The sequence below is a fragment of the Salsuginibacillus kocurii DSM 18087 genome (genome assembly GCF_000377705.1).
Classification (GTDB): Bacteria; Bacillota; Bacilli; order Bacillales; family Marinococcaceae; genus Salsuginibacillus; species Salsuginibacillus kocurii.
Genome location: NZ_KB898626.1, coordinates 174,627 through 289,969, shown reverse-complemented (window position 1 = coordinate 289,969; position 115,343 = coordinate 174,627). Strand labels below are relative to the sequence as shown.

At 44.6% G+C, this 115,343-nt stretch carries 102 protein-coding genes (1 of these 102 only partly in view); 80 read left to right on the top strand and 22 right to left on the bottom strand.

Going from position 1 to position 115,343, the window contains the following annotated elements:
- From D469_RS0109990 to D469_RS0109975, 4 genes are all read left to right on the top strand, one after another.
- Positions 1-795, top strand: partial view of an ammonium transporter gene (locus D469_RS0109990; protein WP_018923254.1) — the 3' portion only. The gene continues 489 nt to the left of window position 1, outside the view; only the last 795 of its 1,284 coding nucleotides appear in the window; the start codon falls outside the window, past its left edge; the stop codon is at positions 793-795.
- Positions 796-798: 3 nt separating this feature from the next.
- Entirely contained in the window at positions 799-1,788 is a 990-nt protein-coding gene (locus D469_RS0109985) for a DUF294 nucleotidyltransferase-like domain-containing protein (protein WP_018923253.1), read from the top strand.
- Positions 1,788-2,516, top strand: a complete 729-nt coding sequence (locus D469_RS20140; RefSeq protein ID WP_018923252.1) for an exonuclease domain-containing protein — start codon at positions 1,788-1,790, stop codon at positions 2,514-2,516. The genes D469_RS0109985 and D469_RS20140 overlap by 1 nt, the downstream gene beginning before the upstream one ends.
- 92 nt (positions 2,517-2,608) lie before the next feature.
- A complete protein-coding gene (locus D469_RS0109975; protein WP_018923251.1) occupies positions 2,609-2,788 on the top strand; it encodes a hypothetical protein in 180 nt (59 codons plus the stop codon).
- 118 nt (positions 2,789-2,906) lie between these two features.
- On the opposite strand, the gene D469_RS0109970 is transcribed toward D469_RS0109975, so the two are convergent.
- Genes D469_RS0109970 through D469_RS0109955 form a run of 4 tightly spaced genes read right to left on the bottom strand, consistent with a single transcriptional unit; the run spans position 2,907 to position 5,840 of the window.
- Entirely contained in the window at positions 2,907-3,464 is a 558-nt protein-coding gene (locus D469_RS0109970) for a TetR/AcrR family transcriptional regulator (RefSeq protein ID WP_018923250.1), read from the bottom strand.
- Positions 3,465-3,492: 28 nt separating this feature from the next.
- Positions 3,493-3,960, bottom strand: coding sequence for a thioesterase family protein (locus D469_RS0109965; protein WP_018923249.1), 468 nt, complete (start codon positions 3,958-3,960; stop codon positions 3,493-3,495).
- A gap of 23 nt (positions 3,961-3,983) precedes the next feature.
- A complete protein-coding gene (locus tag D469_RS0109960; protein ID WP_018923248.1) occupies positions 3,984-4,943 on the bottom strand; it encodes a 3-hydroxyacyl-CoA dehydrogenase NAD-binding domain-containing protein in 960 nt (319 codons plus the stop codon).
- A 6-nt stretch (positions 4,944-4,949) separates the two neighbouring features.
- Positions 4,950-5,840, bottom strand: a complete 891-nt coding sequence (locus D469_RS0109955; RefSeq protein ID WP_018923247.1) for a beta-keto acid cleavage family enzyme — start codon at positions 5,838-5,840, stop codon at positions 4,950-4,952.
- A 518-nt stretch (positions 5,841-6,358) separates the two neighbouring features.
- On the opposite strand from D469_RS0109955, the gene D469_RS20135 reads away from it, so the two are divergent.
- On the top strand, positions 6,359-7,918 hold the full coding sequence (locus D469_RS20135) for a BCCT family transporter (RefSeq protein WP_018923246.1): 1,560 nt from the start codon (positions 6,359-6,361) through the stop codon (positions 7,916-7,918).
- Between the two features lie 382 nt (positions 7,919-8,300).
- Positions 8,301-10,091, top strand: coding sequence for a M3 family oligoendopeptidase (locus tag D469_RS0109945; protein WP_018923245.1), 1,791 nt, complete (start codon positions 8,301-8,303; stop codon positions 10,089-10,091).
- Positions 10,092-10,173: 82 nt separating this feature from the next.
- Here the strand turns inward: D469_RS0109945 and D469_RS0109940 are convergent, their stop codons facing one another.
- A complete protein-coding gene (locus D469_RS0109940; RefSeq protein ID WP_018923244.1) occupies positions 10,174-12,357 on the bottom strand; it encodes a malate synthase G in 2,184 nt (727 codons plus the stop codon).
- A 575-nt stretch (positions 12,358-12,932) separates the two neighbouring features.
- On the opposite strand from D469_RS0109940, the gene D469_RS21160 reads away from it, so the two are divergent.
- Both D469_RS21160 and D469_RS0109930 read left to right on the top strand, forming a co-directional pair.
- A complete protein-coding gene (locus D469_RS21160) occupies positions 12,933-13,253 on the top strand; it encodes a DUF1269 domain-containing protein (RefSeq protein WP_018923243.1) in 321 nt (106 codons plus the stop codon).
- 510 nt (positions 13,254-13,763) lie between these two features.
- Positions 13,764-14,150 (top strand): DUF2512 family protein, encoded by a 387-nt coding sequence (locus tag D469_RS0109930; RefSeq protein ID WP_018923242.1) that lies wholly within the window; start codon positions 13,764-13,766, stop codon positions 14,148-14,150.
- A gap of 345 nt (positions 14,151-14,495) precedes the next feature.
- On the opposite strand, the gene D469_RS0109925 is transcribed toward D469_RS0109930, so the two are convergent.
- Together D469_RS0109925 and D469_RS0109920 are read right to left on the bottom strand one after the other, a co-directional pair.
- Positions 14,496-15,263 carry an IclR family transcriptional regulator gene (locus tag D469_RS0109925; protein WP_018923241.1) on the bottom strand — a complete coding sequence of 256 codons (768 nt, stop codon included), beginning with the start codon at positions 15,261-15,263 and terminating at the stop codon, positions 14,496-14,498.
- 89 nt (positions 15,264-15,352) lie between these two features.
- Entirely contained in the window at positions 15,353-15,820 is a 468-nt protein-coding gene (locus D469_RS0109920) for a hypothetical protein (RefSeq protein WP_018923240.1), read from the bottom strand.
- 154 nt (positions 15,821-15,974) lie between these two features.
- Here D469_RS0109920 and D469_RS0109915 point away from each other — a divergent pair, with 154 nt between their 5' ends.
- The 4 genes from D469_RS0109915 (at position 15,975) to D469_RS0109900 (ending at position 19,235) form a co-directional block, all read left to right on the top strand.
- Positions 15,975-16,259: a DUF5327 family protein gene (locus D469_RS0109915; RefSeq protein WP_018923239.1), complete on the top strand. Its 285-nt coding sequence runs from the start codon at positions 15,975-15,977 to the stop codon at positions 16,257-16,259.
- 98 nt (positions 16,260-16,357) lie between these two features.
- Positions 16,358-16,729: a DUF423 domain-containing protein gene (locus D469_RS0109910; protein WP_018923238.1), complete on the top strand. Its 372-nt coding sequence runs from the start codon at positions 16,358-16,360 to the stop codon at positions 16,727-16,729.
- 86 nt (positions 16,730-16,815) lie between these two features.
- Positions 16,816-18,105 carry a Zn-dependent hydrolase gene (locus D469_RS0109905; RefSeq protein WP_018923237.1) on the top strand — a complete coding sequence of 430 codons (1,290 nt, stop codon included), beginning with the start codon at positions 16,816-16,818 and terminating at the stop codon, positions 18,103-18,105.
- Positions 18,106-18,143: 38 nt separating this feature from the next.
- A complete protein-coding gene (locus D469_RS0109900; RefSeq protein ID WP_018923236.1) occupies positions 18,144-19,235 on the top strand; it encodes a nitric oxide synthase oxygenase in 1,092 nt (363 codons plus the stop codon).
- A 96-nt stretch (positions 19,236-19,331) separates the two neighbouring features.
- On the opposite strand, the gene D469_RS0109895 is transcribed toward D469_RS0109900, so the two are convergent.
- From D469_RS0109895 to D469_RS0109850, 8 genes are all read right to left on the bottom strand, one after another.
- Positions 19,332-20,153, bottom strand: a complete 822-nt coding sequence (locus tag D469_RS0109895; protein ID WP_018923235.1) for a DUF368 domain-containing protein — start codon at positions 20,151-20,153, stop codon at positions 19,332-19,334.
- Positions 20,154-20,430: 277 nt separating this feature from the next.
- Entirely contained in the window at positions 20,431-22,587 is a 2,157-nt protein-coding gene (locus D469_RS0109890) for an ATP-dependent Clp protease ATP-binding subunit (protein WP_040606770.1), read from the bottom strand.
- Positions 22,588-23,095: 508 nt separating this feature from the next.
- Positions 23,096-23,518 (bottom strand): spore coat protein GerQ, encoded by a 423-nt coding sequence (gerQ, locus tag D469_RS20125; protein WP_018923231.1) that lies wholly within the window; start codon positions 23,516-23,518, stop codon positions 23,096-23,098.
- A gap of 32 nt (positions 23,519-23,550) precedes the next feature.
- Positions 23,551-23,973, bottom strand: coding sequence for a cell wall hydrolase (locus tag D469_RS0109870; protein ID WP_018923230.1), 423 nt, complete (start codon positions 23,971-23,973; stop codon positions 23,551-23,553).
- A gap of 359 nt (positions 23,974-24,332) precedes the next feature.
- Positions 24,333-25,082 carry a hydrogen peroxide-dependent heme synthase gene (gene hemQ, locus D469_RS0109865; protein WP_018923229.1) on the bottom strand — a complete coding sequence of 250 codons (750 nt, stop codon included), beginning with the start codon at positions 25,080-25,082 and terminating at the stop codon, positions 24,333-24,335.
- A 146-nt stretch (positions 25,083-25,228) separates the two neighbouring features.
- Positions 25,229-25,975 carry an enoyl-CoA hydratase-related protein gene (locus D469_RS0109860; protein WP_018923228.1) on the bottom strand — a complete coding sequence of 249 codons (747 nt, stop codon included), beginning with the start codon at positions 25,973-25,975 and terminating at the stop codon, positions 25,229-25,231.
- A gap of 25 nt (positions 25,976-26,000) precedes the next feature.
- Positions 26,001-27,926 carry an oxidoreductase gene (locus tag D469_RS0109855; RefSeq protein WP_018923227.1) on the bottom strand — a complete coding sequence of 642 codons (1,926 nt, stop codon included), beginning with the start codon at positions 27,924-27,926 and terminating at the stop codon, positions 26,001-26,003.
- A 53-nt stretch (positions 27,927-27,979) separates the two neighbouring features.
- On the bottom strand, positions 27,980-28,591 hold the full coding sequence (locus D469_RS0109850) for a TetR/AcrR family transcriptional regulator (protein ID WP_018923226.1): 612 nt from the start codon (positions 28,589-28,591) through the stop codon (positions 27,980-27,982).
- 367 nt (positions 28,592-28,958) lie between these two features.
- On the opposite strand from D469_RS0109850, the gene pta reads away from it, so the two are divergent.
- Entirely contained in the window at positions 28,959-29,945 is a 987-nt protein-coding gene (gene pta, locus D469_RS0109845) for a phosphate acetyltransferase (RefSeq protein WP_026286196.1), read from the top strand.
- Between the two features lie 424 nt (positions 29,946-30,369).
- Here pta and D469_RS0109840 read toward each other — a convergent pair whose 3' ends face one another.
- Entirely contained in the window at positions 30,370-31,245 is an 876-nt protein-coding gene (locus tag D469_RS0109840; protein ID WP_040606701.1) for a lipoate--protein ligase family protein, read from the bottom strand.
- Between the two features lie 230 nt (positions 31,246-31,475).
- Between D469_RS0109840 and D469_RS0109835 the strand changes: the two genes are divergently transcribed.
- The 6 genes from D469_RS0109835 (at position 31,476) to D469_RS0109805 (ending at position 37,285) form a co-directional block, all read left to right on the top strand.
- Positions 31,476-31,715 (top strand): YuzB family protein, encoded by a 240-nt coding sequence (locus D469_RS0109835; protein WP_018923223.1) that lies wholly within the window; start codon positions 31,476-31,478, stop codon positions 31,713-31,715.
- The gene (locus D469_RS0109830) at positions 31,708-32,379 is read left to right on the top strand and encodes a GntR family transcriptional regulator (RefSeq protein ID WP_018923222.1); all 672 of its coding nucleotides are present in this window, start codon (positions 31,708-31,710) and stop codon (positions 32,377-32,379) included. Before D469_RS0109835 ends, D469_RS0109830 begins: the two co-directional genes overlap by 8 nt.
- A 699-nt stretch (positions 32,380-33,078) precedes the next feature.
- The gene (locus tag D469_RS0109825) at positions 33,079-34,143 is read left to right on the top strand and encodes a tartrate dehydrogenase (protein WP_018923221.1); all 1,065 of its coding nucleotides are present in this window, start codon (positions 33,079-33,081) and stop codon (positions 34,141-34,143) included.
- 558 nt (positions 34,144-34,701) lie between these two features.
- Positions 34,702-35,994, top strand: coding sequence for an HD domain-containing protein (locus D469_RS0109815; protein ID WP_018923219.1), 1,293 nt, complete (start codon positions 34,702-34,704; stop codon positions 35,992-35,994).
- Between the two features lie 15 nt (positions 35,995-36,009).
- The gene (locus D469_RS0109810) at positions 36,010-36,510 is read left to right on the top strand and encodes a YwgA family protein (RefSeq protein WP_018923218.1); all 501 of its coding nucleotides are present in this window, start codon (positions 36,010-36,012) and stop codon (positions 36,508-36,510) included.
- 253 nt (positions 36,511-36,763) lie between these two features.
- On the top strand, positions 36,764-37,285 hold the full coding sequence (locus D469_RS0109805; protein ID WP_018923217.1) for a YwhD family protein: 522 nt from the start codon (positions 36,764-36,766) through the stop codon (positions 37,283-37,285).
- Between the two features lie 307 nt (positions 37,286-37,592).
- Here D469_RS0109805 and D469_RS0109800 read toward each other — a convergent pair whose 3' ends face one another.
- A complete protein-coding gene (locus tag D469_RS0109800) occupies positions 37,593-40,022 on the bottom strand; it encodes a penicillin acylase family protein (RefSeq protein WP_026286195.1) in 2,430 nt (809 codons plus the stop codon).
- 545 nt (positions 40,023-40,567) lie between these two features.
- Between D469_RS0109800 and D469_RS0109795 the strand changes: the two genes are divergently transcribed.
- Positions 40,568-40,846, top strand: coding sequence for a hypothetical protein (locus D469_RS0109795; RefSeq protein WP_018923215.1), 279 nt, complete (start codon positions 40,568-40,570; stop codon positions 40,844-40,846).
- Positions 40,847-41,201: 355 nt separating this feature from the next.
- Here D469_RS0109795 and D469_RS0109790 read toward each other — a convergent pair whose 3' ends face one another.
- Positions 41,202-43,292, bottom strand: a complete 2,091-nt coding sequence (locus D469_RS0109790; RefSeq protein ID WP_169577116.1) for a transglycosylase domain-containing protein — start codon at positions 43,290-43,292, stop codon at positions 41,202-41,204.
- Between the two features lie 276 nt (positions 43,293-43,568).
- A complete protein-coding gene (gene eutB, locus D469_RS0109785; protein WP_018923213.1) occupies positions 43,569-44,558 on the bottom strand; it encodes a hydroxyectoine utilization dehydratase EutB in 990 nt (329 codons plus the stop codon).
- A gap of 367 nt (positions 44,559-44,925) precedes the next feature.
- Between eutB and D469_RS0109780 the strand changes: the two genes are divergently transcribed.
- From D469_RS0109780 to D469_RS20115, 5 genes are all read left to right on the top strand, one after another.
- The gene (locus D469_RS0109780; RefSeq protein ID WP_018923212.1) at positions 44,926-45,909 is read left to right on the top strand and encodes a cyclodeaminase; all 984 of its coding nucleotides are present in this window, start codon (positions 44,926-44,928) and stop codon (positions 45,907-45,909) included.
- Between the two features lie 171 nt (positions 45,910-46,080).
- Positions 46,081-46,542: a YwiB family protein gene (locus D469_RS0109775; protein WP_018923211.1), complete on the top strand. Its 462-nt coding sequence runs from the start codon at positions 46,081-46,083 to the stop codon at positions 46,540-46,542.
- Positions 46,539-48,209, top strand: coding sequence for an arginine--tRNA ligase (argS, locus tag D469_RS0109770; RefSeq protein WP_018923210.1), 1,671 nt, complete (start codon positions 46,539-46,541; stop codon positions 48,207-48,209). The genes D469_RS0109775 and argS overlap by 4 nt, the downstream gene beginning before the upstream one ends.
- Before the next feature lie 530 nt (positions 48,210-48,739).
- Positions 48,740-48,913: a XapX domain-containing protein gene (locus tag D469_RS20120; RefSeq protein ID WP_018923209.1), complete on the top strand. Its 174-nt coding sequence runs from the start codon at positions 48,740-48,742 to the stop codon at positions 48,911-48,913.
- A gap of 15 nt (positions 48,914-48,928) precedes the next feature.
- Positions 48,929-49,726 carry an alpha/beta fold hydrolase gene (locus D469_RS20115; RefSeq protein WP_018923208.1) on the top strand — a complete coding sequence of 266 codons (798 nt, stop codon included), beginning with the start codon at positions 48,929-48,931 and terminating at the stop codon, positions 49,724-49,726.
- Between the two features lie 648 nt (positions 49,727-50,374).
- Here D469_RS20115 and cls read toward each other — a convergent pair.
- Positions 50,375-51,559: a cardiolipin synthase gene (gene cls, locus D469_RS0109755; RefSeq protein WP_018923207.1), complete on the bottom strand. Its 1,185-nt coding sequence runs from the start codon at positions 51,557-51,559 to the stop codon at positions 50,375-50,377.
- Positions 51,560-51,841: 282 nt separating this feature from the next.
- Between cls and D469_RS0109750 the strand changes: the two genes are divergently transcribed.
- The 9 genes from D469_RS0109750 (at position 51,842) to D469_RS0109705 (ending at position 65,861) form a co-directional block, all read left to right on the top strand.
- A complete protein-coding gene (locus D469_RS0109750; protein ID WP_018923206.1) occupies positions 51,842-53,977 on the top strand; it encodes a (Fe-S)-binding protein in 2,136 nt (711 codons plus the stop codon).
- Positions 53,978-54,261: 284 nt separating this feature from the next.
- A complete protein-coding gene (locus D469_RS0109745; RefSeq protein WP_018923205.1) occupies positions 54,262-55,440 on the top strand; it encodes an acetyl-CoA C-acetyltransferase in 1,179 nt (392 codons plus the stop codon).
- Positions 55,441-55,472: 32 nt separating this feature from the next.
- Positions 55,473-56,327 carry a 3-hydroxybutyryl-CoA dehydrogenase gene (locus tag D469_RS0109740; protein ID WP_018923204.1) on the top strand — a complete coding sequence of 285 codons (855 nt, stop codon included), beginning with the start codon at positions 55,473-55,475 and terminating at the stop codon, positions 56,325-56,327.
- 20 nt (positions 56,328-56,347) lie between these two features.
- Positions 56,348-57,490 carry an acyl-CoA dehydrogenase gene (locus tag D469_RS0109735; RefSeq protein WP_018923203.1) on the top strand — a complete coding sequence of 381 codons (1,143 nt, stop codon included), beginning with the start codon at positions 56,348-56,350 and terminating at the stop codon, positions 57,488-57,490.
- Between the two features lie 110 nt (positions 57,491-57,600).
- The gene (locus D469_RS0109730; RefSeq protein ID WP_018923202.1) at positions 57,601-58,743 is read left to right on the top strand and encodes an acyl-CoA dehydrogenase; all 1,143 of its coding nucleotides are present in this window, start codon (positions 57,601-57,603) and stop codon (positions 58,741-58,743) included.
- Between the two features lie 33 nt (positions 58,744-58,776).
- The gene (locus tag D469_RS0109725; RefSeq protein ID WP_018923201.1) at positions 58,777-59,421 is read left to right on the top strand and encodes a TetR/AcrR family transcriptional regulator; all 645 of its coding nucleotides are present in this window, start codon (positions 58,777-58,779) and stop codon (positions 59,419-59,421) included.
- Positions 59,422-59,444: 23 nt separating this feature from the next.
- Complete coding sequence (gene icmF / locus D469_RS0109720) at positions 59,445-62,696, top strand: fused isobutyryl-CoA mutase/GTPase IcmF (protein WP_018923200.1); 3,252 nt, start codon at positions 59,445-59,447, stop codon at positions 62,694-62,696.
- Positions 62,697-63,028: 332 nt separating this feature from the next.
- The gene (gene rpoE, locus D469_RS0109715; RefSeq protein ID WP_018923199.1) at positions 63,029-63,511 is read left to right on the top strand and encodes a DNA-directed RNA polymerase subunit delta; all 483 of its coding nucleotides are present in this window, start codon (positions 63,029-63,031) and stop codon (positions 63,509-63,511) included.
- A gap of 754 nt (positions 63,512-64,265) precedes the next feature.
- Positions 64,266-65,861: a CTP synthase gene (locus tag D469_RS0109705; RefSeq protein ID WP_018923197.1), complete on the top strand. Its 1,596-nt coding sequence runs from the start codon at positions 64,266-64,268 to the stop codon at positions 65,859-65,861.
- A gap of 668 nt (positions 65,862-66,529) precedes the next feature.
- Here the strand turns inward: D469_RS0109705 and D469_RS0109700 are convergent.
- Complete coding sequence (locus tag D469_RS0109700) at positions 66,530-67,042, bottom strand: DUF2529 family protein (RefSeq protein ID WP_040606764.1); 513 nt, start codon at positions 67,040-67,042, stop codon at positions 66,530-66,532.
- Between the two features lie 226 nt (positions 67,043-67,268).
- On the opposite strand from D469_RS0109700, the gene D469_RS0109695 reads away from it, so the two are divergent.
- From D469_RS0109695 to D469_RS0109660, 8 genes are all read left to right on the top strand, one after another.
- On the top strand, positions 67,269-67,631 hold the full coding sequence (locus D469_RS0109695) for a response regulator (RefSeq protein WP_018923195.1): 363 nt from the start codon (positions 67,269-67,271) through the stop codon (positions 67,629-67,631).
- 251 nt (positions 67,632-67,882) lie between these two features.
- Positions 67,883-68,749 (top strand): class II fructose-1,6-bisphosphate aldolase, encoded by an 867-nt coding sequence (fba, locus tag D469_RS0109690; protein ID WP_018923194.1) that lies wholly within the window; start codon positions 67,883-67,885, stop codon positions 68,747-68,749.
- Between the two features lie 215 nt (positions 68,750-68,964).
- The gene (gene fsa, locus D469_RS0109685; protein WP_018923193.1) at positions 68,965-69,600 is read left to right on the top strand and encodes a fructose-6-phosphate aldolase; all 636 of its coding nucleotides are present in this window, start codon (positions 68,965-68,967) and stop codon (positions 69,598-69,600) included.
- Between the two features lie 94 nt (positions 69,601-69,694).
- Complete coding sequence (locus tag D469_RS0109680; protein WP_018923192.1) at positions 69,695-70,987, top strand: UDP-N-acetylglucosamine 1-carboxyvinyltransferase; 1,293 nt, start codon at positions 69,695-69,697, stop codon at positions 70,985-70,987.
- Between the two features lie 20 nt (positions 70,988-71,007).
- Positions 71,008-71,976: a class II fructose-bisphosphatase gene (gene glpX, locus D469_RS0109675; protein WP_018923191.1), complete on the top strand. Its 969-nt coding sequence runs from the start codon at positions 71,008-71,010 to the stop codon at positions 71,974-71,976.
- A gap of 348 nt (positions 71,977-72,324) precedes the next feature.
- A complete protein-coding gene (rho, locus tag D469_RS0109670; protein ID WP_420834854.1) occupies positions 72,325-73,581 on the top strand; it encodes a transcription termination factor Rho in 1,257 nt (418 codons plus the stop codon).
- Positions 73,582-73,706: 125 nt separating this feature from the next.
- Positions 73,707-73,952, top strand: coding sequence for a type B 50S ribosomal protein L31 (locus tag D469_RS0109665; protein WP_018923189.1), 246 nt, complete (start codon positions 73,707-73,709; stop codon positions 73,950-73,952).
- 283 nt (positions 73,953-74,235) lie between these two features.
- Positions 74,236-74,856 (top strand): thymidine kinase, encoded by a 621-nt coding sequence (locus D469_RS0109660; protein WP_040606700.1) that lies wholly within the window; start codon positions 74,236-74,238, stop codon positions 74,854-74,856.
- A gap of 119 nt (positions 74,857-74,975) precedes the next feature.
- On the opposite strand, the gene D469_RS0109655 is transcribed toward D469_RS0109660, so the two are convergent.
- The gene (locus D469_RS0109655; protein WP_018923187.1) at positions 74,976-76,313 is read right to left on the bottom strand and encodes an FAD-dependent oxidoreductase; all 1,338 of its coding nucleotides are present in this window, start codon (positions 76,311-76,313) and stop codon (positions 74,976-74,978) included.
- A 575-nt stretch (positions 76,314-76,888) separates the two neighbouring features.
- Here D469_RS0109655 and prfA point away from each other — a divergent pair.
- From prfA to mreB, 38 genes are all read left to right on the top strand, one after another.
- Positions 76,889-77,962: a peptide chain release factor 1 gene (gene prfA / locus D469_RS0109650; RefSeq protein WP_018923186.1), complete on the top strand. Its 1,074-nt coding sequence runs from the start codon at positions 76,889-76,891 to the stop codon at positions 77,960-77,962.
- Entirely contained in the window at positions 77,962-78,825 is an 864-nt protein-coding gene (gene prmC / locus D469_RS0109645) for a peptide chain release factor N(5)-glutamine methyltransferase (RefSeq protein ID WP_018923185.1), read from the top strand. Before prfA ends, prmC begins: the two co-directional genes overlap by 1 nt.
- 156 nt (positions 78,826-78,981) lie before the next feature.
- Positions 78,982-79,596, top strand: a complete 615-nt coding sequence (gene spoIIR / locus D469_RS20110) for a stage II sporulation protein R (RefSeq protein ID WP_018923184.1) — start codon at positions 78,982-78,984, stop codon at positions 79,594-79,596.
- Between the two features lie 140 nt (positions 79,597-79,736).
- Positions 79,737-80,792 carry an L-threonylcarbamoyladenylate synthase gene (locus D469_RS0109635; RefSeq protein ID WP_018923183.1) on the top strand — a complete coding sequence of 352 codons (1,056 nt, stop codon included), beginning with the start codon at positions 79,737-79,739 and terminating at the stop codon, positions 80,790-80,792.
- Positions 80,793-81,115: 323 nt separating this feature from the next.
- Positions 81,116-81,667 (top strand): manganese efflux pump MntP, encoded by a 552-nt coding sequence (locus D469_RS0109630; protein ID WP_018923182.1) that lies wholly within the window; start codon positions 81,116-81,118, stop codon positions 81,665-81,667.
- Positions 81,668-81,798: 131 nt separating this feature from the next.
- On the top strand, positions 81,799-82,251 hold the full coding sequence (locus tag D469_RS0109625) for a low molecular weight protein arginine phosphatase (RefSeq protein WP_018923181.1): 453 nt from the start codon (positions 81,799-81,801) through the stop codon (positions 82,249-82,251).
- A 167-nt stretch (positions 82,252-82,418) separates the two neighbouring features.
- Positions 82,419-82,862 carry a HAMP domain-containing protein gene (locus D469_RS20105; protein ID WP_026286188.1) on the top strand — a complete coding sequence of 148 codons (444 nt, stop codon included), beginning with the start codon at positions 82,419-82,421 and terminating at the stop codon, positions 82,860-82,862.
- Between the two features lie 37 nt (positions 82,863-82,899).
- The gene (gene rpiB, locus D469_RS0109615) at positions 82,900-83,340 is read left to right on the top strand and encodes a ribose 5-phosphate isomerase B (protein WP_018923180.1); all 441 of its coding nucleotides are present in this window, start codon (positions 82,900-82,902) and stop codon (positions 83,338-83,340) included.
- A 191-nt stretch (positions 83,341-83,531) separates the two neighbouring features.
- Positions 83,532-84,068: a TIGR01440 family protein gene (locus tag D469_RS0109610; RefSeq protein ID WP_026286187.1), complete on the top strand. Its 537-nt coding sequence runs from the start codon at positions 83,532-83,534 to the stop codon at positions 84,066-84,068.
- 243 nt (positions 84,069-84,311) lie between these two features.
- Entirely contained in the window at positions 84,312-85,553 is a 1,242-nt protein-coding gene (gene glyA / locus D469_RS0109605; protein WP_026286186.1) for a serine hydroxymethyltransferase, read from the top strand.
- Positions 85,554-85,904: 351 nt separating this feature from the next.
- Positions 85,905-86,534 (top strand): uracil phosphoribosyltransferase, encoded by a 630-nt coding sequence (gene upp / locus D469_RS0109600; RefSeq protein ID WP_018923177.1) that lies wholly within the window; start codon positions 85,905-85,907, stop codon positions 86,532-86,534.
- 62 nt (positions 86,535-86,596) lie between these two features.
- A complete protein-coding gene (gene wecB, locus D469_RS0109595) occupies positions 86,597-87,754 on the top strand; it encodes a non-hydrolyzing UDP-N-acetylglucosamine 2-epimerase (RefSeq protein ID WP_018923176.1) in 1,158 nt (385 codons plus the stop codon).
- 212 nt (positions 87,755-87,966) lie between these two features.
- On the top strand, positions 87,967-90,363 hold the full coding sequence (locus tag D469_RS0109590) for a S8 family serine peptidase (RefSeq protein ID WP_018923175.1): 2,397 nt from the start codon (positions 87,967-87,969) through the stop codon (positions 90,361-90,363).
- A 687-nt stretch (positions 90,364-91,050) separates the two neighbouring features.
- The gene (locus D469_RS0109585) at positions 91,051-91,281 is read left to right on the top strand and encodes an AtpZ/AtpI family protein (protein WP_018923174.1); all 231 of its coding nucleotides are present in this window, start codon (positions 91,051-91,053) and stop codon (positions 91,279-91,281) included.
- Positions 91,278-91,646: an ATP synthase subunit I gene (locus D469_RS0109580; RefSeq protein ID WP_018923173.1), complete on the top strand. Its 369-nt coding sequence runs from the start codon at positions 91,278-91,280 to the stop codon at positions 91,644-91,646. The genes D469_RS0109585 and D469_RS0109580 overlap by 4 nt, the downstream gene beginning before the upstream one ends.
- A 113-nt stretch (positions 91,647-91,759) precedes the next feature.
- On the top strand, positions 91,760-92,470 hold the full coding sequence (gene atpB / locus D469_RS0109575; protein ID WP_026286185.1) for a F0F1 ATP synthase subunit A: 711 nt from the start codon (positions 91,760-91,762) through the stop codon (positions 92,468-92,470).
- An 88-nt stretch (positions 92,471-92,558) separates the two neighbouring features.
- Positions 92,559-92,774 carry a F0F1 ATP synthase subunit C gene (gene atpE, locus D469_RS0109570; RefSeq protein WP_018923171.1) on the top strand — a complete coding sequence of 72 codons (216 nt, stop codon included), beginning with the start codon at positions 92,559-92,561 and terminating at the stop codon, positions 92,772-92,774.
- 90 nt (positions 92,775-92,864) lie between these two features.
- Positions 92,865-93,356 carry a F0F1 ATP synthase subunit B gene (gene atpF / locus D469_RS0109565; RefSeq protein WP_018923170.1) on the top strand — a complete coding sequence of 164 codons (492 nt, stop codon included), beginning with the start codon at positions 92,865-92,867 and terminating at the stop codon, positions 93,354-93,356.
- Positions 93,353-93,898: a F0F1 ATP synthase subunit delta gene (locus tag D469_RS0109560; RefSeq protein WP_018923169.1), complete on the top strand. Its 546-nt coding sequence runs from the start codon at positions 93,353-93,355 to the stop codon at positions 93,896-93,898. Before atpF ends, D469_RS0109560 begins: the two co-directional genes overlap by 4 nt.
- Before the next feature lie 19 nt (positions 93,899-93,917).
- Positions 93,918-95,426 (top strand): F0F1 ATP synthase subunit alpha, encoded by a 1,509-nt coding sequence (gene atpA, locus D469_RS0109555; RefSeq protein WP_018923168.1) that lies wholly within the window; start codon positions 93,918-93,920, stop codon positions 95,424-95,426.
- 70 nt (positions 95,427-95,496) lie between these two features.
- The gene (gene atpG, locus D469_RS0109550) at positions 95,497-96,360 is read left to right on the top strand and encodes an ATP synthase F1 subunit gamma (protein WP_018923167.1); all 864 of its coding nucleotides are present in this window, start codon (positions 95,497-95,499) and stop codon (positions 96,358-96,360) included.
- Between the two features lie 42 nt (positions 96,361-96,402).
- On the top strand, positions 96,403-97,812 hold the full coding sequence (atpD, locus tag D469_RS0109545) for a F0F1 ATP synthase subunit beta (protein WP_018923166.1): 1,410 nt from the start codon (positions 96,403-96,405) through the stop codon (positions 97,810-97,812).
- A gap of 26 nt (positions 97,813-97,838) precedes the next feature.
- A complete protein-coding gene (locus D469_RS0109540; protein WP_018923165.1) occupies positions 97,839-98,249 on the top strand; it encodes a F0F1 ATP synthase subunit epsilon in 411 nt (136 codons plus the stop codon).
- 586 nt (positions 98,250-98,835) lie between these two features.
- Positions 98,836-99,006 (top strand): hypothetical protein, encoded by a 171-nt coding sequence (locus tag D469_RS22070; protein ID WP_018923163.1) that lies wholly within the window; start codon positions 98,836-98,838, stop codon positions 99,004-99,006.
- Positions 99,007-99,298: 292 nt separating this feature from the next.
- Entirely contained in the window at positions 99,299-99,532 is a 234-nt protein-coding gene (locus tag D469_RS0109525; protein ID WP_018923162.1) for a DUF1146 family protein, read from the top strand.
- Positions 99,533-100,030: 498 nt separating this feature from the next.
- The gene (murA, locus tag D469_RS20100) at positions 100,031-101,356 is read left to right on the top strand and encodes a UDP-N-acetylglucosamine 1-carboxyvinyltransferase (RefSeq protein WP_040606760.1); all 1,326 of its coding nucleotides are present in this window, start codon (positions 100,031-100,033) and stop codon (positions 101,354-101,356) included.
- Between the two features lie 460 nt (positions 101,357-101,816).
- Positions 101,817-102,887, top strand: coding sequence for a stage II sporulation protein D (gene spoIID / locus D469_RS0109510; protein WP_018923159.1), 1,071 nt, complete (start codon positions 101,817-101,819; stop codon positions 102,885-102,887).
- 92 nt (positions 102,888-102,979) lie between these two features.
- Entirely contained in the window at positions 102,980-103,900 is a 921-nt protein-coding gene (locus tag D469_RS0109505; protein WP_018923158.1) for a stage II sporulation protein SpoIIQ, read from the top strand.
- Positions 103,901-104,912: 1,012 nt separating this feature from the next.
- Positions 104,913-105,095: a hypothetical protein gene (locus D469_RS0109500; protein WP_018923157.1), complete on the top strand. Its 183-nt coding sequence runs from the start codon at positions 104,913-104,915 to the stop codon at positions 105,093-105,095.
- Positions 105,096-105,110: 15 nt separating this feature from the next.
- On the top strand, positions 105,111-105,395 hold the full coding sequence (locus tag D469_RS0109495; RefSeq protein WP_018923156.1) for a hypothetical protein: 285 nt from the start codon (positions 105,111-105,113) through the stop codon (positions 105,393-105,395).
- Between the two features lie 205 nt (positions 105,396-105,600).
- Complete coding sequence (locus D469_RS0109490; protein WP_018923155.1) at positions 105,601-105,906, top strand: DUF4212 domain-containing protein; 306 nt, start codon at positions 105,601-105,603, stop codon at positions 105,904-105,906.
- A 404-nt stretch (positions 105,907-106,310) separates the two neighbouring features.
- Complete coding sequence (locus tag D469_RS0109485; protein WP_018923154.1) at positions 106,311-107,972, top strand: sodium:solute symporter family protein; 1,662 nt, start codon at positions 106,311-106,313, stop codon at positions 107,970-107,972.
- Entirely contained in the window at positions 107,935-109,878 is a 1,944-nt protein-coding gene (locus D469_RS0109480; protein WP_240473328.1) for a DUF294 nucleotidyltransferase-like domain-containing protein, read from the top strand. Before D469_RS0109485 ends, D469_RS0109480 begins: the two co-directional genes overlap by 38 nt.
- 507 nt (positions 109,879-110,385) lie before the next feature.
- Positions 110,386-111,051 carry a 3'-5' exonuclease gene (locus tag D469_RS0109475; RefSeq protein ID WP_018923152.1) on the top strand — a complete coding sequence of 222 codons (666 nt, stop codon included), beginning with the start codon at positions 110,386-110,388 and terminating at the stop codon, positions 111,049-111,051.
- A gap of 991 nt (positions 111,052-112,042) precedes the next feature.
- On the top strand, positions 112,043-112,312 hold the full coding sequence (gene spoIIID / locus D469_RS0109470; protein WP_018923151.1) for a sporulation transcriptional regulator SpoIIID: 270 nt from the start codon (positions 112,043-112,045) through the stop codon (positions 112,310-112,312).
- Between the two features lie 173 nt (positions 112,313-112,485).
- Positions 112,486-113,223: a glycerophosphodiester phosphodiesterase family protein gene (locus D469_RS0109465; RefSeq protein WP_018923150.1), complete on the top strand. Its 738-nt coding sequence runs from the start codon at positions 112,486-112,488 to the stop codon at positions 113,221-113,223.
- A 423-nt stretch (positions 113,224-113,646) separates the two neighbouring features.
- Complete coding sequence (locus D469_RS22065) at positions 113,647-113,841, top strand: hypothetical protein (RefSeq protein ID WP_156816959.1); 195 nt, start codon at positions 113,647-113,649, stop codon at positions 113,839-113,841.
- Positions 113,842-113,942: 101 nt separating this feature from the next.
- On the top strand, positions 113,943-114,947 hold the full coding sequence (gene mreB, locus D469_RS0109460; RefSeq protein WP_018923149.1) for a rod shape-determining protein: 1,005 nt from the start codon (positions 113,943-113,945) through the stop codon (positions 114,945-114,947).
- Positions 114,948-115,343 lie beyond the last annotated feature (396 nt).

Below are 115,343 nucleotides of genomic sequence, written 5' to 3'. Positions count from 1 at the left end.
CACTTAACAGGTGCCATGGCAGCATTAGCCGCTACCATTCTGTTAAGACCTCGTCTTGGTAAATTTAATAAAGATGGCTCAGCTAATGATTTGGCGGGGCATAATCAAGTTTATACAGCACTAGGTGTATTAATTTTATGGGTCGGCTGGTTCGGATTTAACGCCGGTAGTACATTAGGGGTAGATGATGCTTTCTTCGGTTATGTGGCGTTAAATACCCAGCTTGGAGCAGCTGCAGGGGCCATTGCTGCACTCTTAATTGCTTGGGCTGTACTTGGAAAATCTGATGTACCAACGATGCTAAACGGAGCACTTGCTGGTTTAGTTGCGATTACTGCATCTTGTGCCTTTGTCGCCCCTTGGGCAGCAGTAATTATCGGTTTAATTGGTGGACTGATCGTATTCTTCAGCATGAAGTTCTTTGAAAAAAATAAAATTGACGACCCAATTTTCGCTCTTTCTGTTCACGGTGTAGCTGGTGTATGGGGTACGTTATCCACTGGTTTCTTCGCTACACCTGCATTAGCTGAAATGAATGGCGGCCAGGCAGGCTTGTTCTACGGAGGCGGATTTGAACAGCTAGGGGTCCAAACAATCAGTGTGGTTGCTTGCGGTCTTTTCGCTTTTATTGCTTCTTATGTATTACTGAAAGTAACCGGAGCATTAACTGGAGGATTGCGTGTATCTGAAGAAGAAGAGTTGATGGGTCTTGATATGAGTGAACACGGAAGCTATGGTTATCCTGAAAGCTTAAGCGGCACTTCGGTAACTTCTGAAGACCGCAGAGGAGCTTAAAGTTTGAATTCATCCGAGCATAACTTGTCCATGTTTACGACTTATCAGGACATTCGAAGTGAGCGCAGACAAATGCTTCCTCGCTTGGAACGATCTCCACGAGAGATGGAAGAATATCATGATAAGTGGATACGTGAGACGGTTTATCTATCACTTGAAGAAATGCAAAAGGAGCGAGGGCAGCCCCCAGCTCCTTTTGCTTTCTTTCTATTAGGCAGTGCCGCCCGGGGAGAACAAGGTTTTGTTAGCGACCAGGACCATGGGTTAATTTATAAAAATGCTGAAGGCGCAGACGACTACTTTTTATCTCTCGGGTATAAAATATCGAATTCCTTAGACTTGATCGGTTATGACTGGTGTGAAGGAGGAATTATGGCGGCCAATTCAATGTTCTGTAAGGAAGAAGAAGCTTGGAGAAAGCAATTTAATCAGTGGCTGGCCTGTGAATCATGGGAAGATGTACGTTATATATTTTTACTTGCAGATGCAAGAACTTTAGTGGCAAAAGGTATCCATATGGAAGAGCTGACAAGGTCTTTTTTTTCAACAAGTCAAGTGTCTCGGCAAGTTCTTAAACGAATAGCCAGCCATATGGCAGTCCCCCCTAAAGGAACGAATATATTTGGTCAATTGCTTCCGGTGCCAAAAGGACCTTTTTCAGGTTCTATCAATTTAAAAACCCAGGGCTTGTTTCCATATGTAAATGGAGCGAGGCTTGCTGCTTTGTATTACGGCTGGGAGAATGTAAGCACCTTTGAACGCCTAAGTCGTTTTGAAGAGAAAAATCGAGAGTGGAGCAGGCTGGCGGAGTTTTTTCAGTTGCTGCTTGCTTGGCGTACAAGTTCAGAAGTCAATTCTGTAGAGCAAGGACATTTTCTTGCGCTGACTAAGCTCACAACAGAAGAAAAACATCAACTGAAGCAGGCTTTGAAAATTGGCCGGGCCTTCTTTCTTCATATGAAACGCTCGTTAGAAAGAGGAGGTAGGCATTAGTGTTACAACGCCTTTATTCGTGGGTTCAGCAAACGACGGCCAGCTCAAAATCCTCAGAGCAATTACAACAGATCTCCTGGTATAGGCAGCTGCAAAAAGACGTAGCTCGTGAACAATCGCTTGATACACCCTTGCATCAATTAAGAGTGACAGTAGTGGACCTGGAAACGACAGGTTTTTATCCGAATCAAGGCGATCAAATTTTATCAATAGGAGCGGTGAAAACCATTGGCGCAGAACTGTTCGAAGATTCAAGTTATTACACTTGTATCCGGGTTCCGGAAGCATTAACTGAAGAAATTAAAATGCTAACCGGTTTAACGGCAGAGGAACTTGAAGACGGATCATCACTAAAGGAAGCCCTTACTCGTTTTTTTCAGTTTTCCAACACTGACATATTAGTGGCTCATCATGCAGCTCATGAAAAAGCATTTTTAGGTCATATGGCTCGATTTGAATTAGGAGCGCCATTTCTGCACAGGTTGCTCGATACATCCATTGTTACTCGTATATTAGCCCCAGATTCTAATTGTTTATCTTTGGATGAGTGGTGTGAGTTTTTTGATATAGACATTTCTGGCCGCCACCATGCTTTACATGATGCGGTGATGGCTGCAAAAATCTGGGTAAGTGCTATTGAGGCTTTACAATTTAACGGATATAAAACGTTAGCAGATGTTTATCACGTCGCAAGCACTATTCCTAAAAATAAATACGGAAATCGATAATGACAAAAGGAGGAATTTTTATAAAATAAGTGAGGCTTGTTTAAGGATAAGAAAAAGTGGGAAACTTTCACGTTAGATGGAGGTGATCACTAATGATTATTATTGGAGAACTACAGATCCCAGCTCGTAAATTTCAATCATTAGAAGAAGCTCAAGAAGAGCGAAAAGTTGATCAAATGGTAGTGAAAGACCAGGAAGATATATATTGGGTTATTGATGAGGAGAATTTTCCTAAGATTGAAAGTTATGGATACGAGGCCGTAACCATATAGGAGATAGGTTTATAAAATGAAGGCGAAATATGCAGAAAATGAGAAAGTGAGTTAAAAACACCCCCACATTCTAGGTGAAGAATATGGGGGTGTTTTCATGCAGAGGAGCAGAAAGAGATTATTCCGTTTTTTCATGTTCAGAAGAGAGAGTTTGTTCCATCAGCCTACGAAAAACTTCTTCACGCTCATCCTCATCTAAGGGGGCAAGCCCAAATAACTGAGATAACCAAAGGCCATCGGCAGCGAGTAAAGCAATCGTAGCATCCGTTTTGTTTAAGCCATCTGTTTCAATACGCTCTCGCCATTTTTGATAGGCCTCTTGAATAGGTGCCATTAATTCAGGATTTATTCCTACGGCTGCAAGCATTCCGGCATTCATATCTTTTTCCTCTGTGCTTTGTCTGAATGTTTCAGAAATATAAGCTCTTGTCCATTTTCCTTGTTCATGTTCATCTTCGCTTACATATTTAGCAGTTTCTGTTTGATAGGTTTCTGAAATGTGGTGGACCATCCCTTCTACAAGGGCTTCTTTGCTAGGGAAATGATAAAGAAGTCCGCCTTTACTTATCCCGGCTTTTTCAGCTACAGCCTCCAAGGTAAGATGTAACACACCACGTTCTTGAACCACCTGGGCGGCGGCCCGAAGGATAACTGGTTTTTTCGATGGTTTAGGCATAGAAATCCCTCAATTACTTATGAAATGTTTACTTTTTCTTTATACCAATTGTTCTACCCACTTCTTTTGGAACAGGTTTATCTTGGTCTTGTCTAGCTTTGGCGGTGATAGCTTGTTGTATGTCTTCCGGAAAGGGAGCCGGCCGGTTCGTTTCCTGACTCATTCCCATCAACATTTGTTCACATACCGCAATGCGTTCTTTTTCTTCATTGTATAAAGTATAAAATAAATGCAGTCGTTTTTCATCGGTATCTATCCATTGCACATCAGCCAGCAGTCGCTCATGCTCATGTGCCTCTTTTAAATAGACAATATGGCTTTCTAAGGTGAAAATCGTATAGTGATGCCGGTTTCGTCCTTCTTCATTCAGACCAATGTCTTCTAGCAGCTGTTCTCCAGCTAAGCTGAACGCTGTAGCATAAGCAGCATCGTTCATGTGTTTATTATAATCCACCCACTCCGTGCGTACATAATCTTCATAAAGAAATGATTGCATAGGGCATCTTCACCTCCTTGAGCTTACAGTTTTCCATTCAAGTTAGCACCAGGCCAGAATTCTTCTAATAACTCATTTAAACGTAACAAAAATTCATCCCTCCGGTCTTCTAACTCGCTTATCCGAAACCCTTCCGATTGACTTTCACAGCCTGTAATGACTTGTTCTGCTAATTCATCTGTTAGTTCTGGAGCTTGTAGTTTAGTCCAGGGCAGTTCCAAAGCTGGACCAAACTGTTGGAGCATATGGCGCATGCCTTCATCGCCACCTGCGAGGTGGAAGGTTAAGAAGGGGCCCATTAGCGCGTAGCGCATGCCAGCTCCGTATATAAAAGCAGCATCTACTTCTTCGGTCGTGGCGATGCCGTCATTGACCAGGTGGAGCGACTCCCGCCACAATGCTTCGATTAAACGGTCAGCAATGTGGCCTTCGATTTCTTTACGCACAATAAGAGGTTTCATATCCAAGGACCGGTAAAAGTCAGCAGCTGCTTCGATGGAGACCTCGGATGTTTTCTCTCCACCTACAACTTCTACGAGTGGAAGCAAATATACAGGGTTAAAAGGATGCGCTACGACCACCCGCTCCGGATGCGAACAATCTGCCTGCAAGATGCTCGGTTTTAAGCCTGAAGTGCTGGAAGCTATGATGGCTTCTTGATCAGCTGCCTGGTCTATTTCGGCAAGCACCTGCCGTTTAAGTGGTTCGCGTTCTGGAACATTTTCTTGAATCAGAGAAGCTCCCTGTACGGCTTCTTCAATTGTATCTACAAATGTCAATCGATTGACAGATGCCTCAGGAGCCATCTGTTGTTCTAAATAAGGCCATGCTCGTTTAACATTCTCAAACATTTTTTCTTCTGCACCAGGCGCTGGGTCAAATGCCCGCACATCATAGCCGTTAGCTAAACAGCGAGCTATCCAACCGTTCCCAATTACGCCAGTGCCAATTACAGCTATATGGTGGGAAGAGGAGTTCCTCATTAAAAATCAACCTTTCGCATGAGGGTCGTATAAATCAAGTTCCGTCCTTGCTTCAGCTGGAGTCATCGGTTCAATACCGAGCTGCTGAAGAATGTTAACCACTTTATCAACTAAAGCTTCATTGGAGGCTTTGACCCCTTTTTCAAGATATAAATTGTCTTCTAAACCAACACGTACATGGCCTCCGAGTAATGCTGATTGTACGGCCATGGGGATTTGCAAGCGTCCGATGCCAAAGGCTGCCCATTCTGCCTGCTCTGGTATTTTGCTTTTCATGAGTTGCATGGTTTCTGTATCGGCGTCTGCGCCCCAAGGGATGCCAAGGCAAAATTGAAATAGAGGAGTGCCGTTAATATACCCTTCGTTAATCAAATGATTGGCTAAGCGGATCTGGCCAGTATCAAAACATTCAAGTTCTGGTTTTACTCCGCTTTTCTGTACGAGCTGTGCTTGTTCGATCAGCCAATCAGCTGGATTTAAATATACACTTTCGCCAAAGTTCAAACTACCGCAGTCTAGCGTGCATATTTCAGGCTTATATAAACCCACGGGTTCGTGGCGCTCAGCCGGAGTTTGAATATCTGTTCCGGGGCCGCCTCGGGTTGGGTCTTCAGGAGAAGGCACCCAATCACCACCCCCGCCAGCAGTCATATTTAAAACTACATCTTGGTCTTTTTCGCGTACCCGTTCCACGACTTCGCCAAAAAGAGCTGGATCATGACTAACTTCTCCTGTTTCAGGATCGCGTACGTGGATATGGGCAACGGTTGCCCCTGCCCGTGCTGCCGCAATGGCATCATCGGCAATTTCTTGGGGAGTGACAGGGACATTGGCGTTCTTTTTTGTTGTCTCTCCTGCGCCTGTAAGCGCGCTTGTTATGATTACTTTATTTCTCAAATTTTTTCCTCCTTCGAACATTTACTAATAACTGAAATTATTTTTACTGTACCATCCAGACGGTATAATATCAAACTCATTATACATTGTTTCACATGAAACGTACTCTATTCTGAAAAAAATACCGGAAATAATCTTTGCTTACTTTGAGTCTTTAATGTTTCCTTAACCACACAAGCTTATAAATAGGAGAGTAGTTTTCAATAGGTTACCTCCATTATTTTCTATAAATAAGAAGGTCAAAAAAACCAATCCTAACAATAGTTGTTGAAAAAGACTGAAAGGTGTCAAATTGTGCGAAGTTTGCTTATATAAAGAGAAAAAACCATTTGATTTTCTGTAAACAGAGGTAAGGAGTATTTAGAGGCAAACAACCAGTTAAGAACCAATTTGTTCATAAACCGTCTGGATGGTATAGTTTTTATGTCCACTGCAGGAATAAGTCATTTATCCTCAGGGCATGTATGTATCCTTTATTTTGAAGGCCATGATAAAGGGTGCTAAGAAAGGAGATAACAATGAATCGTTCAATTATGGATTGGCCAACTTTTTATGGAGCTTTGGTCTTGTTGATTGCCGTTGCTTTACCGCTCGTTTTGTTTCCAGATTGGGGTCAAGCGGTGGTAACGGGAGCCAATGAAATGGTTAGTGGAAACTTTGGTGTTCTTTATTTATTAGTAGGCATGGTGTTATTCATCTTTTTACTTTACATTGCCTTTAGTAGGTACGGGCGTATCGTACTAGGTAGTAGGGAGTCAAAAGCTGAATTTAATACGATTACTTGGGCCGCGATGTTATTCGCTGCTGGTATTGGCTCAAGTATTATGTATTGGGGAACGATAGAGTGGGCCTTTTACTATCAGGACCCACCGTTTGGAGCTGAGCCCGGTTCTACAGAAGCGATAGAGTGGGCAACCACTTATGGTCTCTTTCATTGGGGGCCAATTGCTTGGGCCATTTACTGCTTGCCAGCTATTCCAATTGCTTATTTCTTTTATGTTCGCAAACGACCTGTTTTGAAGGTGAGCGAGGCTTGCCGGCCAATCTTAAAACATCATACCGACGGCTGGTTAGGAACGGTCGTAGACGTATTATTTATGTTTGGGCTGCTCGGTGGGGCAGGAACGACAATGGCCCTGGCAACACCATTAATCGGTGCAGGATTCACTCACTTTACTGGGATTGAAGCTGGAATGGGTGTTTATGCAGTTATTCTAGTGATAGCGACTGCCATTTTTGGAGTTAGTGCATATACGGGACTGCGTCGTGGCATTCGTGTCTTAAGTAATGTGAACTTTTGGCTCTCAGTTGTACTGCTTGGATTTATCTTTATTGTTGGTCCAACCGTATTCTTAAGTAATACGATGATGAACAGCATTGGTATGTTGGCTGATAATTTCTTCCGAATGGGTATGTGGTCAGAGCCATTTCGGAATATGGGGCCATTTGAGCAGACAGGCTTTCCACAAGATTGGACAATCTTTTATTGGGCTTGGTGGCTTGTTTACGCTCCGTTTGTCGGTTTGTTCGTAGCTCGTATCTCAAGAGGCCGTTCCATCCGAGAAATGGTTTTGGGGACGCTAATCTATGGAACCACTGGTTGTTTACTGTATTTTGGCATACTCGGGAATTTTGGTTTATACCTCGAGCTTAGCGGGCAATATTCAGTGGTTGATACGATGAATAATGTAAGTCCAGAAGCTGCCATTATTGGTACGGTTGCCCAAGTACCACTGAGTGGGTTGTTTGTTCTCATTTTTGTGCTGCTTGCAGTTATCTTTTTGGCTACTACCTTTGATTCAGGTTCTTACATTTTGGCTTCGGTTTGCCAAAAGTATATTGACGATGAACCTGAACGTTGGAACCGGTTATTCTGGGCAGTGGTACTCGCTACACCATCGGCAGTGCTTATGTTCCTTGGCGGGCTTGAAACTTTGCAAACCGCCAGTATTGTCGGCGGTTTTCCGCTCATATTTATTATGGCGATGCTTGCTTATTCATTTACAAAAGCTGTCAAAGAAGATATGCCGAATTCCTTTGGCCAAAAATATTATATTTACCGAGAAGACTTGGATTAAAAAAGAAAGCCGTCAGGTTGGTGCTACCTGGCGGCTTTTTTTATACCGTAAGAATGTATAAATAGATGAAGGAAACGGTATACATCTAACGGAAGTTCAGCCTACGCCGTAGGCTTTGCTTGGCCAAGTCTCCTTCATGCATTCGCTCTAGTCGGACGCCTTCACCACAGGCCCAAGCGCGACATTGGCTTTACCTTTGCTTTGTTCGAGGTTGCCGTGTTTTCTTTGCTACCGCTAATACTTGCTACGCTAGGTTTTGAATTAAACTTCCACGCTAGCTGAAACAGTTCTCTTAAAATTTTGCAATTTTCCTTTTCGCTTCCATGTATTCATGGTACATTTAAATAGTTAGGGAAGCGAAATAAAAAAGAGGAGGCTCACTATGGCCACGTCTGTTTCGATGCGTTGGGACTTGGATTCTATTTTTTCAGGTGGGAGCAGCTCAAAGGAACTACAAACATTTGTAGAACAGCTAGAAAATGAAATAAAAGCATTAAATGTGAACATAGAAGAAGAGAGGTTCCCTGCTGATGGTAAAGAACTTGATGCCTGGGTCAAGAATTACCTGCAGCTTCAGCACATTACCGCTCAGTTAGCGGAAGCAAGAGCATTTGTGAATGCCCTGTTAAGTGATGACATAACGGATACAGATGCTAAAACGTGGCAAGCACGTTTAAAAGCCGTAAGTACTGAGATAGGAGCCATTGCGAGTGAACTTGACGCAGTATTTGAAAAGTTACCTGATGACCTGTGGCAAGCGTTGCTTAAAGATGAGCGCTTACAGGGTCTTACGTTTCCGTTAGAAGAACGGCGTCAACGAGCAATTGAACGGATGGAACCTGATAAAGAACAGTTAGCAGAGAGTTTGGCTCAAGATGGTTATCATGGCTGGAGTGATATGTACAATGCCTTAGTAAGCCAAATACAGATTCCAGTAACCGAAGGCGGGCAGACAGAGTATTTATCAGTGGGCCAAGCTCAAAATAAAGCAGGAAGTCATGATCGCTCTGTAAGAATTGCTGCCTCCGAAGCGATGGATAAAGCTTGGAAGAAGCATGAAGACCTCTTTGCTGAGACACTTAATCATCTTTCCGGATTTCGTCTAAATTGGTATAAAAAAAGAGGCTGGAATGATGTATTAAAAGAACCACTCATGATCAACCGAATGCAAAAAGAGACCTTAGAAGCTATGTGGGAGGCAGTAGAAGATGCAAAATCTACACTTCTTCCTTTTATGGACAAAAAAGCTGAAATGATGGGGCTGGAAGCATTAGAATGGCACGATGTTTCTGCTCCGCTTGCCAAGCATGATACTACGGTTCCATTTGAAAAAGCGGCAGACCAAATCGTCAGCCAATTCCGAGAAGTAAGTCCAAAACTTGCTGATTTTGCTGCCAAGGCTTTTGAGAATCGGTGGATTGAAGCAGAGAATCGAAACGGTAAACGTCCTGGAGGGTTTTGTACTACCTTTCCAATAAGTGATGAAACGCGGATTTTTATGACGTATAGCGGGACACCGAGCAATGTGCAAACACTTGCTCATGAACTGGGTCATGCCTACCATCAGCACGCGATGAAAGGACTCCCTTATGCGGCTACACGCTACGCAATGAATGTGGCTGAAACGGCTTCTACCTTTGCAGAACAGATCGTAGCCGATGCAGCAGTAGCAGAAGCGGAAACAGCCGAGGAAAAAATAGCGTTGTTGGATACAAAAATTAGCCGAGGTCTGGCCTTTTTCATGAATCTGCATGCCCGCTTTATTTTTGAAAAACGATTTTATGAAAAACGAAAGGAAGGCTGGGCTAATGCATCCACCTTAAATGAGTGGATGGTAGAAGCGCAAAAAGAAGCCTATTGCAATAAGCTAGCTTCTTACAACCCACGCTTTTGGGCATCGAAGCTGCACTTTCATATGACACCTGTTCCTTTTTATAATTTTCCATACACGTTCGGTTATTTGTTTAGTATGGCCGTTTATGAACGGGCAAAGCAAGAAGGTACAGCTTTTGAAGAACGTTATATTGCCCTTCTGCGTGATACAGCTTCTATGACGGTAGAAGACCTGGCCGAAAAACATCTCGGTGAAGATATTACCCAAAAAGCATTTTGGCAGCGCGCAACCGAGCCGTTATTACAAGACGTGGAAAAGTTTATGGAGTTAAGCAAATAAATTAATGCCAAAAAAGTGGCTCTCGGAAGGAGAATCCGAGAGCCACTTTTTTATTATATATGGCGAGCCGAGTATAGATGAATTAGGGTTGCTGGACTGAAGCTTTATTCTTCTTTTCCATTCGGCGCTTGTGCAAGATCGGTTCTGTATATCCGTTTGGCTGTGCTGTACCTTCAAATACTAAATCACAGGCTGCTTGAAAGGCAATAGACTCCTCATAATTGGAGGACATCGGTTCGTAGCCAACTGCTCCTTCATTTTGTTGGTCAACAACTTTGGCCATTCGTTTCATGGTCGCTAGTACTTGTTCTTCTGTACAAATGTCGTGCTTTAACCAATTGGCTATATGCTGGCTGGAAATACGTAGTGTCGCCCGGTCCTCCATAAGGCCGGTGTCATTAATATCAGGTACTTTGGAACAGCCAATGCCCATATCAACCCACCTTACGACGTAACCAAGGATTCCTTGTGCATTATTATCCAGTTCAAGTTGGATTTCTTCTTCGCTCCAGTCTGGCTGCTGAGCTGCTGGAATATGAAGCATGTTATTCTCTAAGTCTTCTGACTGCTTCATTAAGTTATTCTGTACTTCCACGACATCAATCTGATGATAATGAAGGGCATGAAGGGTTGCAGCTGTGGGGGAAGGCACCCAGGCTGTATTCGCTCCAGCATACAATTGACCCATTTTTTGTTCAAGCATCGCTTTCATCCGATCGGGCATGGGCCACATTCCTTTGCCAATTTGTGCGTGGCCTTGTAAGCCGCTTGCCAACCCTTTGGTTACATTTGCTTTTTCATATGCATCCAACCAAGTAGATGTCTTCATTTCTCCTTTTCGGATCATTGGCCCTATCTTCATTGATGTATGGATTTCATCTCCTGTACGATCCAAAAAGCCGGTATTTATGAAAATGATTCGCTCTTTAACTTCTTGAATGCAAGCTTTTAAGTTTAAGGAAGTGCGGCGTTCTTCATCCATCACGCCAATTTTTAACGTATTGCGTTCAAGCTGTAATAAGTCTTCTACCCGACTGAAGAGCTGGTTGGAGAAAGCAACTTCCTCTGAACCGTGCATTTTCGGTTTTACAATATAAACAGAACCTTCCTGCGAATTTGTGTAGCGTCCATTTCTTAAGAGATCATGGCTTGCAATTAAGCTCGTAACAGCCGCGTCCACTATCCCTTCTGGAACTTCTTCACTGTTGGCATCTAACACAGCCGGTGTCGTCATTAAGTGACCAACATTTCGAATCAGCATATGTGACCGCCCCGGCAGTGAGAACGATGTTCCTGCAGGTGAGGTGTACGTACGGTCTGGATTTAACTCGCGTGTAACGCTTTTTTCTCCTTTTTGAAAGCTGGTGGTTAGGTTACCTTTCATTAGACCGAGCCAGTTTCGGTAAACCTCTACTTTATCTTCGGCATCCACTGCAGCCACAGAATCTTCGCAATCCATAATGGTTGTAATTGCTGATTCAATGAGGACATCTTTCACCCGTGCGCTATCTGTTTTTCCAATGGGGTGCTCTTCATCGATTTGAAGTTCAATGTGTAGTTGATGATTTTGAAAAAGAATGGAAGCGGGCTCGCTTTCTTCTCCGCTATAGCCGATAAAAGCAGCAGGATCTTTAAGCTCAGTAACTTTTTTATCTTCAAGAGTGATTTGAAGAGCTTGCTCTTTTATGGCATAACGAACGGCCTCCTGATGAGAACCATCGGCGAGAGGAAGAATCTCATCTAAAAATTGTTTAGCATAAGAAATGACTTTCTTGCCCCGTTCCGGGTTATAAGCGGAAGTAACTGCTGCACCTCCGTCTTCACTAATGACATCGGTACCGTAAAGAGCGTCATAAAGACTTCCCCACCTCGCATTGGCAGCGTTCAATACATAACGGGCATTGCTTAACGGAACTACTAACTGCGGGCCAGGCTGTTGAGCTATTTCTTTATCAACATTTTCAGTCGTGACCTCAAAGTCTGGCACCTCTGGTTCGATGTAGTTGATCTGTTGCAAAAAATGGTTGTAGTCATCGGTTGAAAAAGCATCTTTATTTGTCGTATGCCACTGATCTATTTGTTGCTGCAAAGTTTTGCGGGTGTGTAATAACGCTTCATTTTTTGGTTTTAATTCTGCAACAATGTCTGCAAACCCCTGCCAAAATGCGTTCGCCTCTACAGTTGTGCCTGGAATAACTTCGTTGTTAACAAAACTATACAGCTCATTATCAATTTTTAGTCCGCTTGCTTCTACATACTTTTTCATAAAGGCCCTCCTCGTCGTTGCTTATTATGAAACGCAGTTTCTTGTTTGTTTTATTTTACTATGGTTGATCCATTTTTTCAATTGTTCTGACAAGTTTATTTTAGATATAGCTTCGGAAAACATTTTTTCCGGTTCGTACGTGCGTAATTACAGCCACCCCGGTTTTTATGATTAAGAACAAGGCCTTAAGGATAAATCAGACTGTAGCCAGAACCAAAAAGGATGTTAGAAATAGGTTCTGCAATATGATAGGTGAAAGAAAATCTAGGAAAATTGTCCGGTCAATTATAATAAGAAAAGAAATTCCATGAAAAAAGGAGGCGTATACTATGGAGAAAAAGATTATTGGTGGTGTATTTCAAAATGAAGAAGATGCAGCCAATGCTATCTAGTCCTTACAGAAGAATGGATATGCCACAGAGGACATTTCAATTTTTGAAAAAAACGATGAGGACAGCGAAGCCTTAGAAGAGAAAACAAATGTTAATGTGTCTGAATAAGTAGATGATAAAGCTGACAACGAGCGTGGGAAAGCAGTAGGAAAAGGGATCGGCATTGGTGCAGGCAGCGGTGCATTGCTCGGAGGTGCAGTAGGCTTAGGTATACTAGATATTCCTGGTATTGGACCTATCGCAGCTGCAGGCCCACTTGCCGCTGCAATTGAAGGCGGAGCTATTGGTGCAGGCGGCGGTGGCCTTGGCGGTGCCCTGACTGGCGCAGGCGTACCAAAAGATGAAGCAAAAGAATATGAAAAATATTTACAAGAGGGAAATATCGTTATTTTAGTAGAAGCAGATGAAAACCAGAAAGAAAGCGTTTACAATACGTTTTCCTCGTACAACACTGAAAATACGAGTATGTATCCTACGTATGCAATGAGAGACAGAGGTAATTGATAAAAATGAGGTCTAAAGAGCTAGAAACAGTCTAACAGATTAGCTGATCCACGCCTATATTAAAGGAAAGATGAAGCAGTAGCTAAGCTATCTTGCAGGAAAAGGCAAGGTAGCTTCTTTAGTTGTTGGCTGCTTTTAGAGTACTCGTAAGTCCCTCATCGACAAAATCGAAATATGCGGGGCTGCCACCAGGAAACAGGATGATGATCTTACAGTGAGCCGCGGCAGTGTCTCCTTACTCGTTTTAGTATCAAAATAGGGAAATACGTTTGAAAAAGAAGAGGAAATGGAATAGTTTTAAAAGAATTGCAAAAGGAGAGGATAAAGAATCTTTACTCATTGCTTGATTTTATGCCGAGTGTAATGGCAATCAACTCCTTTCTCAGTAGAATTTTGTTAGTCCGTGCCATGGTGTAAAAAGACATCTGTGCAGAGAAGCCTATGGAAGACTGACCCTTTGAAGAGAAGGCATCTAGCGGAAGACAAAGAATGAGTGAAAGGAGAGGTAACATGAATCACTTTTTGGCCGCCATCATAAAGTTTGTAGCGATTACAGCTGTGATATGGATTGTGATGGATCCTATTTTTAACGTACTCGGCTTTGAGAGTGCGGTCTTGGTCGGTGCGGTTTTAACAGCGCTAGCTTATATAGGTGATGTGTATGTAATGCCGCGCCTACAAAATATGACAGCATCGCTGGGGGATGTAGTAGCCTCTTTCCTAGTGATCTGGGTTCTCGGTGCATGGCTTGGAACAAACAGTATGGAGCTTGTTCTCGGTTCAGTAGTATCAGCTATTGTGCTCGGGCTAATCGAATATCCGTACCACATTTATTTAATGAGAAATGTACTACGAGATGACCGCAGAAGAAATCGCAGAAAATTAAGCCCAGCATAAATGAAACTGAAACGAATACGTCCATTGTCTGGACAGAAGATAAATGAAGAAGTGACCTAAAGAGGGGACTTCTAAAGTAGGGGCAGTCACTATTACATGGTATACGTGTAGTAGTGGTTGCCCTTTTTTAGTGCCTAATCTGTTCTGAAGGGAAGCTGGACGAGGCCGGAGGTTGGGGTCATTGCTATAATTGGGCCTCCATTAGATAAAATAATGCCCAAGGTTGAGCATTACTTTTGAATTCCCTATGATTCAGGTGATCTGATTTGTTTACGGAAGTTCTACAGTAGGTGCAAGAAAAAGAGTTCCCCATCTAGGCAGCCGTTTTCCCCGCTGACAGCTGATTTAGTGGGAAAGACTTTCGGCCGAATACCCTAATCGTCTAGAGACTTGTTTGCCTACTTGCAATAACGGCTCTTTTAAGTGCTGCAGCCGTTCATCATTCATGCGGATGGATGGTCCGGAAATACTAATAGCACCAGCAATATTCCCATTATAATTGAAAAGTGGGGTGGCAATACAATTAATGCCGGCCTCATTTTCTTCTTTTTCTACTCCATAGCCCTGGTGCTTAATCTGTTTGATGTTTTCAAACAGGGCAGTTGGTTCAGTAATGGTGTGCGCCGTATGTGCAGGAAGGGGCTGTTGCTTAATAAGAGTGCGGGCTTCCTCCTCAGGCAAAAATGCTAATATAGTTTTTCCAGCGCTTGTACAATGAAGAGGCGCTCGTTCTCCAACCCGCGAATGCATCCGAAGCGTTTCATTTCCTTCTAACTTTTCAATATAAATCGCTTGTTTTTGTGAATAAATAACAAGATGGACCACCTCATTAGACAGCTCTTCAAGTTCTTTTAAAAATGGAGTTGCTTCTTTACGAATATCAATTGAATCAAGAAGCTTTGAGCTGAGTTCCAAGTATTGATAGCCGAGGCGATATTTTTTGGTTTCAAGGTCTTGTTCAATGAAGCCATGCTCGATAAGAGTAGCAACAATTCGAAAAATAGAACTTTTATTTAAATCAAGCATTTCTGCTAATTCGGTCACGCCGTATCCGTCTTTCTTTTGACTAACGAGTTTAACGATTGTTAATGCTCGGTCCACCGACTGTACCAAGTGGCTAACCTCCTTTAGCTCACACGTTATTTCGTGTATCCATACCTCATTATAGCACGGAGGCCGCCTACATATGATAAAGGGGTTTATTAAAACGAGAGCTCTAGGTCTTCGATAATTTGTTCATAGGTATCTGCATGTTCAGGCTGAGACATATAAATAAAGCGTTCTCCGTCATCTATTTCGGGGTCAGCAAACAAAAATGTGCCATCTTCATGCATGGTAGTATAATAAGCTGTTTCTTGGGCAAGGTCATCGGCAAATACGAGATAATAATGCCCTTGGGTGCCTAATTGATCAGTATACGGTTCGAGGTCTTCTGTATCTGCTTCTACTACAGGGACAGAGCGTAGTGTGTCCTGTATCTCTGCAATTGTTTCTTCATCCTCAGTGTGCCAGAACTCATCAGTACCGACATGCCCGTCTTCATCTGCACCTTGAATTTGTAACAAGGAATAACCTTCTGACGGTACTGGTGGTTCTTGTGTTTCCTCATTGTCGGCACAGCCGCTTACGACAAAGGTGCCTAGAACAAGGCCTGCTAGCCATACTTTCATACAATGTACCTCCTTTACTAATATCTTAGAAATTGTAGCATGAGCACTGGAAACATGAATAGTGGGGGAATTGTCGGCTGTTGTTCAAACGATGACCACTCTCTCTATGTTAAAATCATGGCAATGACTTGTCACAAGAAAGGATAGGATAGTGTTGAATATATCTGCAAATACGGTAGCAGAAAAAATGCAGGCAGAACTGAATCATTTAAAACAAGCGATTAGTGTGAACGACGAAACTGGCATTCAACGGCACACGACGGCGTTAGCTGCTTATTGCGAACTTTTCCAAACTAATGAAATCAAGAAGGAAGAGGCCTATGTAGACAAGCAGCCAGTTGCTCATACGCCTGTTTCTACAGTTTCAACTTCGCAAGTTTCAGCTAGTCCTGGTCATTCAAGCAAACCATCGAATGATGGAAACTTGCTTGATTTTTAAAAGAAGCGCATAGGTAGAGGATCAGGGGCTAAAGAGGCAAATCGTTTAATTAAAAAATGGAAGGTAGAGTTTATCCCTCAGAGAAAGGAAGATGTACGATGTGGAAGGTTCTTATTATTCTTGGGGCTATCAACGCCGGAATTGTTGTAGCGATTGGAGCTTTTGGGGCCCATGGCTTGGAAGGGAGAATAAGTGATCGGATGCTTGAAAATTATCAAACTGGTGTCCAATATCACATGTTCCATGCACTTGGCATCATCTTGATTGGCCTGGTTGCAGCATTTGCTGGCTCATCGGGTTTATTAACGTGGGCAGGCTGGGTGATGTTTGTTGGCATTCTATTCTTTTCGGGAAGTTTGTACACGATGGCTCTTACCGGCCAAACTTGGTTAGGAGCAATTACGCCGATCGGCGGGCTTGCTTTTATCGCTGGATGGCTTCTTTTAGTTTTTGCAGTAATAAAGGCTTAAATCGGCTTTCGAGTACAGAAAAGAAATTCGAAACAGAAAAAAGCGTAAGGCAGCGGTTGATATTCTTGAATAGGGGTGAGGAATAGGTGGTATTTTCAAGAGAACGTTTGTTAGAAACAGTAGAGCAGGCTAGACAAGATACGGAAATTGATCCAGAAAAACTAGCTGAATACCTTTCAATTTTAGCGGAAGTAGGAAGAACAGAAAATGGTGGAATTTCTCGGTATGTTTATAGTTTAGAAGAAGCAGAAGTTAAAGCGATATTTAAACGCTGGTTACTAGAAACAGGACTTCAGGTTACAGAAGATAGCGCCGGCAATATTAGAGCTCGCTTAGAAGCAGGGGACTTAGATGCTCCTGTAGTGATGACAGGTTCTCATTTGGATACAGTTCCAGACGGGGGGGCTTTTGACGGGGCGCTCGGATGTGTGAGTTCATTGCTTGCTGTGCAAGCTTTAGCCAATGAGAAGGATAAACTTAAACGTCCGGTCGAGCTTGTCGTCTTTGTAGATGAAGAAGGCTCAAGATTTGGCAACGGCTTATTTGGAAGCCGGGCCATGATGGGCGAAGTAACTGCAGAAGAAGTGGCCAACAGCGTAGATGAAGAGAATATAGGTATGGAAGAGGCCATGGCTCAGCGCGGCCTTTCCCTGGATCGTTTATCAGAAAGCATTGTAGCTCCATCTGCGATCCATTCCTTTCTTGAAGTACATATTGAACAAGGGACGCAGCTTGAAGAAACTGGAGCGACCGTCGGGGTAGTGCATGGAATCGCTGGTCCTTCCTGGCATAGTTGTACATTTATCGGGGAAACGGACCATGCTGGGAATACACCCATGAAAACTCGAAAAGATGCTCTCGCTGCGATGGGCGAGCTTCTTGTTGCACTTGAAAGCATGCCACCACATGTTAGTGAAGAAGGAGTAGCCACAATTGGGAAGTTAGACGTTATTCCAAATGGAGCAAATGTCATCGCAGGCGAAGTGAACGCTGTAATAGATATTAGAGACGTAGATAAAGAAGCACGAGAGCAAATCGTTGCCCAGGCAAAAGCAAGAGCTGAACAAATTGCAACGGAGCGCAAGCTTGAATTGAAATGGGAAACCCAGTTAATGGTGGACCCGGTGCAGGTCCCGGCAACTATTCAAGCAATGATTCAAAATGGAGCCGAGAAGCAAGGACTTAAATGGCAGCCGATTGCAAGCGGGGCAGCACATGATGCGATGACGCTTGGCAAATACGTTCCTGCTGGCATGATTTTTGTCCCGAGCATTGCTGGAAAAAGCCATTCCCCAGAAGAGTTTACTACATTAAGTGATGCAACTGATGGGGTTATTGCTTTAAAAGAAGCATTATTTGCACTTGCTACTCAATAGAGATTAAAACGGCTGCCTATAAAAAGGAGAGAAAGGTAATGTCCGGCGAAACGTTGCGCTATGAAGCTGCCCAATTCCTTAATCAATTTTATGAGGAAAAACAATACAGTGCCATTGCTCGAGACAATAGAAAAAAAGAGGTGGAGAAATCCATCCAGTTGACAGGAACGTATGAGCATACGTTTGCAGAGCTTGAATATGGGGCAAAACTCGCCTGGCGCAACAGCAATCGTTGTATAGGGCGCCTGTTTTGGGACACGTTGGTTGTACGAGATCAACGCCATCTTTTTACTTCTAAAGATGTTGCCTCTTCGTTAATAGAACATATCGACCTAGCTACGAATGAAGGCCGCATTCAACCGATGATTTCTATCTTTCCCGCCCAAAGAGAGAAGGAGACACCGGTTCGTATTTGGAACTATCAGCTCATTCGCTACGCTGGGTATGCGCAAAAGGACGGAGGTTATATCGGCGATCCAGATTCGCTTGCTTTTACTAAAGTCTGTGAAAAAGCAGGATGGGAAGGAGCGGGTACTTCATTTGATGTCCTTCCGTTAGTCATTGAAACAAAGGAAGAAGGCCTTACCTATTACGAAGTTCCAGAGGCAAGTGTGAAAGAAATAGCGATCGAGCATCCCGAGAATGAGGCTTTAGCTAGCCTGGGTCTCAAATGGTATGCCGTGCCGATTGTAGCTGATATGAAACTGGAAATTGGTGGCCTTACGTATCCAGCTGCGCCCTTCAACGGCTGGTACATGGGGACAGAAATTGGCGCACGAAATCTGGCTGATGAAGCACGCTATAACATGCTTCCAAACGTTGCAGAAGCCATGGGCATCCCTTCGAAACACGAGGCCGACCTATGGCGCGATCAGGCAGGGGTGGAGTTAAACCGTGCTGTTCTATATTCTTTTCACAGAGAAGGCGTAAGCATCGTCGACCATCACACAGCCGCTAAACAATTTACAAAGTTCGAAAAACAAGAAAAACAGGCAGGCAGAGACGTAACAGGAGATTGGACATGGCTTATCCCTCCCGCTTCTCCAGCAGCAACTCGCATATTTCATTCTTCTTACGATAACACTTGGAAAACCCCAAACTATTACTATCAAGAACGCCCCTATGAATAGAAAAATGAAACGGGCTTCGCCTTTCCATATTTAAACAACAGCCTTTAAAAAATAACCCCCGACCCTCCTATATAAGGAAGGTCGGGGGTTATACGTTTAATGGTCGTGTTCCACACGTCCTAATCCAAAAGCTAAAGCCAACCCGGCCACGAAGGTGACAATGCTGCTCATGAAGAGACCAGGAGTAGGTGGGATGCCAGGCAAAATCACAAAGCTAGAACCGAGCATGAGGCCGATAATACCAGCGTAAGTGGCAATAGGATACCGACGTAACACGTAACGAATGATTTTACTCATCACAAGGATTCCAACTAGAATCCCTACTGCAACGACTGCAATGACTGGAATATTAATAGTTGATAAAGCGTGTACCAATGTTCCATACACACCCAAGATCGTAAAAAACAATGAGCCGCTTACTCCTGGAAGAAGCATGGCAGAACTAGCAATCCAACCAGCCCCAAAAAGCAGCATATAATCGGCCATGTCTAAGTTCTGCATGACTGTAGATGACTCGTCTAGGTCAATACTGAAATTTAGAGCTACCACGAGTGCGGCAATAATTAAAAGAATGAAATGTTTCACGTGAAACGTTCGTTTGGCATCGACTTTTTGTATGAGAAAGGGGATAACTCCTAAAATTAGCCCAAAAAAGAAAAAGTATGTCGGGATTGGATAGCTTTCAAGTAAAAAAGAAATAACATTACTAAAGATAAAAAGTGCACTGACAATACCTAACCCTAAAGGAACAAGGAAGAATAGGGCGCTTTTAAAGTTTCGGCTGAATAATTGATTAATAGAGAGAATTAAGCGGTCATAAATGCCGAGTACGACAGCAGTAGTACCGCCACTAACACCGGGGATTAAGTCGCTGACACCCATAGCCAGGCCGCGGACTATATTTTTCCATTCAATCATTAGTATACTCCTTTTTAGAAAAGTGAGAGTGTGAAATAAATAAGTATATCTAGTTAAGCGGTTAGGTAGACAGAAAAGTTCTTGTAACTATCTAGAGCCTTGTCCTTTATATCATGCATACGTAAAAAATACCAGTCTATGAGTGGGGAATAAAGGAAGTTCATCGTTTTTTTGAAAATTACTGGTCGGCGTCATGTTACTATGTAGACTGCTTAAAAAGAGCCGAATCCACGAAGGGTTCGGCTCTTATGCTAAGGCTAAGCAGGGGAACAGTCATTTAATTAACAGAAGTAGAAGCATCTACTGTGTTTATTATAATTGTTTCATTCTCATTAACGGTCACGTGAAGGGCTTGAACCTTATCTTCTTCTAGCATAGCATCTGCGATTCCATCTTCTACGTGTTCTTCAATCACTCGACGCAGTGGACGAGCACCAAATGCAGGGTCATAGCCGAGCTCTGCCAAGCGTTTTTTGGCTGCTTCATCAATAGTAAGCGCAATGTCTTGCTCGGCTGCTGCTTCAATAATTTCAGCAAGCATCAAGTCCACAATCTGAATAAGGTTGTCTTGGCTTAATTCATTAAATGAAATATGAGCATCAAATCGGTTTAAGAATTCTGGCTTAAAATAATCGCGCAGGCTTTCTAATACGTGAGCTTCTTCTTCTTTATCAGGTCCAAAGCCGACAGAAACTTTCTTCATACCGGAGCCAGCGTTTGTAGTCATAATGATCACTGTATCTTTGAAGCTGACGGTACGGCCTTGGCTGTCGGTAAGGCGGCCGTCTTCCATAATTTGCAGGAACATATGCTGAACGTCCGGATGAGCTTTTTCAATTTCATCAAGCAGGACAATGCTGTATGGTTTGCGGCGTACACGCTCTGTTAACTGTCCAGCTTCTTCGTGTCCGACATACCCTGGGGGAGAACCAATAAGTTTAGAAACAGAATGTTTTTCCATATATTCACTCATGTCAAAGCGAATCATCGCTTCTTTATCACCAAACAGTTCGTGGGCAAGAGACTTGGTAAGTTCCGTTTTACCTATGCCTGTTGGTCCTGCAAACAAGAAAGAGCCAATTGGGCGGTTACCACGGCGAAGTCCAGCCCGGTTACGACGAATAGACCGTGCTACTTTTTCTACTGCGTCGCTTTGACCGATTACTTTGGCGTTTAAGCGCTCCGGCAAGTCCTTCATTTTTTTCTGTTCATCTTCTTGCAGGCGGCGGACTGGGATACCAGTTTTAGCTTCAATAATCTGCTGAATCAATTCAACATGTACAGCAGGTTTTTCAGCGTTGTTGTTGCCAATTTGCTCGTCAGCTTCAAGCTGCTGTTGAAGTTTTTGTTCTTCATCCCGCAGTGTGGCTGCCCGTTCATAGTCCTCTTGTTGGGTAGCCCGGTCTTTTTCGGCTGCAATTTGCTCAAGACGGCTCTTGATGTTATCTTCATCACTTTCCGTGTGCGTCAAATTAAGCTTCGAACCAGCTTCGTCCATTAAATCAATAGCTTTATCCGGCAAGAACCGGTCTTGAAGATAGCGGTTGGAAAGCGTCACACACGCTTCGATCGCTTCATCGGTAAATGCAACGTTATGATACGCTTCATAGTTAGGTTGTAGCCCTTTTAAGATTGAAATCGCGTCATTTGTAGCAGGCTCATCTACCATAATAGGCTGAAGACGGCGTTCAAGCGCAGCGTCCTTTTCAATTTTGCGGTATTCAGCAAGGGTAGTGGCCCCAATTACTTGAATTTCACCGCGCGCCAATGCGGGCTTTAACAAATCTCCTGCACCGCTTGAACCTTCGGTAGCTCCAGCGTTTACAATTTGATGAACTTCATCAATAAAGACGATGACATCTTTTCTTTCTTGAAGTTCTTGCAACAATTGCTTCATTCGTTCTTCGAATTGGCCCCGCACCCCTGTGTTTGCAACCAGAGAAGCAATATCCAACAGATAGATCTTTTTGTTTTTTAATTTATGAGGAACTTGTCCTTCTTCAATGCGCAGGGCTAGTCCTTCAGCAATGGCTGTTTTACCAACCCCTGGTTCGCCAATTAAGACGGGATTGTTTTTGTTGCGGCGGTTCAACGTTTCGATGACGCGTTCTACTTCTTGATCGCGGCCGATAACAGGGTCAATTCCTCCAGCTGAAGCAGCATCTGAGAGGTTTTTGCCTAGTTCTTCTAGAAGGCCGCTTTGTTCAGCTGCTTCCATTCCGTTGGCGGCGCCAGCGTGAGTTTCAGCCTCGCTCCCGCCAAACATATTTGCAAAAGGATGACTTCCAAATGGGGAACTGTAAGCAGGTTGCTGCATACCAGTTTGAATATCTTGATAACATTGTTTGCAAAGACGCAAGCGTTGTTTTTGACCATTTACGTTAACGTGCAATTCAATTCTTGCTTGCTGTTGCTGACATTTTTCACAATGCATCATACGTGCATCCTCCTTTATTTTTCGAAGTGTTGTATGAATTAATCATTTGTTGACTTTGACTATCTTTAACCTTTCGTAACTCTATTATAGTCTGACCTTTTTTGACTTTCAAGGGGTTTGCAAAATTTTTTACACCGTAAGAATGTTTAAATCGGTGGAGGAAACGAGATACGTGCAACTAAGGCTCATCCTGCTCCGTAGGCTTGGCTTTGCCAAGTTTTCTTTATATGGAGGAACTGCTAGATTACGAAAGAGAGAAATTGAACGGGCAGGAAAGGAAAAGAAAAACGAGGTATTCCTCAAACTCATTCCAAACATAGATGCCAAGGGTTAATATTGCATGTCAGGTAAGCTTTTGTCACGTTACTAGCATAGTTAAATAGAATAGGATAGGGTGTTTTCCATAAAAAAACTCGAAGAAACAGAGCGTTCTCCGAGCATAACAAATTCATATTATTTTCCTTTAAGAAAAGGCTGGCTAGAAATGAGACACATTTACATTACATTATAAAACTTCAGCTGGGTCGACATCATTGAAAGGGTAGTCATATTCAATTTCTTCATCAAAGACGATGTAGTCCAGATAGACCATAAGCAGTAAATACCACCGGCCTGAGTCAGGATCGCTGATTACAATATGGTCCCGCCCCGCTTCTTCAATAATGCCTCGGAAGGTTTGTGCGGTCCACTCAGGATTGTTTTCGAAGGTCATATATATCGTAGCAGGCTTGCCGCGATTTAGCCGCAAGATGTTTTCAATATAGGACTCTTCGATTGGAAGCATGCCTTCTTCCCAATCCCACATTTCATTATTATTGTTGTTATTATTATTGGGACCTGGGTAAGGCATCATATTGTTGTTAAAGTTGTTTGGATAACCGTTCCATTCTTGTCTTGGCATAGGATAGTACCATTGTGGGTAATACATGTAAGTTCCTCCTTTAATATAGTCTTAAGTTTTTAAAACATCTCCGGACATTCTTCTGGGGTTGGGTTATAAAAACAGTGCGCTTTAAAACCGCCCGACAGAGGCTGGCCAAACCAATCCGGGGGACATTCTTCTCCAGGACGGAAAAACCATAAAGAGCGCTCAGCGGGGTTAAAACGTTCGCCTCTTATCAGTCTCTCTGCAAGGCGTACTTCTTGGTCGCGGGCGCGCTGATAAAAATAACTTTCTTGCACGGCTTCAAATCCACCAGGGGACTGAAATACCATATCATCGACTGTTCGTACGTCCTCAAAATCAGAACAATGGAAGCGCACTCGGTTTACCATCACGTTTCCCGCGATCAGCATCCCTTGTTTCCCTTCGCCTTCAGCTTCAGCACGCATTAATCGTGCCATCAGTTTTTTGTCTTCACTGGTTGCCTTTATAACCGCCACTCATATCACCCTCTTTTTAAGCGCTACTCTACTTGTATGTCTATCGAAGATAAATATGTCCTTTTTTACTTTCAGGCTCTGTTTGTGCTTGGTGTTGAAACGAAAACGTAGTGCAAGCGGGGACTCCTGTGGAAGTCTGTGGCTCAAAGACCTTACAGCAGAGCGGAGAGGCTGAGGGGCATATCCGCGAAAAAGGCCGTCAAAGGCGCAGATAACCGCTTGTCGTTCTATTAGGTATTGGTGGCCGGTTTGAAATCTCAACTAAAAAAACCGAACCGTCGCCATTCAAAAGGTTTCCCTTTTTCATGAATAGTCAACGGTTCGGTAATTAGATTAATATCAAGTTAGCTTCGCTAGGTTTAAATGTAGAAGTAGTTTTCCAGCTTTTCTGGAGACAAAATATTTCCAACGAAGAATTCTCCAAATTCGCCGTAGCGAGCAGATACTTCATCAAAGCGCATTTCATATACGAGTTTTTTGAACTGCAGGACATTGTGTGCAAATAAGGTAACGCCCCACTCCCAATCGTCAAAGCCGGTAGAACCACAGATAATTTGTTTTACTTTACCTGCATATTGGCGACCAGTCATGCCATGAGCACGCATCAGCTCTTTACGGTCTTTCATCGGAAGGGAATACCAGTTGTCCGCGCCTTCCCGTTTTTTATTCATCGGGTAGAAGCACACATGGTTCCATTTCGGTAAAATCGGATAAATTCGGTTGCGGATTTCTGGGTTGTCCGATGGATCCGTGCCATCCTTAGGCGGCGTGTAGTTCCCCAGTTCAACTACAGAAACGTAGGAATAGGAGGGAAACGTATAATCAGCAAGCCGGGATTTGTTAAAGGCAAGCTCGATTTCTTGGATTTCTTCCATTGTTGGGCGCAGCACCATAAACATCAAGTCTGCTTTTTGACCTACGATCGAATAGAGCGCGTAACTTCCTTTTTCTTGTTCTTCATTTCGTTTCCAGCTATCAATCAGTGTCTGGAATTCTGCAAGTATACTTTGCTGTTCTTCACTCGGCACTTCTCTCCAAGCCGTCCAGTCAATGGATCTAAAATCATGGAGGCAATACCAACCATCTAATGTTTGTGAAGCTTCTGCCACAACCACTCACTCCTTGTATGTAAAATAATATAGTCCCTGCTGGATTCGTATTTACTATATCATAAGATGAATGCCATCAAAAATAAAGGAGCCTCCTGTTTAATCAGGCTGTTATCATAACAAGCGTTAATCAGATTATATTCTTCTTATTGTCCTAAAAAATAGCGCAGGGCTTGTTTGTGCTCAGTTGATGCACCTGCTTTACGTTGGGCTGCTACTTCCATTTCCAGTACTTCTGCTAATCCCTTTTCAAATCCTGCTTTCATGTTTTGTTTCATCAAACCATAGGCTGTAGACGGCATGGACAAAAGGGGTGCGATGACGTCTTCGGGTGAGCCAATCTTAGAAATTAAGTTGATGCGGTAGGCTTCCTCAGCCGTAATTGTGTCTCCAAGAGCTAGCTCCATTGCTTTACCCAGTCCCACAATTCGAGGCAGGAAATAAGAAGCTCCTGCGTCTGGAACAAGACCTATTTTCATAAAACTAAGGGCTAGTTTTGCATCATAATGTGCGACGCGGAAGTCACAGGCAAGAGCGATACTTAAACCAGCGCCAACAGCTGTTCCATTTAAATAAGCTACAATTGGCTTTTCAATTTCATCCAGCAGTAAAAGCAGACGGTTATATGTGTCACGTAGATAATGGCCATAATCGAGGCTTTCTTTTTCCTCAACAGGAACACTTTTTAAATCAGCGCCAGCACAAAAGGCATCTCCCGTCCCTTGAAGGATAATCCCTTTTACATTCTGGTCTTGTTTGGCTTCAGCCAAGGCTGCATATAATTCTTCGTGCATCTCTATATTGAGGGCATTTTTCACATGCGGTCGATGTAAAGAAATCCAAGCTATACGCTGGTCTGTTTCGTATAATACCGTTTCTTGTTTCAAGCTCATGCATATCGCTCCTTTTAAAATGGTCTTAGAGGGCCCGGCCTAGTGTAGTGCCCGCTAAGATTGCTTTTTTAGCATCCAATCCAAGTGCATCGCTTGCTCCGCCAATTACATGAGCTGGTTTTCCAGTTGTTTTAATTCGTTCATAAAGCTCAGGATTCGGTAACTGGCCACTGGCTAAAATGACTGTATCAGCAGGTAAAATGGTTTCTTTTCCGTCAGATAAACATGCAACGCCTTCGTTTGTAATTTCCTGATAAGAGATGCCACCCACCATTTGTACGTTTTGCTTTTTCACTTCCATCAACGTGGCCCAGCGGGTTGTTTTACCAATGCCTCGGGCAAACTTTTCACTTCGTTGCAGCAGGGTAATGTCATAGTCTTTTTGTCCCTTAAGAAAAAGAGCTAAATCACAGGCAATCCCACCACCACCGATAATTACAATCTGGTTTCCTGGTTTACAGCGCCCTTCAAAAACATCTCGGTACGAGTAGACGTGAGGAAGTTCAACCCCTGGAATTTCGGGTTTTCGTGGTACAATCCCATTTGCTACAATGACTTCTTCACTATTTATGACAAGCTCGTGCTCTGGGTGAATTTTTTCTCCAAGCGCCATCTTGACCCCCAGTTTTTTCAGTTGGGTATGAAAGTAGCGTATTGTTTCGTGAAATTCTGATTTACCGGGAACGATTTTCGAATAATTCAATTGTCCGCCGATTTCTGTTTTGGTATCTGCAATTGTTACGTCGTGTCCACGTAAGGCTGCTACGCGGGCTGCTTCTAATCCAGCAGGCCCAGCTCCAATCACAAGTAGACGTTTAGGCTTTTCCGGAGTTTCTAATGTAAGGGTCAATTCTCTTCCAGCTTCAGGATTAACCAGGCAAGAAGCTGATTTCCCTTCAAAAACATGGTCCAGGCATGCCTGATTACAAGCAATGCATGTATTGATTTCTTCTAAGCGTCTTTCTTTTGCTTTAATTAAAAGTTCAGGGTCTGCTAAAAATGGACGAGCCATGGAAATCATATCTGCTTGTTGATCTTTTATGATTGCTTCGGCATCTTCAGGGTTATTGATGCGGTTGGAAGCGATGACTGGAATGCTAACGTGTTGCTTTAATGTTTCTGCTACATGGATGAAATTATTGCGCGGTACTTTCATCGAAATGGTAGGCACTTTAGATTCATGCCAGCCAATCCCTACATTGAGCATATCTATTCCTTCACTTTGCAGACGTTTGGCCCACTGAATCGTTTCTTCTTCAGTCGTGCTGCCCTCTATTAAATCGAGACCAGACATACGAAAGATGACAGGGTATGCTTCTCCAACCGCCGAGCGGACGCGGCGGGAAATTGCTAAAGGAAAACGGAGACGATTCTCCAGGCTCCCTCCCCACTTATCAGAACGTTGGTTTGTAACAGGGGAGACAAATTGGTTAATTAAATAGCCTTCTGATCCCATAATTTCAACGGCATCAAAGCCAGCTTGCTTGGCACGGCGAGCTCCATCAGCAAATGCCTGAATGGTGCGTTCGATTCCTTTTTCATCTAATTCGAGCGGGAGGTCAGGGTTAATAGGAGATTGAAGAGGGGAAGGGGCTACAGGGTCTAACCCCGTCAAATTTTTGTAGGCGTAACGCCCGGCATGAAATAATTGCAGAGCAATTTTACCGCCAGCGTTATGAACGGCTTCGGTAAGGGGCTTCCAATAGTCAACATCTTCAGAACTTGCAATCGACATAAAATCAGCACCGCCACTTCCTTCAGGTAATACTGCAGCCCCCCCTGTAACAATAAGTCCCACTTCATGTCGTGCTCGGGCTGTATAAAAGGCGGTTAATTTAGCCAACCCATTTTCTTCTCCTTCCAAGCCCACGTGCATCGACCCCATCATAACCCGGTTTTTAAGTTCCATCTCTCTTAAACGCAGAGGAGTAAAGAGGTGGGAATACACCATAAATGTACCTCCTTTTTAAATTGAATGTTCATTATAAAAACGCTTACATTAAATTATAAAGAAAAACCACTAGAACTATCAAGTTGTTTTTGGAACATTCTAACAAATTCTTCTTGAATTTGTCTTTGGTTTGCTGGGGGCACGACCACTTGTTGAAAAGCTATCCCCATAGCTTGGCTTAGTATTAAATGTGCCAGCACCGGGACGCGTTGGGGATTGAGTTTGCCTGAAGAGATGCCTTCAGCTAAAATCTCTTCAATAAATTGTTCAAGGTTTGAGAGAAAACGGTTGATAATTTCCTTAACATCTTCGTTATAAGGAGCTTGAGCCATGTAATTTAATAACACAAGATAAAATTCGGGGTTCTCTTCTGGAACTCGGCTCACGGCTTTTAAGTACTCAGAAAACTTGGCCTCATAACCTTGTTCAGAAGCAACGGCTGTTCTCACGGATTCTTCAGATTCTTGAAATGCTTCTTTGAGTACATACACAAGCAATTGTTGTTTATTCGTAAAGTAGTGATAGATAACGCCAGTGCTGATATTTGCCTGTTTTGAGACATCTTTAATCGTAAAATGAGCAATGCCTTGTTTTAGAATGCAGTGTTTGGCTGCTTGCATCACTTGGTTTCTACGAATCGGTCCCATTCCCAGCTTAGGTGTCATGTAACTCCTCCTTTACTAAATCTATATAAACTCATTTTAACACAGAATTTTATGAAATTTTAGTTCAAAAGTATTGACCTATCATGCATTTATGTTTACGTAAGTGCATGTAAAAGGAATATTACTTACGATATACGTTAAATCTAAAGGGGACATCATCTCTTCACGCTGAAGAAAAAGAAAATGAAAAGTAGCTGAAAACGCTTTTATGGCAAGGGTTTAACAAAGATAAACTTTAGAAAATTTATATTATTATTATTTTAGTCGGAGCTGTTTATTTTTTAAAAAAACAAGCGTATTCTAGGGGGGACCAAATAACGAATTCGCTGGCTCCAGCTTTTTTAGTTTATAGGAGGAATGAATGGCAGTGAGTGATCTCTTTGCTATTATAAAAGACAAAGTTAAAGCAACGAAACCGAAAGTCGTCTTACCAGAAGGGGACGACGACCGCATTGTAAAAGCAGCTTCGCGCTTATCGCGTGAAGAGCTGATTCAACCGATTTTAATCGGAAATGAAAAAGAAATAAGAGAGCGAGCGGCTAAATTAGGCTTCTCCTTGCACGATTGTGAAATCTTTGACCCTGATACGTATGAGCACATGGGGGAGCTTGTGCAATTATTTGTTGAACGGCGAAAAGGAAAAGAAACCGAAGAGAGTGCGCGTGAAAAATTAAATGATCCAAATTACTTCGGAACGATGCTCGTGTATTCTGGCCGAGCAGGAGGACTTGTTAGTGGTGCCGCCCATTCGACAGGGGATACGGTCCGCCCAGCTTTACAAATTATTAAGACAAAACCAGGCATTTCTAAAACCTCTGGCGTCTTTATCATGGTAAAAGAAGACAAAAAATTTGTTTTTGCGGATTGTGCGATTAACATTTCTCCAACCGATGAAGAGCTTGCAGAAATTGCGATCTCCACAGCGGAAACAGCTAAAATCTTTGACATTGATCCAAAAGTGGCGATGTTAAGTTTCTCTACAAAAGGTTCTGCTGCTTCTCTAGAAACCAAAAAGGTTTCCACAGCTACAACAATGGCTCAAGAACAACGGCCTGATTTAGTCATTGACGGAGAGTTTCAGTTTGACGCAGCTTTTGTCCCGACGGTTGCGGAAAAGAAAGCACCTGATTCACCGCTACAAGGGGAAGCCAATGTTTTCATTTTCCCTAGCCTTGAATCCGGAAATTTAGGGTATAAAATTGCTCAACGTCTAGGTAATTACGAAGCGATTGGACCAATTCTTCAGGGCTTAAATCAGCCGGTAAATGATTTATCACGCGGCTGTAATACAGAAGATGTGTATAAGCTTAGCTTAATTACAGCTATGCAAAGTGTAGAAGACCAAACAAAGTAAGATAGAATCTATTAGGTGGGCTGATGATGCAAAGGTGATTTTTACTTTTGCATCATCAGTTTTTTTATACCGTAAGCTATATATTTGAAGGAAACGGTATACGTGAAATTAAGGCTCAGTCTACGCCGCGGGTTTGGTTTTGCCCCGTTTTCTTTATTGAAAGAAGGTTTTCTGAAACTCTTGTTCACAGGGGAGAGGTCACTTTTTCTCTACGGCCGGGGGACGCTTTTACTGTAGGCACAAGCGCGACAGCGGCTTCATCTTCATTTTGTTTGATCTGGCTGTGGCTTCTTTTGCCGCGGGCAACGCTTGCCTTCTACTTGAGAACTCGAGAAAGCCGCCATGCTTCCTATCATTAAAGGAACATAAAAATAACCCCCCGGGCACAGACCGGCGGAGGGAAATCCATAGCGGGAAGCAACATTTAGCTGAAGGAATATGTTCTAGAAGCATCCGTAAAGGCTTTATCGTTACGAGAGCGTACTTGTTTCCATTCAGCCGCAAATTGGCTCTGTTCGTGTGACGTTAGTTCTGCATTTGAAAGGGAAGCACCATCTGTTTTCATTACGGTAAACAGACGTTCTAGCCCATCTGCAACCGTTATTTCCTTCTCGTATAATTCGGAGAGGGAAGCCATGGTTTCGGGTCGGATCCGAGGCCAGTCATACTTTGTGGGCTGATTTTGCACTGCTTGTTCATAAAAGGTCCGTAACAGCTCAGCACGTTCGGAACCACTCTTTGTCATAGCTAAATAAATTTGAATAGCGACCCCGCCTCGTTTTCTCCGTTGAGAGAGGCCGGCAAATTTAAGGCCATGAATACTTAAATCAAAACTGCCGGGACAATAGGAACCTTTTACTTCTTCTGCTATGATTGGCGCAGGAGCGTCATGGAACATTCGCTTTGCAAGGGCCACCATCCGTTCATACCCATCATCAATGGAAAATGATTTGTCCTCTCGGATCACGAGGGAAATATTCAAAATGCCTTCGTCAAGTACTACCGCCAGCCCGCCGGAATTTCGGACGATAACATGGTAGCCGGCGTTTTGCAAAAAGTCGATACCTTCGCCAATAGATGGAAGACGGCTGTCTTGGATTCCTAATACAATTGTTTTAGGATGAACCCAGGCTCGTACTGCAGGTAAATGCTCTCTGCGGCCAATGCTTTCGCAAAGAGCATCATCAACGGCAAAGGACTGGAGAGGGTCTTGGACTGAAGTTACAGATGTATGATCAATATAGCGCCAAGATTTTTCTGGAAACAATATGTTTGGTTTATTCAAAACGGACCGCCTCATTCTTCTAATAAATCGTTGCAGAGTTGACTGCTCCTCCATTATAGCAAATAAGAAGGTGGAAAACCCATTGCAACCGGTGAACAATGTGATATACTGAGCCTTGCCTTCAGGGTTAATTGGAAGAAATTCAATTCCTTTTTTTGTGGACTACCTGATGGCACAGCTTCTCAAAAAGAGCCAATCAGCACTTGCTTAAGAACTAAACGTTGTAGGGAAAGGAGCGATGGCGCATGGCCAATGAATTTCGGATCTGTGATGACTGTCAGGCAACGAATGTGAAAACGTTAATGCCTAAGCTTATAAACCTAGACCCTGAAGCAGAAATTGAAATGGGATGCCAGTCATATTGCGGGCCTGGCCGAAAGAAAACCTTCGTCATCGTCAATGATCGTCCGGTCGCTGCCATAGATGAAGATCAAGTGATGGAAAAAGTGAAGAAGCGTCTAAAAAAGGTGAGCGGACATGAGTGAATTTTCGATTCAAAAACAAGCACCTTATTATGAGCAATTTTATCGAATGATTAAACAAATGATTTTTACAGGGATATATAAACCAGGCCAACAAATAAGTGAAACACAGTTGGCTAAAGAATTTCACGTAAGTAAAAGCCCAATCCGAGAAGCAGTACGGATTTTAGAAAATGAAGGTCTCGTCTATGTAGAAAAAGGAAAAGTCGTTGTCTACGCCCCTACGATTAAAGATGTGAAAGAGATTTATTTTTGTCGGAGTGCATTAGAATCGTTTGCGGTAAAGCAAACGACCACCATTGCGACAGATGAAGAACTGAAGAAAATAGAAACTACATTGGTGGAAACTGAAGAAGCGATTCAAGCTCAGGCTGACCAGGATACAATCATCTCTTTAAATGAACATTTTCATCAATTGATCATAAAATTTACTGGAAACGCCCGTTTACAAAAACAAGTGAATGACCTTAAAGGGTTAATGCATTACTTTAGAATTTTAAACTTTAAAGGGGAACATCGAGCGATAGCTATAGTTGAGCAACATAAAGTGATTTTTGATTATATGAAAAAGAGAGAAGCTCAACATGCTGCCGAAGAAATGATCAAACATCTTGAATGTGATACGGATCATTTAGTAGAGACGTTACGTGCTCAAGAAAACACATAAGGGTGAATTTCTTTAAGTGAACCAAGCCATATCGTAAGAAGCAGAAGCTTGATTCACGGTATACTTTTGGAAAGTGACCGTTCGGTTACTCATAAAAAATCGCCTTCTTTCGTTAATGGCTTGTGGAATGAAAACAGCATGTTGAAGGTTTTTTTCGTCCATTATTTTTGACTGGCGATCTGGTGAGACGCCTGCGGGAAAAGCAAGAGCTGAAGGCCCACCAACGGCGCTCTTCCGTGGTTAGCGAAAGCTTGCCCGCGGCAAGTGAGTATATGTTTGAACAATCAAATCAATAGAATACGTAAAACAAGAAAAGGCCCTCACCAAAATCGGTGAAGGCCTTTCGCTTTAGATGAGTTTTGGCCCAGCCTCTTTGCCAAGTTTTCTTTAGGCTCAAAAGATGGTGGTAGTAATGATAATTCTAAGAGTGCCGACACGCCAGGTAAAAAGCGATGCAAGCAAGAGACTACGTTAGGGATTGGCAGGAGAAGACTGGTGAATTACCCGCGGAAAGAGGGGGATGGAAGGAAGATCACTGATCGTTAACAGAGCCTTTGTATAAAAGGTAGGGACGAAGATTTAAAAAGAAGACAAAAAACTCGAAAAATACTTGCCTCTAAGTCCTCTTTTTTGTACAGTGTGAGAAGAACAACAACTAGTCGACTGCCGACTACACATAAATAGAGGAGGAAATCGAACATGAAGAAATTAGATATTGCTTCGATACCTGGAGATGGAATTGGCAAGGAAGTCGTACCTGCAGCACAAGAAGTTTTGGAAACGGTATCAGAAATTCACGGGGGGCTTTCTTTTCAGTTCACAGAATATCCGTATAGCTGCGAATATTATTTAGAGCACGGAGAAATGCTGCCTGAAAGCGGTTTGGAAAAACTAAAAGAGCATGATGCGATCTTTCTAGGCGCCGTAGGGAATGCTGACCTTGTGCCTGACCACATTTCGCTTTGGGGGCTGCTCATAAAATTACGCCGTGAATTCGAACAAACGATCAATATGCGGCCCGCTAAAGTAATGGACGGCGTTCAGTCGCCGCTTTCTAATCCGAAAAATTTTGACTTATTAGTCGTTAGAGAAAACAGTGAAGGAGAATATAGTTCAGTCGGCGGAAGAATGTATCGGGATGAAGATGAAATTGCTATTCAAAACGGCATATTCTCCAGAAGAGGAACAGAAAGAGCGATGCGATTTGCCTTTGAAATGGCAAGTGAACGTAATCAGCATGTGACAAGTGCTACGAAGTCTAATGGAATTTACCATTCTATGCCGTTTTGGGACGAAGTGTTTGAAGAGGTGGCCAAAGACTACCCGAATATTACGACAGAGTCCCAGCATATTGATGCCTTGGCTGCATTTTTTGTTACGGCACCGGAGCGGTTTGACGTCATTGTCGCCAGTAATTTATTTGGAGATGTGTTAACAGACATTGGAGCTGGAATTATGGGCAGCGTCGGCATTGCTCCAGCCGCAAACATCAATGTGAACGGCAAGTACCCTTCCATGTTTGAACCGGTGCACGGGTCGGCACCTGACATTATTGGAAAAGGGGCTGCAAACCCAATTGGTCAAATTTGGACCGCTAAGATGATGCTGGACCATTTTGAGGAAAATGAAATGGGGGAAGTATTGTTAGATGCGATAGAAAGTACGACAAGAGATGGAATATTAACGGCTGATATTGGTGGCAAACATTCAACAATCGAAGTAACAGCTGAAATTATTAAACGTTTAAAAGAAAAGACCTCTTAGAGAAAGAGTTCAGGAGAAATCTATTCATGATGAATAGGTTTCCTCTTTTTTTAAAAAGGAAAAATAACAGAGTGAACAATTTTATAGATGTGAATCAATTTCATAATGACGTTTTATGAGCAATAAAACGAATGATATCTATTTATTTTTTATTTAGTATACGGCTTTTTAAAAGTGACTGAAACGTAAGACGGCGACTCCCAGAGGATAAAGCGCAGTCTGAAGATCCACTTTTTCGATGGTTGTATCATCGAAAAAGTTAGCTGAAGACAAGCCCTCGGGAAAGCGTCCGTCTGAAGTGAAGGCCACATTCATGATTCGGATGTTCACATTTTATTTTGAATTATGAAATTGATTCATGTGTAAAAGAATAAACAGCTTTGTTCATCGGCGGGCTCAGAAGGACCTTCACTCATAAAGGAACGTTTGTTCGTATTTTGTGGTATGCTGTACTTGAAGGAAAGCCGGCCTTCATTTTGGATAATTGGTTTTTTCACCTCTCTTCATCCGGTATAATGAAATCACTATGTGACGAATGAAGGAACGGAAGGTGGAACCATGTCAAACGGGAACCGGCAGTTAAAAGAAGAAAAAGTATTTAAAGACCCTGTTCACCGCTATATTCATGTTCGCGATGAATTAATATGGGATTTGATTGGCACAAAAGAAGTGCAACGGCTGCGACGCATTCGTCAGCTGGGAACGACATTTCTTACATTCCACGGAGCAGAGCATACGCGCTTTAATCATTCCTTAGGGGTATATGAAATTATGAGACGCATTATTGACGTGTTTGCTGATCGTCCGCACTGGAATGACCGCGATCGCTTGTTGTGTCTGGCAGCAGCCGTATTACATGATGTCGGGCATGGACCGTTTTCTCATTCCTTCGAAAAAGTGTTTGGCAGTGACCATGAAGAATGGACGCGGCAGATTGTGCTCGGGGATACAGAAGTGAATGAAGTTTTGCGACGCATGGGAGATCATTTCCCGCAAGAAGTCTCTGACGTCATTGAAAAAACCCACTCCAACAAACTTGTCGTCAGCATGATTTCCAGTCAAATAGACGCTGACCGCATGGATTACCTCCAGCGCGATGCATTTTATACAGGGGTGAGCTACGGCCATTTTGACATGGAACGCATTTTGCGTGTGATGAGGCCGACCGAAGATCAGGCCGTTATTAAATATACCGGCATGCACGCCATTGAGGACTACATTATGAGCCGTTATCAAATGTATTGGCAGGTTTATTTCCACCCGGTGACCAGAAGTGCAGAAGTCATTCTTTCCAAAGTACTGCGGCGTGTGCAGCATTTGTACGAAAGTAACTATCAGTTTAAACTGTATCCTTCTCATTTTACTGGCTTTTTTGACGGCAGTATTTCGTTGGAACAATACCTTAAAGTCGATGAATCTGTAGTTATGTTTTATTTTCAAATGTGGCAGGACGAAGAGGATCCGATCTTACAAGATCTATGCCAGCGCTTTATGAACCGTCGTCTCTTTAAGTATGTTGAATTTGACCAGCATTTTATTATGAATCAGTGGAATGACTTGCAAGAGCTTTTTCGCCAGGCAGACATTGACCCTGACTACTATTTAGTCATCGATTTTTCTTCAGATCTTCCTTATGACTTTTACCGGCCTGGAGAAGAAGAAGAACGGGTTCCGATTCATTTGCTGCGACCAGATGGGAAGCTGCGGGAGCTTTCTCGTGAATCAGAGCTGGTAGAAGCCATTTCCGGGAAAAAAAGGACCGACCAAAAAGTATATTTCCCGCAAGATTTGTTAGAGACGCCCGGGCATGAACAGGAAAAGCAGCGAATTAAAGAGATTTTACTTGGATAGAGGAGGCATTATGAAATGCTCGTTGAACATGCAAAGTTAATGACATTATTAAAAGACGCCGGGGAAATCGTTGGTCGCAAAAAACTGCAAAAGATTGTTTATATATCAAAAAAGTTAGATCTGCCCTTTCAAGAGAAGTATAATTTTCATATGTTCGGCCCTTATTCAGAAGAGTTGACGCTTCGAATGGAAGAACTGTGCGACTTAGGCTTTGTGAGTGAAATAAAAGAACAAAAGGCAGGCTATTATCAGTACCGCTACTGTCTGACTGAAGATGGACAAGCCTTTTTGTCCAAATATCCGAGCGCTCTGGCCAAGAAGGAGCAGCTGATTCAACTGTTAAACGAAGAATCGTCCAAGTTCCTTGAGTTAGTTTCTACCATTCTGTACTTTGATGAATTATCAGTAGAAGAAGTAACTGAAAAAGTACATACGTTAAAGAAGAAACAAAATTATTCTGAAGAAGATATTCAAGCAGCGTATCAATTTATCCAAAAAGTACAGCACCTTCATTAATAGAGATGAAGGCTGCGCACTGTAATCGCCAAGGTCGTTTTGAAATACGAAAATTGAGGGCATGGCAGATGTCACGCTTGTGCCTGTGGTGAAAGCATCAGCCTATAGCTACTATAAAGAAAGCCCTCTTTAAAAAACAACAACTTTTTATACAACCTCCTCTTTTACAACCAGAATGAGCGAAAGTAGAGGGGCATTAGCGAGTATGATAAACTAAAGAGAATCGTATGCTCAGAAGAAAGGAGCAAAAGAAATGGACCGAAATGAAAAAAACAAGCAAATTAAAAATAGCTTTAATATTTTAAGTGGAGACTCAACAGACGGTCATGGTGGTTATGGGGCTGGGGTAATGAGTTTGGACAATATGACGCCAGTAATCGTTGACCCAGCAGAAGACCGTGTGTTTATCGACATGGGGGCTCTTCATGCCCGCTCGGAGATTGAAAAGCGGATTAAGCTGTTGAAAGACCGTGAAGAAGTACCGAATGCCAAAACATTTTGGATTGTTTGGGTAACGACGGATTACCGCGACGGGGAATCCTACTATTCTGGAGTGGGAGCATGCGAATTTTTAGCCGATTACGAGATTCGCCGCGGCTATAAAAGTATGCCTGAACATGTGAACAACATGGATAAAGCTCTTAAAGGGAAAATTGTAATTGAGCATATGGATGATCATTCGAAACAGCTCCTGGGCTCATTTTTGCAAGACTTTGATGAAGGCATGTGGAGTCGCTCAGATGAAAGCTTACGTGACGCATTACTGCAAAAATAAACAAGATGCACCCTCTCTTCTAACACGGCAGCGTTTAGAAGAGAGGTTTTTTTTGCGCTGAGAATAAAAAAGTATACGAACAAAACGGGAAAACCGTAGCTTCACCTCAAAAGTGTTCGTCTTTTTTATGAACGATTTATGAACAATCCATTCACATGTTGTGATTTTTTGTGAAGCCGAGTAAACTGGCGTTACAGTCACACATATGACTAAGACACGCAAAGGTGCAAGGAGATTATTCCTTGCACCTTTGCGTGTCTTAATATTCGTTTAAAAGAAGAGGATAAAACCTTCAATCTAATCGGTTTTATCCGCCTGGTGAAAAAGGGATAAGCTGAAGGGTGTTCTCTGTATTTCGGTACTCATCAGGGTCCATAGAAGTGGTGTGGTAGTTGCCTTCAATCCAGTCACTGGCTTGGTCAGTGTACCATTCGCTTAAACGGTGGCCGGACTGACCCGGAGCGACAAGGTGTTTGCTTTCACTTAAATCACTTAAGTCCATGATTCCACGCCAGCCCGCTCCATGGTTCACCTCTCCTGTTTCTTCATCAAAGCCAGCAGCTTTAACGGTTACACTACTTCCGTGTGCTGGGACGGAGGAGGGGTTAAAGAAGTGGTTCAACGGCCAGATGGCAGCTAGTGGATGTTCAAAGACCGCTTGATGAAAGGCGCCCCATTCCCAACTTTCAGGATCGTTTCCCTGCAATTCACTTCCTCGATCTACAGCCCGTTCAAAGCTTGTTAAAGCAACAGTTGAGAAACCTCCTCCAGCTTCCATCCATGCTCCTTCTTCACCTGCTGCTGCAGCGCGGACAAGTTCGTCTACAATGCCTGCCTGGCCGCTAAATAAATCCATAACTTCTTCTGGGATATCGTCTTCAAACAATACGTCTCCGACCTCCAAGAGCCAAAGGTGAAAAATAAGGGGGGCTGCTTGCTCGGCTTTATCATAGTAGTCCCATTCTTCTAAGATAATTCGGCTTTTCTCTTCTGTTTCGGAAAGTTCAGCCCCTTCTAGTTTCTCAATTAATACCGGCAATAGCTCTTCAGCTTGCAAGTTTTTCACATCCACCTGCAAGTTCTTCATATCTTCTATCGTTAACTTTTCCTCATCCTTCAGTTCGTCTAAAATGCGCTGATGACGAAACGGTTGAGCCCACGTATGAGTGAGATGATGAGGGTACTCCTCTCCAGCAATTTGGTTATTAGCTGTAGAAATCATCCCGGATTCTGGGTTGATGATCGTGGGAAGGTCCTCCCATGGAATATAATCATCCCACGTATATTCACCGCTCCACCCAGGTTTAGGCACCAGTCCTTCTCCCTTGGAACGTATAGGTATTTTTCCATTGGCTCGATAAGCAATTGTTCCTTCTGTGTCAGCAAACACAAAGTTTTGAGCTGGAGCCTGAAAAGAGCGCAAAGCTGTCTCAAAGTCCTCCCAGTTTTCAGCACGGTTCATTTGATAAAACGCTTCCATTTCTGTGGTGGGGTCATGTGCCGTCCATTTCATGGATAGAGCTGTATCAGGTGCTTCTTCCTCCATATCTTCAGGATAGGCGAACTCTGAAATCAAAGGTCCGTGCCGGGTAATTATGATTTCATGGGTTTCCGGTTCATCTTGACCCGCAACTTTAATTTCTTCTTCAATAACAGTTGCTTCCTCATAGCTACCTTCATATTCAAATTGATAAGGGTCCTCAGGGTTTCTACGCTCAATGTATAAGTCCTGTACGTCAGGGTTAACGTTTGTCACTCCCCACGCAACATGTTCATTGTGTCCGACTACAATACCTGGAATACCGCCAAACGTAACGCCTGTAACATTAATATCGGGTGAGGAAAGGTGCGTTTCGTACCATATGGAAGGAGTATTTAGAGCAAGATGCGGATCGTCAGCCAAGAGTGGTTCTCCGCTTTTGGTCCGTTCACCAGAAATAACCCAATTGTTGCTCCCGTTCTCCGGGTTGGGAAGATACTCTCCGACACCGCTAAATTGGGCAGCAATATCTACCGGGTATTCTTTTGCTGCTTCTAAAATGACAGGTCCCTCTTTAGGATAGGTCGGAAAAAGGTCGAGGGCTTTGTCTTCCGGGAGGCTGTGGGATAACCAATGGCGGAAGGCCTGACCCTCCCAACGCCCACTAAGGTCATAAGCCATAAACTTGCCAATCGTAAGTGTATCAAGTGGAGTCCAAGGATCAGGAGCATAACTGATTATGCTAAACTCTACCGGTAGATTGCCTTCTCTCGCTGCTCGTTCAATATAGGCATTCACTCCATCAGCATAGGCTTGCATTTTAGTCATAGCTTCGTCGCCATAACCTTCTAACGAGTCCTCGGCTGCACGCCTGAGGCCGAACGTACGAAAATATTTATCGGCTTCTAAGGCCTCCTCCCCGATGACTTCACTTAATGTTCCTGAAGCTTGCCTTCTGCTCATATCCATTTGAAACATGCGGTCTTGAGCAGTTACAAAACCTTGGGCAAAATAAAGATCAGTTTCATTTTCAGCTTCAATATGTGGGACCCCGTGATCATCACGATAAATGGATACTGGCTCTTCAATACGTTCAATAGGGACCTCGCCTTTTGTAACCGGTTGACTGTTGTTCACTTGCATATAGGCCCAAACACCGGCAGCTATACCTAAAGCCAAAAGAAGCAACAAGCTAATAAGTACCCATTTCTTTACTCGAGATTTTTGTGAAGTTTTCCCAGGAAGCTCGGGTTGCATATCCACTAAAGCCCAACTCCTTTATGTAAAAGTCTGGGGTCTTGTGTGAACTATTCGCTAATAAAAAAAAGAACCCTTTTTTCTTTATGTAATGGGAACAACAGGAAGTGGGTTCTGAAGGTAAGCAAAGGTTAAGCTTCTACGTAAAGGTATTTATATAAATTTTAGCTATAGTTAAATCTTATCTCCTTCTTAATGGCTTTGGGTTCATTTTTAATTAATGGTGCTTGAAACGGAAGATGCTAGCTCCCTGCGCGAAAAGTGGGTGCAGGGGAGCCTGGCAGATGCCTGGCGCCCAGGAGACTCTCAAATCGCCTAAGGAAAGCGGTTAGCCTAAATTGAAATCAATAGAGCGGTGAATAGAGCCTCTTACATAAAGAAAGCGGGGACAATCTATGGCTTACTAAATAGCTTATGTGCAGGTTGGAAGAACAAGAACCGTTGCAATAAAAATCAAAACAATAGACTCAGGTGAAACGTATTAAGAGTTGGTACAATTATCATAATAGGACTAAAGGTTGGGGTGCTTTTTAGGAGGAAGAATTATGAATATTTGGGAAGAGGTGGTTCCTGTATTTGTAGGAATAGCTCTGCACGGCTCCCAGTTTCAAACATTTTGTGGTTGTCCTGTTTGCAAGGAACGTTTTACGAAACAACTCCTTCAAGATTTGCCTCCACTTTATGCACGTGATGAAAGGGAAAGGGATCGTTTATTTGAGTTGGTAAAAGAAGAGCGCAGGCTAGAAATATTAAATCATCTTATTTTAAAAACTATCTATAAAGAAGGGTCTTCCTTTCAAGAATGCCCTGATCGTCATACATAGGATCATAGATTAGGTGAGAAGAGACAACCTGTCCCGCAGGAATAGGTTTTTTGCCCTCAAAACCATCTTCTAGAAAAGAAGCTATAGACCATGTGAAATGAGTAAGAACGTATCGTTTGAGAAACCCCAGGTGCCGCTAGTGTTGGTGGTTGCCTGGGGTTTAGGTGTTTTTTGAAGCTAGCTCTTTGAAAGGGCAGTATTGGTCGTTTTGTCATGGTCCTCTATCTGTGGGTGCCCCAAGATCGTCCTCATGCTTTTAACCGGCGGATTCTAACCAGGCTCGCTTTTCTCACAGGAGGTAGACTGTTCTCGGACTATCAACGCTCTTTATCCGTACCTTGCTATAACTGAGCGTTTATGATAAGCCAAGCCAGTCTTTTAAGCGATCAAAAAACTGTTCTTTTTTCTCTGGCAGTTCTTCTTCTTTCTCCTGGTCCTTTTCGGCTTCACCGCTATCATCATCGTCGAGCTGGGTTGCACAAGAGGTGGTCGGCTCACTTCCTTCTATAAATAGAGTAGTACGGCTTGGTCCGCAAGCGTCATCAGCCAAAAGTCCAGTGGAAGGATCTATATCTACATATACAGTTTGGTCGTTTTCTTCAAAACTCATTTCATGCTCAGTCTCAGTTTGATGAAAGGCCATCACATCTCCCCAGATCTCTTTGGCAATATTACCGTCTTCCGCATGGTTAAATGATTCTTTTTCATCATGACCTACCCAAACCCCAACTACTAATGCGGGGGTGTAGCCTACCATCCAACTGTCATGCTGAGTAGAACCACTTTTTCCAGCAATTGGGTCGTCGAGTTTGTGAGCAATACTGCTGCCGGTCACAGCCGTGTAATCATTTAATTCTGGCTCAAAAATACTGCTTAATAAATCAGTCATTACTGAGGTTAAACGTGGGTCAAACACAGAAGACGGGCTTCTTTCTCCTTCGACGATAATTTCATCTTTAGCGTCTGTTACTTCTGTCACGGCCATGGGCTCAATCGCGAACCCTCCATTGGCGAAAGGCGCGTAGGCTTTCGTTAACTCAAGGATTCCAACCTCAGAAGTGCCGAGTGCCAGCGAAGGATTGGGCCTTAATTCGCTTGTGATCCCAGCTGCATTTGCGGTTTTTACTAATTGATCCGGACCGAGGTATAGATGAGTCTTAACAGCGAAAATGTTATCCGAAAAAGCTAAGGCTTGAAGTAAGGTAATGAAATCATTGGCATAAACGTCAGCGAAATTACCTGGTTTATACTCCTGCTCACCTTCATCATATGAAAAGGTAGTTGGTTCACTTACAAACGAGGTAGCAGGTGTAAAACCTTGCTCTAACGCAGCATAATACAAAAATGGTTTAAACGTGGAACCTGGAGCCCTTTTTGCATCAGCTGCCCGGTTAAAGGCACTTTCTTTATAATTTTTACCACCGACTAAAGCTTTTATTTCACCGGTTCTTGGTTCAAGTGCAACAAGGGCTGCTTGAAGGTCACTTTCATTGGGCAAATGGTCGTTAACAGCAGTTTCTGCAGCTTGTTGCAGGTCTGGTTCTACTGTTGTTTGAATGTGAAGGCTTTCTTGAGTGAGCATCTCTTCATCTAATTCATGTTTTTCTTGCAGTTCTTTGAGAGCATAGTCACTAAAGTAAGGAGCTGATAAATCTGCATCTACTTCGTCCAAAGGTTGAATGTCGAGTGGGGTGTTTTCAGCCTCCAACCGTTCTTCCGTCGTGATTCGCCCTTGATCCTCCATTAATTGTAAGATGAGTTGTTGTCTATCTTGCGCCCGTTCTTTGTCTACATGAGGGGAGTAATAAGAAGGTCCTTTTGGAATGGCAGCCAGCATGGCAGCTTCAGCCATTGAAAGGTCCGAAGCTGGTTTATCAAAATAAAGATTAGCAGCCGCTTCTATACCGTAAGCACCGTGCCCAAAATAAATAGTATTTACATACCCCTCGAGGATCGCTTCCTTGTCGGTATGCCATTCTAAACGCAGCGTATAGAGCGCTTCTTCTAGCTTTCGCATCCATGTTTTATCATGAGATAGAAATAAATTTCTGGCGTACTGCTGCGTAATGGTGCTAGCACCCTGGGCCAGGCGCATTTCTTGCAGGTTAATCATCGCAGCTGCTGCAATTCGGGGAACATCAAAGCCTGCATGATTATAAAAGTTGCGATCTTCTACTGCTTTAACAGCCGTTAAATAATCCTCTTGAATATCTTCTTTATCTACCCAATAACGGCGTTTTCCCTGGTGGGTTTCTAATATGGCGTTGTTATCAGCATCATACATTTTGGTTGTGTGAGCTTGTTCAACATCGGGAGCTCCTAGGGAGTAAGCATAATAGATTAATGCTAGTAAAAAAATCATGCCGATTGAGGCTGATAATAGAAATGAGCGAATAAAAAACAGGGAAAAACGCCATAGGGAGGGGCGTTTCCATCTAGTTTCCACAAGAAGCACCTCACGATTTAAAACCATCTTATTGCTTCTAGTGTGGAAAAAAACACCTCAATTTATACATATATTTCCTTGTGCTGGCATGTTATTTTTTCTTGCTAGCTCTGTTAAAAGAAGTTGATTATTTAGGTCTTTGATAAGTTGAGAATTACCGATGCTTCAGCGGGAAAAGCGATCCTGGCGAGGCTCCGCGAGACATTCGTTAGCCTGAGGAGGCTCTTGGCTCGCCTGCGCTACGCGCTAAGGGAGGCTACGGCGGAGATAGTAACACTACTTTTTAGCAGAGTCATCTTGATAATAAGCTGAAACAACTGATTGATGCAGATAAGGGTCTATCCCCGCGCCTGTTACCACAATCACCGTTGGACCACGCAAGGAAAGGAAGCCGTCAAGTAGTGCTCCAACACCGATCGCCGCAGCACCTTCTACGACAAGTTTATGATGTTCAAAAAGGTGAACCATCCCGTGTGCAATGGTTTCTTCAGGCACGCGAAAGCGTTGGTCTACGAAGTTTTGAATAAGCGGGAACGTATATAAATTATTCATGCCGATCCCACCTAATAGACTGTCCGCATAAGTCGGGTGTTCAGGTACTTCTACAACTTTTCCAACTCTCAAGCTTTCGTCCATGGCAGCGCCTTTTTCTACAGATAAACCAACCATATCAACTTCCGGGGCGTTTGCTTTCATAAAGAGACTAATTCCTCCTAATAGCCCTCCTCCGGATAGTCCGGCCACCACATGTTTTACTGAGGGAAGATCACTCAAAATTTCGAGGCCGATTGTTCCTTGCCCTGCAATAATAGCCGGGTGGTCAAAGGGAGGGATAAGGGTAAGTCCGTCCTTCTCCTGCAACTTTAAACTGTGGACGGCAGCTTCATCTTGACTTTCTCCTTCAATGTGAAGGGTAGCTCCGCTTTTTTTCAAAGCTTCGATTTTAGCTTCAGGCACATGGGCGGACACACAAACGACTGCTTCAATTTCTAACGCTTGTGCCGCATAAGCTACTGCTAACCCATGATTGCCGGTGGAGAAGGTCGTAACTCCTTTTTTTTGTTCTTTTTCCGATAAGCTGCTGATATGATTGGCGGCCCCCCGGAGCTTAAATGAGCCGCTAGGTTGAAATTGCTCAAGCTTCAAGTAGACAGGGACTCCTGAAACTTGAGATAATGAAGGAGAATACAGGCACGGAGTGGAAATGATAGTAGAGTGGATGCGACTATAAGCTTGCCAAACTTCTTGAGCGCTAAGAGTTGTCATTAAGACTCTCCTTTCAAGGTTTAGTTGTTTCACGTGAAACAACTAAAGGTGTTTGATTTCCGTATAGAACTAAGAACGTTGCATGTAAAACGAAAACGAGCAAATATCAGGTCGGAAGGTACATGATGGGAAAACAAGGGTATAGTAAATAAAATTTTCAACGTACACCATGAGCTGTGTGTTTATTAAACACGAGCGCTTGCCTGTTCCTAGCGAGAGCTTCTTATGAATAGTTTCATTTAAAGAAGGAAGCAGAATCACCTATCTATATCATTGCTTTCCCTTAATTATTCTTACCTTAGCATATAAATTTGTTTGAGCTTATATCATTACTTGGGCAACCATGCAGGAAAAGGAGGAAACAAGCATGCATTTATTTTCTGAAAAAGAGATTCGAGAGGTTGTAGGTTTGAACGAAAAAGCGCTGTCTTTAATTGAAGAAGGGTTCGAGCGGCTGGCGGAAGGAGCAGTTTCCCAACCACAGGTAGCACGGGTAGACCTAGCTGACAAAAATGGAGAAGTGGATATTAAAACAGCTTATATTCGGGGCTTGGAAACATTTGCGATCAAGATTTCCTCTGGTTTTTTTGATAATGAAAAGTATGGGTTGCCAAGCCTGGGCGGCATGATGATGTTACTGAGTACAGAAACGGGAGTGCCACAAGCCCTTATGCATGATAATGGCTACTTAACTGATGTACGGACTGGCATTGCTGGAGCCCTGGCTGCCAAATATATGGCCCCTGCGTCGGTCAATACGTGCGGGGTTATTGGTACAGGCGCTCAAGCTCGGTTTCAAGTAGAAGCGTTGCGCCTTGCCCGTGGCTTTGACCGTGTTTTAGTTTATGGACGGACACCAGAAAAGGTGGAAACGTATAAAAAAGAAATGGAGGAAAAGTTGGACGTCCCAGTAGAAGCAGCATCTTCTCCTGAGGAAGTTGTAAAAGAAAGCGAAGTTGTAATCACTACCACCCCGTCAAAAGAAGCAATTATAAAAAAAGAATGGCTTCACCCTAAGCTTCACATCACAGCAATGGGATCTGATGCTGAGCACAAACAAGAGCTTGATCCGAACATTTTCCAAGCAGCTGATATTGTCGCTTGTGACGTATACAGCCAAGCGGTGGAAATGGGAGAATTGCATCATGCCAAGCAAGCTCAAATGATCAAAGATCCCAAGCAAATACTAGAAATGGGGCCGTTAGTAAAAGGAGAGGTCTCCGGGCGTACGAGTGACCAACAAATCACTGTATGCGATTTAACAGGAACCGGAGTACAGGACACAGCGATCTCTGTATATGCGTATCAAACGTTGAAAGCGAATGGCAAAGGACAGGAGTACCAGTCTTAAGGTGTCAGTAAAATGGTCGAGCTTTAGGATGCTGCTAACTGATTAATGAAAATTGGACAAGTTATGAACAGGGTGCGCATAGGATGATGAGTAGAAGGTAAAAAATCAGATGTGAACTTGCATGCGTAAGCTGAAATCGCTAAACTTTTGGGAGAGGTAAGGTGAAGGTAATTGAACTCAACTACTAGTACCCCTGTTCATGTTTATATGCAAACAAACATTAAGCAAGGCAATGAACAAGACAAGATGACAGTGGAGGCCCCTGGTCAAATTTATGTAAAGCAAAACTATACGTATGTTACGTTTACCGAAAAACTAGAGGGTCTAGGTGACGTGAAGACCGTGTTAAAGGTTGCTGCTGATGAAGTGACCGTTATGCGCAAAGGCCCAATTGAAATGCGGCAAGTGTTTCAATACGGAACAGTGACTGAAGGGGCGTATGACACTCCATATGGAAAGTTAAAAACAGAAGCTAAAACAGATCATATCGAAGTAAAATGGCAGGAAGAAGCCGCTGCTCATGAAAGAAAACGCCATACGATAGATTTTGGCTACGATTTGCATTTAGCAGGTTCGAGCGCTGGGAGATATGATGTGATGATTTCAATAGAGGAGGAAACTGAAGAGCCATGACGATCGTTGAGCAAGTAAAAGAAACATTAAAGCAAGAGATTGTAGCGGCTGTAGAGCGTGCAGGACTGGCGACAAGAGAAGAGATGCCGGCAGTTCTGCTTGAGACACCAAAAGAAAAAGCCCATGGTGATTTTGCAACAAATATGGCCATGCAGCTTGCCCGTGTTGCTAAAAAGAACCCACGGCAAATTGCTGAAGAGCTGACAGCAGAATTAGATACGAAAAAGGCCTCGGTTGAGCACATAGAGATTGCAGGACCTGGCTTTATTAATTTTTTCTTAAACAACCGCTATCTTCTCGAGCTTATCCCGGCTGTGCTAACGGAAAAACAAGCATACGGGCGTACAAACAGCGGCGAAGGTCAACGCGTTCAAGTTGAGTTTGTCTCGGCCAATCCCACCGGCGACCTGCATTTAGGACATGCCAGAGGGGCTGCTGTCGGAGATTCGCTCTGTAACATTCTTGATATGGCTGGCTACAATGTGGAGCGTGAGTACTATATTAATGATGCTGGCGGCCAAATCCATAACCTGGCTTTATCAGTAGAAGCCAGGTATTTGCAGGCACTCGGACAGGAAGCAGCCCTGCCAGAGGATGGCTATCAGGGTGAAGATGTGAAAGTCATCGGGGAAGAGTTAGCTGCAGAACACGGCGAACGTTATGCAGGCGTAGCAGAAGAAGAGCGCCTTGCTATTTTTCGTGAGCTTGGCTTAAAGCACGAACTAGACAAGCTTAAAGAAGACCTTACCCAGTACCGGGTGGAGTTTGACAATTGGTTCTCCGAGACTTCCCTTTATGAAAGTGGGAAAATTGAAGAGACATTGCTCAAATTAAAAGAAGACGGCCACGTCTATGAGGAAGATGGAGCAGTTTGGTTTCGTTCCACAGCCTTTGGGGATGATAAAGACCGGGTACTTGTAAAGCAGGACGGAGCTTACACGTATTTAGCGCCCGATATTGCTTATCATTTGAATAAATTTGAACGTGGGTTTGATAAGCTGGTTAACATTTGGGGAGCTGACCACCACGGTTACATACCACGCATGCAAGCAGCTATCCAGGCGCTAGGGTTTGAAAAATCCCAGCTTGATGTGGAAATTGTGCAAATGGTGAGCTTATTAAGAAGCGGCGAGAAAGTGAAAATGAGCAAGCGGACCGGAAACGCAGTAACGCTGCGAGACTTAATGGAAGAAGTCGGGTTGGATGCTACTCGTTATTTCTTTGCTATGCGCAGTGCAGATACCCATATGGATTTCGATATGGACCTGGCCGTTTCTGAGTCCAATGAAAACCCAGTTTATTACGTTCAATACGCCCATGCCCGTTTATGCAGCATCTTTAGGCAAGCAGAAGAAAAAGGAATGGCATTCAAGGAAGAAGCAAGCATTGAAACGTTAGGTTCAGAGAAAGAAATTGACGTCTTAAAGAAGGTCGGGCAGTTCCCTGAAATCATTGATCTAGCGGCAGACCAATATGCACCACACCGCTTAGCCAACTACCTGCATGAACTAGCTGCTGTCTTTCACAGCTTTTACAATGCAGAACGCATGGTTGACCCAGACGCGCCAGAGCTTACACAAGCCAGGCTCAAACTGGCAAAGGCCGTGCAAATCACGTTGCAAAATGGCATGAATGCTATTGGCGTTCACGCACCTGAACGCATGTAAAAGTGCTCCAGGTCTACTTCAAAACGGAATGGAAAAGATGAAATGAATCAAGAAGGATTTGATTAACACAAGTATTGGATGTAGTCATACTCTTTGCTTCATTTTACTCCTTTTGCGAGCCTCCTTTATGCATCGTTGTGCATGAGGAGGTTTTTTTTGCACCGTAAGAATGTATAAAAAGTTGAAGGAAATGATATAAGTACTACCAAGGTTCAGCCTACGTCGTAGGCTTGGTTTTGCTAAGTTTTCTTTAGAGAACAGTATGATAAGAAGAGGCAGAGTGAAGGTTAAAACAGTAGGCGTATTTTTAAGGAGAGGGGGCCAGGTACAAGTTGTTCTTGTCCTCAGTATATTACTAGAGCGTAGAAATGTGTTTAGAAATGCTCTAAACCGTGAAGTTTACTATAGTGATACCGCTTACTTATAATAGAGAGTGGATGTGTTACTAGCGGCTGTGTTGCGCTTTTAAAATGTGATGGGGATATGAAGAATGGGTGGACTTATATTCGGACAGAATAGGAGAGAGTGTGATGAAAGAAGTAATACTTGCCCTCGCTACAGGTATGTTCGTTGGTTTTTTATTTGGCCTATTTCGCTTACCGGTGCCTGCTCCTCCTGCATTAGCAGGCGTAATGGGGATTGTTGGCATATTTTTAGGCTACCGCCTTTATTTATGGATTGTACCTTTTTTTGGAGGGTCTTAAAAAGGGGTTAGGGGTATGCAGACATTTATTAATCAAGCAGGTGTGCGACTTACATATGAAATGACAGGGGAAGGGGACCCTGTTGTTTTTATTCATCCGCCGGCGATGGGGCGTGCTTCATTTCGCCACTTATTAAATGACCCGGGCGCGTTAAAAGTCATTGCAATGGATGGTAGGGGACATGGCGGGAGCTCCACAGGGACGGGGGAGTTTACGATGGAAACATGGTGCCACGACCTTGTGCAGCTTCTCGATCATTTAGCAGTTGAGAGGATCGTTGTCTGTGGGTATTCTTCGGGCGGAATGACGGCGTTGACCTTTGCCCTTATGTATCCGGAGCGCTGTAAAGGGCTCGTGTTACTAGGTGGTTTTCCTGATGTGAATTCAGTACTGTTGCGGGAAGAATTCCGGTTAGGCCTCCTTGTCACAGCGGGAGAGCATATGAGATTGTTGGCGGAAGTATTGGCAAAGGCTCATACAAAGGATCCTGACCTTTATCAAGAAATAAAAGAAACAGCACTTTCAGCTAATGTTGAATTGGTGCACCAATTATATCTCGAACAAAAAGGGACCAATTTAATTGAGAAGCTGCCATTCATTGATGCACCCATTTGGTTGGTGTATGGAAAAAGAGACAAGTATGTGCACAGCTATTTGGCTGATTTTTATTTTCATGCTACCCAGGCAAGAATTCATCCGATTATGATCGATAAAGTAGGACATCAAATCCCTACCAAAAAATCAGAAGCCTTGCGTATGATATTAGAACGAGTCCAACAACAAGTGAAGCAATTTCATAATGACGTTTTATGAGCAATAAAACGAATAATATCTATTGTTTCATTTACTATACGGAGTTAAAACAGTGAGTGAAACGTAAGGCAGCGACTCCCAGAGGATAAAGCGCAGTCTGAAGATCCACTTTTTCGAGTATTACCGAGAAAAAGTTAGCTGAAGACAAGCCTACGTGAAAGCGTCCGTCTGAAGTGAAGGTCACATTCATTAGTTGATGTTCACCTCTTATTTCGAATGCTGAACTTGATTCGAATATATGGAATGTAAAAAGGGACTGAAACGTAAGACGGCGACTCCCGGAGGATAAAGCGCAGTCTGAAGATCCACTTTTTCGAGTATTTACCGAGAAAAAGTTAGCTGAAGACAAGCCCTCGGGAAAGCGCCCGTCTGAAGTGAATGCCACATTCATCAGTCGATGTTCACCTCTTATTTTGAATGCTGAAATTGATTCAAGTAAAAAAGTAAAATTTTTGTTATGTTCTATCTAGCTTCAATTTCAAATAAAACCAAGAAAAACCGGACAGTATTTAAACATGTCCGGTTTTTTGCTGTGAAAGTGGTATTAGCTAAATGTCCATATAATATCCACCAGGACTTTTACAAAAGCCACCTGGTAGGTAAGAAAAGAGAGGAAAAGGTGACCATTAAAGATAGTTGCAAAAGTCATTAAAGCCATGGAGAAAGAACGCGAGCGATTGGTTCCTGTACTTTAAGTCCGAAGCTTCGGTTCTTCCAGTCTTGAGGTGTTAGCAAGACAGCTGATTGCATATCGGATTGCAAGGATGAAATCACATCATCAACGAGAGAGGTTTCTGAGCTCATAAGATTAATTTCACGATTTAAATAAAAACTGCGTTTATCAAAATTGGCGGTGCCGACATCACATGTAGTCCCATCCACAACTATCGCTTTGCCATGAAAAAAACCTCGATTATATTCATATATTTTCGCTCCAGCTTGAAGCAATTCATCGTAATGAAGATAGCCGCCAGCTTTGACAAGGGGATGATCCGAGCGCTGTGGCACAAGCAGGCGGACATCTACTCCACGTTGACAAGCATTAAGAAGCAGGTGATGAAGAGAAGAAGGGGGGATATAGTAAGGCGTAGCAAGCCAAATAGAATGTTCAGCAGATTGTAAGTAGGCCTTTATATTGGCTTCAAATCCTACCCCATTACTTGCAATTAATTGGTAAGGGTATTTCCCAGTTGGCAATTCATTCAGTGCTTGAGAAGAATAGTTCCCGTGTTCAGTTGTCTTCTCCCAATCGTTTTTAAATTCACTTAAAGTATCTAGTGCGGCTTCACCGTTAAACCGAAGATGGTAATCGCGCCAAAAGCCAAGTTTCGCTTTCTTGCCAATATACTCATCTCCAACATTAAACCCCCCTAAGTAGGCAATCTTATCATCAATAACTGTAATTTTGCGGTGATTTCGTTGCTGCAGGCTAAAAAAGAGTGTAGGAAAACGAGGAGAGTCACTTTTTTGTACAGATAAGCCGGATTGCTGCAGTTGTTTAATCCGCTTTGCAGATAGGGCATTTCCTGCCCAGTCAATTAACAGCTTGACTTCTACGCCTTCATGTACTTTATTTTCTAAAAGCTTTAATATTTCTTCCCCAGTTTGATCTTCCCGAAATATATAAAAAGACATATAAATCTTATTTTCAGCCTGCTGGAGGTCTTGTTGAAGTTTGGAAAAGAACTCCGTACCATAAGTGATAAATTGGACGTTCCCACTGCGGTGTGGATAAAGATGGAGCTTTTCTTGTTGTCTGTGCCGGCGCTTCCCAATCCTTAGATCCACACAGATCCAGAGGATGAGTACCACCAAGATTAGTAGCACATACATCTTATTTTCCCTCCTCGCTGCTGCTTTTGTATATGTTGTCCATTTTCTTAAAAATAAGTACTCGAATAAGGAATTTTAAAAAGTTCCATGACTGAATGTTCATTCACCAAGATATCTGCTATAATACAACCATATAAAATAAAGAGTTCTGAATCTTTAGCGAAAGAGGGAAGGCCGACCATTAGCGTTGTAAAACTGTATACAGGTTTTCTATCGTGAGCCAGCTGCAACGCTAGTAAGGATTTGGGCGCTTATTATTTGTAGGGGGAAGGAGAGAAAAGAATGACAACATTTTTATGGATTAATTTAGTTTTGTTCTTACTTGTAACAGGGTATGCAGTATATTTATTTGCTTCGCTAGTAAAGACAAGACATGAGTATATTAAGCTTGGGGAAAAGCCGGAGTTCATTAAAACCCCGAAAGAACGCTGGCAGGATGTAATGGAGAAGGTGTTTGCCCAGTCCAAACTACTAAAGGATAAAAAGAGCGGTATCATCCATGTGATTTTCTTTTATGGGTTTTTACTCGTTCAATTTAGTGCGGTTGATGTAATTTGGAAAGGTTTAAATCCTGGTTCACATCTTCCATTTGGTCCGCTCTACCCATATTTTACGCTCTTTCAAGAACTTGTCGTTTTACTTATTCTAGTAGGGGTAGTATGGGCATTTTACCGCCGTTATATTGAGAAGCTCGTTCGGTTGAAGAGAAATTGGAAAGCAGGTCTTGTTCTTATTTTCATTGGTGGTTTGATGGTTTCAAAATTGTTTGCCAAAGGTATGGAAATCGTTTGGCTTGATGGTAAAAATGCAAGCGTTTTCGAACCGATTGCTTCTCTTGTTTCGTTTGCAGTGGAGCCAATTGGCGCGGTTGCTGCCTCGGTGTTTTTCTATATTTTCTGGTGGCTTCACCTGTTCTTTTTGTTAGCATTTTTAGTATATATTCCGCAATCTAAGCATGCTCATTTGCTTGCCGGGCCCGCCAATGTATATGTTGGGCCAACCCACAAAGTAGGTCAGCTTGAAGCCATCGACTTTGAAGATGAAACAAAAGAAGAATTCGGAAAAGGAAAAATTGAAGATTTTAATCAAAAACAGCTGTTAGACTTGTATGCCTGCGTAGAATGCGGGCGGTGCACGAATATGTGTCCGGCAACTGGAAGCGGAAAAATGCTTTCACCGATGGACTTGTTGATTCGGATGCGCGATCATTTAACTGAAAAAGGGGCGGCCGTGACCTCCAGACAACCGTGGATGCCGGCTTTTGCCTTCAGTAATACTAAAGGAAATAAGTTGGCAGCTACAGGAACTGGGGGTGAGGAAGTGGCTGCTGCTTACGATGTAAGCTTAATCGGTGATGTGATCACTGAAGAAGAAATCTGGGCATGTACAACCTGCCGAAACTGTGAAGATCAATGCCCGGTCATGAACGAACACGTTGATAAGATTATTGATATGCGTCGTTACCTTGTGTTGACCGAAGGAAAAATGGACAGCGAAGCGCAGCGAGCCATGACGAACATTGAACGGCAAGGTAATCCGTGGGGCATTAACCGCAAAGAACGTGAAAATTGGCGGGAAGCCCGTGAAGATATTGACGCGCCAACGATTAAAGAAATGAAAAAGCGGGAGGAAGAACTTGAATTTCTCTTCTTTGTCGGTTCCATGGGCTCTTATGATAAACGAAGCCAAAAAATTGCTCAGTCTTTTGCCAAATTAATGAATGAAGCAGGTGTTAAGTTTGCGATTCTTGGAAACAAAGAAAAAAATTCAGGCGATACACCGAGACGAATCGGAAATGAATTTTTATTCCAGGAATTAGCAACAGCAAACATTAGCGAATTTCAAAAAAATGATATCAAAAAAATCGTAACCATAGACCCGCATGCGTATAATACCTTTAAAAATGAATATCCAGACTTTGGCCTTGAAGGTGTAGAAGTTTATCACCACACCGAATTGTTGGCAAAACTGCTGGATGAAGGTAAATTGAAACCAGAACATGCAATTAATGAGCGGATGACCTATCACGACTCCTGTTATTTAGGTCGTTATAATGAAGTTTACGATCCGCCAAGGTATATTCTTGAAGCAATACCAGGCTTGGAAATTGTGGAAATGGAACGCAACAAAGAAGATGGCATGTGCTGTGGTGCAGGCGGCGGCATGATGTGGATGGAAGAAGAAGCGGGTCAGCGCGTAAATGTCGCCCGCACCGAGCAAGCGCTTGAAACAAACCCATCGCTCATTGGCAGTGCTTGTCCGTATTGTTTAACGATGCTTAGTGACGGCACAAAAGATAAAGAAGTCGAAGATGACATCGCTACGATGGATGTGGCAGAAATTTTGGAACGCGCAGTGATGGGAAATCAAGTTCTTTCTAGAGAGCCGGAAATTGAGCCGGTCACTGAAGAAGAATAGAAAATAGAGGGTGGGCTGGTGGTGTAGAGCTACTAAAAATTTGGTGATAGGACCCACCTGCCAACGCTAGTGAGCCTCGCTCAATAAATGGAGCGGGGCTTTTTAACCAATCTGGATGAGGGAGATTCATCAATAGATTCCAAGTTCTGCTTGATTTTTTAATTTTCTTAATTTACATTAGAAGTATATTGGAAAGCGCTTACATTTTTAGGGCTGTTGACTGAGCGTTCGTTCACTAACCGTTGAACCTTTGAAAATATAATGACTTGTGGAGGGAAGAATGAATGGCTAAAACGTTAATTCTGGCGGGGGCGCGCACGCCATTTGCAAAGTTTGGGGGGGCATTAGCGACTACGCCAGCTCCTGAATTAGGAGCGGCAGCTATTCAAGGTGCCATGGAGCGTTCTCCCGTAGATACAAATGACATTGAGGAAGTGATTATGGGCCATGTGCTGCAAGCGGGGGGAGGTCAAATTACGTCCCGCCAGGCTGCACATGCTGCTGGGCTTCCTTGGGAGGCACGGACTGAAACGATTAATAAAGTTTGTGCTTCAGGCATGCGCAGCGTGACCCTGGCTGATCAATTGATACGTGCCAAGGATGTGGACGTGGTCGTGGCCGGGGGGATGGAGTCTATGAGCAGGACCCCTCATGCCTTATCAGGTGCTCGTTGGGGAGAGCGGATGGGCGATGGCAAGCTGGAAGATCTTATGATAAAAGACGGTTTACAATGCAGTTTTACGGGTGTGCACATGGGCGTTTATGGAAATCAAACAGCTGGGGAGCTGGGGATTTCCAGAGATGCACAGGATGCCTGGGCCGCCCGTAGTCATCAGCTTGCCATTGCGGCAATGGCTAAAGGCTATTTCAAGGAAGAAATTGTCCCGGTAGAGCAAATCGATAAAAAAGGAAATCGTATATTGATAGAACGTGATGAAGCACCGCGGGAAGACACGACTAGCGAAGCACTTGCCAAGTTAAAGCCAGCGTTTGGGAAGGATGGAACGATTACGGCCGGCAATGCTCCTGGCGTAAATGACGGAGCGTGTGCCTTCGTCTTAGCATCAGCGGATAAAGTAGAAGCGAACGGCTGGGAACGAGTAGCAACCATTGAAGGACAGGAAGCATTAGCCGTTGAGGCTGGTGACTTTCCTAAAACACCAGGGCTGGTGATTGAGCGTTTGCTCACTAAAACGGGTCTTTCTATAGAAGACATCGATCGCTTTGAAATTAACGAAGCATTTGCAGCCGTCGCTCTTGCCAGCCAACAGATTGCACATTTAGATGCAGAAAAAATAAATGTTAATGGCGGGGCCGTTGCTCTCGGGCACCCGATTGGCGCAAGCGGTGCCCGCATTATCTTAACACTTGTCCATGAATTGAAACGAATTGGAGGCGGGCTTGGTATTGCCGCCATTTGTAGTGGCGGGGGCCAGGGAGACGCTGTCTTAGTTCGCGTATAAACAACGGTAGAGCTGAAGGAGGTCTATTATATATGAAAATAAATAATGTAATGGTTGTTGGGGCTGGGCAAATGGGAGCAGGAATTGCCCAAGTCCACGCCCAGGCAGGCTATGAAGTATTTTTACATGATATAGACAAGGAGCGGGTGGAAAAAGGCCGGGCCAGCATTGAAAAACAGCTTTCTCGCCAAGTGGAGAAAGGGCGAATGGAAAAAGCGGAGAAAGAAGCGGTCTTAGGCCGTCTTCATTCGTCAGTGGATATGGAGAATGCAGGCAGAGCGGATCTCGTGATTGAGGCAGCAGTTGAACAGATGAATATAAAAACAGAGTTGTTCAGGGATTTAGACCGACATGCGCCACCACATGCCATTTTGGCTACCAATACGTCGTCTTTGCCGATCACAGAAATTGCAAACGTGACGAAGCGTCCGGACCAAGTAATTGGCATGCATTTTATGAACCCTGTCCCTGTGATGAAACTGGTAGAAGTTATTCGCGGACTGCAGTCCAGTGACGAGACATATGAAGTAGTTAAAACGACGGCTGAAGCACTTGGGAAAATGCCCGTTGAAGTAAATGATTTTCCAGGCTTTGTGTCCAACCGGGTCTTGATGCCAATGATTAATGAAGCTGTATTTACGGTGTACGAAGGGGTGGCTGAGCCTGAGGCGGTGGACGAAGTGATGAAACTTGGCATGAATCATCCCATGGGTCCGTTAACCCTGGCTGATTTTATTGGCCTGGATACGTGCCTTTATATTATGGAAGTGCTCCACGAAGGATTTGGTGATGATAAATACCGGCCTTGTCCATTGCTGCGCAAATACGTAAAAGCAGGCTGGCTTGGAAAGAAAACAGGACGGGGTTTTTATTCATACGAAGCGTAAGAGGAAGAGGGGGGAGGACCATGAATCTTCATTTCAGCGAGGAACAGCAGATGATGCGAAAAATGGTTCAGGACTTTGCCAACGACCGGGTGAAAAAGGCTGTTAAAGAAATGGAAGCGGCCGATAACTTCCCAACTGAACTCGTAAAAGAAATGGGAGAGCTTGGGTTAATGGGCATACCGGTCCCTGAAAAATACGGTGGATCGGAAATGGACTTTACTTCATATGTCATTGCTATCCATGAATTATCAAAGGTCTCTCCGGCTCTAGGGGTAATATTATCCGTGCACACTTCAGTGGGTACGAACCCTATCTACTATTTTGGCAACGATGAACAGAAAAACACGTACCTTCCAAAACTTGCTAAAGGAAACAGTTTAGCCGCTTTTGCTTTAACGGAACCGGGGGCAGGATCGGATGCCGCTGCGCTTAAAACGACTGCCGTCAAACAAGGCGAGCACTATATATTAAATGGATCTAAAGTCTTTATCACTAATGGCGGAGCAGCTGATACGTATATTGTTTTTGCTTCTACCAACCCAGCTGCTAAAAAAGCAGGGATTACTGCTTTTATTGTGGATAAGGAGACACCTGGCTTTCAAATCGGCAACAAAGAGAAAAAAATGGGGCTGAGAGGTTCTAATACGACTGAGCTTATTTTCGAAGATGCCAAAGTACCAGTTCACCATCGCTTAGGGGAAGAAGGAGAAGGCTTTAAGATTGCTATGTCTAATTTAGATGCCGGTCGGATAGGCATTGCTGCTCAGTCGCTGGGAATTGCTGAAGGAGCGCTTGTAGCAGCTTCGTCTTATGCAAAGGAACGAAAGCAGTTTGGAGGGTCAATTGGCAAACAACAAGGGATTGCTTTTAAGTTAGCTGATATGGCTACGCAAACAGAAGCCGCTAAACTGCTAACCTACCACGCTGCCAATTTGCGTTCGCAAGGAAAAGAGGGAGGCAGTATAGCTTCTATGGCTAAGTTATTTGCTTCGCAAAATGCGATGAAAGTGGCTACAGAAGCAGTACAAATCTTCGGCGGTTACGGCTATACAACCGAGTACCCGGCTGAACGTTTTTTCAGAGATGCGAAGGTGTGTGAGATCTATGAGGGGACCAGTGAAATACAGCGGCACGTTATTAGCAGGGGCCTCCTCGACCAGTAGATACTCAAGTTAGATATCAACCAAATGACCTTAAGGCCTGCAGGCAGTGTTTACTTGGAATGATGAGTAGGTCTTAGTTTGGTCAAGGCAAACAAAAGGGAGAGAGAGCAATGAATTTTTTGTTAACGGATGAGCAACAAATGATTCGCAAAATGGTACGGGAGTTTTCAGAGAATGAAGTGGCACCAACAGCAGCTGAGCGGGATGAAGCAGAACGGTTTGATATGGAGCTGTTTAAACAGATGGCCGATCTTGGGTTAACCGGGATTCCGTGGCCGGAAGAATACGGAGGCATTGGGGCAGATTACGTCAGTTATTGTATTGCTGTCGAAGAGTTGTCCCGTGTTTGTGCTTCAATGGGAGTGACGCTCTCTGCTCATATTTCATTGGCAGGCTGGCCGATTTATTCATTTGGTACCGAAGCTCAAAAGCAGACGTACCTGCGAGCGTTGGCCGAAGGAACAAAAATTGGTGCGTATGGGTTAACCGAGCCAGGTTCAGGCTCAGATGCAGCAAGTATGAAAACGACAGCTGAGAAAAAAGGTGATGATTACATTTTAAATGGCTCCAAGATTTTTATCACCAATGGAGGCATTGCTGACATTTACGTGGTGTTTGCCTTAACGGAGCCGGAGAAGAAACATAAAGGAGTCAGTGCTTTTATTGTGGAAAAAGACGCTGAAGGCTTTTCTATTGGAAAGAAAGAAGAAAAGCTCGGCATCCGTTCTTCACCGACAACAGAAATTATTATGGAAGATTGCCGTGTGCCGGCTGAGAACTTACTGGGCGAAGAAGGAGAAGGGTTCAAGATTGCAATGATGACGCTTGACGGCGGTCGCAATGGTATCGCTGCCCAAGCTGTGGGCATCGCACAAGGCGCATTGGATGCTGCTACTTCTTATGCAAAAGAGCGCAAGCAGTTTGGCAAGCCAATCGGCCAACAGCAGGGGCTGGCGTTTAAGCTGGCAGACATGGCGACGAAAGTAGAAGCTTCCCGCCTCCTTACCTATCAGGCTGCCTGGAGGGAATCAGAGAAACTTGCTTATAGCAAAGAGTCAGCGATGTCGAAATTGTTTGCCGGCGATACAGCGATGGAAGTCACCACCGAAGCCGTGCAAGTGTTTGGTGGTTATGGTTATACAAAAGATTACTCTGTTGAACGGTATATGCGTGATGCAAAAATTACCCAGATTTATGAAGGGACCAATGAAATTCAACGCCTCGTAATTTCGAAAATGCTGCTTGCCGATTAAGAGTAAGTTTGAAATGGGAAGGGAGGGCTCTTCATGAGTACTAAGAAAAAAAACGTTCCGTCTATGGTCAAAGATCAGACGTTAATTAAAAAAAGACGGGAGCAAATGGTAAAAGGGGCTGTCTCCCTTTTTAAAGAAAAAGGTTTCCACCGCACGACCACCCGGGAGATTGCTAAGCATTCCGGCTTTAGCATCGGCACGTTGTATGAGTATATCGGTTCTAAAGAAGATGTGTTGTATCTCGTCTGTGATTCTGTGTATGAAGAAGTAATGGAGCGTCTAGAAGCACATTTGGATCAAAAAGAAGCAGGCATGGATTACTTAAAGCAAGCGGTTCGCTCCTTGTTTAAAGTAGTTGATGAAATGCAGGATGAAGTCCTCGTTATGTATCAAGAAGCAAAATCGCTTCCGCACGAAGCCCTGCCCTATGTTTTAAAGCGAGAAGAGGAGATGACTCAACGAGTCGAAGAAGTGGTCCGTGATTGCTGCCGGCAGGGTGTACTTGACCTGGATGAGCGGGTGATTAAATTAACAGCAGAGAACATCATGGTTAAAGGCCATATGTGGTCGTTTCGGCGTTGGACGCTTTCCAAACGTTTTACACTCGAAGAATACACGGATTATCAGCTTGAACAGCTGTTAGGTGGACTGAGTTCAACTAACGAGGCAAAGAGCTGAAAAGCGGAAAGGGGAACGAAGGAATGGCAGAAAAAACGATGTATAAGCCAAAAACGCACGTTCGTTTTGTCACAGCTTCTAGTTTGTTTGATGGGCATGATGCTTCGATTAATATTATGCGTCGCTTACTCCAAGCCGGCGGAGCAGAAGTGATCCATCTCGGTCACAACCGTTCGGTCGAAGAAGTAGTGGATGCAGCCATCCATGAAGATGTGCAAGGTATCGCGATTTCATCATACCAGGGAGGACACATCGAATATTTTAAATACTGTTTTGACCTGCTCAAGCAAAAAGGAGCAGACCACATTCGTTTATACGGAGGGGGCGGTGGGGTGATTACCCCTCCTGAGATTGAAGAATTGCATCGTTACGGGGTAGCCAGGATCTTTTCTCCTGAAGATGGGCGAACGTTAGGACTTCCCGGGATGATCAGCCGCATGATAGAAGAATGTGATTTTCCAACTCCAAAACAAATCCAAGCAGATTTGAAAGCGCTTCAAAACAGAGAAGAACGTGCAATTGCCCGTGTGTTAAGCGTCGTAGAAAGTGAAGAGCAGGCAGATGGCACAGCGAAAAAAGCACTCGAAGAATTAAAGGAGCTGCAGGCCGGCCAGGCACCGGTTCTAGGTATTACTGGCACGGGGGGAGCAGGGAAGAGCTCTTTAACTGATGAGCTCGTCCGCCGCTTTTTAAACGAATTCCCTGAGCAAACAGTTGCTATTCTCTCTATTGACCCGACCAAACAAAAAACAGGCGGAGCATTACTTGGCGACCGTATTCGCATGAATGCTATTCATTCAAAGCGGGTGTTTATGCGTTCGCTCGCCACACGCGGGTCGAAAACGGAAATGACCAAAAATATTGAAGAGGCATTAGAAGTTGTAAAAGCAGCCGGCTTTGACTTAATCATTGTAGAAACGAGTGGTATCGGCCAGGGTGATGCCGAAATAACAGAAGTTTCCGATGTCTCAATGTATGTAATGACTAGTGAATTTGGTGCCCCGTCTCAGTTGGAAAAGATCGATATGATTGATTATGCTGATTTGATTGCGATTAATAAATTTGACCGTAAAGGTTCTGAAGATGCCTTGCGCGACGTGCGTAAACAATACCAACGTGCTCATTTGCTGTTTGACGGGGACCCTGCTGAGATGCCAGTATATGCTACGATCGCCAGCCAATTCAATGACCCAGGCACCAATATTTTGTTTGCTGCTTTGGTCAATGTGTTAAATGAAAACTGCGGCACAGCATGGGAGACTGCCATTGACACCGAGGGCGAAGCAGGGGTGAAAGACCACATTATTCCGCCTGATCAAGTTCATTATTTGCGCGATATTGTTCGTACCGTACGAAATTACAAAGAATGGGCAGATATCCAGGCTGAATTCGCCCGCAAACTATTTCAACTTGAGGGCACCATTCACATGTTAAACGAGCAAGGCTATGAATATGAAACAACCTTAAACGAACTAGAATCGTTAAGAGCTGAACGCGAACAGAAGCTGGATCCACGCACGCGTGATATTCTTGACGGCTGGGAAGCTTTGCAGGAAGAATACAGCGGGGATACCCATACGACCGTGATCCGTGGTAAAGAAATCATTAATGACTTAAATACCGAAACGTTGTCCGGGTTAAAAATTAACCGTGTTCAACTTCCTGCATTTAAAGATTGGGGAGAAATCGTACGCTGGTCGCTTAAGGAAAATGTTCCGGGGAAATTTCCGTTTACAGCGGGGGTGTTCCCATTTAAACGGAAAGGAGAAGACCCCAAACGGCAATTTGCCGGAGAAGGTCCTCCTGAACGGACCAACCGCAGGTTTCATTATTTGTCTAAAGATGATGAAGCAAAGCGGCTCTCAACAGCTTTTGATTCGGTGACTTTGTACGGGGAAGACCCTGATGAACGGCCGGATATTTATGGAAAAGTAGGGGAAAGCGGGGTGAGCATATGCACCCTTGAAGATATGAAGAAGCTCTATGCAGGCTTTGACTTAACAGCTCCTTCCACTTCCGTTTCCATGACAATCAACGGCCCGGCTCCGATTATTTTAGCGATGTTTATGAATACAGCGATTGAACAGCAGGTGGAACGCTTTGAAGAGAACGAAGGGCGCAAGCCAGACGCCAATGAATATGAAACATTGAAAGCCGAAACGATCTCAGTCGTGCGCGGCACCGTACAGGCAGATATTTTAAAAGAAGACCAGGGCCAGAACACGTGTATTTTTTCCACGGAGTTTGCGCTTCGCATGATGGGAGATATTCAGCAGTATTTTATCGACCATAATGTGCGCAATTATTATTCTGTTTCGATTTCGGGGTATCACATCGCTGAAGCCGGTGCTAACCCAATCAGCCAGCTCACCTTTACGCTTGCTAATGCGTTCACCTATGTGGAGTATTACTTGAGCAGGGGTATGGATATCGATGACTTTGCCCCCAATCTATCCTTCTTTTTCAGCAATGGCCTCGACCCGGAGTACACCGTTATTGGCCGGGTTGCTCGCCGCATTTGGGCGACAGTCATGAAAGAACGCTACGACGCGGGGGAACGCTCACAAAAACTGAAATATCATATTCAGACCTCGGGGCGTTCGCTTCACGCTCAGGAAGTAGATTTTAATGATATCCGCACGACGCTCCAGGCACTTCTTGCGATCTATGATAACTGCAACTCGCTTCATACAAATGCTTATGATGAAGCTGTTACCACACCAACGGAACATTCCGTGCGGCGTGCGATGGCTATCCAAATGATCATTACAAAAGAAATGGGCCTTGCTAAAAATGAAAACCCGCATCAAGGTTCATTTATCGTAGAAGAATTGACTGAGCTTGTAGAAGAAGCAGTACTGCGTGAACTCGAGCGGATTGATGATCGCGGTGGGGTGTTAGGAGCGATGGAAACCCAGTATCAGCGCGGCAAGATCCAGGAAGAGTCAATGTATTATGAAATGAAAAAGCATAGTGGTGAACTGCCAATCATCGGTGTCAACACGTACCTAAACCCAGTACAAGAAGAGGAAGAGTTTGATATGGAGCTTGCCCGGGCTTCAAAAGAAGAAAAAGACGGGCAAATTGCTAAATTACGTGCTTTCCAAAAACGAAATCAAGACGCTGGGGAGCATGCGTTAAAACAGTTGCAGAAAACGGCAGTAAATGGCGGCAATATTTTTGAAGAGTTAATGGAAACAGTGAAAGTAGCAAGTCTTGGGCAAATCACCCATGCCTTATACGAAGTCGGCGGTAAGTATCGGCGCAATATGTAAGAAGAACAAGCGGAGCTTCTTCCTCATAAAGAAGCCCGCTTGTTTTCTTTTTGACTCCATGCATAGGGTTTTAATGTATAAAATAGGGGTAGAGGTGAAAGAAAAGTAGCATCCGGTAAGGCGCACAAAGGGGAGATGGTGAAATGATGAGAAGGGGCTGTTTGGGAATGTATAAAAAATATCGGTTCGAACTGGCATTCCACGAATAAATATGTTTATAATGGAAAAGATGATTTTTGCTTTATGCACGTGACAAACTGGAACTGCACATAGATCAACTGTAACATCGATTGTGGCGCGTTGGAAAAATGAACGGAAAGGACGTGGGGTCCATGAGTATTAAAGAGTATAGCCAGGAACAAATTGAAGAGATGGCAGCAATTGAAGTGGCCCATATTCTTTTAAAAGAGGAGAATAAGCCGTACCCTTACCACGACTTGTTTGAAAAAGTGGCTAAGGTTAAAAACATGGATGAAAATGAGCGTTTAGAACGTATCACAAAGGTGTTTACGACGATGAACATTGATGCCCGTTTTGCTTATTTAGGGGACAATCACTGGGGCTTAAAAGCTTGGTATTCTGTTGATCAATCCGACGAAGATCTGTCGGCTACGATTAAACCGAAGAAGAAAAAAGCTGCTGACCTTGAGGACGACTTTGTGGAAGAGGACGAACTCGATGAAGGCCTTGAAGACCTGGAAGATGAGCTGGATGAGCTTTCCCAGGAGGAAGACAAAGCATTTGAAGAAACAGATGAGCTTGATCCGTTTGATGATACCACATCAACTTCAGGAACTTCTGAAGACGAAGAATAGAATTTGAAATTTGGAAAAATGTAGGTTTCAAATCTTGATTTCTTATCTTGACTTTTTATAAGCGCCCGAGTAAAATCATCGTTGGGCTTTATAAAATATGCGCAGTATGCACTGCGAATGATGATATGACGCATGAGCTATAAACAAAAGTGCGCCCCCTGACTAAGGTCGAGGTGGCACTTTTGTTTTTTTATTTTAAGGCTTCGTAAGGGGACGCGCCAACTTAAATCATAGAAGTGGTTTTGGTTTGGCGCCTAACTTGTGAGGGGTTAGCCTCATTTAGCTTTTCAAGTGAAAAGCTAATATAGTCTTATGATTAGAGGTAGTTGGGAAAAGAATAGAAGAAGAGGAAAGACGACAAGCAAGAGAAGTTGTTTTTCATGTGCAGCAAGAACGTTTAGCCTGCTAAAAGGTGAAGAGAGAAGTAAAACGTTTGAGGTGCACCTTGCTTTGTGGCAAGCCAGATTGCGAACGAGAGTTGGTAGCCGCTATGCTGTGGCAGCCTATGGCAAGCAAGGGTCGTTTTAAAAGGGAGCAATGCGTGAATGTAGAACGTAATGACCTTTGTCGTTTCCAGCCCGGAGCTGACGAAAAAAGGCTTACTCCTGATGAAGACACTCATGACAGTGGAGACTGCCACGGTGATTACCTTTCTTTAGACGTTCCCTACATCTCAGAGGCCGCTGTGAAGTGTCTAGTTATAGTAAAAAACTATGGTAAAAATGGAAAGTATAAAAGGAGTCGATGAATCATCATGTCAACGAAGTATATTTTTGTGACTGGCGGAGTTGTCTCTTCGCTAGGTAAAGGAATCACGGCAGCTTCTCTTGGACGTCTTCTAAAAAACAGAGGCCTTGAGGTAACCATTCAAAAATTTGATCCATATATTAATGTCGACCCTGGTACGATGAGTCCTTACCAGCACGGTGAGGTCTTTGTAACGGACGACGGAGCGGAAACAGACTTAGATTTAGGCCATTATGAGCGCTTTATTGATATTAACTTAAGTCAAAACAGCAACGTCACTACTGGTAAAGTATATTCTTCTGTTATTCGCAAAGAACGCCGGGGCGACTATCTAGGCGGCACAGTACAGGTTATTCCACACGTAACCAACGAAATTAAAGAGCGGGTCTACCGTGCCGGGCGAGAAACAGGCGCAGATGTGGTTATCACAGAGATTGGCGGAACGGTCGGAGACATTGAAAGTTTGCCTTTCCTTGAAGCGATCCGCCAAATTAAAAGTGATGTAGGGGTCGACCAAGTCATGTACATTCACTGTACATTGATCCCTTACTTGTCGGCAGCAGGTGAAATGAAGTCGAAACCGACTCAGCACAGCGTCAAAGAATTAAGAAGTCTTGGTATTCAGCCAAACATGATTGTCGTTCGTACCGAAAGTCCGGTCCCGCAGGACATGAAAGAAAAAATTGCGCTCTTCTGTGACATTAATAAAAATGCAGTTATTGAAGCACGCGATGCGGACACGCTCTATAAAGTGCCGCTTGAGCTGCAAAGCCAGCGAGTAGATGAGCTCGTATGTGAACACCTGGGGCTTACAACTGATGAGCCGGATATGACAGAATGGAAAGCTCTCGTAGAAAAAGTACAAAATCTAAATGGAACCGTAAAGATCGCTTTGGTGGGTAAATATGTAGCTCTTCCTGATGCTTATTTATCTGTAGTAGAGTCGCTGAAGCATGCTGGCTATGCATTTGATGCCGACGTGGAAGTTGATTGGATTAACGCTGAAGACGTTTCGGCAGAAAACGTACAGGAAAAGCTGCAAAACGCGGACGGCATCCTCGTACCAGGCGGTTTTGGGGACCGCGGCATTGAAGGGAAACTTCACGCCATTCAATATGCACGTGAAAACAAAGTTCCATTCCTCGGTATTTGTTTAGGGATGCAGCTAGCTTCGGTAGAATTTGCTCGCAACGTGGCCGGTATTGAAGAGGCAGGGTCGGCTGAACTAGAACCAGAAACGCCAAACCCAGTCATTGACCTATTACCAGAGCAAAAAGATGTAGAGGATATGGGAGGAACCCTTCGCCTTGGTCTTTACCCATGTAAACTGCAAGAAGGAACGGTGACAAAAGCAGCGTATGAGCAAGAAGTAATCTACGAACGCCACCGCCACCGTTATGAATTTAACAACCAATACCGTGAAGCATTAGAAAACGCAGGCTTTATCTTCTCGGGGACAAGCCCGGATGGCCGTTTAGTAGAGATTATTGAAATTGCGGATCACCCATATTTTGTGGCTTCACAATTTCATCCAGAATTCGTTTCCCGACCAACCCGCCCGCAGCCTCTATTCCGAGAATTCATAGGAGCCGCCAGAGGGTAAAAAGAAAAGCGGAGGCGCTTTGCTCAGATGCGACAAGTTTTTCTAGAACTGCGCAGCGTAGCCTGCTACGCGGAGTCAGGACTAGAAAAAACCTCGAGCATCTAAGCGCCGCAGCTAGACAGAAAAGCGGAGCGGGCTGGCTTAGCGACGCAGAGCCCTTCTTCACCGCCGAGGAGGCTGTCGCCGCCGCAGTGCGGGGAAAAGGGATCTCAAGTCGTTAGCCCGCGAAGCTAGACAGAAAAGCGGAAAGCAGCGTTCAGGGGCGTCAAGCATAAGACGGGCGGCGTCAAAGTCGCTCTTTAACTTTGAAGGCGAACGGCTTATGACCTCGAGCCCCTGCTGCTTGCAGCTGGACAGAGAAAAGCGGAGCGGGCTGGCTTAGCGACGCAGAGCCCTTCTTCACCGCCGAGGATGCTAGATAAATTAAGAAGGAGCTAGCTTTTTGGCCAGCTCCTTCTCGCTTACGGACATCTATTCCGGTAATACCATAAAAGATGCCTCTTTCTCCAAACTTTATGGAGAAAGAGGCTTTTTCTTTTGGTTGTTTTTTAGAATGTCACCATTACTACGCTGAGCTGAGTGCCGGGTTGGCTGAGGTGTTCTCCCTCTTACGGCCGGTGTAACCTCCACTGAGCTCTGTAACGCCCCTTATATAAAGGCCTGTAAATTTACTCTTCGATCATTTCCTGTAAAACGAGTAACAACAATTGGTACGCGTAAAGTGCAGCTAATTCACCGGGATGGCCGTGTCTTGTGCCCTCCTCATCTGGTACAAGCCCCCCTTTTACATAAGTAGGCAAATGAACCGGCTCTAGTACCCCTTCTTGAGCAGGGACCTCCGGTTGAAAGGAGCCGATCGAAATAAAAGGAACTTCTGTTTTATATATAGACTGCGCATAGTGAGTCATCTCGTCCTCATCTTCATCACCACTGAATAAAAGCACCCTGTCGGCTGGGTGGAAGATGGGAAGCGCCTCCCCTGGTTCTAGCCATGTTACATCTTTAGGGCTCTCTTTTATCGTTAAAGCCAGCTTGGCGAGTTCTTTTGTTGGGCCAGACCCGGTTATATAGATCGTACCTTCTCCGACAGTAGCTTGTGCCAAGAGCCGGGCGCTATCTTCTAATGCCTCTTCATCATTTTGGATTTTTTGAAAAACAGCTTGCAGCTGAGTTGTAAACATTTTGCTCAAGATTTATGCTCTCCTTTCAAAAGCGTGCTAATGGTTATTTTCACCCATTTCATCAAAAAAAGAAAGGAACAGCTTCTCTTTCTCAGGAAATACTTAGGAAAAATTTCTTTAAAATGAAACAAAATTTCAATATAATAGAAGAATAAGGAGACCAATGAACGTTTTATAAAGAAAAATAGGGTTAAGGCGGTGTTTCCGGCAAAGGAGAGAATAGAACATGTCTAAAGTGTTGATCGTTGATGACCAACCCGGGATCCGCGTGTTGCTCCAGGAAATTTTAAAAAAAGATGGACATAAAGTGCTGGAGGCGGGTACAGCGGATACAGCCCTGGCACTTACTAGAAAAGAAGACCCGGACCTTATATTATTAGATATGAAAATCCCGGGCATGAATGGAATTGAAATTCTTGAGGTTATACGCGAAGAAAAGTATTCCTGCCCGGTGATTATGATGACAGCTTATGAAGAACTGAATATGTTAAACAAGGCAGAGGAGCTTGGGGTCGTTTCTCATTTTCCCAAGCCTTTTGACATTGAAGAAATGCGGCAAGTGGTATTAAAATGCACCTCTTGCTATTAATTCCTAAAACTTCCCTAATAATGTAGTGAATCAACAGGTGAAATTCTTATCTAATATGATATAATGGCGAAAGATACTAATGGATAGAATAGAAAGGAAACATAGAACAGCCAGCCGTAGGAAGTTGCGGTATGCCGGCTGTTTTCCTGTTCTAATACCTGTTTTTCACAACCTATAACAGGGTTTTCAAACGTAGGGTAGGCGCGTTTTCCATTAGCAAGAATTCGATAGAAGAAAAAGGAGGAGTTACCATGCCACTCGTTTCAATGAAAGAGATGCTGGAAACGGCGAAAGCCAACAATTATGCAGTAGGGCAGTATAATTTAAATAATTTGGAGTTCACCCAAGCTATTTTACAAGCTGCGGAAGAAGAACAATCTCCACTTATCTGTGGTGTGTCAGAAGGTGCTGCTCGCTATATGGGCGGGTTTAAAGCAGTTGTTAATATGGTTGAATCCTTAATGGAAGCTTATGAAATCACGGTGCCAGTTGCGATTCACCTCGACCATGGTTCAAGCTTTGAAAAGTGTGTGGAAGCGATCCATGCTGGCTTTACTTCCGTAATGATCGATGGGTCTCATTATCCTCTAGCTGAAAACATTGCGCTTACAAAACGCGTAGTGGAGGTTGCTCACGCTGTAGGTGTTTCTGTAGAAGCTGAGCTCGGCCGCATTGGCGGACAAGAAGATGATCTCATTGTCGATGATGCAGAAGCGGCTTACGCGATTCCTGAAGAGTGCGAAGAACTTGTACGTGAAACAGGCGTAGACTGCTTCGCGCCAGCTCTAGGTTCTGTGCACGGCCCATACAAAGGTGAACCAAACCTTGGTTTCAACCGCATGGAAGAAATTAATTCAATGGTTGGCGGCATTCCGCTTGTACTTCACGGTGGGACTGGCTTGCCAGTAGAAGACGTACAAAAAGCAATTCGCTTTGGTCATGCTAAAGTGAACGTAAATACAGAAAGCCAAATTGCAGCGACTGAAGCTGTAAAGAAAGTCTTTGAAGAACAGCCGAACCAATATGACCCACGCAAATACTTAGGTCCGGCTAAAGAAGCAATCAAAGAAACTGTAAAAGGCAAAATGCGCGACTTTGGTTCCTCTAACCAAGCGTAGGCTATAACACGGAAAGAAAGCAAAAGGCGAGCAGTCAATAACCCTCATCCTGACGAAGAGTGTTACGGTTCTCTTCTTCAAGCATGAGGGACCTGCTGTTTTACTTTTTTCTTCTGGAGAGTTAATGGAAACTGGTCAATTTCTCATGTGCGGGAAAGGGGTGTCCGTTAACTCTTCAGTTGTATTTATATATACTTAATTGGAGGCGTTTTCGTATGAAATTTTTTGTCGATACAGCGAATATAGATGAAATTCGCACAGCTCATGATCTTGGTCTTCTAGCTGGTGTAACAACAAATCCAAGCCTGGTAGCCAAAGAAGGAGTCGATTTTCACGAGCGTCTGAAAGAGATTACTTCTACCGTGGAAGGATCGGTTTCCGCAGAGGTTATTTCTACAGAAGCGGAAGGAATGATCGAAGAAGGCCGAGAATTGGCAAAGATTGCGTCTAACATTACCGTGAAAGTGCCAATGACGCTTGAAGGATTAAAAGCTGTTAAAGCGTTTAGCGAAGAAGGTATTGATACCAACGTAACCCTAGTGTTTTCTTCCGTTCAGGCTTTAATGGCGGCTAAAGCAGGTGCTACCTATGTTTCTCCATTTATTGGGCGCCTTGATGATATTGGCCACAATGGGCTTGAACTGATTGAAGAAATTCGCCATATCTTTGACGTACACGGAATTGAAACGGAGATTATTGCCGCCTCAGTTCGCCATTCTATGCATGTTTCAGAAGCTGCTGCACGAGGTGCAGACATTGCAACGATTCCGTTTAAAGTTATTCCTGAGCTTGTAAAACACCCATTAACTGACCAAGGAATTGAAAAGTTCTTGGCCGACTGGAATGGTTAACGTTTACGAATACAGCCTTTACACGTACTTAATACTGCCAGCAGGTGACTTGACGAACTAGATTAGCTTTAGATATGAGGAAGTGAGTCTCTTTATGGATAAATTGTTAGTTGAAGGGGGCCATACGCTGCAAGGAACGGTGCAGATAGGCGGGGCAAAAAACAGCGCTGTCGCTTTATTACCTGCTGCTCTGCTTGCAGATTCGACGGTTACGATTGATAATCTGCCGCTTATTTCAGACGTTGAACATTTAGGCGAAATTCTCCAAGCGTCGGGTGCCTTCATTCACCATGAAGGGACGAAGATGACAATCAATCCCCAAAGTGCACGGCCGGAAATAATGCCAAACGGCCAGATGAAAAAGCTGCGTGCGTCTTATTATATGATGGGGGCCATGCTCGGCAAGTTCAAACAAGCAACGCTCGGTCTTCCTGGGGGATGTGACCTGGGACCGCGTCCAATTGATCAACATATTAAAGGCTTTGAAGCATTAGGTGCTGAAGTCACAAATGACCGGGGCATGCTTTGTTTACGAGCCAAAGAACTGCGTGGTGCTAGAATCTACCTGGATGTTGTCAGTGTGGGGGCAACGATTAACATTATGCTTGCTGCTTCGCGGGCAAAAGGACAAACCATCATTGAAAATGCAGCAAAAGAGCCGGAAATTATTGATGTGGCTACTCTTCTATCAAGCATGGGGGCAAAAATTAAAGGCGCCGGCACAGATGTGATTCGAATTGATGGCCGGCAAACGTTGTCAGGCTGTGCTCATTCAATTATCCCTGATCGGATCGAAGCGGGAACCTATATGATTACAGCAGCAGCTGCTGGAAATGAAGTGTTGATTGACCATGTCATTCCTGATCATGTTGAACCATTAACAGCCAAACTGCGGGAAATGGGTGTGCAAATTGAAGAAGGAGATGAGCAGCTCCTTATTCGTCCAGGAAACGAATTACAGCGGGTAGATATTAAAACGCTTGTTCATCCTGGCTTTCCAACCGATTTGCAACAGCCGGCCACAGCTTTACTTACGAAGGCTCAAGGCACAAGCATTATCACAGATACGATTTACAATGCCAGGTTTAAACATGTGGACGAACTCCGTCGCATGGGGGCTGACGTTAAGCTTGAAGGTCGTTCAGCCTTAATTACAGGCGCAAAATCGCTAGAAGGTGCGAAAGTGAAAGCGAGTGATCTTCGGGCCGGGGCGGCGCTAGTTATAGCAGGCTTAATGGCGGATGGTGTGACAGAGATTGCTGATGTGCACCATATCGAACGAGGCTACGAACGATTAGAAGCGAAATTAAAAGGAATCGGAGCTAAGATTTGGAGAGCTAAAGCCTCTAGGGAAGAAGTCGAGGCATTGCGGGCAAATGAACGGTAAAAGGATAAGGGGGAAATCGCATGGAACGAAGCTTGTCAATGGAATTAGTACGGGTCACAGAAGCAGCTGCTTTATCATCAGCACGCTGGATGGGGCGCGGCCAAAAGGAAGACGCAGATGAGGCAGCCACTAGTGCCATGAGAGATGTATTTGATACGATCCCAATGAAAGGGACCGTGGTTATTGGGGAAGGGGAGCGTGATTTGGCTCCTATGCTTTATATCGATGAAAAACTCGGTACAGGTTTTGGCCCGCGTGTCGATGTAGCAGTTGATCCACTAGAAGGGACAGATATTGTCGCAAGCGGATTGTGGAATGCCCTGGCAGTTATAGCAATCGCTGACCATGGCCATCTTTTGCATGCGCCTGACATTTATATGGACAAGATCGCGGTCGGTCCAGAAGCAGTCGGTAAAGTAGATCTCGAAGCTCCTGTTAAAGATAACTTGGAAGCGGTTGCGAAGGCAAAAGGAAAAGATGTGGAAGACCTAGTCGTCTTAATACTTAATCGCGACCGCCATTCCGAGTTGATTCAAGAAGTACGTACGGCCGGAGCTCGGATTAAACTTCTGCCCGCAGGAGATGTGGCAGGTGCTATCAACACAGCCTTTGATGAAACTGGGGTAGACATGCTGATTGGTTCCGGTGGAGCTCCAGAAGGGGTGCTGGCTGCTGTTGCGTTGAAATGCCTCGGCGGTGATTTCCAAGGACGCCTTCTCCCAAAAAATGAAGAACAGGAAGCACGTTGTTCAAGAATGGGAGTTGATGATATTCATCGCGTCCTTCGTATGGATGATTTAGTGAGTGGTGATGATGCGATTTTTGCGGCAACCGGGGTGACGGACGGCGAATTACTACGCGGCGTCCATTACAAAGGCGCAAAAGCTACGACACAATCACTCGTCATGCGTGCTAAATCTGGAACTGTTCGTTTCGTAGATGGAAAACATAATGTCAAAAAGAAACCTGATTTTGTGATTAAGCCGTAAAGAAATGGTCAATGCTTTAAACGGACGGGTGCGCCCCACACACTCGTCCGTTTTTATGTGGAGAAAGATTGGTTTAGAGATCGTTCCAGCTTAGTAGAAACTTGTCATGTCTCTTTTCTATTGAAATATGTTTGTGTTAACAGGTACAATGAAAAGAAGGTTGTAAGATATTTCACGGAACACTTCCCCTCCTCATTTAGGAAAGGTGTCTGACTCAGCCGATCCTTATTCTACTCCTTTAATTTAAATTTCCCAATCCTTAGACTCTATCGCTTAAGACAAGTAAGAATATACAGAAGAAAAACGGAAGAAAAGTGGTGACTTTTAGTGGGTTTAAAAATCTCAGATATGGAAGAAAAAAGCTTAAAGGAATTGTATCGCCTGGCGAAAGAACATAAAATCTCCTACTATAGTAAATTAAACAAAAAGGAGTTAATTTTTGCCATTTTAAAGGCGCAGGCAGAAAGTGACGGTCTCATGTTTATGGAAGGCGTGCTTGAGATTATTCAAACAGAAGGTTATGGTTTTCTGCGGCCTATTAACTATTTGCCGAGCTCAGAAGACATTTATATCTCAGCCTCTCAAATTCGCCGGTTCGAATTGAGAAATGGAGATAAGGTCTCTGGGAAAGTTCGCCCTCCTAAAGATTTGGAAAAATATCACGGGCTTCTGCAAGTAGAAGCAGTAAACGGAGATGAGCCGGAAACGACAAAAAGTCGCCCGCACTTTCCTGCTTTAACACCGCTCTATCCAAATTATAAAATGGAACTTGAAACAACTCCTGGGCGTACCTCTGCACGTATTATGGACATGATTACTCCAGTTGGTTTTGGCCAGCGTGGATTGATTGTAGCTCCTCCAAAAGCAGGAAAAACATCGCTCATGAAGGAAGTAGCTAATAGTGTGACAGAAAACCATCCGGAAACTGAACTTATTGTATTATTAATTGATGAACGCCCGGAAGAAGTGACCGATATTGAACGCTCTGTGGACGGGGAAGTCGTGAGTTCAACGTTTGATGAAGTCCCTGAAAATCACATTAAAGTAGCTGAATTGGTTCTTGAGCGAGCGATGCGTCTGGTTGAACAAAAGAAAGACGTTGTTATTTTAATGGACAGCATCACCCGGCTGGCACGTGCTTATAACCTTGTGATACCACCAAGCGGCCGTACGCTATCTGGTGGTATTGACCCAGCAGCGTTTCACCGTCCGAAACGATTCTTTGGAGCTGCACGGAATATCGAAGAAGGCGGCAGCTTAACGATATTGGCAACGGCCCTTGTAGAGACAGGCTCTCGAATGGACGATGTCATTTATGAAGAATTTAAAGGAACAGGGAATATGGAATTACATTTGGATCGCCGTTTATCAGAGCGTCGTATTTTCCCTTCCATCGATATCCGTCGTTCCAGCACGCGCAAAGAAGAGTTGCTTGTATCCAAAGAACAGCTTGACCTAACATTTGCGATGCGAAAAACGATGAACGATTCTCCTGACTTTGTCGATCATTTTATTCGCCGGATTAAGGATACAAAGACCAATGAAGAATTTTTTGAGGAAATGAACAAGGAAAAATCACGTCCAACAGCTGGAAAAAGTAATTAAAAGGGAAAAGTTTTAAAGGGATAGGGAAAAACAGTTGAAAAAGTAAGTGCGCCTTGCTATAATTCTTCTATGTGTGAATACCAACTCTGTTTCTAGAGGATTCAGGGCAGAAGGAGTGATTTTAGATGAAACAAGATATCCACCCAGAGTACAAAAAAGTCGTTTTTTTGGATACAGGTACAGGCTTTAAGTTTCTAAGTGGTTCTACGTATGAATCAGAAGAAACCATCGAATGGGAAGACGGGAACACATACCCGCTCATCAAGGTTGAAATCAGCTCTGATTCTCATCCGTTCTACACTGGTAAGCAACGTCTTGCTGATACTGGCGGACGCATTGACCGCTTTAAGAAGAAATACAACATGAACTAAGCAGTCGCTTGATAACAGGTAAGAGGACGCCGCTTGCCTGTTTTTTCTTTGGCTCTGTTAAGTGCTCTTGTTGGAAGCTTAATGCAGAGGGGGAGAGGGTGCACGTGCCTTCGCCTCTGTCATTAACTTACTCAACATGATTGATTAACAGAGTCTTTTCTTTTGGTTAACCGAGCTGTATAATTACGTTCGGTTGATCAAAAATAAAGGAAATGTGTTGGGAAAAGAGGAAGAGAGTTTTCGGTGCCCGGCATTGAATGATGAGGAAAGTGAGGAATGAACGGTGCAGCGTAGATACAATCAAGGAGAAATTGAAGTCATCTGTGGCAGCATGTTTTCCGGTAAGTCTGAAGAGTTAATCCGGCGCGTTCGCCGCGCGGCTTACGGCAATGTTTCGGTCGTCGTCTTTAAGCAGTCATTTGACAATAGATACAGCGAAGAGGAAGTTGTTTCTCACAACGGGACGAAAACGATAGCTCGAGCTGTAACTCAGGCTGAAGACATTTTAGATTACGTAAATGATGAAATACATATGGTTGCGATCGATGAAGTGCAGTTTTTTGATGAACATATCATCGCTGTTGCCGAACACCTTGCATACTGTGGGCATCACGTGGTGCTTGCAGGACTAGATCAGGATTTTCGTGGAGAAGCTTTCCCGCATATGATGCAGCTCATGGCGTTGGCAGAAGAAGTGACTAAGCTTAGAGCCGTTTGTCCTAATTGCGGAGCTACAGCCAGCCGCACGCAGCGTCTCATCGACGGGGAACCTGCTCATTATGAGGATGAGATTATTTTAGTGGGAGCCTCAGAAAGCTATGAGCCACGCTGCCGCAACTGTCATCAAGTACCAGGCAAACCAGCAGCGATTACGAAAGAAAAGCAGGAAGTCTCTTCTTCCTAAAACGTTTAAAGCTTGTAAAAATAGATATGCTAACTAGTAAATGACCGGTCCTTCCTCTTTTCGCGTGCCTGCACACTGCTTTTTGAGAAAGAAGACCGGTCTCTTTTTTAGCAAGTTGGCTATTGCCTGCGACGGATTGTTTGCTGAAGCGGGTCCCATACTCCGTTATAAGGAGGCGAATAGGAGAGGTCAAGGTCTTCGAATTCATCTAAGGTCATGTTATGAAAAAGAGCTGTAGCAAGCACATCAAGCCGTTTATCCGCCCCAGCTTCGCCGATGATCTGACCGCCAAGGATCCGCTTCGTATCTGTTTGATAGACAAGCTTAATGTGCAGGGGTAAATGGTTTTTGAAATAACCGGCATTGTGAGAAGCCGTATGCATAGCAGTAGCATAAGGAAGGTTTAAATCTTGAGCTTCTTTTTCAGTCAGGCCGGTCAGTCCGGTGGTAAGACCGTGAAACCGAAACAGGGCCGTACCTACTACACCTTTAAATGTGCGGGGCTGTCCGATTAAATTAAGACCTGCAATCCGACCTTGTTTGTTAGCATGCGTACCCAAAGGCAGAAATTCATCCGTTTCTTTGATGCGGTGATATTGCACGGCACAGTCGCCTGCTGCATATACATCAGGTAAAGAAGTTTGCATATAGCGGTTGACCGAAATGGCTCCTCGTTTACCGAGGGTGATACCGGTTCCGGCAAGAAATTCAACGTTAGGGTGAACGCCAGTAGCCACGATCACCATGTCCGTTTCAAAGGTGGAATGTTTAGTATGAACCTTCTGGACGCGCCCCTCGCTGTTTCCTTCTAACCGCTCAATGTCTTCATTGGTGTGAATTTCGTATCCATGGGTTTCAGCTTCTTTTTGGATGTGTTCCGCCATATCAGGGTCAAGCATTGGGGCCAAATGGTCTCCTCGTTGAATGAGCCGAACATGGTACCCTTCAGTTCGCATCGTTTCAGCGAGCTCAATGCCGACATAACCCGTGCCGATAACGGTGATATCTTTCGTTTGAGCTAGATCTGCTTTAATTTTTTCTATATCTGGAATCGTCTTTAATGTATGGACGCCATGCAAGTCTTTTCCTTCCCAATCAGGAAGAGAGGGGCGGGCGCCGGTAGCAATGAGCAGACGGTCGTATGAGATGGTAAACGGCTCACTCCCGGTTTCGCCTGCAAAACCGGAAACGGTCTTTTCCTCTGGGTCTACCGCACTCACGTGATGAAACGTCCGTGCATCGATGCCATACTTTTCACGAAATGTATTTACGTCACGTGCCACTAACTGACGGGTCGATTCTACTTCATTGCTGATCACATAAGGAAGGCCACATTGAGCGTAGGAAAAATAGCCACCTCTTTCTAGCACGGTAACTTCTGCGTTTTCTAATTTCCGAATGATTTGCATGGCTGCACTCATGCCTGCAGCGTCTCCGCCTATGATTACGAAATGCATAACACTTCAATCCCCCTGGATGTACGTTTAGGTATCAGTATTCCCGAATCCTTTGTAAAAAAACCAAGTAAGCAAATGACATATAACAAGCAGGCGTAAAAGCATGCGAGTAGAAGTGTTTATTATAAGGAGGTAGGCTTGGTGGTTTTTTGACGGTTCATAAGGGATGTACTATACTTATCGTGTTATAGACATAGATGAAGAAGGCTGGGTTAATGAATAGTGTTGAAGCTTAGAACCTATGGTAAAGGACTTTCGGCTGCATTCATTCAATGTTTGAGTCTGTGATGAAAGCACCCACTTGGAGCTGTTACAGCTCATTGTAGCCAAAAAACCGTTAATATGCCGGCAATGGCCACCATTCCTGCGGGGCCAGCGAGCCTGGCGAGAACCCGCAAGGCGGCAGCCTGAGGAGGCTCGCGGTTCGCCCGCGGAAAGGGAGGCCATGGACGAAACCTCCACCTTATGCTTTAAGAACGTCCCTTTCAACAATATTGATTAACAAAGCCATTGAAATGTAAAGTTGTACAAAAAGAAGACTAGGTCCATTTTTAACCTAAATGAGGTGAACTCTTGTGTTCGAACGATTACAAGCTGTACAGGAACGCTATGAAGAACTGAATGATTTACTAAGCGACCCTGAAGTTGTAAATGACCCCAAAAAACTTCGGGATTATTCCAAAGAACAAGCAGACTTAGAAAAAACGGTGAAAGTGTTTAAAGAATATAAAGATGTGGAAGAGCAGCTCGCAGATTCGAAAACGATGCTTGATGATGAGCTCGACGGCGAAATGCGGGAAATGGTCAAAGGTGAAATTGAAGAACTTTCGAGCCGGAAAGAAGAATTAGAAGAAGAATTAAAAGTGCACTTAATTCCAAAAGATCCAAACGATGATAAGAACGTTATCTTTGAGGTTCGCGGAGCTGCAGGCGGAGACGAAGCAAACCTTTTTGCCGGTGATTTATACCGGATGTACTCTCGTTATGCAGAGACAAAGGGTTGGAAGATTGAAGTGATTGAATCAAGTCCTGCTGATATGGGTGGATTCAAAGAAATCATTTTTATGGTGCAGGGGGATGATGTTTATTCCCATATGAAGTATGAAAACGGAGCTCACCGCGTGCAGCGGGTACCTGAAACTGAATCAGGCGGAAGAATCCATACCTCCACTGCTACGGTAGCTGTACTTCCAGAAGCGGAAGAAGTTGAAGTTGAAGTTCACGAAAAGGATATTCGCGTCGACACCTTTGCTTCGAGCGGTCCGGGCGGGCAAAGTGTTAATACGACCATGTCAGCTGTACGGTTAACGCACGAACCAACCGGTATCGTTGTTTCCTGTCAAGATGAGAAATCACAGATAAAAAACCGTGACAAAGCGATGAAAGTCTTGCGCGCTAGATTATATGATAAATATCAACAAGAAGCTGAGGACGAGTATGCAGAGCATCGCAAGCAGGCGGTAGGAAGCGGAGACCGTTCTGAGCGCATTCGGACCTACAATTATCCACAGAGCCGGGTCACTGACCACCGTATTGGCCTTACCTTGCAGAAGCTCGAGCAAATTATTCAGGGAGACCTTGACCAGGTAATTGAACCTCTCGTCATGGAAGAACAGGCGAAGCTTCTCCAACAGGCGGAGTCCTCGTGATGGAGCAGCCAACCTATGTGTATGAAGCCCTCCGCCGGGCTTCTTCTTTTTTGAAAGAAAGTGGAAGAGAAGAAAAAGCGGCAGAGTGGTTGCTTCGTGATGTATTGGGAACAGAAGGACCTGCTTTTCATATGGCGATGCGAGAAAAAATAGAGGCAGCGGACTGGGAGACATTTAAACAAGCTGTTAAACGGCACGCAAACGGCGAACCTATTCAATATATTAGCGGCGAGGCCTCCTTTTATGGCCGAACGTTTGCAGTTGATTCAAATGTATTGATACCACGGCCTGAAACGGAAGAGTTGGTGTGGAAAACATTAGATACATGCTGTCCGAAAGGCGAGCCTGCAGAGCCGTTGCGCTTGCTTGATATTGGCACTGGCAGCGGGGTGATTGCCTTAACTCTGGCTCTGGAATGGCCGGACCTTGAGGTATGGGCGGTTGATATTAGCGAAGGCGCCCTCAAAGTGGCTAAGACCAATGCTTCTTTTCATAAAGCAAAGGTACAATTTGTGCAAGGAGATCTGACAGAACCTTTTCTACAAGCTGGACAAACCTTTGACGTAATTGTTTCTAATCCGCCTTATATTTCTCAACCTGATTATGAAAATCTAGATCCATTAGTGCGGGAACAAGAGCCAAAGCTAGCGCTTGAAGCAGGGATAGATGGGCTGGAAGTGTATCAAAAGTTGGGCAAAGAACTGCCGAAAGTATTGGCCCCAAATGGTTTTGTCGGCTTGGAAATTGGTGATGAGCAAAGTGAAGATGTGGCCGCGATTATGAAAAAAGCTTTCCCGAACGCAAAAATTACGGTGGAGAAGGATATCAATAAAAAAAATCGAATGGTGTTTGTGCAAACGTAGCGGGCTGAGAGTGGTTGCTGTACATTAAAATTTTTGGTTAGCCCCAAGCCTTCTGTAATAGGTGTTGCCGATTTCGACACGTAGATGTCGAGTAGTTTTAGGTTTGAATATGAATCTCGCAATCCATACTAGCAACTAGAAAGGGGAGAGATTCATATGAACGTAAAACGGTGGTGTGCACTTATATTATTAGGTACTACATTTATATTTTTATGGGAAGTACAACAAATGCTTCAGGCCCAAGAGACAGAGGTTCCAGACCAAGCCATACGTTTGCAGGTGGTGGCTCACAGTGACGGGATAAACGAGCAGCAGTTGAAAGCAGAGATGAGAGACCAAATCAATGTTCATGTCCGCCAAGAAGTTGGAGAGTTAAATACGAAACAAGAGGCGCGAGAAGCCATAACTTCTGAGTTAGAGGAGTTACAGGAAATTGCCGAACGAACGTTAGCAACCTACGGGCGAGAAGGAGAAAATGTTAGCGTTGAATTAGAAGAAGAGGTTTCCTTTCCTTCAAGATTGTATGGGTCTATGCTCTTTCCAGCTGGTTTATATGAAGCCTTAGTTGTCACTATTGGTGATGGTGATGGCGAAAACTGGTGGTGTGTATTGTTTCCGCCCCTGTGTTTTGTAGAATTACGAGAAGGGGAAACAGTTGAGGAAGAAGAGACGACTGAAGTTAAGGCCGCAGCAGAAACTGAATCTGGGGACAATGTGGATTACCGATTCTTTATTGTGGATAAGTGGAATGAATGGTTTGGTAGTGAGTAAACCATAATTTTCAAAACCTATCCATGGTGCCTATTCACAACTTATCCACAGGTGTGAACAACTTGGATGGTGGTATGGGGTATTAAGCTATATACTAAGTGTGTAGAGGGTTTGAATGCCTTTGCATAGGAGGGGGCTTCATGAGTTATCAACAGACAAAAATGTGGATTGTGGATAAAGGGGTAGAGAAAGAAACGAAACGAGGTCATTTAAGGGAAGCAGGCCTGTGCATAAGTGAAGGTCAGGTGATAGCTTTCCCTACAGAAACGGTGTATGGTCTTGGCGCAAATGCCTGGGACAATCAAGCCCTTGCTCGAATTTTTGCTGCAAAAGGCCGTCCGGATGATAACCCATTAATATTACATATTGATGAGGTGGAAAAACTAACGTCTATAACTTCAAACATTCCTTTGCTTGCTGAGAAATTGATTTCAGCGTATTGGCCTGGTCCCTTAACACTCGTTTTACCAAAAGCGAAAGAAGTATCAGAACGAGTGACTGGAGGATTACATACAGTAGCTGTCCGTCTACCCGACCACCCAGTCGCGCGGGAAATTATTCGTCAAGCTGACGTGCCGGTAGCTGCTCCGAGTGCGAACCGTTCCGGGAAACCAAGTCCAACGACAGCTAGACATGTTTATGAAGATTTAAATGGAAGAATTGACGGAATCGTGGATGGGGGTCCCACCGGATATGGTTTGGAATCTACTGTCGTAGATGCCACCGGAGAGATACCAGTTATTTTACGCCCGGGTGGAATTACGGCTTATGACATTGAAGCAGTATGTGGAAGCGTAGCTATAGACCCGGCCTTGAGTCAGCAGAAAGAAAGCGACCAGCCTAAATCTCCTGGTCTAAAATACCGCCATTATGCGCCCGAAGCTCCTGTTTACATTATAGAAGGGACACTGCCTTTCATTCAGGAACAAATTAACAAACAGCAATACGAAGGAAAGAAAGTGGCTCTTCTGACTGTAAATGAACATCTTAATGAAGTAGAGGCAAGCATTCCCCTATCGCTTGGTTCGATCGTGAATGCGGTGGAGCTAGGAGCTTCACTATATGCAGCTTTGCGTACAGCAGATGAAAAAGGGGCCGATATTATATTTGCCGAATCTTTTTCTCGCGAGGGTGTTGGGGAAGCTTTGATGAACCGGCTTGAAAAAGCGGCAAGCGGTCGCTACATAAGAAAGTAAGAGCTCTTTTCAGGGAATGAGTAGTGTTCTTGCATGAATGAATAGTAGTAGAGTTGCAGCTGTGAAGGCCGCAACTCTTTTTGTGTAGAAGTGTCAGCAGTGCTAAGCATTACTTAGCTGTAAAGAAATCATCCACTCCCATCACCCTGAGCAAAAGCCGAAAGATTTTTGATTGCATTTGCACTTGTAATATCGACGCCTTACCGCCTTGTATCGTCATTATCTGCGTTTAAGAAACGTTCGCTGTTTCAGCTTTTCTTTGTCTATTCTTTCGTTTTTAGCATACATCTGAAAGATAGAGGGATGGACAAGGAGGAATTGTTGTGACGGAATGGACAGGTACGGGGCTTCTTGCTTTGGCTTTAGGGATGGATGCATTTTCCGTCTCTCTCGCCTTGGGGATGAAACAGCGTAGCAAAAATGCTATCTGGTTCGCCGCAGCGATGGTCGGAGCCTTCCATATGCTAATGCCCGTTATCGGAATAGCAGGGGGGCATTATTTAGCAGATGTGTTTGGCCAAGGTGCATTATGGGCTGGCGCACTGCTTCTAGTAGCAATAGGGGTCCATATGTTACTAGAAGCTAACCAGCCAAATACCTCTCCTTGGTATTCTTTATCAGGTGCGGGAATAGTGGTGTTTGCATTTATAGTTAGTTTGGACAGCCTTTCTGCCGGTATGACATTAGGTATTGTCGGGGTTCACCTATGGATTGTGCTTTTGTTATTTGGGCTGATGAGCGCGTTATGTACCCTGGTAGGGTTAGTTGGCGCAAGGATTTTTCATAAGAAGTACGGGGTGATTGGAGAGTGTGTGGGCGGTTTGATTTTATTATTTTTCGGGTTAAAAATGGCAGCGGAACTAATTCTAACGTAGGGATTATCCACCTTTGTTTGTGAGACAAATGTCATGGATTTCTCTCTGCCTCGATTTGGTTAGCTTGTTAAATATGATAAAATATAAATATATTCAATTTGGCAAATGAAGCAGAAAGGCAGGGAAAATGGATGAAGCACATTCTGATTGTGTGCACTGGAAATACATGTCGCAGCCCGATGGCTCAAGCTATTCTAGATGCCAAAAATGAAGGGAATTTAGAAGTTCGTTCAGCAGGAATTAGTGCTGTGCCAGGCATGGACCCTGCTGAGGAAGCAAAAGCTGTATTACAGGAAAAAGGGATAGATGTGAAGCATTCTTCGCAGCCGGTAGATGAACAATTAATCGAATGGGCAGATGTAATATTGACAATGACGCGCACCCATTTAGAGATGCTTAAGCGTCTCTACCCATCCGCTTCGTCGAAAGCGTTCACGTTAAAAACTTTTGTTGCAGGTGAGGACACAGACGATGTAGACATCTCAGATCCAATTGGCGGAGGACTTGGTGTATACCGGGCCACTGCCACAGAACTAGAGCGCCTCTTAGATCAAGCACTCGCTAAAATTAAAGAAGATGGGTAGGAAAGTGTGCCGTCATGTCAAAGGGGAAATACCGTTTTAGTTTACGAAAAAACGTGTATTAGGGGTTACCGCTCTTTCTGTTGTTACGTATGGGACAAGTTTATTTTTTATTTTTGTGTTAGCAGATTGGCTCCCGGCAGAATGGGCTATTTCAAAGGAAGCTTTTTGTGTTTACTCTTGTTTTAGGTTGGATGTGGAGTGGGGTTCTTGCTTTTTTTGCAGCTCCGTTAGTAACCAAACCATTAGGGCGAATTGAACACGCAGCTAAGCGTGCAGCTGATGGGGACATCCGTGAAGATGTAACAGCTACGAAATCAGATGATGAACTAAGGTCACTTGCACTAGCTTATAATGATATGGTTGGTAGTATCCGCAAAATGGTAGGCAACATTGAAGCGAATTTTAAAGAAACGAACCAAAAAGTAGCTGAGATTACTGAGGCTTCTGAAAGTGTAACCTCGGAAGCAGAGAATAGTGCCGCTACAATCGGGGAAATTTCACAAGGAGCAGAAAGTTCCTCTTATTCGATCCAGAACAAAGCGGAGTCGGTAGAAGATGTGACCGTATTGCTGAGCAAGTTCAAGATCACGCCGCTTGAAAGAAACGATTGATAAATTTGCGATGTAAATAGAGAAAGGATGAGTAGAGATGAAAATTGCGATTGGTTCAGACCATGCTGGCTATAAATTAAAAAAAGAAATTTTGCCATTGCTTGAGGAGAGGGGTCTTTCTTTTGAAGATGTAGGCACAGAAGGACCAGATTCCGTAGATTATCCCGATTTTGCCAAGGAGGTTGCTGAAAAAGTGGCCGCCGGCACGGTGGACCGCGGTATTTTAATTTGCGGAACGGGTATTGGCATGTCAATTAGTGCTAATAAAGTAGAAGGCATTCGTTGTGCGCTTGTGCACGATGTATTTAGTGCAAAAGCAACGAGACAGCATAATGATTCTAATATTCTCGCCATGGGAGAACGTATTATTGGACCGGGTCTAGCTCAAGAAATAACAGCAGCTTGGTTGGATACAGACTATGAAGGCGGCCGTCACGCTCTCCGCGTTGAAAAAATGATGAATATTGAAATGAAATAATATAACTAAAAGATCTTGTTTCTTTATCACTCTGCTCATTTGAGGACAAACAAATGTAAAGATCATAAAAAGAATACAAGATCTTTTTTATGTTCGTGTAGGACTGCTTAAGAGTTAGACAGCAAACAAAACCAATTTCCCTATAAAGGTAGAAGTTGGCGGATAACTGAAAGGAGGAGGGCTAAGTGAAAATGAAAGAGCTTCGTCAGCAGCTGCAAATTGCATTGGATGATTTGAATGAAGCAGCACAGCTTGGGGAAGGAGATTTGCTAGTTGTAGGTACCTCCACAAGTGAAGTGATTGGTGAAAAAATCGGTTCAGGAGGCTCAGAGGAAGTAGCGGACGCCCTATTTGCAGAATTCAAAGCATTCGAAGAAAAAACAGGAGCTTTTACCGCCTTTCAAGGATGTGAGCATATAAACCGGGCCCTGGTGCTGCCAAGGCAAGCAGCCAGGCAGAGGGGTTATGATGAAGTGAGTGTCATTCCACACACAAAAGCAGGAGGTTCAATGTGCACGCATGCGTACCATCATGGGAAGGATATGATGGTCGTAGAAAATGTACGGGCTGAAGCAGGGATCGATATTGGGGATACGTTGATTGGTATGCATTTAAAACCTGTTGCTGTTCCTGTGCGTTCAACCGTAAAAACGATAGGCGATGCTCATGTAACCATGGCCCGCACTCGTCCTAAATTAATTGGCGGCGTTCGAGCTACGTATGCTTAGTCTTTTCCCAACATTTGCTTAAAGGGGTCAATGTTTCTGGTGCAGCAATGAATGAGTCCTGTTTGTCTCTCTTCATCTTCATCTGCAACTTTGTGTATAAATTCGAAAAAAACCTTCACCTACCTTCCAGGCATGTTACAATAGAACCGAATATTTTACGAGTTGCAGGGGAGAGCGTTCGGATAACCTCTGCTAGAGAAAGGGGAATATCGCACAATGGAATCGACAAAGCATGAACACCCTATGGGGACTGTAAAAAAACAAGATCCTGCCGTTTTTGCAGCGCTAGAAAATGAACTTAAACGCCAACGGGAAAAAATTGAACTTATTGCTTCGGAGAACTTCGTAAGCCAAGCAGTTATGGAAGCTCAAGGCTCTGTACTTACAAACAAATATGCAGAAGGTTATCCTGGCCGCCGCTATTATGGAGGTTGTGAACATGTAGATGTCGCTGAAGATATTGCCCGGGACCGTGCCAAAGAATTGTTTGGCGCAGAACATGTGAACGTCCAGCCTCACTCTGGGGCTCAGGCTAACATGGCCGTTTATTATACAGCTTTAGAACACGGTGACACAGTGCTTGGGATGAACCTTTCCCATGGCGGTCATTTGACGCACGGGGCTCCGGTAAACTTCAGCGGAGTTCAATATAATTTTGTAGATTATGGCGTAGATAAAGATACGCAGTATATCGATTATGATGAAGTGTTAAAAGCAGCGAAAGAGCATCAGCCGAAAATGATCGTAGCTGGTGCCAGCGCATACCCAAGGGAGATCGACTTTAAAAAGTTCCGGGAGATTGCCGATGAAGTAGGGGCTTATCTAATGGTGGATATGGCTCATATTGCTGGGCTTGTAGCCACAGGAGACCATAACACCCCTGTTCCTCACGCACATTTTGTTACCACCACCACTCATAAAACATTACGTGGTCCACGTGGCGGCTTAATTCTTTGTGAAGAACAATTCGGAAAGAAGATTGATAAAGCAGTATTTCCAGGACTTCAGGGCGGCCCATTAATGCACGTCATTGCTGCTAAAGCTGTAGCTTTTGGCGAAGCACTTCAGCCTGAATTTAAAACGTACGGTCAATCTATTATCAAAAATGCCAAGCGCCTGGGTGAAGCCTTAAAACGTGGCGGCATTGACCTCGTTTCTGACGGTACTGACAATCATTTGCTCCTCTTGGATCTGCGTAGCTTAAACCTTACCGGAAAAATTGCTGAAAAAGCGCTGGATGAAGTTGGGCTTACCACAAATAAAAATGGAATTCCGTTTGATCCTGAAAGCCCATTTGTAACAAGCGGCATCCGTATTGGGACTGCAGCCGTTACCTCGCGTGGGTTTGGAGAAGCAGAAATGGATGAAATTGGCGAAGTTATGGCGCTTACCTTGAACAACCATGAAGATGAAGAGAAGCTAGAAGAAGCGAGAAAACGTGTGGCTGCCTTAACAGAGAAGTTCCCAATGTATACCCATTTATAAGAAAAGCTGTTTTTTTCCCTTTCATGCATGAAACAGAGCACAAAAACTGCGCCTTTCGCTAAAATGCGGGGCGCAATTTTTTGGCTTGCTGTTCACTTATTTTTTCTTCTCATATAAGTTCGGTTCACTTGTTTCAATCCTTGTTATTCTGGGCATTCTACAGACCGGGGAAGGAGAAGAACTCAATATGCAAAAAGTCAGAATCGTAATGTTTTTCATAAGCTCTTGAAGGCATCCTTCTTTTTATGTAGAATCTTGAAAGAATGAGTCATTCAATGAAGATGATATATATCGTTCGGCAAGCTAGCTTTACCATCTTTAATCGTGCAAATAAAGGAGAGCAGTGGATCTATGGGAAAAGTATACGTTTTCGACCATCCATTAATTCAACATAAGTTAACATTTATTCGTGACGTGAACACAGGCACTAAAGAGTTTAGAGAACTCGTCGATGAAGTGGCTGCTTTAATGGCATTTGAAATTACGCGCGATATTCAGTTGCAGGATGTTACAGTGGACACTCCTGTTGGACCATCGACATCGAAGCGAATCGCAGGGAAAAAGCTAGGCCTTGTGCCGATTTTACGTGCTGGACTCGGCATGGTAGATGGGATTTTACAGCTTATGCCGGCTGCAAAAGTGGGCCATGTCGGTTTATACCGTGACCCTGAAACCTTGCAGCCGGTTGAATATTACGTGAAGCTTCCAAGCGATGTGGAAGAACGCGAATTTATTGTCATTGATCCAATGCTTGCTACAGGAGGCTCAGCTGCAGAAGCCATTACCTCCATTAAAAAACGCGGAGCCACAAATATTAAGCTTATGTGCCTGATTGCTGCTCCTGAAGGTGTCGAAGTCGTACAGGAAGAGCACCCTGATGTAGATATCTTCTTGGCTGCCATGGACGAGAAGCTTGATGAAAAAGGGTACATTGTACCTGGCCTGGGTGATGCAGGTGACCGTCTGTTTGGAACAAAATAAAGTACGGAAGCGAAGCTTACAGGCTTCGCTTTCTGTCGTCCGAGCGAAAGGAATGGTGCATAGTGGCAAAGAAAATCAAAGTCATGACCGTATTTGGGACTCGGCCGGAAGCGATAAAAATGGCGCCGTTGTGTCTCGAACTTGAAAAACATACTGAGACGATTGAGCCGATCGTGACAGTAACCGGACAGCACCGGGAAATGCTTGATCAAGTACTTACGATGTTTGGCGTTACACCTGATTATGATTTAAACATTATGCAAGCCAGACAGACGTTGGCGGATGTAACAACTCGAGCGTTACAAGGGCTCGATGATATTTTGAAAAGCGTAAAGCCGGATATTGTGCTCGTTCACGGAGATACGACCACGACGTTTGTGGCCAGCCTAGCTGCTTATTACAACCAAATTGCTGTTGGTCATGTGGAAGCTGGGCTCCGTACATGGGAGAAATATGCTCCGTTCCCGGAAGAGTTAAACAGACAGTTAACCGGGGTGATGGCAGACTTACATTTTGCTCCAACAGAACAAGCAGAACAAAATCTCCTTGCTGAGAATAAAGAAGCTGAACACGTGTATGTCACCGGAAATACGGCAATTGATGCCTTAAAGACGACAGTTTCAGATGATTATGAGCATGAAGTGTTAGAAAAATTAGGCAAAGACCGCCTCGTTTTAATGACCGCTCACCGCCGTGAAAATCTCGGCGAACCGATGCGGGGAATGTTTAAGGCGATTAAACGTCTCGTCACGGAAAATGAAGACGTACAAGTCGTTTATCCAGTTCATTTAAATCCGGTGGTAAGAGAAGCGGCAGATGACATTTTAGGAAACGACCCGCGCATTCATTTAATTGATCCTCTTGAAGTACGAGACTTTCATAATTTTGCTGCTCGCGCTGAAATCATTTTAACGGACTCCGGTGGCATTCAAGAAGAAGCTCCTTCACTTGGGACGCCAGTGCTGGTGCTGCGCAACACGACTGAGCGGCCAGAAGGAATTGAAGCGGGTACTTTAAAGCTTGCAGGTACGAAAGAAGAAGACCTCTATACACTGGCAAGCGAGTTGTTAAATGACGTAGCTGCCTATGAACAAATGTCCAAAGCTTCGAACCCTTACGGGGACGGGGAGGCTTCACGCCGTATTGCCGAAGCAATTGAACATTTCTTTGATAAGCGTGAGGATAAGCCAGATACATTCCGACCGCTCGGCTCTCGTTAACTTTTTCCAAAAACTCATACAACGTAAGCCCAAGAGGCTTGTAACCAGTCGTGATGAAACAATACCATGGCTGGTTTTTAATATATTCTTATCACTTTTCTTTATGGTTTAAGCACTGCGGTTAATTACTAAATTCTGGATAAAAAATTGCTGGCTGTTCACATATTTTTGCTCCTCACGGGCACGCTACCCTGTAAAGGAGGGTACGTGGAATGTTTTGGATGGTCATTTCCCGCATGCTGAAGTGCTGTGTACGTTTTGTTAAACCCGTCATTCAAAAAATAGCTCCTTTTTGGCTTCTCAAGATCCCAATCAATCCACAAGGGCTGGTCGCCCTTTCTATAAATAATCCCTATCTTCGTCGGTTGCGTTTGTGCTTTTTATTTACTGCTTTATTGATTGGCCAGTCATCCGCTTCTTCTGAGGTATCAGCAACTGACCAAGAGATTGAGCCGGTATCCATCGAAGAAGTGCAAATAGAAACAGACGAAGATATCAGGGAAGAGAAAATCAATGCCATCATTTCTTTACATCCTGATTCTGATACTAATGCCGTTTGGAACCATATTGAAACCCAACTCCCGTCTGTTGAAAAAGAAGAAGAGTTTGAGCATGCCCTAACTGGCTTTTCTGTTCTGTTGACTGAGGAGGAAGCTGATCAAATAGAAGAATTAACCGCGGTAAAAACAGTAGAAGAAGCAAAACAGTACACGGCCTCACTTAAAGAAAGTGTCCCATTTATCGGTGCAGAAGTGGTGCGTAATCGTTTAGATGAAAACGGTGTGCGTCTAAGCGGGAAAGGCATTAAAGTAGGAGTTATTGATACAGGCATCGACTATGATCATCCAGACTTAAGGCGTAATTTTAAAGGTGGAAAAGACTTAGTAGACCAAGACGATGACCCGATGGAAACGAAAAAAGATGGTGAAGCTGCCACCTTTCATGGTACTCATGTCTCGGGCATTATTGCCGCTAATGGAGCGGTCCGCGGCGTAGCGCCCGAAGCTGATCTATATGTATACCGAGCCCTTGGTCCAGGTGGCCATGGCTCTACCAATACGATATTGCAAGCAATTGAACAAGCTATTGAAGATGAAGTGGACGTGTTGAATTTGTCTCTCGGAAGTCCGGTAAACGGCCCCGATTGGCCGACTAGTGAAGCACTTGATCGGGCAGCTGAAGCAGGAATTATTACTGTTAGTTCTAATGGCAACAGTGGGCCTGGGATGTGGAGTGTTGGCTCTCCAGGCACTTCAGAGAAAACGATCTCAGTCGGTGCTTCTGTCCCGCCACTTAGACAACCGCAAATACATGTTAATGCTGAAGAAACAATGGAGATTCAACCTGTCCAAGGGACAATGCCATGGCGTTTCCATCGCCCGCTTATGCTGGCAGATGGGGGACTTGGCTTAGAGTCAGATTTAGAAAATATTCGCGGGAAAGCCGTATTAATAAACCGGGGCGGAATTTCCATTGAAGAAAAACTGGAAATGGCCAATAAAGCCGGGGCAGCTGCAGTTATTATTGCAAACAACACAGCAGGAGCTTTTCCAGCTGGTGTAGAAGATCCAGTTAAAATTCCCGCCGTAACGGTCACTAAAGAAGACGGAGCAGCTTTAGAAGACATGCTGGAAGAAAAGGAAACGGTCCCATTGTATACAGATTATATTGAAGAAACGGACCATATGGCCGGCTTCAGTTCAAGAGGACCAGTAGCGCAATCCTTTGCGATAAAGCCAGATGTTGTCGCGCCGGGTGTGGATATAGACAGCACGGTGCCAGAGGGATATTTGGCCTTAAATGGTACAAGTATGGCTGCCCCCCATGTTGCTGGGGCTGCAGCTTTAATTAAACAAGCACGTCCTGATTGGGGACCTCAGCAAGTAAAAGCTGCCTTGATGAATACTGCAATACCTTTAGACGACGATGACGCTGGCTTGTATCCACCATACGTACAGGGAGCAGGCCGAGTTGAGATTCCTGCTGCTCTTGAAGCAACAACCCTAGCGACACCGGGTAGCTTGTCATTTGGCACGATTGATGAGCCTGACACCCACCGGATCGAAAGGAATATGACGATTGAAAATCATGATAGCAGGAAAAGAAGCTACTCTTTTGAAGCCCCTACGCTCCTTGGCACAGGCTTGACCTGGCATTTGCCCACGCCACTCATCTTAGAGCCTGGTGAGACAGAAGAAGTGACTATTGGTTTGGAAATTCAGCCAGATGTCATTGACATGGACCATATTGATGGGCATGTCACCTTAGTAGGAGGACGAGAGGACATCGATATTCCTTTCCTGCTGTTTAAAAATGAGCCTGATTATCCACGGATAACGACGTTTCAACTACACGAACTTGAAGACAGTTATGCGTATGAATTATATGCACCAGGCGGGGCTGAACATGTGACCATTTTATTATATCAACCTGATACGTTCAGTTTTGCCGGAGAGTTTGATGAACTCCAGCAGATTAAGCCGGGTGTTACCGAACGTAAAATAAAGAAAGAGGACATTGACGTAGAGCCAGGTCTTTACCGTGCATTGATTCAAGCAACGTATAAAGGGAAAGAAGATACCATTGAAACGTTTGTCATTATTAATTAAACAAAGATAGGGGCTGTCCCAAAAGGCAGTCCCTTTTGTCATCATGACGAGGCTGCCATAGCGCAAATAAGGGGAACTCGCGACGTCGCACTCATTGGCGGTGGCACGGCACTTAATGCTCATGACACCGCACTCCGCCCTCGTCACTGTGCACCCGCTCCCGTCTAAGTGGGTGGCATGAAAAGCAGCCTGCACCCGCCCGGGGACTGCTGAAAAGTCAATTCCCCGCTAATTATATTTCAAACGTAATGAAGGCGAAGCCGAGGTTGCGCTTGAGCCTGTAAAGAAAAAAGCCTCTAACCTATAAACATAAAACTCGCTTCCGAAAACAGGAATTTTTGTAAAGGCAAAGCTTTTATGAAACTACAGAGAAGTAGTAGCGCATTTTAAAAATTACATTTTTATCCACTTTTACACACCTTATTTATATTAATGAAAGAAAAATAAAATTGTCAACATTTTGCCACAAATAATAATCAGCCTCAAAACCCTGTCATTTCAGCATTTTTTCTTATAATGAGCGTTGACATGCCAAGTAAGCTGTTGTACGATGACGGAGGGTATGTGAGAAGGTTTACATATAGATTGTGATTTTCCATTTGCCCTTGTTGTTTTGTCGTAATTTCAGACCGCTGTTAAGCGCACCCGGTTTGTGCAATGATTGTCCGCTGGAAGGGGGGAGGAGAAATGCGTCGCAATAACAAAAACCCCTTGCATGCGATGGCACTAACGTCACTCGTTCTATCATATCTCGTCGGTCCTCTATTGGTAGGCATATTTGGAGGGCGTTGGGTGGACGAGCAGTTAGGTACCGCTCCTTTCTTTTTTTTGATTGGCGTTCTGGGTGGAATTGGAACGGGGATCTATGGCTTGTTTCGGCTGCTTGGAGACTTTTTGGGAGACGATGATGAACAATGACAGATTTTAGCATGAAGATCCGGCTGTACGTGCAGTGGTCTTTGTATCTTACAGCTTTTTATGTGTTGGGCTGGGGATTCACAGATTACACGACGATCTTTGCTGGGCTGGTCCTTGGGGCAGTGTTTGCACTGTATAATTTATGGAGCATGTACAGCAAGGTGAAGAAGCTGGGTCAAACCGCCACAGAAGGGAAGCGCTTTTTAAGCCTTGGCACGTTTTCGCGGTTAGCGGTAGCAGTGCTTGCTGTGCTGATTGTGATTCGCTTTCCAGAACTCTTTCATCCAGTTGGTGTCGTGATTGGATTAATGACTCCTTATATCGTGATTTTGGTTCATGCCATCTTGCAAATAAGACACTTATAAACTATGAAATGAAAGAGTAACGTGCGTGAAACAAGGCGTTTTGGCCGTAAGAAGCAGGTGTTCATTAATTCTGTAAAGAGAGGTGAGACTTAGTGGGAGATCACGGAGATCCGATCGTGTATGAATTGTTTGGCATTTCTTGGCTTCATGTCAATTTGTCGAATATTATGATGCTTACCATCTCAGCAATTATTGTGTTTTTTATTGGCTTTTTCAGTGCACGAAAGCTGGGAATGAAACCGACCGGCATGCAAAACGTGTTTGAATGGCTGATTGATTTCATTAAAGGCATCATCAATAGCACCATGGATTGGAAAACTGGTGAACGCTTCTTTGGACTTGGTATTACCATTTTTCTATTTATCCTGATAGCAAACCTCATAGGGATTCCGTTTATGATCGTCTCGGAACCGGAACATAACGTATGGTGGAAGTCACCAACTGCTGATCCGATCATCACGATGACGTTCGCTATTATGGTTATTTTGCTTACCCATTACTATGGGCTTAAGCTTAAAGGGCCGAAAGAATACGGGAAAGATTATTTCCGTCCAGTGCCATTCCTCTTTCCATTGAAGGTTATTGAGGAATTTGCAAATGCGCTGACGCTTGGAATGCGTCTTTTCGGTAACCTTTATGCAAAGGAAATTTTGCTGGCGCTTCTGGCCGGTGCCGGTGGAACAGGGTTGCTTTATGCGTTTGCCGCTGGAGCTCCAATGGTTGCATGGCAGGCATTTAGTATTTTCCTAGCCACGATCCAGGCCTTTATTTTCCTCATGCTTACGATGGTGTATATGGCCCATAAAGTAAGCGATGATCATTAACACATGAAGTCGTTCTTATCATTCGATAAGGCTTCCATATATTTTTTAAAAAACATATTCTTAACGTTTAAAGGGAGGATTTTTCATTATGGAACTCGGAGCATTAGCAGCTGCAATTGCAGTAGGACTTGCTGCACTAGGTGCAGGTATTGGTAACGCAATGATCGTACGTAGCACAATCGAAGGTATCGCGCGTCAACCGGAACTAAAAAGTAGTCTTCAAACAGTAATGTTTATTGGTGTGGCCCTTGTAGAGGCGATTCCGATCATCGCTGTTGTTATTGCATTTTTGTCCATCTTCTAAAGACGCGAGCTTGTGATGTATGATGGCGGAGTCCGCTTTGTTTGCAGCTTCGCCATTCCTTTTGTATGACACCGGAAAGGAGTGAATTCCGTGCCTGAAGTAATCACATGGGGCGACACGATATTTGCGATAGTGACCTTCATTATTCTACTCATGCTTTTGCGCAAATTTGCATGGGGACCAATCATGAACATGATGAAAGAACGTGAAGAGCATATCGCACAAGAGATTGAAACAGCAGAAAAGAACCGTAAAGAAGCAGAAAACTACCTCGAAGAGCAGCGTCAAGAAGTACAAAACGCACGCGATGAGGCTCGAAATATTGTAGATAATGCTAAGAAAACTGGCGAAAAGCAGCGGGAAGAGATTATGACTCAAGCTCGGGACGAAGCAGAGCGCTTAAAAGAAAGTGCACGTGTAGAAATTGCCCGTGAAAAAGAGCAAGCGGTCGCTGAAGTTCGAGATCAAGTAGCTAGTCTTTCCGTTTTAATTGCTTCAAAGGTAATTGACAAAGAGCTTGATGAGAAAGAACAGGAACAAATGATTGAAGATTATCTTAAAGAGGTAGGCGAAGAGCTATGAGTAACTCTACAATAGCGAATCGTTACGCCGTAGCTCTATTTGACTTAGCTGAAGAGCACAACCAAATTGAAGAAAGAACAGCTGAGCTGCAAGGTGTAAAGCAGGTATTTGAGTCAACGCCTGAACTTGTTGAGGTCCTCGAGCATCCAAATGTGACCTATGCGAGGAAAGAAGAGTTGCTCGATTCTGCTTTCGCTTCGTGCCATTATTATATTAAGAACACCTTGAAATTAATGCTTAATCAAAAGCGAATTAATTTGGTCGTTCCCATGATTGAAGCCTTTCAAACCTTTTCTGATGAAGTAAGAAGTGTAGCACGTGCAGACGTGTACACGGTTAAACCGTTATCCGAACAGGAAAAGCGCTTGATTGAAGAAAAGTTTGCAAAGCGTATTGGAAAACAGACAATGCAAGTAACAAACCATATCGACCCGGAATTAATCGGAGGTCTCCGCCTGCGCGCAGGTAATTTGATCTTCGACGGCAGCGTAAAAGGGCAGTTAAACCGCCTCGAACGTGAACTGACAACCGGGAAACGTTAGAAGATAGGGGTGAACGTAAGTGAGCATCAAACCTGATGAGATTAGCTCTCTAATCAAACAACAGATTGAAAACTTCCAATCTGACGTTGAATCCAGCGAAGTCGGTACTGTAACGACCGTTGGTGACGGGATTGCACGTGCCCACGGTCTTGATAACGTCATGGCCGGTGAGCTGCTGGAGTTCTCCAACGGTGTGATGGGTATGGCTCAGAACCTGGAGGAAAGCAACGTCGGTATTGTTATTTTAGGTGAATTCACAGACATTCGTGAGGGCGATGAAGTAAAGCGAACTGGCCGTATTATGGAGGTACCAGTTGGTGAAGAATTGCTTGGCCGTGTTGTAAACCCACTTGGTCAGCCACTGGACGGCAAAGGCTCCGTTGAAACGACGAAGAGTCGTCCAATCGAAAGCCCGGCACCAGGAGTTATGGACCGGAAATCCGTTCATGAACCAATGCAAACAGGAATCAAGTCAATTGACTCTATGATTCCAATCGGCCGCGGCCAGCGTGAGCTTATTGTAGGTGACCGCCAAACAGGTAAAACATCGATCGCCGTGGATACGATTTTGAATCAAAAAGATGAAGATGTCATTTGTATTTATGTAGCTATCGGTCAGAAAGAATCGACCGTTTCCGGACTTGTCGAAACGCTTCGTCAAAAAGGTGCCCTTGATTACACGATTGTAGTGTCGGCCGGTGCATCGGACCCTGCCCCATTACTTTTCCTAGCTCCTTATGCTGGTGTGTCTATGGGTGAAGAGTTTATGTATAACGGCAAGCACGTGCTTGTAGTTTATGATGACCTTACCAAGCAGGCATCTGCTTATCGTGAGCTTTCCCTCTTGCTTCGTCGCCCACCAGGACGTGAAGCTTACCCAGGGGACGTATTCTTCCTTCACTCTCGTTTGCTTGAGCGTGCAGCGAAGTTAAGTGACGACAAAGGTGCTGGCTCTTTAACAGCGCTTCCGTTTATTGAAACCCAGGCCGGAGACGTTTCAGCTTATATTCCGACCAACGTAATTTCGATTACAGACGGCCAAATCTTCCTGCAGGGCGACTTATTCCACTCTGGTGTTCGTCCGGCCGTAAACGCAGGGATTTCCGTATCACGTGTCGGTGGTTCCGCCCAGATCAAGGCGATGAAAAAGGTAGCAGGTACTCTTCGTTTGGACCTTGCTGCATTCCGTGAATTAGAAGCATTTGCTCAGTTCGGTTCAGACCTTGATGCGTCTACCCGGGCAAAGCTTGCTCGTGGTGAGCGGACCGTTGAAATCTTGAAACAGGATCTTAACCAGCCACTTCCGGTTGAAAAACAGGTAGCGATTATTTATGCCCTGACGGAAGGCTTCTTGGATGATATACCAGTAGAAGACGTGAAACGTTTTGAAAGTGAGTTATTTACGCATTTGGATAGTGAGCATGCTGAACTCTTGGCAAGCATCCGTGAAACAGGAAATCTTCCAGAAAAAGAAGACTTTAATAACGCAATTGAAGGCTTCAAGAAGGGTTTTCACGTATCCAACTAATTTGATGGGAATGCGCGGGTCGAAGTCTACATGTTCTGCTTCGACCTGATGAAAAGGTGGTGAAACGAGCGTGGCTTCATTACGTGAGATTAAAACACGGATCGGTTCCACGAAAAAAACGCGCCAGATTACCAAAGCGATGCAAATGGTATCGGCAGCAAAATTAAATCGTGCACAAACGAACGCGCAGTCGTACGAGCCTTATACGCAAAAGATTCGGGAAGTAGTAGCTAGTATTGCTTCAAGCGAATCAGACTCCTCGCATCCGATGCTTGAATCGCGGCCAGTCAAAAAGACCGGCTACATCGTCATTACATCAGATCGGGGATTGGCAGGTGCTTATAACGCAGGACTGCTTCGTTCGCTGATCGAAACCATCAACGAGCGGCACCAGTCCGAAGAGGAATATACGTTATTCGTGCTTGGACGCATTGGTTCGGAGATGCTCGAACGCCGTGGATTTACGATTGAAAATAAAATCACCGGTTTAGCAGATAACCCTGCTTTCTCCGATATTAAAGATATTACGCGTGATTCGGTACAAATGTTTGAAAATGAAGATGTGGATCAACTGTATTTATGGTACAACCACTTTATCAGCCCGCTTCGTCAAGATGTCACCGAACAGAAATTGCTTCCTCTCACTGATTTAGCTGAAGAGAACGATTCGAACCAAGCCTCTTATGAGTTCGAACCGTCCGAGGAAGTCATTTTAGAACAGCTTTTGCCTCAATATGCAGAGAGTCTAATTTACGGTACGCTGCTTGATGCAAAGGCCAGTGAATTCGGCGCACGGATGACGGCAATGAGTGCAGCAACCGAAAATGCGAACAACATGATCGATGACTTGACACTCAGTTATAACCGGGCAAGACAAGCGGCAATCACACAAGAATTGTCTGAAATTGTAGGCGGAGCTTCTGCCCTTGAATAAACTTGAAGAACGTTTTTGACAGATCGTAGAGGAGGGAACACGATGAACAAAGGACGCGTTACCCAGATCTTGGGTCCAGTTGTTGATGTGAGGTTTGATGATCAACTGCCTAACATTAACAATGCCCTTGTGGTAAGACAGCAATCGTCCTCTGAGGATACCGTTGACCTTGAAGTAACGCTAGAAGTGTCGCTTCATCTTGGTGACAACCTCGTACGTACGGTTGCCATGGGTTCAACTGACGGGCTCGTTCGCGGCACTGAAGTAGAAGACACAGGCAGCGCGATTTCTGTCCCAGTCGGTGAACCGACGTTGGGACGAGTATTTAACGTACTCGGTGAGACCATTGACCTGAATGAACCAATTCCAGACTCTGAGCGCAGGGACCCAATCCATCGCGAAGCACCTGAGTTCGATCAGCTATCAACACAAACTGAAATTTTAGAAACAGGCATTAAAGTCGTTGACTTGCTTGCCCCGTATGTAAAAGGTGGTAAGGTCGGCCTGTTCGGTGGTGCCGGAGTAGGGAAAACGGTATTGATCCAGGAGCTCATTAACAACGTTGCGCAGGAGCACGGAGGTATTTCAGTGTTCGCCGGCGTTGGTGAGCGTACACGTGAAGGTAACGATTTATACTATGAAATGAGCGACTCCGGGGTTATTAATAAAACCTCAATGGTGTTCGGTCAGATGAACGAACCGCCTGGAGCACGGATGCGGGTTGCTTTAACAGGTCTTACGATGGCTGAGCATTTCCGTGACGAACAAGGCGCGGACGTACTTCTCTTTATCGATAACATTTTCCGTTTTACCCAGGCTGGACAAGAGGTATCTGCCCTCTTAGGACGGATGCCGTCTGCGGTTGGTTACCAGCCGACGCTTGCTACGGAAATGGGTCAGCTGCAAGAACGTATTACCTCAACTAAAACGGGCTCAGTTACATCGATCCAGGCTGTATATGTACCTGCCGATGACTACACAGACCCAGCCCCAGCAACGGCATTTACGCACTTGGATTCAACGACCAACCTTGAGCGTAAATTGACAGAGATGGGTATTTATCCAGCGGTGGACCCGCTTGCTTCTACATCACGTGCACTTGAGCCAGATGTGGTTGGTGATGAGCACTATGAAGTAGCACGCCGTGTCCAGCAAACTCTGCAAAAGTACAATGAATTACAGGATATTATCGCAATCCTCGGTATGGATGAACTATCTGAAGATGACAAGCTGGTCGTACACCGTGCGCGCCGTCTCCAATTCTTCTTGTCTCAGAACTTCCACGTAGCAGAACAGTTTACGGGACAAAAAGGTTCATATGTACCGTTAAAAGAAACCATTAAAGGATTTCAACAAATCTTAGATGGTGAACATGATGACATTCCGGAAGATGCTTTCCGACTTGTCGGTCCAATCGAAGATGTGCTTGAAAAAGCAAAATCCATGGCCTAAGCACGTACGTGTAAGGAGGAGAAAACATGCAGACAATGAATGTCAATGTCGTGACTCCTGACGGCCGTGTGTACGACGGGGACGTCGAAATGGTGAGTGTTCGTGCACAGAGCGGTGAACTTGGAATTTTGCCCCGGCACATTCCGATGGTAGCCCCCCTTGCAGTGGGAGCTGTCCGCTTAAAAGAAGGGAATCGGATTCAGCTGGTTTCTGTTAGTGGCGGCTTTTTAGAAGTACGCCAAGAGCAAGTCACGATACTCGCAGAAGCAGCAGAACTGCCAAGCGATATTGATGTCGCTCGTGCTCGCGCTGCAAAAGAACGGGCTGAACGCCGCCTTGATGCTGCTAAGCAAGATGATGTAGACTTCAAGCGAGCCCAGTTCGCCATGAAACGAGCCCTTACCCGGTTGGAAGTGGCCAGTGGGAGCGATTCATAAAGAAAAAAGCACGAAGCCCGTTGATACGGCTTCGTGTTTTTTGGTTGGCACTGGGAAAGGGGGACGGTTAAACGTCTGAGCTTCTTTGAGAAAAAGGGAGAAAAGGAAATCCGGCAATCGCCTAGCACCGATGAACCTGACTCCAACTCTTGATATAGAGTTGAAAAAAGCTGTCCAGCAAAGGGCAGCTTTTTTGAGGGAGCATAGAGCTCTGAATAGGGTGCTGTGGTAAGAAACGTCCAAATACATGTCGAAATGTCACAGAAATTTGTCGATTTGTAACAGAATATTGTCGAAACGTCCAAATTGAAGCTCATTTCGTCCATTCTTTTGAAAAATCGTCCAATTTGCGCTTTGTTAGCAAACCTCAGCCTAATGTAACCAACTCGATGATAAAGAAGGTTGATATTCGGGGAGTAACTATCTATCCAGCGGGATGAGCTTGTAGACTGCTGAAAAATTCCTCTTGGAAGCACTTCCGTCAAAATTCCGGAGACTACTGCAGGAATAGCAATAGCCGAAGATCCCACAGGGGCGGGGTGGCCCGAGGAAGCTGAGGCATTGCCTGCGGAAAGCAGAGGGATTTTTGAAAGGACATGCCTACTTTTTCAGTGGCTTTGATGAGCTTGAGGTGCAGATCCCGCAGGCAGCAAGGTTTGCTGCAGAGGAAGCTGAGGCCAAGGGCGCGGCAAGCGCCCGCCTGAAGCAATATCATCGCCGCTCTTTAATAAAGAATGTACCTCCTTTTAAAAACTAGCATTTTAATCTCCACATTGTTTTAGTTAATGTGTAACCTTTTTAAATAATTAACGACTGTAAGCATGGAATTGCTATGGAGGCATATACATTACATTGTTTTGATATTTTCCGTGGCCTACCGATGTTTTGATTTTGTCAAATATAATGTTTGGGAAAGTCGATTTTTTTGCGAAATTGTAGTACGATAGGGAAGGTGAGTGAAAACTGTAGATAATTAGGAATTCTGCCTCTTTTATTCTTAGTTTTCATTTCATAACATTGTGATGTATGCGGCATTGGAGGATAGTGCCATGTTTGAAGAAGTTGGCCAGCAAGCGATTGTACATATCGCCGTCAATTTATTGGTGCTTGTTCTCGTATGGTGGAGTTTACAAGCCTTTAAATTTGAACTCTTTGTACGCGATCCAGAAAGCCCGCAAGCGAAAATATTAACTGTATTAGTAACATTAGGATTAACGTATTTAGTCAGTGAATTTTTCCTTGAGTATTTAAACTGGTCTTTAATGCTGCGTTTCCTGTTTTAACCTGTTAAAAATTAAACAGAGAAGCGCATGAACACTGCATGGCCGGTTAGGCTATAAGTAAAGATTGTGACAAAGCGATGCAGGAATTAGTTCCTAAGTCCTGAATCAAAAAAATGTAAGTACTTACGTTTGATATGACATGGAGTCAGGGTAGTAGACATGTAGCGACAAGGTTGTAGAAATAAACGGTTGTGTTATCAGGGGAAAGGTACATGTTGTTCGTTGTTTAACCTGGAGAGGTGAGACAGGACAATATGCTTACTTCCAAAGCCATCCGGGAACAAACACGCAACAAGATCTATCTTTTCCCGCATTACATAAAACATGTAATGTAACGAACACAAACGCACAAATGGGCGGGATAATCTTTACTAAGGCTACACGCTCATCCATTAAATTGAATACGAATAAAGTACGTCGATATTCCTGAAATGCTATGCGAACGCACAAATAAGGCATGGCAACTGAAACCGACTACTGGACGCGGAGGGGAATATGTTGGATAAGATAATTGTACGTGGAGGTCATCGTCTAAAAGGCAAAGTAAAAGCTGAGGGAGCAAAAAATGCAGTACTTCCCGTTATGGCTGCTTCGCTGTTAGCTGAAGAAGGAGAAAGCCATATTTATGATGTGCCGCCGTTAGCCGATGTTCATACCATGAAAAATGTGCTTAACCATATGAATGTTGATGTTTCTTATAATGATGGTGTATTTACTGCAAACGCAGATGGAGTGTTACGCCCGGACGCACCGTTTGAGTATGTGCGAAAAATGCGTGCTTCATTCCTTGTGATGGGACCGCTGTTGGCACGTATCGGCCGTGCACATATTGCACTTCCGGGCGGTTGTGCCATTGGCTCACGCCCCATCGATCAGCACTTAAAAGGCTTTGAAGCCATGGGTGCGGAAGTGGAAATCGGGCAGGGATATATTGAAGCAAAGGTGAACGGCCGCCTGCAGGGAGCTAAGATTTACCTCGACTTCCCTAGTGTTGGAGCCACGGAGAACATTATGATGGCAGCAGCACTTGCAGAGGGTACGACCGTATTAGAAAACGTAGCTGAAGAACCTGAAATCGTCTGTCTTGCTAATTACCTGAATGCGATGGGCGCGAAGGTGCGCGGTGCTGGTACCGGCACGATTCGAATCGAAGGTGTGGAACGGTTAACTGCAGCACCACATACCATTATTCCAGACCGTATTGAAGCAGGAACCTTTATGGTAGCCGCAGCCATTTCTGGCGGCGACGTGATGGTTGAAGGTGCGCTTACGGAACACTTGCGCCCGCTCGTTGCTAAAATGCGTGAAATGGGCGTAGTCATTGAAGAAGAAGAAGAAGGCATGCGTGTGATTGGACCGGATATTTTGCGTCCAACCGACATTAAAACAATGCCGCACCCAGGTTTTCCAACGGATATGCAAGCACAAATGATGGCTCTCTTAACTCAAGCCAAGGGTACAGGCGTGCTCACAGAAACCGTGTTTGAAAATCGTTTCATGCATGTGGAAGAGTTTCAGCGCATGAACTCAAGCATTAAAATTGAAGATCGCTCTGCCATTATTACCGGACCGACCCGTTTGCAGGGAGCTGAAGTAGCAGCTACTGATTTAAGAGCTGGAGCAGCGTTAATTTTAGCTGGTTTAGTGGCAGAAGGTGAGACTCACGTAACGGAACTGCGCCATATTGATCGTGGCTACGTGAATTTCCATCAAAAATTACAGGAGTTAGGCGCTGATGTAAAGCGTGTAGCTGTAGAAGAAGAGTCCGACTGGAACGAAGCTACAGGAACCGGCTCTCATCTTTCGATCGCTGAGAGCGAATAAAATAGCGATAATAAGTAATAAGTATTATTCCAAGTAGAAGCTTCCTTTTTGAAAACCTTGTGCAGGCAAAAAGGAAGCTTTTTTGTATGCAGAAAAAAGTGATAAGAAAATGATGACAGCAACATGTCTATACGGCTCTAGGAAAGCAGTGTTTCTCTCATACATTATGCCTTTTCCCTGCAAATGTTATTAAAACTCTGTAACGCCTATATCATGTCCTCTTTCTTGCATTCTTATTCTTCATAAAGAGTTGAACTTTTCTTCCTCTTAATTGTACGCCGCCTCTTCAGTGCTTCAAGTTTAATCTGCACTATGAAGGGACAAGGAAGAAACGACTCATGATAAATGATGGACATAGCTTATCTTCCTCCAACATAGTTTTAGTAAAAGCAGCCGCAATACACCGTGAAAAACTCCAAAGTTTGGCTTGCCGAAAAGTTATAAAGGAGGCTGAACTCGCTTGTTCAAACGCTCACTAATTATAGGGCTTGGTTTTGCTGGAGGCTTGCTGTTGTTACCATCACTTGTCGTTACGATGGGATCTGATGATGAAGAGATAGAGGAACAACCGGAGGCGGTGGAAACAAGCCAAAACCAAGCGTTCCCTGAAATCGAAGAAACCAGCGAGGAAGAAAGTGATAGTAGCAGTGGAGGAGAAGGGCTAGAACTGGATCTTAAGGTGTATCGAGCAAATACAGAGACTGTCGAGACGGTTCCGCTTGAAACTTACGTTGCTGGCGTAGTCGCTTCAGAAATGCCAGCAGATTTTGAAGCAGAAGCCTTGAAAGCTCAGGCATTAACAGCTAGAACGTATATTATTCAGCAGCTTCTATATGAGGATGCAGTAGATATTCCTCAAGAAGCAGACGTCACAGATACTGATATGCATCAGGTTTATCAATCGAAATCTGAGTTAGAAGAGGCGTGGGCGGACGATTTTAGGTGGAAAATGGCCAGAATCGAAGAGGCGGTTCAGGCGACAGCAGGTGAAATCATTTTGCATGAAGAAGAACCAATTACAGCCTCCTTTTTTTCCACCAGTAATGGGCGTACAGAAAACGCAGAAGATTATTGGGATGAAACCATTCCTTATTTACAAAGCGTAGAAAGCCCCTGGGATGAAGAATCTCCTCGCTTTGAAGGAGAGACGAGGTTGCCTATAGAGAAAGTGGAAGAGCAGTTAAATGTAAGGATAGACAATGGCCAGCTAGAAGATGTCAATGCTAGGACAGAAGGAGAACGTGTCAAAGAAGTTAGTGTCGGAGGTGAAGTCTTCAAAGGGCGGGAAGTCCGCGAAGCGCTGAACCTTGATTCTAGTGATTTCAATTGGCGTGTAGAAGGAGAAGAAGTAGTCATTGAAACAAGAGGTTGGGGCCACGGAGTAGGAATGAGTCAATACGGAGCAGAAGGTATGGCACGCTCTGGCCACACGTATGAAGAAATCATCCATCATTATTATCAAGACGTTACGATCGCTGGATCTGAAACTATAGCTGAAGCCTTGCGAGACCTTGAATCTGTAAATTCGTGACCAAGAAAAATTAGATTTTTTTGTAAAAAATAGATTTTACAGGTATAACATCACCTCACACTGATCAGAATGGTTCGTGAGGTGGTGATACTATGAAAGACGAAGAAAAAAATACACAAGGGTCGGAAAAACAATCCCGAGGAGATGCCATTAAACGATGGGCGAAGAAGCCTTGGTTCTGGCCTGCAGTGTACCTAAGTGCTTGTGGAATTTTGCTTAGCACCTTTTTCTTAGTACAGGACGGAGAGGATCAAGCAGTCGACCCTGCCGATGAGCAGGAAGAAGAGCATGAAGAAGCAGGCAGTGAGGAAGATGAAAGGGAACCAGCAGATGATGAAGACGCAGAACAAGACGCGGTTCCAGTTACAACGGAAGTTGAACAGCTTGAAATGCCGGTAACAGATGAGAGTGAAGTCGAAGTCATTGGTACCTTTTATCATCCAGACAGCTCCACCAGTGCGCAACAAGATGCGCTTGTATACTACAACCAGATGTATTATCAAAATAAAGGCATAGATGTTGCACGTGAAGATGGAGAAGCCTTTGACGTGACAGCGGCTGCCAGTGGTGATGTGGTTAAAGCTGAACAGGATCCTCTTTTAGGCCATGTCGTAGAAATTGAGCACGATGAAGGTTTGGTTAGTGTCTATCAAAGTCTAGAAGACCTTGAAGTCGAAGAAGGCGACAGCATCACTAAAGGAAGCGTAGTTGGCTTAGCTGGACGTAATCTATTTAACAGTGAAGCTGGTATTCACGCTCACTTTGAAATTCGCCATGACGGCCAGGCTATGGACCCAGAAGAGTTAATCGGCGAGCCGCTTGACCAGATCGCTGAAAAGATCGAAGAAGAAGGCGATGAAATAACTGAGGAAGAAATGCATGAAGACCACGAAGAGCTTCCTGAGCCTGAAGAAGACGAAGAAGACGATGAAGTAGAAGAAGATCCAGAAGAAGACGAAGAACTAGACGCTGAAGAAGTAGATGAAGATGAACTGGATGACTGGCTTGAATAGTCATTAAAAAAGGTCTTCCGCCATTTAAGCGGAAGGCCTTTTTCTGTGTGCTTTTCTTTTTTGGAAAGCTTTAACCTTTTTACGACCGCTAGTGGGAACAGTTGTCCATCATCTGCATAATGGCTGAAGGTATCGCAACAGGCTGAAAATCCCATATGCTTCATTATCAAACATAGTTAGCGGCTAGCGAATATGCGCCTGTGGTGAAAGCAGTTTGGCCGAGAACTGGCTTGCAGGGAAGGTGTCATCACTATAAGGAGAAATTAGAGGTGGAGAAGGAAAAACCATAGCATAACGCAATGAAGCCATATTATAGTAGAAAGTTACAAGATTTCAAGAAAAACCATTGACTTTATGTCTGAAAATTTGAAATAATGATATAGAACACACCCTGTTACATAATAATGAGAAGCAGGGAAATAGCAGGTCGTTTTCGAATGGGAATTCGAAAACAGTACTTATAAGCCAAATGATTATAACAGAAGAGAACAGGAGTAGTTAGTGGAAGGAAGAGCTTGAAGCCTAAGAAAATTGAAAGCGGTTTCTTTTCCGATTATAAGTAAGCTCTCCTCCCTCGTTCTAGTCGGCACCTTAATAATGAGCAAAGAACGTTAACGAACAAGTGATACCTAACATGGCAAAACTGTCTACAGGTTCTTAATCCTTAGATAAACATTCAATATAGTGGACATTGGTAACGCAAGTGAATGGGCAGTCCTTAATCCGCGCAAGGTACAGAATTTTACGAAGATAGTGGACTGGGTGACTGTTAACTAAATGAAGCAGTTGTTTTTACATCTGAGGGGATTAGGCTACTTTCAGGAAAGAGAGGTGCAATTGCGTTTCGCTCGCAGTTATGTGATGGAGAGCCTTGTTTTCCTTGCTCAACGCTAGTAAAGCAAGAGTTCTAAGATTCGTCTTTCCCCACTTCATTCATGAGTGAACATATAGTCAGCTTTTACCCGAGCAAATAGCTAAAGTATATGGCAGCAAGAGAAAAGGAGGGTTCTTCATGGGTGTACTTATTGTATTTTGGATATTTGCGATCACGACAGTGGTGCTGACGATTAAATATAAGAAACCAATTTTTTTAATGTTGCCGTTCTTTGCAATGGGAATCTATTTAGTCATCCAGATTGCGATGGTGCCGATGCCGTTCTGGGAAACGGTGCGGTTTATATTTGATTTGAGATAAGAGGGGGGAGAGGCAATGGCGTCAGCCTCAGCTAAAGTGAAACAACGAACAAGCACGGATAATCAGTGTTCTGCTTGTTACAGCGAACATATCATGGTAATTCCGAAAGCGCGTTACATCATCATGACCTCAGTGCTGCCGCTATTCGTAACTGCAGCGATCGCGATTATATTTCATTTGCTATTTTTATTGTTTATTCCAGCTCTTGTTTGGATGAATGTCATGATTGCTCAGCGCAAAGCCCCGCTTGTCGTGTGCCGAGAATGTCGACATACGTCAAAAGGAAGCGTCCCTGTATAAACGCGTATCCTTTCTGCGTAGTTGGTCAATCGGTCTCGGCAACCAACAGAGCTTAAGGTGAAGATATCTCTGTTTTTTATTAAAAGTGGGAAAGCGATAACGTTTAGAGTTTAATATGGTAAAGGGGTGATCCGTATACGGAAGACATCGTACTGGAACGATCTAATTCCAAAAATAAGATGTACCGTTAGAGGAGGTTGATTGGATGAGAAAGATTGAGAAGGAAGTAGCGGATCGTTATTTCAAGACACGTGTCTTACTAATTATAGTGTTTTTGGCAATCGGATTTTTGGTCTCATTTGGAGTAGTTATTTTTGCGGAAACGATTCATGAAAGCGGCGCCTATATTATGGGGATGCCGGCTCATTATTTTATGGGAGCACAGGGGGCGGTAGCGACGTTCATTGTTCTTCTCTTTTTGAATGCGATGATTAATGACCGCGTCGATAAAAAATTCGGCATTGATGAATCCCGGAATGAACAAATCAGCGGAGGCGGCCACGAGCATTAGAAAAGCGAAGACCCTCTCCGGTGGCAAAGCAAGGAAAGAGGGATGCGCGCAGGATGGAAGAAAGACGGCTTTCTACCGCCGGCCGTAGTGGCTAGCTGACCCGCCATTGGCAGACGGTGGGAAAGGAGAAGCTGTGTTAGGAAAGGCAGCGGACTTATCGACGTTATGCGGAGAAAATTATCTGTATGAGCTAACATAACAGGCTACATGTTAGCACTGGTGCCCATCTTGTTGTGCGCTGAATCTATTTACGGGGCGCATGTCAAATTAATATGGTAGCGCTTTTGTATAACGTGATAGGACCGTGCAGTCTTGCGCTTTTTTCAATAGACCTACTAGAACGTTTTGAATGCACGATTATGCTTACATTGAAGCACAAGTGAATACAAGGGGGTAACCTTCATATGGATCAACAAACTTTAGTTTCACTGACACTGATACTTTTAACGTTTGCCCTTTATATTGGTATTTCAATCTATCATCGGGCGAAAGCTACGTCTGACTTTTACGTAGCCAGCCGGGGGATCCCGCCATTCTGGAACGGGATGGCCATTGGCGGAGACTGGATGAGTGCCGCTTCGTTTATCGGGATGGCCGGTACGGTTATGCTGATGGGTTATGACGGTCTGGCTTATATTATGGGCTGGACGGGTGGCTATTTGCTGCTTACCTTTTTGTTAGCTCCTCAGCTGCGAAAGTATGGAAGATTCACAGTACCTGAGTTTATTGGTGACCGTTTTGACAGTAATACGGCTCGTTTAATTGCAGCAATTGCAACGATTATTATTAGTTTTACTTATTTAATTGGGCAGTTATCCGGGTCGGGCGTGGTGATTGGGCGTTTGCTCAGTATTCCGTCCTGGGTCGGGGTTTTAATCGGTGTATTTATTATCGCGATTTATGCCACGCTTGGTGGTATGAAAGGGGTTACCTGGACGCAGGTGGCTCAGTACATCATTTTAATTACGGCTTATATTATTCCAATTATCTTTATGTCTTTGCAAATCACTGGAAACCCGCTGCCGTGGCTTACATACGGTAACGTGGTCGATGAGCTCGGCGCGATTGACCAAGAAATCGGACTGACTGAATATTTCGCACCTTTTGACGAAGGAAGTCGGGCTCAGTTTATCGCTTTGCTCTTTACATTAATGGTAGGAACGGCAGCGCTTCCGCACGTTATCGTTCGTTTCTATACCGTATCCACGATGAAAGCGGCTCGTTGGAGCGGGGCGTGGGCGCTTTTATTCATTGGAATTCTTTATTTATCCGCTCCGGCTTATGCAGCGTTTTCTCGCTTCGTTATTATGAACGATGTGGTGGGAGAGCCACTTGATGATTTGCCAGCCTGGACGGAACCGTGGCTGAATACAGGGTTGTTAGAAGTGACCGCTACAGGCGATCAGGGCGAATTAACGTGGGAAGACTTAATCATTGATGCCGACATTGTCGTGATGGCTACACCTGAAATTGCAAATCTGGGCACATTTGTAATTGGTCTGATCGCAGCAGGTGCAATGGCTGCCGCCTTATCAACAGCCGGTGGTTTGTTGATTACGGTTTCTTCTTCGTTTGCGCACGATATTTATTATCGCCTCGTTAATCCGCAAGCAACTGATGCAAGACGTTTAAAGGCTGGACGGATTGCGATATTTACCGCAACGATCATTGCCGGGCTGTTAGCACTTGACCCACCTGGTGTTATTACACAAATTGTAGCTTGGGCCTTCGGGCTTGCCGGTGGAACGTTCTTCCCGGTACTATTCCTCGGTGTTTGGTGGTCACGTATGAATTCTAAAGGGGCCATTGCTGGTATGCTCGGTGGACTCATCACTACGCTTAGCTATATCTTCTTAGCTATGAACGGCTTTATCCTCTTTGGCATTGAAGATACAGGATCTGGACTCTTTGGAGTTATTGTGAACTTCATTCTTGTCATCGTCGTCTCCAAGCTGACCAAAGAACCGCCGCAGCGCTTGCAAGATGAAGCCACTGACCTGCGCTACCCAGAACAAATGACGTATAAAGATGGCGAGGTATGGATGGATGATGCTTCGGGAAAATAAAGAATTCATGAACAAGGTCGAGAACCATCCGATTTTCAGCGGTGCAACTGCCGCTGAATTTCGGTCGTTGTTAGACCAATGTGAGTTAAATTCATATCAAAAACATGAAAAAGTACTCTATGCCAAATCTCCGCGTGAAGGGCTGTTATTGATTCTTCAAGGCGTGACGGAAGTGTGTGTGCAGACGGGCAGCAAGCGTGAAGACCAGGAAGTGCTGGAGGTACTTGAAAGCGGGGAAATGATCGGCTTTTCCAGCCTCGCAGATTTTCTCGGGGAAGAAAACGCGCACGAAGAAGCGTTTACCGTCGAGGTACGGGCGGTTGAACCAGCCGTTTGCCTGCGGATCCCTTATGAAGTATTAGAAGCAAGGTGGCATGATGAAAATGTGCGCGCTTTTGTGCTTCGGCAAGTAGCAGCGCGTCTTCGTGAGATTTACGCTTCACTTGCTGAACAGGTGAAACTGGCTAATCAGTGGGGAGAAAGCGACCCGTTCATCCGCCGTGTCCAGGATTTGATGAATGAGCCGCCCCTTGCCGTGCGTGAGCATACACCAGTTGATGAAGTGGCGCGGACCATGGTAGAAGAAAGTACCAGCTCGGCCCTTGTCGTTGACCAGGACGATTGTTTGCTTGGCATCATTACAGAAAAAGATCTCGTCCAGCGTGTCGTTTCGGTCGGTGGAAATGAAAAGATGACGGCGGGAGAAATTGCAACAATTGACCCCGTCACCATTCACCGCAATGCGTATTATTATGAAGCAATGTCTACGTTTTTAAAGAATGGCGTCAAGCATTTGCCGGTGACAGATGGATTGAATCCGGTCGGCATGGTCACTCTCTCCGACCTTTTGCGCAAAAAGAACCGGGGGCAGTTTGACATCTTGCAAGAAATTGAGTCTTCGGATGAACAAACCCTGCCAGATGTGAAGAACGCCATTTACAGCGTGCTGCACAATTTGATCGAAGACGAGATGCCGACGCTTCACACAATGGATGTGATCACGACGCTATATGACCGGCTCGTGCGCCATTGCGTGGACCTCGCTGTCGAAGAAGTGACAGCCGTCCATGGCAGACCGCCGGCAGCGTTTGCCTTTTTTCAAATGGGAAGCGGCGGCCGCGGGGAACAATTCTTGCTCACCGACCAGGATCATTTTCTCGTCTACGAAGAAGCGGAAGTAGAGGCGGAGAAAGGGAAAGCGTACTTCACAGCTCTAGGTGAAAAAATTACAGCCTGGTTAGAGCACGCCGGTTATAAGCCATGTGATGGCAATATGATGGCCAGCTTTGCGTCGTGGCGAGGTACGATTACGCGCTGGCAGGAACGCCTGAGAACGTGGGGGCTGCGCGCGACGAATGAAAACATCCTGCTCGGTCATAACTTTCTCTCCTTCCGTTTTTTATACGGAGACGACATGCTCGCCGATCGCTTTAAAGGCATGGTAAATGAACAACTGCAAAGTTCACGCATCTTTTTGTACCGGGCCGCTGAAGAAGAAAAACATAACCCGGTGCCAACCCTGGACCATCCAATACGTGCTTTGTTCCGCATGAAAAAAGAAACGATAGATATAAAAAAGAACGCTCTTTTTCCACTCCACCATTCGCTCCAGATTCTAAGCACGAAAAACGGCATGATAGAAGGTACACCGAAAGAGCGAATTGACTTCTTATTAAAGCAAGGCGTAATCAGTGAAGCATTTGCCGATGAATTACAGTTTGCCTATGAAGTAGTACTCCATATCCGCGTTTCTCAAGGCTGGGCAGCCCACCAGCGCGGGGAGAGCCCTTCTAGCGAGCTTTATTTCCGGCAAATGAAAACACGAGATAAAGAAGAGCTGATTCTCGCGCTCAAAACGATCCGCTCTTTGCAAAACCAGATGCTTGCCTCTTTTGGCATGCAATAGAACGTTCTATAAAACGGGCGGTCACAAGCGGTTCGTTTACGGGAGAAAAGGCAGCTGGGTACAGAGGAGAGAGACTCATGCAGGCAACAGCGACAGAGCAAAGGCTCCGCAGTGAGCTATTGCGACTTTCAAGAAGGTTGAACCGCTGATCCGCAGCAAAGAAGACACGGTGCGAGCAACCGTAGTGCACATGAAGTCGTGCTCGCCCGTGTGCCTGTGGTGAAAGCGAGCCACATTCCAGCTGTTTTTGCCCACGAGGACTGAGGAGACAGCCCCTTCTTAATAAGCAAACGGGCCATTCATAAAAATGACAAATCTATCACCACCGGTTATAATAAATACCGTAGCCTGATTTTTCTTAAAATTAAATCTTGTATCCGTTTACAATAGAAATGTTTCTATGAATAGCCCCGCTATTTAATAGAAGAAACTAGACCAAACACGTCCCACCGCTCACGCCTGTACGGAAACAACCACTATAAGGCTGCGTAGAGGAGAGGTCCAGCTATGATGTTTTGGAAAAAGAAACACCTTCACTATCAATTAGCGTGCGAACAGCCGCTCAACACACCCATTTGCGACCTGTCATTCACTGTCTTCGACACCGAAGCAACCGGATTTGCTGTCGGAGCCAAAGACCGACTCATCGAAATCGGCGCCGTGCACGTCGACGGTCTACGCGTCAGCGACCAGACCTTTCAAACCTACGTCAACCCAGAACGCGACATTCCAGCTGAGATCACCGAACTAACCGGCATTCGAACTGAAGACGTAGCCGAAGCCCCTACCTCCTTTGAAGCAATCGAATCCTTTTACCGATACGTCGAACACTGCAACAGCAGCGGCTGGGTCGGCCACTACCTCGCCTTTGACATCCTAGTCCTAAAAAAAGAACTCCAGCGCCAGAAATACAGCTTCGACGAACCACTCGCCTTCGACACCCTCGACCTCATTGGCTACCTCAACCCATCCTGGGACATGCGCGACCTCGAACACTACGCCCTCAGCTTCGGCACCAACATCTACGAACGCCACAGTGCCCTGGGCGACGCACTCACCACCGCCCATCTCTACGTCGAACTCCTACGCCACCTCCAAGACCGTGGCAAAACAACCCTAGCAGACCTCTTGGATGTAACAAAGAAAGAGGGCGGCCGCGTCCTCCCATTATAGAAGACAAGACGCCGCAAGCGTCCGTTCCCTAATAAGAGGGGGCGGACGCTTTTTTCCATGGGCACTTTGCTGCCGGGCCCAGGGACGGAAGCTTAACGCTTTTGCAAAGGCCAGACCGAGGATTACTAAGCGCAGGGCAGCGGAGCGGACCGAAGCGGCACATCGAGGACGAGAGAAGGAGCTCATACCTCGGCGTGCGGCGTGTCGCGAGGAGGGTGCAGCGTGTCGCGGGAAGAGTGCAGCGTGAAGCGGGAAGAGTGCGGCGTGTCGCGAGGAGAGTGCGATGTAGTGTGATGGACCGGCCTTGCGCAGAGTCCCACCTGTGTTGCGCAGTCACGGATTCCTGCTTGCATCAGTTGTGGAGTGCCGCCTCTCGGTTGTGGAGTGAGTCCCCCGGGTCGTGGCGTGCGGTCTCTCGGTTGTTGCGTGCCGTCTCCTGGTTGTGGCATGACGTCTCCCGGTCACGGAGTGCCGCAATCAAGTTGCGGCGCGCCTCTTGCTGGTTGTTGGCTGACGCCGCTCTTGACGGGAACTCCCGCCATAGTCTTGTAAGTCGGTGGAATAATTGCGGTTCGACGGGCATATGGTTGGGAGTGGCGCTCAACATTTGCTCTAAACGTCTCGAGTGAGATTGAGCGTTTATTTCCAGGCGGTTATGACCAGGCAGTGCTTTGTCTGCCTGGTGGTGGGAGCGCGTTCCCATCAAGTTTTGGCCGCGGGCTTTCGTCTGTATTATCCGTGCTGCTGTCGGCTTCTGTTGAACAACGTAGCTATAATAAAAAAAAGAAGACAAATTTTTAAGGAAATTTCAATTTATCTTGTCCGGCGGTGAAAGTGGGATGGTGAGCCGCTTCCGGGCTGCAAGTCGCTTGTCCCTAAGATGAGACGTGCTCGTCCTTCTTTTCTAAATTAAAAGGGAGCTGGTATATCTTCGTATCTCGGCTAATAAAATGTAGCAAGTCATCTAAAGCTGCTTAGGGAGGCGAGGGGTGTGCACGACTACATCAAAGAGCGAACGATCAAGATTGGAAGGCATCTCGTGGAAACCCGGAAGACGGTGCGGACGATTGCGAAGGAGTTCGGTGTGTCAAAGAGCACCGTTCATAAGGATATGACTGAGCGTTTACCTGAGATTGATCCCGACTTGGCGAATGAGGTCAAAGTGATTCTTGAATATCATAAATCGATTCGGCATTTGCGCGGGGGCGAGGCGACAAAGGTAAAGTACCATAAGTCGAAGGGGGAGTTGGCGAAGATGTGAGTAGGTAGGCAAGCCAGGGCGGTATAGATACATGAGATGGCGCGACCTTATCATCAGAATGGACTGGTGGTGGGTCGTTTTTTGGTGGGGAAAATGAGGCGGAAGGCGTGTGTTGCTTTCGGCAAAAAGGTAAAATGAAAGTATACATGGATGTATGGGGAGGGGGAGGCGACGTGCACATATTTGCTCATCGCGGTGCTTCTTATACGCACCCGGAAAATACGATAAGTGCGTTTAATGCAGCGGTAGAGGCTGGAGCAGAGGGTATTGAATTGGATGTCACTCTGTCTAAAGATGAAGAAGTTGTTGTTATTCATGATGCCACGCTTGAGCGTACGACTAATGGCAGCGGGTTGGTGGCTGAGCACACGGCTGAAGCCTTGGCGCAATTGGATGCGGGGGTGTGGTTTTCTAAAGAGTTTAAGGGTGAACCGCTCCCTTTTCTGGGCGATGTGCTTGAATGGATGAAAGCAAATCAGCTCATAATTAACCTGGAATTAAAGGGAGGGATGGACCGTGTCTACCGGTTAGCAGAGCGGGTTATAGATGAAATTGTGAAGTCCGGTGTGGCGGCGGAGCGCTTTGTGTTATCTTCCTTTTTTCATCCGGTGCTCTCAGATTTAAGACAGAAGCTGCCGGGAAGTGAGGTAGCCCCTCTTGTGGTGGCTGGTTTATATAAACCGGCTTTTTATCTTGATGTGGTCGGGGCGGACGCTTTGCATGCAAATGTACTTACGATAACAAAAGATGAGGCGCGGGGGCTTTGGAAAAAAGGCTATCAAGTGCGGCTGTTTACGATAAACGATCCTACCCTGTTAAAAGAGTGGTTTATCGAAGGTACGGTTTCTCTGATGACAGATATGCCTGCTGAAGCGGTGCAAATAAAACAGGATCTGTGCAAAGGGAAATGAAAAATACCGGGCTTCTCTGCAGGTGCAAAGCGCTGAGGGGGACTCCAGGTGCGCTGCGGAGAGGAGGCAAGGCTACATCATGCAAAATAAAGTCCAAGGTACTACGTACATCTAGGGGGAGCGGGCAGCCTGAAGCGACCATCAACAAGCTTAAAAAACGGTCACACTCCCTCTTCTGCTTAAGCTAAGCTATTTTGAGCGCATCGGTTTAAAGCAGGCACAACTTTTTGATAAATTTTTGCAAGAAGTGCCAAATGTTATTTTGGATAGCGTGGAGTTGTGATAGAATATAGAGCTAGATACGTCTTTTGAATTTGAAGAGAAATTCTTATTTTCACACGCTGAAACGTATAAAAATAGCTTGTTTTTCCTAATTTCGGCAAATTTATAGCCTATACTTTCCGGTAGGGGCGTATACTTGCTGTGAGCTTTCGTTTTTCTGGCCGATTGTTTATGGCAGAAGGCGGCAATGGTTGGTCGCAAGGCAACGCAGCCAGGTTTGCGCTAGTAAGCAGTTGTCTTCATAAAGGAAGACGTACAGCGATTTACCGAAGTCCATCAAACGAATTAACATATTTCACCAGTCTAAATGAACATACTACAACAAATGAGCCGTAGCAGGCCGACGTCACGCAGCAGAGACAAAACATTCAAGCAGCGGTTGAATAAGAGCGGCTTAACAGGAAGCGAGCATTTTTTAAACAGGGAGGACATCACGCATGTTTGGCAGAGATATTGGAATTGACTTAGGTACCGCAAACGTTTTAATTCATGTAAAGGGAAGAGGGATTGTTCTAGATGAACCAGCAGTTGTGGCTGTGGACAGCCAAACAAGTAAAGCGCTGGCAGTCGGGGAAGAAGCCTTTAAGATGGTAGGACGGACCCCTGGAAACATTCTTGCTCTCCGGCCGATGAAAGACGGAGTAATTGCCGACTTTGATTTAACTGAGGCGATGCTTAAGCATTTTCTTGATAAAGTTAATGTCAAAGGGATGTTCTCCAAGCCGCGCATTTTGATTTGCTGCCCCACTAATATCACCTCCGTCGAGCAAAAAGCGATTCGTGAAGCTGCTGAAAAGAGTGGCGGAAAGAACATCTTCTTAGAAGAAGAGCCAAAGGTGGCGGCTGTTGGGGCCGGCATGGATATTTTCCAGCCAAGCGGTAATATGGTCGTAGACATCGGTGGTGGCACGACAGACGTAGCTGTTCTATCGATGGGCGACATCGTAACTGCTTCTTCCATCAAAACCGCCGGGGATCAGTTTGACCTCGATATCTTGAATCATATTAAGCGGGAATACAAGCTCTTAATCGGGGAACGAACAGCTGAAGACATTAAAATGTCAGTAGCAAGCGTTTCTCCGCGCGGCCGCAACGAAGAGATCGATATCCGCGGGCGCGATATGGTAAGCGGCCTGCCGCGGACCATCACCATTACATCTGAAGAAATTTACCATACCTTGAAAGAGTCAGTTTCACATATCACCCATGCGGCCAAAACGGTGCTCGAGCAGACTCCGCCTGAATTATCAGCCGACATCATCGACCGCGGCGTAATCATTACCGGTGGTGGTGCCCTGCTCCACGGCATGGATGACCTCCTATCCGAAGAACTTAAAGTTCCGGTCATGGTCGCCGAAGAACCAATGCACTGCGTCGTAAACGGCACCGGCATCATCCTAGAGAACCTAGACAAAATGTCCAACAAAAAAGTAAAAATTTAAAAGAAAAGCGGAAAGCGGCGTTTAGGGGCGTCAAGCATAAGACGCGCGGCGCCAAAGTCGCTTTTTGACTTTGAAGGCGAGCGGCTTATGACCTCAAGCCCCTGCCGCTAGGAGCTGGACAGAAAAGCGGAGGCGCTTTGCTCAGAGGCGACAAGTTTTTCAGCACCTGCGTAGAGGAGCTTGCTCCTCGGAGTCTGGGGCAGAAAAATCCTCGAGCCTCTAGGCGCCGCAGCTAGACAGAAAAGCGGAACGTGCTTGGTTAACGACGCAGAGCCCTTCTCTCCCCCCGAGGAGGCTGTCGCCGCCGCAGAGTGGGAGAAAGGGATCTCAAGTCGTTAGCACGTGAAGCTAGACAGAGAAAAGCGGAAAGCGGCGTTCAGGGGCGTCAAGCATAAG

Excerpts from the sequence above, each read along its gene's own strand:
- D469_RS0109815 (WP_018923219.1), top strand. The coding sequence starts at position 34,702 with ATGTCAAACGGGAACCGGCAGTTAAAAGAAGAAAAAGTATTTAAAGAC.
- prmC (WP_018923185.1), top strand. The coding sequence starts at position 77,962 with ATGGAGCAGCCAACCTATGTGTATGAAGCCCTCCGCCGGGCTTCTTCT.
- D469_RS0109590 (WP_018923175.1), top strand. The coding sequence starts at position 87,967 with ATGTTTTGGATGGTCATTTCCCGCATGCTGAAGTGCTGTGTACGTTTT.
- D469_RS0109780 (WP_018923212.1), top strand. The coding sequence starts at position 44,926 with ATGCATTTATTTTCTGAAAAAGAGATTCGAGAGGTTGTAGGTTTGAAC.
- mreB (WP_018923149.1), top strand. The coding sequence starts at position 113,943 with ATGTTTGGCAGAGATATTGGAATTGACTTAGGTACCGCAAACGTTTTA.
- D469_RS0109725 (WP_018923201.1), top strand. The coding sequence starts at position 58,777 with ATGAGTACTAAGAAAAAAAACGTTCCGTCTATGGTCAAAGATCAGACG.
- D469_RS0109965 (WP_018923249.1), bottom strand. The coding sequence starts at position 3,960 with ATGCAATCATTTCTTTATGAAGATTATGTACGCACGGAGTGGGTGGAT.
- cls (WP_018923207.1), bottom strand. The coding sequence starts at position 51,559 with ATGTATGTGCTACTAATCTTGGTGGTACTCATCCTCTGGATCTGTGTG.
- D469_RS0109525 (WP_018923162.1), top strand. The coding sequence starts at position 99,299 with ATGTTTGAAGAAGTTGGCCAGCAAGCGATTGTACATATCGCCGTCAAT.
- fba (WP_018923194.1), top strand. The coding sequence starts at position 67,883 with ATGCCACTCGTTTCAATGAAAGAGATGCTGGAAACGGCGAAAGCCAAC.
- icmF (WP_018923200.1), top strand. The coding sequence starts at position 59,445 with ATGGCAGAAAAAACGATGTATAAGCCAAAAACGCACGTTCGTTTTGTC.
- D469_RS0109855 (WP_018923227.1), bottom strand. The coding sequence starts at position 27,926 with ATGGTGTATTCCCACCTCTTTACTCCTCTGCGTTTAAGAGAGATGGAA.
- D469_RS0109665 (WP_018923189.1), top strand. The coding sequence starts at position 73,707 with ATGAAACAAGATATCCACCCAGAGTACAAAAAAGTCGTTTTTTTGGAT.
- D469_RS0109705 (WP_018923197.1), top strand. The coding sequence starts at position 64,266 with ATGTCAACGAAGTATATTTTTGTGACTGGCGGAGTTGTCTCTTCGCTA.
- D469_RS0109850 (WP_018923226.1), bottom strand. The coding sequence starts at position 28,591 with ATGACACCTAAGCTGGGAATGGGACCGATTCGTAGAAACCAAGTGATG.
- D469_RS0109585 (WP_018923174.1), top strand. The coding sequence starts at position 91,051 with ATGCGTCGCAATAACAAAAACCCCTTGCATGCGATGGCACTAACGTCA.
- D469_RS0109890 (WP_040606770.1), bottom strand. The coding sequence starts at position 22,587 with ATGCATTGTGAAAAATGTCAGCAACAGCAAGCAAGAATTGAATTGCAC.
- upp (WP_018923177.1), top strand. The coding sequence starts at position 85,905 with ATGGGAAAAGTATACGTTTTCGACCATCCATTAATTCAACATAAGTTA.
- D469_RS0109680 (WP_018923192.1), top strand. The coding sequence starts at position 69,695 with ATGGATAAATTGTTAGTTGAAGGGGGCCATACGCTGCAAGGAACGGTG.
- D469_RS0109860 (WP_018923228.1), bottom strand. The coding sequence starts at position 25,975 with ATGAGCTTGAAACAAGAAACGGTATTATACGAAACAGACCAGCGTATA.
- D469_RS0109500 (WP_018923157.1), top strand. The coding sequence starts at position 104,913 with ATGGGTGTACTTATTGTATTTTGGATATTTGCGATCACGACAGTGGTG.
- D469_RS0109490 (WP_018923155.1), top strand. The coding sequence starts at position 105,601 with ATGAGAAAGATTGAGAAGGAAGTAGCGGATCGTTATTTCAAGACACGT.
- D469_RS0109740 (WP_018923204.1), top strand. The coding sequence starts at position 55,473 with ATGAAAATAAATAATGTAATGGTTGTTGGGGCTGGGCAAATGGGAGCA.
- D469_RS0109975 (WP_018923251.1), top strand. The coding sequence starts at position 2,609 with ATGATTATTATTGGAGAACTACAGATCCCAGCTCGTAAATTTCAATCA.
- glpX (WP_018923191.1), top strand. The coding sequence starts at position 71,008 with ATGGAACGAAGCTTGTCAATGGAATTAGTACGGGTCACAGAAGCAGCT.
- D469_RS0109940 (WP_018923244.1), bottom strand. The coding sequence starts at position 12,357 with ATGAAAAAGTATGTAGAAGCAAGCGGACTAAAAATTGATAATGAGCTG.
- D469_RS20135 (WP_018923246.1), top strand. The coding sequence starts at position 6,359 with ATGAATCGTTCAATTATGGATTGGCCAACTTTTTATGGAGCTTTGGTC.
- D469_RS0109960 (WP_018923248.1), bottom strand. The coding sequence starts at position 4,943 with ATGAGGAACTCCTCTTCCCACCATATAGCTGTAATTGGCACTGGCGTA.
- D469_RS0109970 (WP_018923250.1), bottom strand. The coding sequence starts at position 3,464 with ATGCCTAAACCATCGAAAAAACCAGTTATCCTTCGGGCCGCCGCCCAG.
- fsa (WP_018923193.1), top strand. The coding sequence starts at position 68,965 with ATGAAATTTTTTGTCGATACAGCGAATATAGATGAAATTCGCACAGCT.
- gerQ (WP_018923231.1), bottom strand. The coding sequence starts at position 23,518 with ATGTATTACCCACAATGGTACTATCCTATGCCAAGACAAGAATGGAAC.
- D469_RS0109840 (WP_040606701.1), bottom strand. The coding sequence starts at position 31,245 with ATGAGGCGGTCCGTTTTGAATAAACCAAACATATTGTTTCCAGAAAAA.
- D469_RS0109895 (WP_018923235.1), bottom strand. The coding sequence starts at position 20,153 with ATGATTGAATGGAAAAATATAGTCCGCGGCCTGGCTATGGGTGTCAGC.
- D469_RS0109580 (WP_018923173.1), top strand. The coding sequence starts at position 91,278 with ATGACAGATTTTAGCATGAAGATCCGGCTGTACGTGCAGTGGTCTTTG.
- rho (WP_420834854.1), top strand. The coding sequence starts at position 72,325 with ATGGAAGAAAAAAGCTTAAAGGAATTGTATCGCCTGGCGAAAGAACAT.
- eutB (WP_018923213.1), bottom strand. The coding sequence starts at position 44,558 with ATGACAACTCTTAGCGCTCAAGAAGTTTGGCAAGCTTATAGTCGCATC.
- D469_RS0109635 (WP_018923183.1), top strand. The coding sequence starts at position 79,737 with ATGAGTTATCAACAGACAAAAATGTGGATTGTGGATAAAGGGGTAGAG.
- D469_RS0109560 (WP_018923169.1), top strand. The coding sequence starts at position 93,353 with ATGAGTAACTCTACAATAGCGAATCGTTACGCCGTAGCTCTATTTGAC.
- D469_RS0109800 (WP_026286195.1), bottom strand. The coding sequence starts at position 40,022 with ATGCAACCCGAGCTTCCTGGGAAAACTTCACAAAAATCTCGAGTAAAG.
- D469_RS0109810 (WP_018923218.1), top strand. The coding sequence starts at position 36,010 with ATGCTCGTTGAACATGCAAAGTTAATGACATTATTAAAAGACGCCGGG.
- D469_RS0109830 (WP_018923222.1), top strand. The coding sequence starts at position 31,708 with ATGAGTGAATTTTCGATTCAAAAACAAGCACCTTATTATGAGCAATTT.
- argS (WP_018923210.1), top strand. The coding sequence starts at position 46,539 with ATGACGATCGTTGAGCAAGTAAAAGAAACATTAAAGCAAGAGATTGTA.
- glyA (WP_026286186.1), top strand. The coding sequence starts at position 84,312 with ATGGGGACTGTAAAAAAACAAGATCCTGCCGTTTTTGCAGCGCTAGAA.
- D469_RS0109945 (WP_018923245.1), top strand. The coding sequence starts at position 8,301 with ATGGCCACGTCTGTTTCGATGCGTTGGGACTTGGATTCTATTTTTTCA.
- D469_RS0109900 (WP_018923236.1), top strand. The coding sequence starts at position 18,144 with ATGTCCGGCGAAACGTTGCGCTATGAAGCTGCCCAATTCCTTAATCAA.
- D469_RS0109910 (WP_018923238.1), top strand. The coding sequence starts at position 16,358 with ATGTGGAAGGTTCTTATTATTCTTGGGGCTATCAACGCCGGAATTGTT.
- D469_RS0109745 (WP_018923205.1), top strand. The coding sequence starts at position 54,262 with ATGGCTAAAACGTTAATTCTGGCGGGGGCGCGCACGCCATTTGCAAAG.
- D469_RS0109730 (WP_018923202.1), top strand. The coding sequence starts at position 57,601 with ATGAATTTTTTGTTAACGGATGAGCAACAAATGATTCGCAAAATGGTA.
- D469_RS0109835 (WP_018923223.1), top strand. The coding sequence starts at position 31,476 with ATGGCCAATGAATTTCGGATCTGTGATGACTGTCAGGCAACGAATGTG.
- atpD (WP_018923166.1), top strand. The coding sequence starts at position 96,403 with ATGAACAAAGGACGCGTTACCCAGATCTTGGGTCCAGTTGTTGATGTG.
- D469_RS0109795 (WP_018923215.1), top strand. The coding sequence starts at position 40,568 with ATGAATATTTGGGAAGAGGTGGTTCCTGTATTTGTAGGAATAGCTCTG.
- D469_RS20120 (WP_018923209.1), top strand. The coding sequence starts at position 48,740 with ATGAAAGAAGTAATACTTGCCCTCGCTACAGGTATGTTCGTTGGTTTT.
- D469_RS0109625 (WP_018923181.1), top strand. The coding sequence starts at position 81,799 with ATGAAGCACATTCTGATTGTGTGCACTGGAAATACATGTCGCAGCCCG.
- D469_RS0109505 (WP_018923158.1), top strand. The coding sequence starts at position 102,980 with ATGAAAGACGAAGAAAAAAATACACAAGGGTCGGAAAAACAATCCCGA.
- D469_RS0109750 (WP_018923206.1), top strand. The coding sequence starts at position 51,842 with ATGACAACATTTTTATGGATTAATTTAGTTTTGTTCTTACTTGTAACA.
- D469_RS0109700 (WP_040606764.1), bottom strand. The coding sequence starts at position 67,042 with ATGTTTACAACTCAGCTGCAAGCTGTTTTTCAAAAAATCCAAAATGAT.
- D469_RS0109495 (WP_018923156.1), top strand. The coding sequence starts at position 105,111 with ATGGCGTCAGCCTCAGCTAAAGTGAAACAACGAACAAGCACGGATAAT.
- D469_RS0109735 (WP_018923203.1), top strand. The coding sequence starts at position 56,348 with ATGAATCTTCATTTCAGCGAGGAACAGCAGATGATGCGAAAAATGGTT.
- D469_RS0109540 (WP_018923165.1), top strand. The coding sequence starts at position 97,839 with ATGCAGACAATGAATGTCAATGTCGTGACTCCTGACGGCCGTGTGTAC.
- D469_RS0109805 (WP_018923217.1), top strand. The coding sequence starts at position 36,764 with ATGGACCGAAATGAAAAAAACAAGCAAATTAAAAATAGCTTTAATATT.
- D469_RS0109485 (WP_018923154.1), top strand. The coding sequence starts at position 106,311 with ATGGATCAACAAACTTTAGTTTCACTGACACTGATACTTTTAACGTTT.
- D469_RS0109695 (WP_018923195.1), top strand. The coding sequence starts at position 67,269 with ATGTCTAAAGTGTTGATCGTTGATGACCAACCCGGGATCCGCGTGTTG.
- D469_RS0109825 (WP_018923221.1), top strand. The coding sequence starts at position 33,079 with ATGAAGAAATTAGATATTGCTTCGATACCTGGAGATGGAATTGGCAAG.
- rpiB (WP_018923180.1), top strand. The coding sequence starts at position 82,900 with ATGAAAATTGCGATTGGTTCAGACCATGCTGGCTATAAATTAAAAAAA.
- spoIIR (WP_018923184.1), top strand. The coding sequence starts at position 78,982 with ATGAACGTAAAACGGTGGTGTGCACTTATATTATTAGGTACTACATTT.
- D469_RS0109480 (WP_240473328.1), top strand. The coding sequence starts at position 107,935 with ATGGCGAGGTATGGATGGATGATGCTTCGGGAAAATAAAGAATTCATG.
- D469_RS0109610 (WP_026286187.1), top strand. The coding sequence starts at position 83,532 with ATGAAAGAGCTTCGTCAGCAGCTGCAAATTGCATTGGATGATTTGAAT.
- D469_RS0109930 (WP_018923242.1), top strand. The coding sequence starts at position 13,764 with ATGAATCACTTTTTGGCCGCCATCATAAAGTTTGTAGCGATTACAGCT.
- atpE (WP_018923171.1), top strand. The coding sequence starts at position 92,559 with ATGGAACTCGGAGCATTAGCAGCTGCAATTGCAGTAGGACTTGCTGCA.
- D469_RS0109655 (WP_018923187.1), bottom strand. The coding sequence starts at position 76,313 with ATGCATTTCGTAATCATAGGCGGAGACGCTGCAGGCATGAGTGCAGCC.
- rpoE (WP_018923199.1), top strand. The coding sequence starts at position 63,029 with ATGAGTATTAAAGAGTATAGCCAGGAACAAATTGAAGAGATGGCAGCA.
- D469_RS0109920 (WP_018923240.1), bottom strand. The coding sequence starts at position 15,820 with ATGAAAGTATGGCTAGCAGGCCTTGTTCTAGGCACCTTTGTCGTAAGC.
- D469_RS20115 (WP_018923208.1), top strand. The coding sequence starts at position 48,929 with ATGCAGACATTTATTAATCAAGCAGGTGTGCGACTTACATATGAAATG.
- D469_RS0109475 (WP_018923152.1), top strand. The coding sequence starts at position 110,386 with ATGATGTTTTGGAAAAAGAAACACCTTCACTATCAATTAGCGTGCGAA.